The organism is Cupriavidus sp. FW306-01-F10A (genome assembly GCF_058782785.1).
In genome coordinates, this window is sequence record NZ_JBYSYA010000014.1 from 1 (window position 1) to 115343 (window position 115343).

Consider the following 115343-nt stretch of genomic DNA (forward strand, 5'->3'; position numbering starts at 1 on the left):
GACGCTGTCGCAGAAGGTGCCGGTCACCGGCGCGGTGATCGTCACCACGCCTCAGGATATCGCGCTGCTGGATGCCAAGAAGGGCCTGAAGATGTTCGAGAAGGTGGGCATTCCCATCCTGGGCATCGTCGAGAACATGGCGGTCTACTGCTGCCCGAACTGCGGCCATGTCGAGCATATCTTCGGCCACGGCGGCGGCGAGAAGATGTGCGCCGACTACGGCGTTGACCTGCTGGGCAGCCTGCCGCTGAACCTGCAGATCCGCGAGCAGGCCGACTCCGGCCGTCCGACCGTGGTGGCCGAGCCCGACAGCCCGGTGGCCGAGATGTACCGCGCCATCGCGCGCAAGGTGGCGATCAAGGTCGCCGACAAGGCGCGCGACATGACCAGCAAGTTTCCGAGTATCGTGGTGCAAAACACCTGAGCGCGCGCCGCGCGCAGCAACCATGGAAAGCCAGCCTGCCCCCGACCTGCCGGCACCCGCTGCCCGCCCCGCCGTGACCATGGCGGTGGTGATGCGCAAGGTCGCGCTGGCCAACCGCTGGCAGCCGTGGAAGTGGGAGCTGGACGCGGTGCTGCCGGACCTTGGCGAGTTCGGCACGCACCCCGTGTGCCTGGAGCACGACGCCCACGGCGCGCACTGGCTGTACCCGGGGTTCGAGGTGACGCTGTTCCGCGACCAGGGCGAAGGCTATTACCTGAACCTGACTTCGACCACGCCGTGCTGGTTCGTGCTGTGGCGCATGCCGGAGGACGAAGTCCCTGGCGAAGAGGCCCATCCGGTGCCGATGACCGTGACGCTGTCGTACAACGAGGCTGGCCGCTGGCTCGATGCCGGCGAGACCGTCGAGAACGTGCCGCTGGCGCCCGAGCAGCGCGAGTGGCTGCAGGCCTATGTCGACCAGCACTACCGGCCCGAGCCCAAGCAGCGGCGCCGGCCCGAATCCTTCAAGGCGCCGGAAGACCGCGCCCGCTACTGATTACTGATCCTGACGACCTGAGCTTGCCCTGCCGATGAGCGATTCGTCCTTCCTGTCGCGCTGGTCGCGCCGCAAGGCCGCGGTGCGGGAGGGCGTGCCCGTGCCGGCAGAGCCGGCACCACCAGCGCATGCCGAAGCCGTCCCCGTGACCACCGGCGCAGCACCCGAAGCGCCGCAGGTACCGGCCCCGACGCTGGAGGACGTGGCCGCGCTGCGCCCCGGCGACGAGATCGCCCGGTTCGTGGCCCGCGGCGTGGATGAGTCGGTCAAGCGCGCGGCGCTGAAGACGCTGTTCGCCGATCCGCACTTCAACGTGATGGACGGGCTCGACATCTATATCGACGACTACAGCAAACCCGATCCGATCCCGCCGGAAATCCTTCGCCAGCTGCGCCAGTCCGAGACACTGGGCCTGTTCGAGCCGACCGACGAGGAACGCGCGGCGGCACAGGCCGCGGCCGCCGCCGCGGGGCCTGTGGATGTACCGCCGGCGGCGCCCGCCGAGTTCGCCGAATCCGGCGAGACCGCCGACACTACGGACATACCCGCACCAATCGAAACGCCGCAGCAAACTGTAAGTCAAAGCGCAGAACAGGGCCTGCAAGACCCGGATAAATGCGCGTAGCCTCACAGGTGCAGCGCAGCCTACAATAGGCATCCCCACAATCCGCCGGCCCGCAGACCCCTCACCAAGAAGGACGTCCGGGCCGGTCAGCCGCATTCGCCATGCCGACGCTGATCTGCAACTGCAACGACACCATGCCGCTTGACGGGGCGGCATTGTCCGAAGCAACCAAGGACGCCAACCAGGGCCCCTTGAAGGTCCATCGCCTGCTGTGCCGGCGCGAGATCGGCGACTTCACCGCCGCGCTCGACGGCACCGACGACGTCATCGTCGCCTGCACCCAGGAACGCCAGCTCTTTACCGAAGTCGCAGCGCAGGCCGCGCAGGGCAGCGATGGCCGCCCGGTGGTGACCGCGCCGGTGCGCTTCGTCAATATCCGCGAGACCGGCGGCTGGTCACAGGGCGCCCGGCGCGACCCGAAGACCGCCAATGCCAAGATCGCCGCGCTGCTGGCCGTGGCCGCGCTGCCCGAACCTGACCCGGTGCCGGTGGTGGATTACCGTTCCGACGGCGCGGTGCTGGTGCTGGGCCCGGCCCAGCGGGCGCTGCCGTGGGCCGAGCGGCTGGCCGCGATGCAGCTGGAGGTCACGGTGCTGCTGACCGGCAGCGACAGGCGTGAAGGCGCCGCGGCGCAGCCGGCGGCGCGCGCTTATCCCGTTCACAGCGGCCGGCTGGCCTCGCTGACAGGCTGGCTGGGAGCGTTCGAGGCCAGCTGGGAGACCGGTGCCGGCCGCAGCAACCCGATCGACCTGGACCTGTGCACCCGCTGCAACGCCTGCATCGACGCCTGTCCCGAGGACGCGATCGACTTCAGCTACCAGATCGACCTGTCGCGCTGCCGCTCGCACCGTGCTTGCGTGCGCGCCTGCGGCGCCGCCGCGGCGATCGACTTCGACCGCCCGCAGGGCACAGTGCAGGGACGCTTCGACCTGGTCTTCGACCTGTGCGACACGCCTGCCTTCACCATGCACCAGCCGCCGCAGGGCTACCTGCACGCCGGCACCGATGCCGCGCGCCAGCAGGCCCAGGCGTTGCTGCTGGCAGGCCTGGTGGGCGAGTTCGAGAAGCCCAGGTTCTTCCGCTACAAGGAAAACCTGTGCGCGCATGGCCGCAACCAGACTACCGGCTGCACCGCCTGCATCGACATCTGCTCGACCGAGGCCATCGGCTCGCGCTGGCATGACGGCAAGGGGCGCATCGAAGTCACGCCCAACCTGTGCATGGGCTGCGGCGCCTGCACCACCGTCTGCCCGAGCGGGGCCATCAGCTATGGCTACCCGGGGCCGGAGGTGACCGGCGCGCGCCTGCGCACGCTGCTGTCGGCGTACCGCCGGGCCGGCGCACGCGATCCGGTGGTGCTGCTGCATGGCGAGGAATATGGCACGCCGGCGCTGCTGGCGCTGGGCCGTTCCGCCCGCGGCGGCAAGGCCAAGGGCGTGCCCGCCAATGTGATGCCGTTGTCGCTGTTCCACCCGGCCTCGGCCGGGCTGGAGTTGTGGCTCGCCGCGCTGTGCTGGGGCGCCAGCCGCGTAGCGGTGCTGCTGACCGGCGAGGAGGCACCGCAGTACCGCACCGCGCTGCCGGAGCAGATCGCGGTCGGGCGCGCTCTGCTGGCGGGCCTGGGCTATGACGGCGAGGTGCTGTCGCTGGTCGAGGCCGCCGATACCCCGGCGCTGGATGCCGGCCTGGCGGCGCTGCGCCCGGGCCGCAACGCGCTGCCGCCGGCGCCGTTCGGCCCGGTCGCGGCCAAGCGCGAGATGCTGGACTTTGTGCTGGACCACCTGGCCCGGCACGCGCCGGTGCCCGCGCCAAGCGTGCCGCTGCCGGCCGGCGCGCCGATCGGCGCGATCGCAGTGGATACGGGCAAGTGCACCATGTGCATGGCCTGTGTCGGCGCGTGCCCGTCGCAGGCGCTGCGCGACAATCCCGAGCGCCCGGTGCTCAGCTTTATCGAGCGCAACTGCGTGCAATGCGGGCTGTGCGAGAAGACCTGCCCGGAAGACGCCATCAGCCTGGTGCCGCGCCTGCTGGCCGGCGACGCGGCGCGCCGCCCGGTGACCCTCAACGAGACCCAGCCGTTCCATTGCATCCGCTGCGCCAAGCCGTTCGGCACGGCGCAGATGGTGGAGTCGATGCTGGTGCGCCTGGCCGGCCATCCCGCCTTTGCCGGCGCCGCGGCCGAGCGCCTGAAGATGTGCCCTGACTGCCGCGTCATCGACATGATAGAGCGCGATACGGGAACCGCCACCGGCGCCACGCTGCGCTGACGGCGGCGGGGCTACCCAGGACAAATCATCACGACATGACAGATTTCCAGCCGATCCAGCTCACCGCCGCGCCGCCGGCCGACGATGCCGAAGACACCGCCCGCGCCGACCTCTACGGCCTGCTCGCCACGCTGTTCTACCACGCGCCCGACGCCGCGCTGCTGCACCACATCGCCGCCAACCGCGCCGTGGGCGATGACGCGAACACCGTGCTGGGCAAGGCGTGGAATGCGTTGTGCGATGCAGCATCGGAGACCACCGCGGCCGAGGCGGAGGAGGAGTACCGGCTGCTGTTCGTGGGCGTGGGCCGGCAGGATGTGTTCCTGTACGGCTCCTTCTACATGACCGGCTTCCTGAACGAGCGCCCGCTGGTGGCGCTGCGCGAAGACCTCGCCCGCTACGGCCTGGAGCGTCATGAAGATGTCAGCGAGACCGAGGACCATATCGCCACGCTGTGCGAGGTGATGCGCTTCCTGGTGGCGGGCGACGACCTGGCGGTGTCCAACCTGGGCGAGCAGCAGCGCTTCTATGCGCAGCACCTGCAGCCCTGGGTGGAGCGATTGTGCGATGCAGTGACGGCGCACCCGCAGGCGCGTTTCTATCGCGGCGTGGCCGGCTTGCTGGGCGCGTTTGCCGGCGTTGAGGCGGTGGCGCTCGAGATGCATTGAGCGCGGGCATTGAATATCGGCACGCTTGCGGGCTTCTTTAGCGCCGCGAGGCCAAGGCAGCCGCTTACACGAAAATGAGTTGGAAAGTAGGGAAAAACCCGCGCATATCATGGTCTTTCCCGCTAGTTGAATCTAGAATATGCATAACAACGCATAACGGCTAAATCCATCGGGCTTTGTCAGCCGAGGAGCCCCCACATGACAGAGAAGCAAACCAGGGTCGCGCGCCGCACGTTTCTCGCGGGCGCTGGAGTTGTGGCTGCCGCTACGGGCGCGGCAGCGCTGACCGCGCGCGGTCCGGCCATGCCGGGCCAGGCCACCGCTCTGCCGGAACCCACCGATCCTCCGTCGGACAGCAAGGGTTACCGGGTCTCTGACCACATCCGCAAGTACTACCGGACCACGCTGGTGTAGCTGCCCAGGGCGGTGTGGTCTGCCGCGCCGCCTGCAACCGGACGCAACCGGCGTCCGCATCTGAGGTGAGACATGATCTTGACCCGCAAACGCGCGGCGCAGGGCGCATCCGCCCGCCTCGCTGACGGCCTGGCCAACCGGCCTGAACCTGCCGGCGCAGCCTCCGGCCGACTCTCGCAACGGCTCGCGGCCAGCCTGGCCGGCGCAATGCCGACCATGGACCGCCGCAGCTTCCTCAAGCGCTCTGGCATCGGCGTCGGTGCCGGGCTGGCGGCCTCGCAGCTGACGCTGATCCGCAAGGCGGACGCTGCCGACGACAAGAAGGCGGCCGCCGACGGCAAGACCGGCATCGTGGTCAGGCGCACCGTGTGCGGCCACTGCTCGGTCGGCTGCGCGGTCGACGCGGTGGTGCAGAACGGCGTGTGGATCCGCCAGGAGCCCGTGTTCGATTCGCCCATCAACCTGGGCGCGCACTGCGCCAAGGGTGCGGCGCTGCGCGAGCACGGCCACGGCGAATACCGCCTCAAGTACCCGATGAAGCTGGTCAACGGCAAGTACCAGCGCATCAGCTGGGACCAGGCGCTGGACGAGATCACCGCCAAGATGAAGGAGATCCGCCAGCAGACCGGCCCGGACTCGATGTTCTTCGTCGGCTCGTCCAAGCATAGCAACGAGCAGTCCTACCTGCTGCGCAAGTGGGTGTCGTTCTTCGGCACCAACAACACCGACCACCAGGCGCGCATCTGCCACTCCACCACCGTGGCGGGCGTGGCCAACACGTGGGGCTACGGTGCGATGACCAACTCGTACAACGATATGCAGAACTCGAAGGCAGCTCTGTATATCGGCTCCAACGCGGCCGAGGCGCACCCGGTGTCGATGCTGCACCTGCTGCACGCCAAGGAGAACGGCTGCAAGGTGATCGTGGTCGACCCGCGCTACACGCGCACCGCGGCCAAGGCCCAGCATTATGTGCGCATCCGCTCGGGCACCGACATCGCGTTCCTTTTCGGCATGCTGTACCACATCTTCCAGAACGGCTGGGAAGACCAGAAGTACCTGAACGACCGGGTCTATGGCATGGACAAGGTCAAGGAAGAGGTGCTGGCCAAGTGGACCCCCGACAAGGTCGAGGAAGTCTGCGGCGTGCCCGAGGCGCAGGTGAAGATGGTCGCCGAGATCATGGCCAAGAACCGCCCCAGCACGCTGGTGTGGTGCATGGGCCAGACCCAGCACACCATCGGCAACGCGATCGTGCGCGCCTCGTGCATCGTGCAGCTGGCGCTGGGCAATATCGGCGTGTCGGGCGGCGGCGCCAACATCTTCCGCGGCCATGACAACGTGCAGGGCGCCACCGACGTGGGCCCCAACCCGGACTCGCTGCCGGGCTACTACGGCCTGGCCACCGGCGCGTGGAAGCACTACGCCGCGGTGTGGGGCGTGGACTACGAATGGATCAAGAAGCAGTTCGTGTCGCAGGCGATGATGGAGAAGTCCGGCACCACGGTGTCGCGCTGGATCGATATCGTCACCGAGAAGAATGAGCTGATCGACCAGGACAACAATGTGCGCGGCGTGTTCTTCTGGGGCCATGCCCCGAACTCGCAGACGCGCGGCCTGGAGATGAAGAAGGCGCTGGACAAGCTCGACCTGCTGGTGGTGGTCGACCCCTATCCGTCGGCGACCGCGGCCATGGCCAACATGCCGCCGGCCGAGGGCGACAAGGTCAACCCGAACCGCGCGGTCTACCTGCTGCCGGCCTGCACGCAGTTCGAGACCTCGGGCACGTGCACCGCGTCGAACCGCTCGCTGCAATGGCGCGAGAAGGTCATCGAGCCGCTGTTCGAGTCGATGCCCGACCATACGCTGATGCAGGCGTTTGCCGACCGGCTCGGCTTCGGCAAGGAGCTGTCGAAGAACATGAAGCTGATCGAGGTCAAGCGCGCCGGCCGTACCTGGATGGAGCCTGAGCCGGAATCGATCCTGCGCGAGATCAACGCCAGCAACTGGACCATCGGCTACACCGGCCAGTCGCCGGAGCGGTTGAAGGCGCATATGCGCAATATGCAGATGTTCGACGTCAAGACGCTGCGCTGCAAGGCGGGCAAGGACCCGGTCACCGGCTACGACCTGAGCGGCGACTACTTCGGCCTGCCGTGGCCGTGCTACGGCACGCCGGAACTGAAGCACCCGGGCTCGCCCAACCTGTACGACACCAGCAAGCACGTGATGGACGGCGGCGGCAACTTCCGCGCCAACTTCGGCGTGGAGCGCGACGGCGTCAACCTGCTGGCCGAGGACGGCTCTTGCTCGCTGGGCGCGGAGATCACCACCGGCTATCCGGAGTTCGACCATGTGCTGCTGAAGAAGCTGGGCTGGTGGGACGACCTGACCGATGCCGAGAAGGCCAAGGCCGAAGGCAAGAACTGGAAGACCGACCTGTCGGGCGGCATCCAGCGCGTGGTGATGAAGAACCATGGCTGCCATCCGTTCGGCAACGCCAAGGCGCGCGCGGTGGTATGGAACTTCCCCGACGCGATCCCGCAGCATCGCGAGCCGCTGTACTCCACGCGCCCGGACATGGTCGCCAAGTACCCGACCCACGACGACAAGATGGCGTTCTGGCGGCTGCCGACGCTGTACAAGTCGGTGCAGCAGCGCAATATCGAGAACAAGGTCTATGAGAAGTTCCCGATCATCCTGACCTCCGGGCGGCTGGTCGAGTACGAGGGCGGTGGCGAGGAAACCCGCTCCAACCCGTGGCTGGCCGAACTGCAGCAGGAGAACTTCGTCGAGATCAACCCGCGCGCGGCGTCCGACCGCGGCATCCGCAATGGTGACTTCTGCTGGGTGAAGACGCCCACCGGGGCCCGCATCAAGGTGCGCGCGCTGGTGACCGAGCGGGTTGGGCCCGATACCGCGTTCATCCCGTTCCATTTCTCGGGCTGGTGGCAGGGCAAGGACCTGAAGGACTACTACCCCGCGGGCGCGATGCCGGTGGTGCGGGGCGAGGCGGTCAACACGGCCACCACCTACGGCTATGACTCGGTGACGATGATGCAGGAAACCAAGACCACCGTTTGCCAGATCGAGCGGTTTGCCTAAGCGCAGAGGGACACCATGGCACGCATGAAATTTATCTGTGACGCCGAGCGCTGCATCGAGTGCAACAGCTGCGTCACTGCCTGCAAGAACGAGCACGAGGTGCCCTGGGGCGTGAACCGGCGCCGCGTGGTCACCGTCAACGACGGCATGGTCGGCGCCGAGAAATCGATCTCGGTGGCCTGCATGCACTGTTCGGACGCGCCCTGCATGGCGGTCTGCCCGGTCGACTGCTTCTACCGCACCGAGGACGGCGTGGTGCTGCACGACAAGGACGTCTGCATCGGCTGCGGCTACTGCTCCTACGCCTGCCCGTTCGGCGCGCCGCAGTTCCCGTCGACCGGCACCTTCGGCGTGCGCGGCAAGATGGACAAGTGCACTTTCTGCGCTGGCGGCCCGGAAAAGAACGGCTCGGAAGCTGAGTTCGAGAAATACGGCCGCAACCGCCTGGCCGAAGGCAAGCTGCCGCTGTGCGCCGAGATGTGCTCGACCAAGGCGCTGCTGGGCGGCGACGGCGATGTGATTGCCGACATCCTGCGCAACCGCGTGATCAAGCGCGGCACCGGCGGCGACGTGTTCGGCTGGGGCACGGCCTACGGCACCGCCAAGGGCGGCGCGGCCCAGCCGGCCCAACCGGCACAGCCGGCGCCCGCCGCACCGGCCGCACCCGCGGCCCCGGGAGGGCAAGCGTCATGAACCGCGTCCGCGTTGTTGTATTGCTGTCGCTGTGCGGCGTGCTGCTGGCAGCTTGCGGCGAGAAGCCGCAGACCATCGGCCCGTCGCACCGCAAGGCTGACGCCCAGGCCTTCCAGGGCGCCCCGGACGATCCGTTCGTGGCCAAGGGCTGGAAGCAGGGCGACAAGACCAGCTGGGACAACCAGATTCGGCAGCGCAACCAGTTGCAGAACGAGTACAACCGCACGCAATGAAGGCGCTGCAGCTGGGCCGCCCCGGCAGCCGGGCGCCGGCCCTCGACGATCCGAAGGAGTGCACATGACGCCGTCGCAGAATGCATGCCGCGCAGGCTGGCGGCGCTGGCTCAGCGCCGGCGCGCTGGCGCTGGCGGCCTTTGCCGGCACCGCCGCCGCACAGGCGCCGGCCTCGGCACCGCCGGCACCGGCCGCCGCGCAGGCCAATGCCGACACCAACAACCCGGCCACGCACCCGGTCCAGCCGCTGGCCGGCATCGCATCCGAGAATATCTTCAACATACCGCGCCGCGATATCGCCGCCGAGGCCCAGTCGCAGCAGCAGCGCACCGTCACGCAGCCCGGCAACAATGCGCCGGTCTGGCGCGAGGTCAATTCCGACCAGCGCCACTACAGCAGCCTGCCCGACAAGGAAGCGGGCGTGCTGATCCAGCGCACCGGGCAGCAATGGCGCCTGTTCCGCAACGGCGTCATCACCGTCTGGGGCGGCTGGCTGCTGCTGGTGGTGCCGCTTGCCATCCTGGGCTTCTTCCTCTGGCGCGGCACCATCCCGCTGCGCACGCCGCGCACCGGCCGCATGATCGAGCGCTTCACGCCGCTTGAGCGCATCGTCCACTGGACCATGGCGATCTCGTTCGTGGTGCTGGCGGTGTCGGGCATCGTGCTGCTGCTGGGCAAGCATTTCCTGCTGCCGCTGATGGGCCACATGCTGTTCGGCTGGCTGACCTACGTGCTGAAGAACCTGCACAACGTGATCGGCCCGATCTTCACGCTGTCGGTGATCGTGGCCTTCGTGGTGTTCGTGCGCGACAACTTGCCCAACCGCGACGATATGCGCTGGGTCACCAGCCTTGGCGGCCTGGCATCCGGCAAGCATGTGCCGAGCGGGCGCTTCAATGCCGGCGAGAAGATGTGGTTCTGGATCGGCGTGTTCGTGTTCGGGCTGGTGCTGTCGGCATCGGGCTGGGTGCTGGACATGATCGTGCCGGGCATGGACTACTACCGCGCGACCATGCAGATCGCCAACGTGATCCATGGGATCTCGGCCGTGCTGATGATCGCGATGGCGTGTGGCCATATCTACATGGGCACGGTCGGCATGGAAGGCGCCTACCGCGCCATGCGCGACGGCTGGGTGGACGAGGCCTGGGCCAGGGAGCACCACGAGCACTGGTACGACGACATCAAGTCCGGCAAGATCCCGGCCCAGCGATCGGCCAGCCCGGAAGCCGCCGCGGGGCGCAGCACCCGGCATACCCCGGGCGAAGCCTGAGGCCGGCGCCAACCAGACCATGCGGAACCCACGATGACGAAGACACGCACCCTGACGCTGGTTGCCCTGTGCGCGGGCGCCACCCTTGCCACCGGCGCGCTGGCCAAGCTGCCGCCGCCGACCGAGGCCCAGCAGGCCAAGGCCGCCGAGACCAAGGCGCGCGCCGCCTGGGCCGACAAGGTCGCCGCCTACCAGTTGTGCCGCGCGCAGGACAAGACCGCGGCGCGTTACTTCGCCGAGCGCAAGGCCCACGGCCAGGAAGCCCGCGCGCCGTCGCAAGCCGCCGCGTGTGCCGATCCGGGCCCGTTTGTGGCGCCGACCGCCGCTGCGCCTGCCGCCCCGGCGCCAGCCGTGGCCAGCACCGCGGCCGATGCCAAACCAGCCGCGGCCGGCGCGGTACAATCTCCTGCAAAGGCGCCGTAACCACAGCCCCATGCACGCCGCGCGCGGCGCGGGGCCCTCACCAGCAGCCCCGAGCCCCTCGTCATGACCCTGCGTCCCGAGCTTACCCAGGCAGCCGTTCCCCTGATCGAAGAGGTTGAAGTCGTCGACGAGCAGGGCCGCGTGCGCGCGGCCTACCTGCCGGGCGAGCGTCCGCTGACGGTCTACCTCGACAAGCGCGAGCTGGTCACGCTGATGACCCTGGGCGGCGCGCCCGAGCACCTGGTGCTGGGCTACCTGCGCAACCAGCGGCTGGTGGAATCGATCGAAGACATCGCCGCGGTGCAGGTCGACTGGGAAACCGAGTCCGCCGCCGTGACCACGCGCAATGGCGTGGACCGCATCGAGGAACGCACCGCGCGCCGCGTGGTGACCACCGGCTGCGGGCAAGGCACCGTGTTCGGCTCGCTGCTCGATGAGGTCGACAACATCCGCCTGCCGGTTGGCGCCACGCTGGACCAGGACACCCTGTACGGCATCATCGACACCATCCGGCTGCAGCAGTCGGTCTACAAGCAGGCTGGCTCGGTGCACGGCTGCGCGCTGTTCCAGGGCACCGAGCTGCTGATGTTCATCGAGGACGTGGGCCGCCACAACGCCGTGGACGCCATCGCCGGGCGCATGTGGCTGGAAGGCATGACGGGCGGCGACAAGATCTTCTACACCACCGGGCGCCTGACTTCCGAGATGGTGATCAAGGGCGCGCAGATGGGCATCCCGTTCCTGCTGTCGCGCTCGGGCGTGACGCAGATGGGCTACCAGATGGCCCGGCGCGTCAACCTGACGCTGTTTGCGCGCTGCACCGGCAAGCACTTCCTGCTCTACACCGGGCGCGAGCGCTTCCGCCACCGGCTGCCTGAAGACGCAGTGGCGTAAGCGTCACTTTGTTGTTTGCGTTTGCTTAAAGGGGTGGGCGCGATTGGTTGTACAATGCGGCGCACTCCGAGCCAGTGTGTTTACCCTCCCAACCCTATGAGCATCAAATCCGACAAGTGGATCCGCCGCATGGCGGAGCAGCACGGCATGATCGAGCCGTTCGCGCCAGGCCAGGTCCGGGAGCAGGACGGGCGCAAGATCGTTTCGTACGGCACCTCGAGCTACGGCTACGACATCCGCTGCGCCGACGAATTCAAGATCTTCACCAATATCAACAGCACCATCGTCGATCCGAAGAATTTCGACGAGAAGTCGTTCGTGGATTTCAAGGGCGATGTCTGCATCATCCCGCCCAATTCGTTCGCGCTGGCGCGCACGATGGAATACTTCCGGATCCCGCGCAGCGTGCTGACCATCTGCCTGGGCAAGAGCACCTACGCCCGCTGCGGCATCATCGTCAATGTGACGCCGTTCGAGCCGGAGTGGGAAGGCTATGTGACGCTGGAGTTTTCCAACACCACGCCACTGCCCGCCAAGATCTACGCCGGCGAGGGTTGCGCCCAGGTGCTGTTCTTCGAAAGCGACGAAGTCTGCGAGACCTCGTACCGCGACCGCGGCGGCAAGTACCAGGGCCAGCACGGTGTCACACTGCCGAAGACCTGAGCGCATTACAATGCCGGCGTTTGCCGGAAGGCTGGCCCCGAGAATGGCCGCCACACCTGACGTCAGAGCCACATGTCGCCGCAGCGGGGAACCTCCCGCCGGCCATGTGGCTCAAGTCCTTTATGTCCTGCTTTCCATCAAGGATGCCCGATGAAATTCCGTTTCCCCGTCATCATCATTGACGAAGACTTTCGCTCCGAGAACATCTCCGGCTCGGGCATCCGCGCGCTGGCCGAGGCGATCGAGAAAGAGGGCATGGAGGTCATGGGCCTGACCAGCTACGGCGACCTGACGTCGTTTGCGCAGCAGTCCAGCCGGGCATCGACCTTTATCGTCTCGATCGACGACGACGAGTTCACGCGCGACGGCGATGACCAGCTCGAGGCCGCCGCCATCGAAAAGCTGCGCGCCTTCGTCACCGAAGTGCGCCGCCGCAACTCGGACCTGCCGATCTTCCTGTACGGCGAGACCCGCACCTCGCGCCATATCCCCAACGATATCCTGCGCGAGCTGCACGGCTTCATCCACATGTTCGAGGACACGCCGGAATTCGTGGCACGCCACATCATCCGCGAAGCCAAGGTCTACCTCGACACGCTGGCGCCGCCGTTCTTCAAGGCGCTGATCGACTACGCGCAGGACAGCTCGTACTCGTGGCACTGCCCGGGGCACTCGGGCGGCGTGGCGTTCCTGAAGAGCCCGGTGGGCCAGGTGTTCCACCAGTTCTTCGGCGAGAACATGCTGCGCGCCGACGTCTGCAACGCGGTCGACGAACTGGGCCAGCTGCTGGACCACACGGGTCCGGTGGCCGCGTCGGAGCGCAATGCCGCGCGCATCTTCAACTCCGACCACATGTACTTCGTCACCAACGGCACCTCCACCTCGAACAAGATGGTGTGGCATGCCAATGTGGCGCCGGGCGACATCGTGGTGGTGGATCGCAACTGCCACAAGTCGATCCTGCACGCGATCATGATGACGGGCGCGATCCCGGTCTTCCTGATGCCCACGCGCAACCACTACGGCATCATCGGCCCGATCCCGAAGAGCGAGTTCGATCCGGAGACGATCAGGAAGAAGATCGCCAACCACCCGTTCGCCAGCAAGGCCAAGAACCAGAAGCCGCGCATCCTGACCATCACCCAGGGTACGTACGACGGCGTGCTGTACAACGCCGAGCAGATCAAGGAAATGCTGGCCGCCGAGATCGATACGCTGCACTTCGATGAGGCCTGGCTGCCGCATGCGGCCTTCCACGATTTCTATCGCAATATGCACGCGATCGGCAAGGACCGCCCGCGCAGCAAGGACGCGCTGGTGTTCGCCACGCAGTCGACGCACAAGCTGCTGGCCGGCCTGTCGCAGGCCTCGCAGATCCTGGTGCAGGATTCCGAGACGCGCAAGCTGGACCGCTACCGCTTCAACGAGGCGTACCTGATGCACACCTCGACCAGCCCGCAGTACTCGATCATCGCCTCGTGCGACGTGGCCGCGGCGATGATGGAAGCGCCGGGCGGCACCGCGCTGGTGGAAGAGAGCATCCAGGAGGCGATGGATTTCCGCCGCGCCATGCGCAAGGTCGAGGGCGACTACGACGACGGCAACAACGGCGACTGGTGGTTCAAGGTGTGGGGCCCGGACGCACTGATCGAAGACGGCATCGGCGACCGCGAAGAATGGATGCTCAAGGCCAATGAGCGCTGGCACGGCTTCGGCGACCTCGCCGACGGCTTCAACCTGCTCGACCCGATCAAGGCCACCATCATCACCCCGGGCCTGGACGTGGACGGCGAGTTCAGCGAACGCGGCATCCCGGCGGCCATCGTCACCAAGTACCTGGCCGAGCACGGCATCATCATCGAGAAGACCGGGCTGTACTCGTTCTTCATCATGTTCACCATCGGCATCACCAAGGGCCGCTGGAACTCGCTGGTGACCGAGCTGCAGCAGTTCAAGGACGACTACGATCAGAACCAGCCGCTGTGGCGCGTGCTGCCGGAATTCGTCGCCAAGCATCCGCAATACGAGCGCATGGGCCTGCGTGACCTGTGCGATGCGATCCACAGCGTGTACAAGGCCAACGACGTGGCCCGTGTGACGACGGAGATGTACCTGTCGGACATGGAGCCGGCGATGAAGCCGTCGGACGCCTGGGCCATGATGGCGCACCGCGAGATCGAGCGCGTGCCGGTCGACGACCTGGAGGGCCGCGTCACCGCCATCCTGCTGACGCCGTACCCGCCGGGCATTCCGCTGCTGATTCCGGGCGAGCGTTTCAACCGCACCATCGTGCAGTACCTGAAGTTCGCGCGCGAGTTCAACAAGCTGTTCCCTGGCTTCGAGACCGACATCCATGGCCTGGTCGAGGACGAGGTCGACGGCAAGACGGCGTACTTTGTCGACTGCGTGAAGCAGGGCGGCTGAACGCCAGTCCGCGTCCCGCTGACGTGAGCAGGGCCCCGCTATGCGGGGCCCTTTCTTTTGGGGTGGCGCTAGGTGAACGGATTCAGCAGCATCGCGCCCGTGCCGCGGAAGTCCTCAACATTGCGCGTGACAATGGTCAGGTCGTGGATCAGCGCGGTGGCGGCAATGAACTTGTCCAGCGCGTGCTCAGGCCGCGGTGCGCGCAGCTGGCCCCAGACCTGGGCGACGTCGGCATCGACCGGCAACACCAGCCGGCCAAAATCCTCCAGCACGGTTGCCAGCCATTGCTCCAGCACCTCGGCCTGCGCCGTATCGCCGCGGTGGCGGATCAGCGCTACGCCACGCTGGAGTTCGCCCACGGTCAGCGCCGACAGGTAGAGCGCGGCACCTTCCCGCGCCGCCTGCCGGAAGAACGCGCGCACGCCGGGGTTGGCGCGTTCGCGCTTGCGCGTTTCGCTGATGACGTTGGTATCAATCAAATACACGCGGCGCCTCGCCTGGATTCTGGATCCGCTCGAAGTCGGCGTCTTGCCCGACGTCCGGGATGCTGGCCAGCACCTCGGCCAGGCTGCGCCGGCGCGTGCCGCCCAGCGCCTGCGCCAGGATGGCGCGGTGCTCGGCCTCGGCGCTGCGGCCGTTGGCGACGGCCCGCTCGCGCAGGCGCTGGACCAGGGATTCATCGATGCCACGAACGAGTAGTGTTGCCATCTTGACCTCCTCACCATCGGATGGAGGAATGATAGCATTGTTATCATTGCGGCGGTCACGTATCGAGGGCAGGCCATACATTGTGGCGGTGCCGGGCCGGTCCAAGGCTTTGGTGATTTGCATGGTGATCTCCTGGATCAAGTCGCTGAACGCAGGAGCCAGTCTGGGCCGCGCCGGGGCGCCGGTCGATGAGCCGATTCGCAATCGCGCGCCCGTCTCGTTCCCGCAACGCTCCCTTTCACAATACCGCCGCACCGCGGATCAGCGCTGCGCCAGGACTTCCTCCAGCGTGACATGGCCCTGGAAGCCGCCTTGGCTTTGCGCCGGCGCCTGCCGCTCGACGGCGTGGGCGAAGCGTACCGCCGGATCGGCTTCCAGCTGGTTGTAGAGGCGCTGCAGGTTCGGATAGTCCTCGCGGTTCAGCACCGCGTGGTACTTGGTCCAGCGGGCGATGCCGATGAAATAGGCGTCGGCCACCGTGCGGTGCTCGCCAAGCAGCCACCGCCGGTCGCCCAGCATGGCTTCAAGCTCGGCATGCACGTTGCGGACTTCCGCCGCGCCATAGCGGGTCAGGGCCTCGAGTTCGGCCCCTTGCACGCCATGCTCCAGCGCGTACCAGAGCGGCGCGAAGGCGCTGAAAAAGCTGGTGTTGAGGTAGCCCAGCATCTGGTTGAGCCGGTCGAAATCCCGCGTGTCCTGCGCAAAGCCGAGCTTGCGGGCGATGCCGCGCGCGCCGATGTGGTTCATGATCGCCTGGCTTTCGCTGAGGAAGTTGCCTTGCGCGTCCATCAGCGTGGGCGTTTCACCAATCGGGTTGATGCGGCGGTAGGCGTCGCTGGTCACGATTTCCGGCATCTCGATGCGGCTCAGGCGATACGGTTCGCCCAGCCATTCAAGCGCGACGATCGAACCGAACGAGCAGCCAGAGGGGACGCCATAGAAGAGGGTGGTGGTAGGCATGGGAAGTTCTCCTGGTTTGGGTAGCGCCCGCCGATCGGGCATAGCGGAACTGTAGATGTGTGGACTTTGCGCGAGTAGTGGGCAAAAATCCGACCTATCGTCCACATGTGTAGACTTTGCGCCGTCATGCTGAACCTGAACGACCTGCGCTTCTTTGTCATGGCCGTGGCCAATGGCGGCTTTGCCGCCGCCGGGCGCGCGCTGGGCGTGCCCAAATCCACCGTCAGCAAGCGCGTGGCCGAACTGGAGCAGGCGCTGCAGGCGCGGCTGCTCTACCGGAGTTCACGCAGCTTTACGCTGACCGATGCCGGCCGGGATTTCTACGAGCATGCGCGCGCGGCACTGATCGAGGCCGAGGCGGCGCAGGAGGCTGTGCAGCGGCGCGTGGCCGAACCCAGCGGCACGGTGCGCATCACGGCGTCGGTGCCTACCGCGCAGCAGTATCTGGCCATGCACCTGCCCGCGCTGGCCCGTGCCTATCCGCGCCTGCACGTGCAACTGGAGGTGTCCGACCGGAGGGTCGACCTGGTGCAGGAGGGCTTCGACATTGCCGTACGCAGCCATTTCGCGCCGCTGCCGGACTCGGGCCTGGTGCAGCGCCAGCTTGCAGTGGACGAGATCGTGCTGGTGGCGTCGCCCACCTACCTGTCGGGCCGCGGCACGCCGCAAGCGCCCGCGCAGCTGTCCGACCATGATGGGCTGCTGACCGGGGCCGCCGCCGGCACCTGGCGCCTGCGCGGGCCGGCCGGCACGGGTGCGGAAGTCACGCCGGTGCCCCGCATGACCGTGAACGAATCCGCCGTGCTGCTCGGTGCCGCCGTGGCGGGGCTGGGTATCGTGCCGCTGCCGCAGGAACTTTGCCGCGCGGCGCTGGCGGCCGGCGAACTGGTGCGCGTGCTGCCGGACTGGACCGCGGGCAGCGTGACCACCACGCTGCTGATGCCGGCGCGGCGCGGGCAGTTGCCCGGCGTGCGCGCGACGGTGGATTTCCTGGTGCAATGCCTGGCGCCGGCCGGCGCCGGGGCGGACGCGCGCCCATGAAAAAGCCCCGCATTGCTGCGGGGCCCTGGGTCTGCCATCCGGCTCAGTTCTTCTTTTCGAACTCGAACTGCGGTGTCGCGGGCTCAGGTGCCGGTGCCGCGCCTGGCAGTTCCAGCGAACCCGGCGGGGCGGCCGGTCCTGGCGCCGACGCCGGTTTCTCCGGCTCTGCGCCAAGCGGGATACTGACCTCCGCCGCGTTGCTGTGCTTGAGCGAACCCTTGTCCAGCAGCCCTGTCACCATGCCCGGCCAGAACATCACCAGCAGCACCATCGCCATCTGCAGCCCGACCCAGGGCAGGGCACCCCAGTAGATGTCGGAGCTCTTCACTTCCTTCGGCGCGATGCCACGCAGGTAGAACAGCGCGAAGCCGAACGGCGGGTGCATGAACGAGGTCTGCATGTTCACGCACAGCATCACGCCGAACCACACCAGTGCCGCCGTCGCCGCGGCTTCCGGGTTGCCGCCCATGGAGTCGGCCACCACCGGTGCCAACACCTTGACCGCCACCGGCGCCAGCATCGGCACCACGATGAAGGCGATTTCGAAGAAGTCCAGGAAGAAGGCCAGGAAGAAGATAAACAGGTTCACCACGATCAGGAAGCCGATCCAGCCGCCTGGCAGCGAGGTGAACAGATGCTCCACCCAGGCGCCGCCGTCCACACCCTGGAACACCACCGAGAAGCAGGTGGAGCCGATCAGGATGAACACCACCATCGCGGTGATGCGCGCGGTCGACTGGTAGGCATCGACGATCAGCAGGCGCAGCTCGGTCATCTGGCCGGCGCGCAGCAGCAGCCAGAGGATGACCAGGTACACCACCGCCAGCGGGATGCGGAACACGTGCGAGCCGAAGGCGAAGAAGCCCACCGCCGCGGCCACCAGCGTGGCGGCGATGCCGACGCGGTAGATCTGGCGGTCGATCCGGGTAAAGGCCTTGTCGCGGATCACTGCCAGCACCAGCGCGCCGACCGCACCCATGGCGCCGGATTCCGTCGGCGTGGCAATGCCCAGCATGATGGTGCCCAGCACCAGGAAGATCAGCACTGCGCAGGGGATAATGCCGCGCAGGCATTTGCGCCACAGCGGCCAGCCGCGCAGCGTGCGCGCTTCGGCGGGAACCGGCGGCAGCCAGTCGGGCTTGAAGCGCGTCAGGAAGAAGGTGTAGAGCGCAAACAGCGCGATCTGGATCACCGACGGGCCCCAGGCGCCCAGGTACATGCTGCCCACGTCGGCGCTGCCCATCGGGGTCTTGAGCTGGTCTGCCAGCACCACCAGCACCAGCGACGGCGGCACCAGCTGCGTGATGGTGCCCGATGCGGCCAGCACGCCGGTGGCGTACTTCATGTTGTAGCGGTAGCGCATCATCACCGGCAGCGAGATCATCGCCATGGCGATCACCTGTGCGGCCACCGTGCCGGTGATCGCACCCAGGATAAAGCCGACCAGGATCACCGAGTAGCCCAGGCCGCCGCGCACCGGGCCGAACAGCTGGCCCATGGAGTCCAGCATGTCCTCGGCCAGCCCGCATTTCTCCAGGATGGCGCCCATGAAAGTGAAGAACGGGATCGCCAGCAGCAGCTCGTTGGCCAGCACGCTGCCGAACACGCGGCTCGGCACGGCCTGCAGGAAGCTGGCCGGGAAGTAACCCCATTCGATTGCCAGGAAGCCGAAGGCCAGGCCCACCGCCGACAGCGAGAACGCGACCGGGAAGCCGATCAGCATGAACAGCACCAGGCCGCCGAACATCATCGGCGGCATATATTCCAACGGAATCATTGAACCGGCCTCTCGTACTTGGATTCGATGCGCACCAGGCCCTTGAGGGCGGCGAAGCGCTTGATCAGTTCGGACACGCCCTGCAGCGTCAGCAGGGCAAAGCCGATGGGCACCACCAGCTTGATCGGGTAACGCGGCAGGCCGCCGGAATTGCCCGATTGCTCGAGGATGCGCCACGAGGGCAGAAACAGCGATTCCCACGACAGCCAGGTGAACAGCACGCACGAGGGCAGCAGGAATACGACGATGCCGAAGATGTCGATCCAGTGCTGCGCGCGTTCCGACACGTTGCCGTAGAACAGGTCTACGCGCACGTGCTCATTGCGCTGGAAGGTGTAGGAGGCGCCGAACATCACGGCAATGGCAAACATATACCACTGCAGTTCGAGTGGCCAGTTGTCGCTCAAGTTGAAGCCATAGCGCAGAAGGGCGTTGCCTGCGCTGATCAGGCACGACAGCAGGATCATGATGTTTGCAAGCCTGCCAGTGTGCTGATTCAACCTGTCGATCTGTCGTGACAGACCAAGCAAGTAATACATGGGTTGTCTCCCCGGTTTTTGCGGCGCCTAGTTTATCTGTAACAAAATTCGCAGGCGCTAGGGGCTACTACCTACGGGGGCGACGAGATTGCGCCAGAATGGGGAACGCCAACAAAAAAAGCCACCAGGCTCGCGCCGCGGTGGCTTCTTCTTGCGCAAAACTTACGCGAAACTTACAGGGGGTCCCGCTGTTACAGCGCCGCGCGCGCGGCCGCGATGGCGGCGCGCACCTGCGCCGGCGCCGTGCCGCCGATATGGTCGCGCGCGGCGACCGAGCCTTCCAGCGTCAGCACCGCGTGCACGTCGTCGCCGATCAGCGCGGCCTTGTCGCCCAGGCCCGAGACCTCGCGCAGCTCGGCCACGCTCAGGTCGGCCAGGTCGCACTGGCGGCTGTCGCAGGCGCGCACCGCGTGGGCCACGGCTTCGTGGGCGTCGCGGAAGGGCAGGCCCTTCTTGACCAGGTAGTCGGCCAGGTCGGTGGCGGTGGCGTAGCCCTGCAGCGCGGCGGCGCGCATCGCTTCGGGCTTGACGGTGATGCCCGGCACCATGTCGGCAAAGATGCGCAATGTGTCCACGACGGTATCGACCGTATCGAACAGCGGCTCCTTGTCTTCCTGGTTGTCCTTGTTGTACGCCAGCGGCTGGCCCTTCATCAGCGTCAGCAGGCCGATCAGGTGGCCGTTGACGCGGCCGGTCTTGCCGCGCGCCAGTTCGGGCACGTCGGGGTTCTTCTTCTGCGGCATGATCGAGCTGCCGGTGCAGAAGCGGTCGGCGATGTCGATAAAGCCCACGCGCGGGCTCATCCACAGCACCAGCTCTTCCGAGAAGCGCGACACGTGCGTCATCACCAGCGCGGCGGCGGCGCAGAACTCGATGGCGAAGTCGCGGTCCGACACGGCGTCCAGCGAGTTGCGGCACACGCCGTCGAAGCCAAGCTGCTGCGCCACGAACTCGCGGTCGATCGGGTAGCTGGTGCCGGCCAGCGCGGCGGCGCCCAGCGGCAGGCGGTTGACGCGCTTGCGGCAGTCGGCCATGCGCTCGGCATCGCGCGTGAACATCTCGTTGTAAGCCAGCAGGTGATGGCCGAAGGTGACGGGCTGCGCCACCTGCAGGTGGGTGAAGCCCGGCAGGATGGTGTCGGCATGCTTATCCGCCAGGTCCAGCAGCGAAATGCGCAGCGCGCCGAGCAGGGCGACGATGTTGTCGATCTCGCTGCGCAGCCACAGGCGGATATCGGTGGCGACCTGGTCATTGCGCGAGCGGCCGGTGTGCAGGCGCTTGCCGGCATCGCCCACCAGCGCGGTCAGGCGCGCCTCGATGTTCAGGTGGACGTCTTCCAGGTCCAGCTTCCACTCGAAGCCGCCGGCCTCGATCTCGGCGCTGATCTGCGCCATGCCGCGCTCGATCTCGGCGCGGTCGGCCTCGGCGATGATGCCCTGCTTTGCCAGCATGGCCGCGTGGGCCAGCGAGCCCTGGATGTCGAACAGGGCCAGGCGCTTGTCGAAGAACACCGAGGCGGTGTAGCGCTTCACCAGGTCGGACATCGGTTCGGAGAAGCGGGCGGACCAGGCTTCGCCTTTCTTGGCAAGTTGGGAGGTGGACATGGACGTCGGCTGCAGTGGCTCGCGCGGGCAGGCGCCGGCGTGCGGACGGCGGCGGGCGCGAGAAATTGGGAAACGGCGATTATATCGCCCGCCGGCCCGCTGGCGGCGTCGGCCGGCGCGGCAGCGCCGTTCATCAGAGCCGGCTGTGGATCACAGGCCCCTTGAACACCACCGGGCCGCTTGGCCCATCGGCATTGGGCGAGCCGCCCGGCGGCTCGATGCTGACCGCCAGCGCGGGCACCGCCGCGGGCAGTTGCGCCAGCGCCAGCCGGGCTTCGGGTGTCCGGCCGATCACGCCCAGCGACTGCGGCTTGCCGCTTGCAGGCAGCGCCCACAATTGCAATACCTGCTCGTCGCTCAGCGCCAGGTGATCCAGGCGGCGCACGATCAGGCTGCGTGCGCCGGCATCCCACAACACCAGCATCGCAGGCTGGGCACGGTCGTCGTTCAGCACGGCGACGACCTCGGCCGGCGCCGCCTGATCCTGTCGGGCCAGCTGGATGCCGATGCCGACGGCCAGCACCGCCACCATGGCCATTGCCGCGGCGGCGCCACGCCAGAACACCGGGGCCGACCACAGGCGCTGCCACCAGCCGTCCGCGGGGCGGGTGTCAGGGGCCGGGCGGTCCGGCTGACCGACCTGATCTGCCACCTTCCAGCCGAGGCGATCCTCGATCCCGCACCATACCTTGTCGACCGGCTCGGCGGCCGCCTGCAACTCGGCCACGCCCGCCAGCCGCGCCTGCCAGCGGTGTATCGCGGCGCGCACCGCGGGCTCTTCGCGTGCGAGTTGTTCCAGGCGGCGCCGTGCGCCGCCGCGCAGCACCCCCAGCGCGTACTGCGCGGCGATGCGGTCGAGCAGGTCGGGATGGCTGGCCAGCTTCATGCCGCGCCCTCCATGCAGCTGCGCAGCCGCTCCAGGCCGCGCCGGATCCAGGACTTGACCGTTCCCAGCGGCGCGCGCAGGCGGGCGGCCAGCTCGGCGTGGCTCAGGTCCTGCAGGTAGGCCAGCATGATGGCCTGGCGCTGCGGCTGCTCCAGGCGCTGCAGGCAGCGGTTGAGCGCGCGTGCCTGCTGGCTGGCATCGGCCAGTTCCGCGGGCCCGGCAGTGTCGTCGGCCAGCCATTCGCCCAGGTCTTCGTCAAGCTCGACCGTCTGCCCGACGCGTGCCGCGCTCGCCCGGCGCAGGCAGTCCAGCGCGCGGTTGCGCACGATCGCGGTCATCCAGGTCATCGGCGCGGCCAGGTGCGGCCGGTAGTCGCCGGCGTGGTGCCAGATGCTGACAAAGCTTTCCTGCACGACATCCTCCGCCCAATCGCGCCTGCCAGTGATACGCAGCGCAAGGCCAAACAGTTTCGTCGCGGTGAGGTCATAGAGGCCGCGCAGCGCCTGCCGCTCGCCGATGGCCACGGCCTGGAGCAGGGCCGCAAGCCGCTCGGCGCCGGGCGGCGCGGCGTAGGTTTCGGCGGAAGGGGACACCGGAGAGGGGGGCACCGGGGCGTCTCGCGAAAGGGTGTTGCCGGATTATAGGCACGACCTTGCATCCGATTGGCCCCGGCGTGCGTATCAGATGGCAGGCGCACGATGGCGGCCCCAGGCTGCGGGCCGCGGCGCCGTTGATCCCACACAGGAGAACACCATGGAACGCATGCGCACGACTGCCGCCACGGCAGATCCGGCCGATTCCCGTGACCGCATTGTGACCGCGCCCGATGCGCGCCGCCGCGGGCTGCTCAAGGCGCCGGGCCTGTTCGCACTGGGCTCGCTCGCCGTCATCAGCCTAGGCGAGTCCATGCCGGCCTGGGCGCAGACCCAGTCGGGCAGCACCAGGGACGACATCAATATCCTGAACACCGCGCTGGGACTGGAATACCAGGCGATCGCCGCCTACCAGGTGGGCGCGGAAAGCGGCCTGCTGCAAAAGCCGGTGCTCGCCACCGCGGTCAAGTTCCAGGACCACCACAAGGCGCACGCGCAGGTGCTGGCCGGGACGGTGTCGAAGCTGGGCGGCACGCCGGTGGTGGCGAAGAAGGCGTCGGAATACACCTTCCCGACTGAAAAGCTGAAGACCCAGGCCGATGTGCTGCGCTTTGCCGCGGGGCTGGAGAAGGGCGCCACCGCAGCCTACCTGGGCGTGCTGCCGAACTTCCACAACCGCGAACTGACCCGCGCCGCCGGCAGCATCCTCGGGGACGAGGCGATGCACTGGGCGGTGCTGCTGCACGCGCTGGGTGAAGATCCGGTGCCGGGGGCGTTTGTGGGGTGAGGGGTCAGACTGGCGCCATTTGAAAGAGCTGCCGCCCGATGTGGAAGCGCCCCTCTCCCGCTCGCGGGAGAGGGGCGCAGACCGGCAGCATTCTGACGCCAATCAGCCCGTATTGCGCAGGCCCGCCGCGACCCCGTTGATGGTCAGGTGGATGCCGCGCCGCACCCGGATGTCATCGCCATCCTTGCCCGAGCGGAAGCGCTTGAGCAGCTCGACCTGCAAGTGGTTCAGCGGATCGAGATACGCAAAGCGGTTCTTGATCGAGCGCGCCAGCAGCGGGTTGTCCGCCAGGCGTTCCTGGTGGCCGGTGACCAGCGTCAGCATCTCGCAGGTCAGGTGCCATTCCTTGCTGATGCGGTTGAACACGGTGCGGCGCAGGGCCGCGTCGTCGCACAGCTGGGCGTAGCGCGAGGCCACGGCCAGGTCGGTCTTGGCCAGCACCATGTCCATGTTGGACAGCAGCGTCGAGAAGAACGGCCAGGTCTTGACCATGCGGCGCAGCGTGGTCACGGCCAGCTTGCGCGCCTTGTCGTCCGGCGCGGTGTCCAGCAGCGACTTGACCGCGCTGCCGAAGCCGTACCAGCCCGGCAGCAGCAGCCGGCACTGGCCCCACGAGAAGCCCCACGGAATCGCCCGCAGGTCTTCGATGCGGCGGTTCTTCTTGTCCATGAGCTTGCGCGAGGCCGGGCGCGAACCCAGGTTCAGGTCGGCAATCTCGGTGATCGGCGTGGTGGCGAAGAAGTAGTCCTTGAAGCCGGGGGTCTCGTAGACCAGGTCGCGGTAGGCGGTGAAGGCCCGGTCCGACAGCTGCTGCATCACGGCCTCGAACATGTCGAGGTCCCTGGGTGCGTTCTGCTGCGGCAGCAGCGAGGCTTCCAGCGTGGCGGCGACCACGGTTTCCAGGTTGCGCCGGCCGATCTCGGCGTTGGCGAACTTGCTGTTGATGATCTCGCCCTGCTCGGTCAGCCGGATCTGGCCGTTCACCGTGCCCGGCGGCTGCGACAGGATGGCCTGGTAGGTCGGGCCGCCGCCGCGGCCGACGGTGCCGCCGCGGCCGTGGAACAGGCGCAGCTTGACCTGGCGCTGCTCGAACAGCTGCACCAGCTCCAGCTCGGCCTTGTACAGCTCCCAGGTTGAAGTCAGGAAGCCGCCGTCCTTGTTCGAGTCCGAGTAGCCCAGCATCACTTCCTGCTCGACGCCATGGTGCGCGATCACCGAGTCGAAGCCCGGCAGGTCCAGCAGCGACTGCATGATGCCGGCGGCGTTGCGCAAGTCCTCGATGGTCTCGAACAGCGGGATCACCATCAGTTCCATGCGCGCCGGGTCGGTCTTGCTGCCCAGCGTGCCCTGCAGCATGCCGGATTCCTTCTGCAGCAGCATCACTTCGACCAGGTCCGACAGGGTCTCGGTGTGCGAGATGATGTAGTTGCGCGCAATGCGCTTGCCATAGCGCGCGCGCAGCTCGCGCGCGGCGGCGAAGATCGCCAGTTCCTTGCGGGTCTGCTCGGAATACTCGTGCCACGGCAGCGTCAGCAGGCGCGGCTGGCGCAGTTCGGCCAGCAGCAGTTCCAGCTTGCGCGCCTCGGGCAGGGCGGCGTAGTCGGGGGCGATGCCGGCGGCGGCGAACAGCTCGGCGATGACCGCCTCGTGCACGTCCGAGACCTGGCGCATGTCGACCGATGCCAGGTGGAAGCCGAACACGCCGATGGCGCGCGCCAGCGCGTCGATACGGCCATTGGCCAGCGCCTGGCCATGGTTGGCGCGCAGCGAGTCGACCACCACCTGCACGTCGGCGGCAAAGGCCTCGGCGCTGTCATAGGGCTCGGCCGGCGCCACCGGGCGGCGCGGCACGGCGTGGCCGGTCAGCGCCTTGCTGGTTGCGGCCAGGCGCGCGTAGATGCCGATCAGCGCGCGGCGGTAGGGTTCGTCGGCGCGATGCTCGGAGTGGTCGGGCGAGCGCTCGGCCAGCGCCAGCAGTTCCGGGCTGGCGTCGACCATCAGCGTCGACATCGACAGCTCCGCGCCCAGCGCATGGACCTCATCCAGGTACCAGTCGATGATCATCTGCCCCTGCTGGCTGGCGGCGTGCTCCAGCGTCTCGGCGGTGACGTTGGGGTTGCCGTCGCGGTCGCCGCCGATCCAGGAGCCCATCTGCAGGAACGGCGCCAGCGGCGCCGGCTGCGCGCCCGGGGTGCCCTTGCGCTTGCGCGTGGTCGGGAACACCGCGGCGATGTCTTCTTCCAGCTCGCTCATCAGCTGCGGGATGCCGCGCAGGAAGCAGGTGCGGTAGTAGGACAGGGCGTTTTCGATCTCGTCGGCCACCGTCAGGCGCGAATCGCGCAGCATGCGGGTCTGCCACAGCGTGGTGACCTTGGCGCGCAGCTGCGCGGTGTTGTGGTCGCGCTCGCGCGCGGTCATCGGCAGGTCGCGCTCGGCCAGCAGGCGGGCGATCTCGCGTTCGGCGTCGAGAATGCTCTTGCGCTGGACTTCGGTCGGGTGCGCGGTCAGCACCGGCACGATCAGAGCCTCGTCCAGGAACTTGCGCAGCTGCTTGCCAGTCACGCCGGCGGCGTCGATCGCCTCCAGCGCGTGGGCCAGGCTGCCCGCCTGCGGCGGCGAGCCGGCCAGCGCGTGCACGCGGCGGCGGCGGTTGTGGTGCTGGTCCTCGGCGATATTGGCCAGGTGCGAGAAATAGCTGAAGGCGCGCACGACCTGGTTGGTCTGGTCGCGTGACAGGCGCTTGAGCAGGCGGTCCAGCTCCGCGCCGGCGGCGCGGTCGTTCTCGCGGCGGAAACGCACCGCGGTCTGGCGGATGGTCTCGACCACCTCGAAGGCGGCGTCGCCTTCCTGTTCGCGCAGGCATTCGCCCAGCAGGCGGCCCAGGAAGCGGATGTCCTCGCGCAGCGGCACGTCCTTGTCGGCGGTGCGGCGGGCGGTGGGGGCGATGGTGGTTCCGTTGCTCGACACGATGGAAAGCTTGGGCTTGGGGGAACGTTTGGTCCCGCTGCGGCTGGCGGGGCGTTTCGGTTCGGCGGTGGATGCGCCGTTTGCGTCACCCTGGCCGGCGCCGAGGGCAGGGCTTTGGTCTTTCGCAGCCGGGGCGGTCCGCCGGCCGTTGGGGCGCGCAGCATGCTGCGTCATGCAATCTCCTCGTTCTGCTTCTAGCTTATCTATTGATGCGGAGGGACTATTGGGTCGCGTGCTACCATTGACGCATGTCGTCTGCCACCCTGTCTTCCTCTACCGCTGTCGTGTCTCGCAATCTTCCGCAAAAGCTCGTCATTGCCTCCCGAGAGAGCCGTCTGGCCCTGTGGCAGGCAGAACATGTGCGTGCTGCATTGCAACAATACTATCCCGCGTGCGACGTGTCCATTCTTGGCATGACCACGCGCGGAGACCAGATTCTAGACCGTACGCTGTCCAAAGTCGGCGGCAAGGGTCTGTTTGTCAAAGAACTGGAGTTCGCGATGGACGAAGGCCGGGCGGACCTGGCGGTGCATTCGCTCAAGGATGTGCCGATGGAGTTGCCCGAAGGCTTCGCCCTGACCGCGGTGATGGAACGCGAGGATCCGCGCGACGCGCTGGTGTCTTCCGCCTACGCCTCGCTGGACGAGATGCCGGCCGGCACCGTGGTCGGCACCTCCAGCCTGCGCCGTGAAGCCGCGCTGCGCAGCCGCTATCCGCAGCTGGTGATCAAGCCGCTGCGCGGCAACCTGGACACGCGGCTGGGCAAGCTGGATCGCGGCGAATACGGCGCCATCATCCTGGCCGCCGCCGGCCTCAAGCGCCTGGGCCTGGGCGAGCGCATCCGCGCGCTGATCCCGATCGAGGTGTCGCTGCCGGCCGCAGGCCAGGGCGCCCTCGGCATCGAGATCCTGGCCAACCGGCCTGAACTTGCGCAATGGCTGGCGCCCCTGAACCACCAGCCGACGGCGCTGGCCGTGAGCGCCGAGCGCGCCGTGTCGCGCATGCTGGGCGGCTCGTGCCAGGTGCCGCTGGCCGCCCATGCGCGCTGGGAAGGCGATCAGCTGAAGCTGGACGCCTTTGTCGCCTTGCCCGATGGCACGCGCGCCATCCGCGCTGCCGCGTCCGGCCCGGCAGTTGACCTGGCCGCCGCCGAAGCGCTTGGCCAGGCCTGCGCGCGCGACCTGCTGGCGCAGGGTGCCGCAGCCATCCTCGCGGCACTGGCCGATTCTGGCGATCCCGCCGGCTCCCAAGCTCCTGCCTGAGGCTGCCCCATGCCCAGCCCGACCGTCGTTGTCACACGACCCGCCGGGCAGTCCCGGCAACTGACCGAGGCGCTGCAGGCCGCGGGCCTGGACGTACTCAGCTTTCCCTTGCTGGGCATCGGCCCGGCCGTTGACGACGCGCCGCTGCGCGCGGCGCTGGTGCGGCTGAACACCTTCGCGCTGGTGGTCTTTGTCAGTCCCAATGCCATTGCCTACGCGCTCGACACACTGGCTGGCGTGCAGGGCGTGGCCGTGGCCCAATGGCCGGCGCAGGTGCCGGTGGCGGTGGTCGGGCCGGCCAGCGTCGCGGCCCTGGCCGAGCGCGGCATCGCGCCGCCCGCGTGCCGGGTGATCGCGCCCGCGGGCGCTGCCGCAAACGGGCAGGGCCCCGATGACGCCGCACCGGAGGCCGAAGCGCTGCGCTTCGACTCCGAGGCCCTGTGGGCCCAGCTCGATCCCGCCGCGCTGGCGGGCAAGCCGGTCCTGATCATCCGCGGCAACGGCGGGCGCGACTGGCTGGGCGACCGCCTGCGCGAGGCCGGCGCCCAGGTCGAGGCCGTCAAGGCCTACCAGCGCACGCTGCCCGAACCCAGCGCCATGCAGTGGCAGGCCGTGCGCGACAACCTGCGTCCCGGCGCGGCGCCGCATGCGTGGCTCCTAACCAGTTCTGAAGCGGTGCGCAACCTTGACGCGCTGGCACGCCAGCATCTGTCGCCTGAGGAAGACGCTGCCCTGCGGCAGGTGCAGTGCATCGCGCCGCATGCGAGAATCGCCGAACAGGCGCTGGCGCTGGGCTTTCCCCATATCCTGCGCGCCGCCCCGGGCGATGCCGGCCTGCTGGCGGCGTGCCTGCAGTGGGCCGATGCCCATGCCGGTCCGGCGCCGGCAAGCATGGCCAGCGCGGCAATCGACGCCAGCCCGCCCAGCGCCACAGCCGAAGCGCCGCCGGCCCCCGTGCCGGACGCAGCAGTTCCCGCAACGTCAACGAAGGTCGAACGCGTGACGCAAGAAACCACGTCCTCCTCCGCTACGCCGCCGCCCACGGCGGCCTCCGCAGCATCGGCGCAAGCAGCGTCCGCGCCGGGCCCCGCTACCCCCGCTGCTCCCAGTGCAGCCTCACGGCGGTCCGCTGCGTTGTGGGCGCTCGTCGCCGTGCTGGTGGTGGCGACGGCTGGCGGCTTCTGGTGGCTGCAGCAGCGCGTTGACCACCTGACCGGCGAGCTCGCGCGCCGCCAGCAAAGCAATGATGCGCTGGTGCAGGAGTCGCGCGTGCTCACCCGCAACGCGCAGGACACGGTCAAGGAACTGCAGGCCAAGGTCGGTGCACTGGAGAACCAGGTCGGAGAGACCCGCGACAAGCAGGTGGCGCTGGAACAGGTCTACCAGGACCTGATGCGCAACCGCGACGACTGGGAAATCGCCGAGATCCAGCAGTTGCTGACCAGTGCCGGCCAGCAACTGCAGCTGACCGGCAACGTGCAGGTGGCGCTGGCCGCGCTGCAAAGCGCCGACGCCCGCCTGGCGCGCGCCGACAAGCCGCAATACAACCTGCTGCGCCGCGCCATCGCGCGCGACGTCGCGCGCATGAAGGCGGTGCCCGACACCGACCTGACCGGCTCTGCAATTAAACTGGACGAGGCCATCAACCAGGTCGACTCACTGCCGCTGCTGTCCAGCGAACGCATGCTGGAGCGCAGCGAGGCCGACGCCCGCAAGGGCGCCGCGGCCAACGGTGCCAGCGCGCCGGCCGCCGCCAACGGCGCGGGCCCGGGCTGGTTCACGCGCCTGTGGGATTACCTGCGCGAAGAACTGGCGCAGGTGGTCCGCATCCGCAAGGTCGACGACGCCGAGGCGCTGCTGCTGTCTGGCGACCAGGGCTGGTTCCTGCGCGAGAACGTCAAGCTGCGCCTGCTCAATGCGCGCCTGGCATTGCTGTCGCGCAACGAACCCGTGTTCCGCAACGACCTGGCCGCCGCGCAGGCGATGATCGGCCGCTATTTCGATACCAAGTCGCGCCGGGTGCAGGGGGTGCTGACGCTGCTGCGGCAGGCGCAGGCCGGCGCGGTCACGGTGCAGTTGCCGACCATGTCCGAAAGCCTGGGCGCGCTGCATGCCCTGAAGAAGGAGTAAGCCCATGCGCCTTCTGTTCTGGGTTGCGGTCCTGTTTGGCGGCGCCGTCGGGCTGGCCCTGTTCACGCAGTTCAACCACAGCAATGTGGTGCTGTTCTATCCGCCGTATCGCGTCGAGCTGTCGCTGAACCTGGCGCTGGCCTTGCTGCTGTTGCTGTTCTTCGTGGTGTGGACGGTGATGTCCACCGTCCGCCATCTGGCCGACATGCCGCGCCGCGCCGCCGCCTACCGCGAGCGCAGCCGCATGAGCAAGGCACAGGCGGCGCTGCGCGAGTCGATCGAAAACCTGTTTGCCGGCCGCTTCGCCCGCGCCGAGCGCGCCGCGCGCGAGGCGCAGTCCTGGGACGACCAGGCCCAGACCGCCGCGCTGATCGGCGCCCGCGCCGCGCACCGGATGCAGGAAACCGAGCGGCGCGACGCCTGGATGGCGCAGGTCACCGACCCCGAGCGCGAGCAGGCGCGGCTGGTGTCGATGGCCGAGTTGCTGGTCGATGCCCGCGACGCCGACGGCGCGCTGGAGACCATCGCCCAGCTGCAGTCGCAGGGTGCGCGCCAGATCCACGTGCAGCGCATCGCGTTGCGCGCGCACCAGCACCTGAAGAACTGGACCGAGGTGCTGCGCCTGGCGCGCTCGCTGGAAAAGCGCAACGCGCTGCATCCGGTGCTGGCGCTGCGGCTCAAGCAGATGGCCGTCGAAGCCATGCTGGAGGAACGCCGCCACGACGCCGACGCGCTGACCGAGTTCTGGCGCTCATTGTCCGCCGACGAACGCCGCGCCACCCGCATCGCCGAACCCGCGGCGCGTTACTTCGCGGCGCTGGGCCGGCAGAATGAAGCCCGCCGCATCATCGAAGACGCGCTCAAGGTCAACTGGGACAGCCGCCTGGTGCTGCGCTATGCCGATTGCGCCGTTCCCGGCCACGCGCTGCCGCAGATCCAGCAGGCCGAGAAGTGGCTGGCCGCGCATCCCGCCGACGCCGACCTCTACTACTCGCTGGGCGTGCTGTGCCTGGGCGAGAAGCTGTGGGGCAAGGCCCAGTCCAGCTTCGAGCGCGCACTGAAATATGCCGAGCCCGACCAGCAGCGCCGGCTGCGCGTGCGCACGCACCTGGCGCTGGCGCGGCTTTTTGAGGAAACCGAGCGCTTCGACGACGCGCAGCGACATTATCGCGAGAGCGCGATGCTGGCGGCCTGAGGATTTCAGGCGCTCGCGAACTCACCGCTGACAAAGCCTGCAAACTGACGGCTTGCTCCCTCTTCCGCTTGCTGGAGAGGGAGCACACAAACGGTTGCCCAGAGCTCCGTGGCGCTTGTCATCCCGGGCCATCAACCATCCTTACGTACTTTCCATTCCATGACACTCGACCGCATCCTCCAATCCCAGGGCTTTGGCACGCGCCGGTACTGCGGCGACCTGATCGCCGCCGGGCTGGTCGAGGTCAACGGCGAACTGTGCGAAGACCCGCGCGCGCAGTTTGAAGTCGACGGCCTGCGGCTCACCGTCGACGGCGAGGAATGGCTGGCCTGCACCAAGGCCTACCTGATGCTGAACAAGCCCACCGGCTACGAGTGCTCGCAGCGTCCGCGCCATCATCCCAGCGTCTACAACCTGCTGCCGGTGCCGCTGCGCCAGCGCGAGGTGCAGGCCGTGGGGCGGCTGGACCACGACACCACCGGATTGCTGCTGCTGACCGACGATGGCCAGTTCATCCACGCCCAGACCTCGCCCAAGCGCAAGGTGCCCAAGATCTATGAAGTGACGACCGCCGAGCCGGTCACGCCGGAGCAGGCCGATGCGCTGTGCAGTGGCGTGCAGCTGCTCGACGAACCGGCACCGATCGCGGCAGAAGCGTGTGAGATCACCGGCGAACGCAGCCTGCGGCTGACCCTGGTGCAAGGCAAGTACCATCAGGTCAAGCGCATGGTGGCGGCGGCCGGCAACCATGTCAGCGCGCTGCATCGCAGCGCCATTGGCGGCCTGCAGCTCGATCCGGCCCTGGCCGAAGGTGAGTGGCGCTGGCTGACGGCACAAGAGCTGGCCGCCCTGACCCGCAAGGATTGAGCCAAACGGCAGTTCCAGAGCGTGGCCGGGCGCTCATTGCTGCACTGCAGCGCCCGCCAATCTTTTCCGGAAGACCCCCGGCGATTTGATAAAATGCAAGGCATGGCGAAGCCCGAAGCACCTATCAATCTGACCAATCAGTTCCTGATTGCCATGCCTGGCATGGCCGATCCGACCTTTTCGGGTTCCGTCGTCTATATCTGCGAACACAATGAGCGTGGCGCGCTCGGGCTGGTGATCAACCGGCCCATCGACATCGACATGGCCACGCTGTTCGACAAGATCGACCTCAAGCTTGAAATCCAGCCAGTCGCGCACCAGCCGGTCTACTTCGGCGGCCCGGTGCAGACCGAGCGCGGTTTCGTGCTGCATGACCCGGTGGGCGTCTATGTGTCGTCGCTGGCCGTGCCCGGCGGGCTGGAGATGACCACCTCCAAGGACGTGCTCGAGGCCGTGGCCAACGGCAGCGGCCCGCACCGCTTCCTGCTGACGCTGGGTTACTCCGGCTGGGGCGCCGGCCAGCTGGAGGAAGAGCTCAGCCGCAACGGCTGGCTGACGGTCCAGGCCGACCCCGAGATCATCTTCAGCGTGCCGCCCGACGATCGCTTCGCCGCCGCCATCCGGCTGCTGGGCATCGACTTCACCATGCTGTCCGGCGAGGCCGGGCATGCCTGATGCCGTGGGGCGTGAACTGCCCCGCGACGGCACGGTCCTGGCATTCGACTACGGCGAAAAAAAGATCGGCGTTGCGCTGGGCAACTTCATCACGCGCGAGGCGCGTGCGCTGACCATTCTCCCCAATATCACCGTGGAAGGCCGCTTCGAGGCCGTGGCGGCGCTCATCCAGGCGTGGAACCCGGTGCAGCTGATCGTCGGCATGCCGGTCAACCCCGAAGGGGGCGAGCAGCCCTCGATGAAGCTGGCGCGGCGTTTCGGCAACCAGCTCAACGGCCGCTTCGGCCTGCCGGTGGAGTGGGTGGACGAGCGCTATACCTCGCGCGCCGCGTCGATGGCCGGCGCCCGCCGCGGCGAGCTCGATGCCGAGGCCGCCCGCATCATCCTGCAACAGTATTTCGACCAATTCCCGCTATGACGCAGATTTCCGTTCCCGACGCCGAGTCGCTGTACCGCAAGCTGCTGGACCAGGCCCGGGCCCTGATCCCCGAGGCCGAGCGTGCGCGCTGGTCGGTGGCCGGCATCCATTCTGGCGGCGCATGGATCGCCGCGCGGCTGGCCGCTGACCTGAAGCTGCCCGAGCATGGCGTGATCAACGTTGCCTTCCATCGCGACGACTATGCCAAGAAGGGCCTGCACAGCCAGGCCCAGCCGACCACGCTGCCGTTTTCGGTGGATGACCGCAACATCCTGCTGATCGACGATGTGCTGGCCACCGGCCGCACCATCCGTGCCGCCGTCAACGAGCTGTTCGACTACGGCCGCCCCGCGCGCGTGGCGCTGGGCGTGCTGGTCGACCGCGGCGGGCGCCAGCTGCCGATTGCCGCCGACCTGACTGCCGCCGAGATGGCGCTGCCGCCCGGCACCACGCTGGTGCTGTCGCGCCAGGGCGAGGGTGCCGGCGCACAATTCGCCTTTGCGACCGAACCTACCGATTCCGCCACCGGCTAAACCGGCCCGCATGCCCCAGGCGCGCCCGTGCGCGCCTGGCCCCCAGCTCCGAGACCAGACCACCCCCGTTTTTTGCCCGCGCCCGACCAGCCATGACCAAGACGTTCCGCAACCCGCAGCTCACCAAGAACGGCGAACTGAAGCACCTGTTGTCGATCGAGGGGTTGTCGCGTGACATGATCACGCACATCCTCGACACCGCCAGCCAGTTCGTATCGCTGTCCGACTCAGACCGCGATGTCAAGAAGGTGCCGCTGCTGCGCGGCAAGAGCGTGTTCAACCTGTTCTTCGAGAACTCCACCCGCACCCGCACCACTTTCGAGATCGCCGCCAAGCGGCTGTCGGCGGACGTGCTGAACCTGAACATCAACGCCTCGTCGACCAGCAAGGGCGAGTCGCTGCTGGACACCATCAACAACCTGTCGGCGATGTCCGCCGACATGTTCGTGGTGCGCCATGCCAGCTCGGGCGCACCTTACCTGATCGCCGAGCACGTCGCGCCGCACGTGCACGTGATCAATGCCGGCGACGGCCGCCACGCGCACCCGACGCAAGGCCTGCTGGACATGTACACGATCCGGCACTTCAAGAAGGATTTCACCAACCTGACGGTGGCCATCGTCGGCGACATCCTGCACTCGCGCGTGGCACGCTCCGACATCCACGCGCTGACCACGCTGGGCGTGCCCGAAGTGCGCGCCATCGGTCCGCGCACGCTGCTGCCGTCGGGGCTGGAGCAGATGGGCGTGCGCGTCTTCCACGACATGGAAGAGGGCCTGAAGGGCGTGGACGTGGTCATCATGCTGCGGCTGCAGAACGAGCGCATGAGCGGCGCGCTGCTGCCGTCGGCGCAGGAATACTTCAAGGCCTATGGCCTCACGCCCGAGCGCCTGGCACTGGCCAATCGCGACGCCATCGTGATGCACCCGGGACCCATGAACCGTGGCGTCGAGATCGATTCCGCCGTGGCCGACGGCCCGCAGTCCGTGATCCTGAACCAGGTGACCTTTGGCATCGCCGTGCGCATGGCGGTGATGGGCATCGTGGCCGGGAACAGCGACGAATGACAACAGGGCTGACCCACGAAACGCGCCAGACCACACCGAACCAGCCAAGCGACACGACAAGCCAAGCTATGAAGATTCACATCAAGGGCGGCCGCCTGATCGATCCGGCCAGCAACACCGACGCCACGCAGGACCTCTACATCGCCGCCGGCAAGATCGTCGGCGTTGGCAGCGCCCCGGCGGACTTCACCGCCAACAAGACCGTCGATGCCAGCGGCCTGATCGTGTGCCCCGGCCTGGTCGACCTGTCCGCGCGCCTGCGCGAGCCCGGCTACGAATACAAGGCCACGCTCGAATCCGAAGTGGCCGCCGCCACCGCCGGCGGCGTGACCAGCCTGGTCTGCCCGCCCGATACCGATCCGGTGCTCGACGAACCGGGCCTGGTGGAAATGCTGAAGTTCCGCGCCCGAACCCTGAACCAGACCCACGTGTACCCGCTGGGCGCGCTGACGCTGGGCCTGAAGGGCGAGACGCTGACCGAGATGAACCAGCTGACGGAAGCCGGCTGCGTCGGCTTCAGCCAGGCCGAGGCCCCTGTCCTCAACACCCAGGTGCTGCTGCGCGCGCTGCAGTACGCCCAGACCTTCGGCTTCACCGTCTGGCTGCGCCCGGAAGACCCGTTCCTGGGCGGCGGCGTCGCCGCCAGCGGCGCGGTGGCATCGCGCCTGGGCCTGTCCGGCGTGTCAGTGATCGCCGAAACCGTGCGCCTGCACACCATCTTCGAACTGATGCGCAGCACCGGCGCGCGCGTGCACCTGTGCCGCCTGTCGTCCGCCGCCGGGCTGGAACTGGTGCGCCAGGCCAAGCGCGAAGGCCTGAAAGTGACCTGCGACGTCAATATCCACCACGTCTCGCTGACCGACATGGATATCGGCTACTTCAACTCGCAGATGCGCTTCTCGCCACCGCTGCGCAGCCCGCGCGACCGCGACGCCATCGTCGCCGCGCTGGCCGACGGCACCATCGACGCCCTGTGCTCCGACCACACGCCAGTGGACGACGACGAGAAGCTGCTGCCGTTCGCCGAGGCATCGCCGGGCGCAACCGGCCTGGAACTGCTGCTGCCGCTGACCCTGCGCTGGGCCGCCGAGCACAAGGTCCCGCTGGTCCAGGCACTGGCCCGCATCACCGCCGAACCCGCGCGCGTGATCGGCCTGAAGGCCGGCACCCTGGCCGTCGGCAGCGCCGCCGACGTGTGCGTGTTCGACCCCAGGCAGGTCTGGAAGGTCGACCGCCGCTCCATCAAGAGCCAGGGCAAGAACTCACCGTGGCTCGGCTACGAGATGGAAGGCAAGGTCCGCATGACCCTGGTCGGCGGGCAAGTCGTCTACGGAAACCACGCCCACGCATGATCTGGCTGCGCAAGACCGCGCTGGTGCTGCACCTGCTGCGCGGGCTGGTGACCTGCGCCTTGCTGTTCCCGTGGCTGGGCGTGCGCACGCGCGAGTGGCATATTCGCCGCTGGTCACGGCGGTTGCTGCGGATTTGCGGGGTGGAGGTCGAAGTGGTGGACGCCACCGGCGCAGCGTCGCACGGCGCTGGCCGCCAGGGCGCGATGGTGGTTTCCAACCATATTTCATGGCTGGATATCTACGTCATCCACAGCTGGCAGCCGGTGCGGTTTGTCGCCAAGTCAGAGATACGCGACTGGCCGCTGATCGGCTGGCTGTGCGGCAAGACGGGAACGATCTTCATCGAACGGGCGCGCAAGCGTGACGCCCACCGCGTGCTGCACGACATCACCGACGTGATGCTGCAGGGCGACCTCGTCGGCGTGTTCCCGGAAGGCACCACGACCGACGGCACCGAGGTGCTGCCATTCCACGCCAACCTGATGCAGGCGCCGATTTCTGGCGGGTTGCCCGTGCAGCCTCTGGGACTGAACTACCTCGATGCCGCTACGGGGCAACCAACACTTGCCGCCGCCTACATCGGCGAGACCACATTGCTGCAGTCACTGGAAGCGGTCTTGCGCGCACCCCGAATCAAGGCCAGGCTGGTAATCGGGCCTGCGCTGGTGCCGGCCTCGGGCGACCGCCGCGAGCTTGCGAACTCCGCCAGGGAGGTGGTCGCCCACCTCAGCCAGGGCGCGCCGGAACACGCTGCCGCCGCGGCCCGACGGCTGAACCACCCCGTCGAGCCCGGCGGCGTGCCCCAGCCAAGCTCCGCTGCCATCAGCTAGCCGTCCTGTCGTCCCCGCCAACGCGGGATTGCCAGTCAGGCCAGCGGGTCACAATATTGCGGGCAATCAACCTGAACGACGGTCCGTTCGGCAGGATCCTGTGCCAACCGGGCCGCCGTCAGCTTGCCACCCCAGACGCAGCCAGTATCCAGCGCCATCAGATTCGGCCGCATGACCAGGCCCAGCGTCGACCAATGGCCGCATACCACGGTCACATCCTCGGTACGCCGCCCCGGCACGTCGAACCACGGCATGAACCCGTCCGGCGCCTTGCCCAGGCCTTCCTTGGTCTTGAAGTCCATCACGCCATCGACAGTGCAGTAGCGCAGCCGGGTGAGGGCATTGACCACCACCCGGTGGCGTTCGATGCCGCGCAGGCCGTCGTGCCAGCGGTCGGAGGCGTTGCCGAAGATGTCGGCGAGGAAGCGTTGCCAGTTGGGGCCTTGGAGTTGATCTTCGACTTCGCGGGCGAGGTCGATGACCTGGGTGGCGGTCCATTGGGGGAGGACGCCGGCGTGGACCAGGAGGAAGTTGTTTTCCAGCAGGGCCAGGGGGCGGTGGCGGAGCCAGGTTAGCAAGTCCTCACGGTCGGGGGCGGTCAGGATGTCGTCCAGGGTGTCGGATTTGCCTTTTTTGCGGACGCCGGCGGCGACGGCGAGGAGGTGGATGTCGTGGTTGCCGAGGACGGTTTCGGCGCGGCTGCCCATAGCGCGGATGGCACGGAGGGTTTGGAGGGAGGCTGGGCCGCGGTTGACCAGGTCACCGACGAAGCGGAGGGCTGGCGGGGTCGGCAATTCTGCCAGTAGTGTGTCCAGTGAGGCGGCACAACCTTGTAGGTCGCCGACAGCGTGGAGTGTCGAAAGTGGCACTTTATTGTTGAGCATCAGAACGGGAGAAAAACTATTTCGCTTCTATTGGAAGTTTTGTGGCCGATATAACGTGGCATGGTTACATGAGGCTACAAAAAGAGGGAGAGGGGATGTAAGTTAGAGCAATCGGATAGAAGACCGCCACTTCTGCAGGCACTTAATGCCCCGCTCGGCTTTTGTCGGGTCATCGAAACATATCGAGGCAAGGAGCAAGTCTTGTCGCATATTTTGGTCACAGGCGGTGCCGGGTTTATCGGCGCCAATTTCGTTCTAGCATGGCTGGGCGAAAAATCGGCCGATGGGGTCATCAACGTCGATAAGCTTACCTATGCAGGCAACCGGAAGACGCTGGCGTCGGTCGAGGACGATCCGCGGCACGTGTTCTCGCAAACGGATATTTGTGACCGTGACGCCCTGGACAAGATCTTCGCCACCTGCAAGCCGCGTGCAGTTGTGCACTTCGCGGCGGAAAGCCATGTAGACCGGTCCATCCATGGTCCGGGCGAATTCATCCAGACGAATATCGTCGGCACCTTCATGCTCCTGGAAGCGGCCCGCGCTTACTGGGGCAGCCTCGAAGGGCAGGCCAAGTCGGACTTCCGCTTCCTCCACGTCTCGACCGACGAGGTGTTCGGCTCGCTGAGCGAAACCGACCCGCAGTTCTCGGAGACTACGCCTTACGCGCCCAACAGCCCGTACTCGGCATCCAAGGCTGCATCGGATCACCTGGTGCGCGCCTATCACCATACCTACGGGCTGCCGGTCCTGACGACGAACTGCTCCAACAATTACGGCCCGTACCACTTCCCGGAAAAGCTGATCCCGCTGATTATTGCCAATGCGCTGGCGGGCAAGCCACTGCCGATCTATGGCGATGGGCTGAATGTGCGCGACTGGCTGTACGTACGCGATCACTGCTCGGCGATCCGCGAGGTGCTGGCCAAGGGACGGCTCGGCGAAACCTACAACGTCGGCGGCTGGAACGAGAAAACCAATCTCGACGTGGTGCACACGCTGTGCGATCTGCTGGACGAACTGCGTCCCAAGACCACCGGTTCTTACCGCGACCAGATTACCTTCGTGAAGGATCGTCCGGGGCATGACCGCCGCTATGCCATCGATGCTCGCAAGCTGGAGCGCGAGTTGGGTTGGAAGCCGGCGGAGACGTTTGAATCCGGCATGCGCAAGACGGTGCAGTGGTACCTGGATAACCAGGGGTGGGTGCAGGACGTGATGTCTGGCGATTATCGGCACTGGGTGGCGAAGCAATATGCAGCGTAATCCGGCGGCTCCGACCATTCTCGTAACGGGCAGCAACGGGCAGGTGGGGTTCGAGCTGCGCCGGAGCCTCGCGCCGCTGGGCAATGTGGTGGCACTGGGTCGCACCGGTTGCGACATGTCTCGTCCGGACGCGCTCCGCCGTGTGGTGCGTGACTACCGGCCCGACGTGATCGTCAACCCGGCCGCCTACACCGCGGTGGACAAGGCCGAAACCGAGTCGGAGCTGGCCTTTGCCATCAACGGTACCGCCGCCGGCATCCTGGCCGAGGAGGCCAAGGCGCTCGGCAGCCTGCTGGTCCACTATTCGACCGACTACGTCTTCGACGGCACGAAGGATGGTCCATATAACGAGACTGATTCGGTTAATCCGAAGTCGGTCTATGGCAAGAGCAAGCTGGCGGGGGAACAAGCAATTGCAGCGAGCGGTGCCCAAGCGCTGATTCTGCGCACTTGCTGGGTGGCCGGCGCCCACGGCGGCAACTTTGCCAAGACCATGTTACGGCTCGGCAAAGAGCGCGACAGCCTGCGCGTCATTGCCGACCAGTTCGGTGCGCCGACGACCGCATCGCTGATTGCTGATGTCACGGCGCAAATTGTGGCACGCCACTGGCTGGCCGCCGATCGCGATGCTTTCAAGTCTGGGATCTATCACCTGGCCGCGGCAGGCGAAACTACCTGGCACGCCTACGCCACGGAAGTGCTGCGGTACGCCAAGGCGCGCGGCGTCGAACTGAAAGCCGACCCCGAACAGATAGAAGCGATTTCGGCAACCGCATATCCGCTGCCCGCGCCGCGCCCGGCCAACTCGCGGCTCGATACCACGCGCGTGCGCGAAACTTTCGACGTCCATCTTCCGGACTGGAAGCAGGGTATCCATTACCTGCTGGACCAGATCCTTCCCTGACAGGCATCACCATGCGCAAAGGCATTATCCTGGCCGGAGGCTCCGGCACGCGACTCTACCCGATCACGCGGTCTGTGTCGAAGCAGTTGCTGCCGGTCTACGACAAGCCGATGATCTACTATCCGCTGTCCACGCTGATGCTGGCTGGGATCCGGGACATCTTGCTCATTTCGACTCCGGAAGACACGCCACGTTTTTCCAATATGCTCGGCGACGGCAGCAAATGGGGCATCAATCTGCAGTACGCAGTGCAGCCGTCGCCTGATGGATTGGCACAGGCGTTTATCATTGGTAGGCAATTCGTTGGCCATGATCCCAGTACGCTGATCTTGGGAGACAACATTTTTCATGGACACGATCTAGTGAGCCAGTTGGCGCGTTCCGTAAGTCAGTCTGAGGGTGCGACTGTTTTCGCTTATCACGTGCACGATCCTGAGCGCTATGGTGTGGTGGAGTTTGACGAAGACTTCCGCGCTGTCTCGCTGGAAGAGAAGCCAGTCACTCCCCGCTCAAACTATGCGGTAACCGGACTTTATTTCTACGACAATCATGTCTGCGACATTGCGGCGGAAATCAGGCCGTCTTCGCGAGGAGAGTTGGAGATTACCGACGTAAATAAGCGGTATCTCGAGATGCTCAAGCTGAATGTGGAGATCATGGGGCGCGGCTATGCCTGGCTGGACACCGGGACGCACGACTCGCTACTGGAAGCGGCCAGCTTCATCGCAACATTGCAGAACCGGCAAGGGCTGATGGTGGCATGTCCGGAGGAAATTGCCTACCGGAGCAAATGGATCAGTGCCGAGGAGGTGGCAGCGTTAGCCCATCCACTTGCGAAAAACGCCTATGGAGAATATCTGCAACGCATTGTTTCTGAATCGATTAAGTAAGAGAAAACGGCGTACATCACCACTATGAATCTCAGAATTGTTCAGACGGCCATTCCCGATGTGCTAATTCTAGAGCCGAAGGTATTTGGCGACGACCGCGGGTTCTTCTTCGAAAGCTTCAATGCGCAAAGCTTCGAAGCCGCAACTGGATTGAGGCGCGAGTTTGTACAGGACAATCACTCGCGATCCGCAAAAGGCGTGCTTCGCGGGTTGCACTATCAGGTTCAGCGTGCTCAGGGGAAGCTTGTCCGTGTAGTGGTCGGTGAAGTCTTCGACGTTGCGGTTGATTTACGGAAAAATTCACTGACGTTCGGGAAGTGGGTAGGTTTAAGCCTGTCGGCTGAGAACAAGCGGCAATTGTGGGTGCCAGAAGGCTTTGCGCACGGATTTTTGGTGACATCCGATTGCGCGGAATTTCTGTATAAAACGACTGATTATTACGCGCCTGAATTCGAGCGCTGTGTCCAGTGGGATGACCCGAACATCGCTATCGAGTGGCCGCTTGCGGGAATGGATCCCGTGCTGTCGGATAAGGATCGGCTCGGATCGGCGCTTCTCGACGCCGAATTGTATCAAGGCTAGCTAGCCACTGCTTCCGCAAGGGATATCTGTGATACCGACTCGGTTTCCGACACCCTCGAACCAAAATGATATCCCGCTAACTAGGCGGTAAACGAATGCAACATTTATCTGCAAGCCGGTCGACTGAATGTCGAGATCATGGGGCGGGGCTATGCGTGGCTGGATACCGGCACGCATGATTCATTGTTGGACGCCGCCAGCTTTATTGCCACGCTGCAGAAGCGGCGGGGCCTGATGGTAGCTTGCCTCGAAGAAATTGCCTACCGCAACCGGTGGATCAGTGCCGCCAAGGTTGCCGAACTGGCCGCGTCACTCGACAACAGCGGCTACGGCAAGTACCTGAGGCAAATCCTCGCTGCTCCAGTTAAATGAAACTCATAGTCACACCCACCGCGCTGCCAGATGTGCTGGTCCTCGAACCTCAGGTATTCAGGGATGAGCGCGGCATTTTCATGGAAACCTTCAACGCGCGCGCGTTCGAGCAGGCGACCGGCATCCGCTGCGCCTTCGTCCAGGACAATCATTCCTGTTCCGCGCGCAATGTGCTGCGGTGCCTGCACTATCAGGTGCAGCATCCCCAGGGCAAGCTTATTCGGGTGATCGCGGGTGAGGTGTTTGACGTTGCAGTAGATGTCCGGACCGAGTCACCGACATCTGGCAAGGGTTGGCATGATGATCTCGGCGGCAAACAGGAAGCAACTCTGGGTACCTGAAGGCTTCGCGCATGGTTTCCTAGTATTGTCCGAGCAAGCCGAAGTCCTATATAAAGCGACTGACTATTGGTATCCGGAGCATGAGCGGGCATTGTTGTGGAGGGATCCGGCAATAGGGGTCCGCTGGCCTCTCTGCGGCGAGCCGGTGTTAGCGCCGAAGGATGCAGCGGGCAAATTGCTCGCTGAAGCGGAGGTCTTCCGCTGAGCTCAATCTGATAGTGGTGAGTTGGGCACTTGATGGCGGTCCAACAAGTTTGTCAATTGGTCGTCCTGCCCCCAGAGCACTCGATCCAGCTAGTGAGTGTATCGAACAGAGTCTATTTTTGTGGAGCATGAGGCATATTTATAGGGCGGTGTTAAGCATCGCCCCCGCGGCGGGCCGGCAGCACGACGGTGATCCAGTGCTTGGGCACGGCCCCGGCCAACCGGCCCGGCGCTGCCATCAGCTAACCAATATGTCGTCCCTGCCGTGGCGGGGGCGACATATTCAGGCCCATGGTCCACAATATTGCCCATACGCCGCCTGGGATGGCTATGCGCTGAGCAGGATCGCGCGAGGCGGCCGCAGTCAGGTGACCGCCCCAAGCGCACTGTCCATATCCAGCTCCGTCAAGGCCTAGTCGAGCGACTATGCCCAGACAGATCACGGGCACGTTTTCGGTGCGCCGTCCCGGCAATCGAACTACAGCACAAACGTGTCGGGCGCCCTATCCAGATCCTCCCCTGGTTCTGAAGTCGATCACATGTTCGGCCGTGCGGTAGCGTAGTCGGGTGCAGGCGTTGCCAAGTCCCGTGTCGCTCGAAGTTCCGTTGGCCATTTGGCCAGCGGTCCGCGGCGTTGCCAAAGATGTTGGCCACGAGGCCTTGCCAGCTGGCCTTGTGAGTATTCTTCGACCTTGCAGGGGAGATCGATGACCTGCGCGTCGGTTCACTGGCGGAGATCGCCGGCGTGGATGAACAAAATTTACTGGCCAGCAAGACCAGCAGGTAATGGCATAACCAGGTGAGCAAGTCCTCACAATCTTGAGGCGGAGCGGAAGTCCTCGAGGGTGTCGGACCTTTCTTGTGGTCGGCGACCGGCGAGCAACGACGGCGTGGAGGTTGCCATGGCATGGAGGGCCGGCGTGCGAGTGGACTCGGATTGCCTAAGGTGATGCAAGGGATACTATTTTTGTTGCCATCAGAAGGCAAGGAAACTATTTCGCTTCTATTTGTAGTTTTGTGACCGATATAAGGGGGTGCGGTTACATGAGGCTACAAAAAGAGCGTAGGAGGGCGTGGGACGAGGCATTCCGTCGGATAGAATACCGCCACTTCTGCAGGCACTTAACGCCCGCCGTCCTGAAGGGGGACAAGGTGGGCGCCCGGCTTTTGTCGGGGCATCGAAACATATCGAGGCAAGGAGCAAGTTTTGTCGCATATTTCGGTCACAGGAGGTGCTGGGTTCATCGGTGCCAATCTTGTTCTTGCGTGGTTGTCTGATAGGCTGGCGGATGACGTTCTCAACGTCGATATGCAGCTGACGTCCGCGGGCAACGACAAGGTCCTGGCCTCGCTGGATAGCGACGAGCGGTACATTCTTTCGCAGGCGAATATTTGCGATCGTACTGCCTTGGACGAACGCTGCGCTGCCCGCCAGCCGCCGGCTGTAACGCATTTCCCGGTGGAAGGCCACGTCGCCTTGCCCATCCTTGGCCCGGGCAAACTCATCCAGCCTGAGATCGTCGGCACGTTCACGCTGCCGGAAGCCGCCCGCGCCTATTGGGGCAGCCTGGATGAACTCGAAAAATGTGAGCCGGCGTTACGCCATCTGCCGACAACAAGCGCCGGCAGTGGCGGCAGGAGGGCATTGCTCATGGATTTGTGGTCACGCCGAACTCAGCGGCTCTCCCGTATAGAACGACGGGCCGCTGGTATGCGCGGCACAAGCGTGTGCCCGTATGAAATGGCCCCTCCCTGAGGATAGGCTGGCCGATTTCCGATGCGCCGATCTTGACGATCAAGGATGCCGATGGCAAGACGCTTGCCGAGGCTGAATCTCACGTCGCCGCATTTGGCAGCGCCTGAAATGTCTCAGCTTCTGAGTTCAACCTATGCCGGCGCGCCTAATTAACAATCTATTGCGAGGAACCTGTGAATCTGATCCCAATCATCCTATGTGGCGGCGCTGGTTCGCGCCTCTGGCCCGTATCCCGAGAGTCGCATCCGAAGCCCTTTATCCGTCTTGGGGACGGGCAAAGCCTACTGCAGAAGGCTTTCCTAAGGGCCGCTGCATTGCCAGGAGTCAAGGAGATCCTCACGGTCACAAATCGGGACCTTTTTTTCAAGGTTGCTGACGAGTATCGGGAGGTAAATCGGGACGACTGCGCAACGTCATTTATCTTGGAACCGTTTGGCCGCAATACTGCCGCTGCCATCGCCTCTGCCGCATTGCGTGTGTCGAAGGCGCACGGCCCGGAGACGTTGATGCTTGTCCTTGCCGCCGATCACCTCATTGCGGATCAGGAAGCTTTTTCCACGGCGGTGAATACTGCAAAGAACCTTGCCGGTGATGGCAAGGTTGTTACGTTCGGTATTCGGCCGGAGACGCCGGAAACCGGTTACGGCTATATCGAAGCGAATGGCAATACGGTATTGCGGTTTGTCGAGAAGCCCACACTTGACAAGGCCAGGGAGTATCTCGAATCAAACCGCTTTCTCTGGAACTCAGGAATCTTTTGCTTCACCGCCGGGAGCATTCTGCGAGAACTGCAACAGCACTGTCCTCGAATTCTTGAGACAACGCAGGCGTGCCTCGAGCGGTCCCGCGTGGCCGAAGGCAAGGGCTGGGTTCAGATCGAACTTGAAGCTAAAACTTTCGGCGCAGTGCCGGAAGATTCGATCGACTATGCGGTGATGGAGAAGTGTGAGCAGGCTGCAGTCGTTCCTTGCAGTATTGGATGGAGCGATATTGGTTCATGGGCTGCGGTCGGAGATCTGGTCAGTCCGGATGGCAATGGAAACAGGGTCGAAGGTGAAGCCCTCCTGCATGATGTTTCCAATTGCTATTTGTCGAGCAACGATCGGCTTATTGGCGCAGTTGGGATAGACAACCTCATTGTGATTGACACGCCTGACGCCCTGCTGGTGGCGAACCGGGATCGCGCACAGGACGTCAAGCATGTCTATTCGGAGTTGAAGGCGCGCGGCCATGAGGCGCATAAGCTGCACCGTACAGTGCATCGCCCATGGGGCACTTATACGATCCTGGAGGAGGGGCCGCGTTTCAAGATCAAGCGCATCGAAGTCAAGCCTGGTGCCAGCTTGAGTCTACAGATGCATCATCACCGCAGTGAGCACTGGATCGTTGTCAGCGGCATGGCAAAGGTGGTGAACGGCGATCAGGAGTTGTTTGTAGCCACGAATGAGTCGACCTATATTCCGGCGGGGCACAAGCATCGGCTTGAAAATCCTGGTGTGGTCGGTCTCGTGATGATTGAGGTGCAGAGCGGTGAATATCTTGGAGAAGATGACATCGTTCGCTTTGAAGACATTTATGGCCGTGCCTGAAATGGAAATTACAGCGGCTCGCCGGCTGGACGCCGATCTGGCCCAGCACGGCGGAAACAATGACCTCCTGATGGGTATCTGCGCCACGCGTATATGGGGCACGCTGGGGTGGCACGATATACGGCAGCGCTATCGCCGCTCCGTCATCGGTCCGTTCTGGTTCACGCTCAGTACGGCATTGATGGTTGCAGTGCTCGGTGCGCTCTATTCGACATTGCTGAATCAGGAGATTCGCGACTATCTGCCTTATCTCGCCGTTGGACTTGTTATATGGCAATACCTGGGTACCGTGGCAAATGAGGGCTGCATGGCTTTCATCGGCTCGGCATATCTCATCAAGCAGATGCGGATTCCGTTGACCATCCATGTATGCCGTATTGCCTGGCGCAATTTTGCGATCTTGCTGCACAGCTTGCCGGTCGTGGTTATTCTGCTTTTTGGGTTTGGTCACTGGCCAACATGGGAGTTCTTGCTCGTCCCGGTTGGGCTGGGGGTGCTTTTGTTGCACGGAATATGGGTAGGGGTGACACTCGGCATCCTGTGCGCGCGGTTCCGCGATATTCCTCCGATCGTTACCAACCTTATTCAGGTTGTATTCTTCTTTACGCCCGTCATGTGGTTGCCGGAAATCCTGAAGGATCGTGCCTGGGTTGCCGAGTACAACCCGCTCTACCATCTGATCGAGACGGTTCGGGCACCGATCACGGGTCGCCCTATTCATTGGGAGTCGTGGGCCTGGTCACTTGGCCTGCTGGTATTTGGCTTCGCACTGGCCCAATTCCTGATGCAGCGTTTCCGTAATCGGGTACCTTACTGGCTCTGAAAATTGTGACTTCATCGATTGTTGCCAAGGAAATTTCGGTCGAGTTTCCGATTTACGAGAATTCCCATCGCTCGCTAAAGAAGGCGGTGCTGAATCTGACCACTGGCGGACGCATTGCGCAGGATGCAGGGCGGCACGCTGTCGTTACCGCGCTTGACCGACTGAGTTTCCGGTTTTCAGACGGCGAGCGGATTGGCCTGCTTGGCCACAATGGCTCGGGGAAGACGACGTTGCTGAGAACCTTGTCCGGAGTCTATGCGCCGGTGCGGGGCGAACTCCACATGCGAGGCAAAGTCGCATCGCTGCTTGATGTGTCGATGGGGTTGGACCCCGACGCCACGGGCTTTGAGAATATCTACCTGCGCGGCATCATGGACGGCCTGAAGCCAGCCCGTATTCGCAGCAAGATAGACGATATTGCTGAATTCAGTGACCTGGGTGAGTACCTGAATCTTCCGGTGCGAACCTATTCCAGCGGCATGATGCTTCGGCTTGCTTTCGCTATTTCCACGAGCGTCGAAGCCGATATTCTCATCATGGATGAATGGCTGAGCGTAGGCGATGCGGAGTTCAGCGCGAAGGCAGCCAAACGGCTCGAGATGCTCGTTGGTGCTGCCTCTATTCTGGTGGTGGCGACGCATGATCCCGCGCTCGTCGAGCGCGTATGCTCACGCAAGATCAGTCTCGAGCATGGAAGGATCATTGCGGACGAGCAGGTGTTGCCCAAGATCACGGAAGCGGTATCTGACCAAGCAGCGTCATATTCGTCCCAATAAACGTATCGCGGGAAGGCGAGAGTCTCTCCGCCTGACGAGTCATATCAAGTTGAAGATGCGAGCAGACCATCCCTTACTCCTTTGCGGCGAATCACTGTTTCGGTACCAGCCTTTCAAGACAATCAAAGGCTTTGCCGGCGCCTATATTGCCTATCCCATAGCTGAAAGCAGAGAGAAGCGGAGTGTACTGCCCAAGGTAGCCGAATTGCGGGGGCATTATTCGCTGCCGTTTGCGCAACGCCGTCAGGTTGCCTTGCAGCGACTCACCGATATTCTGCAGTTCGCTGGACAACAGGTGCCGTATTATCGCGATCTGTTCCAGGCCAAGGGATTTGATCCTGTCAAGGCAGGGAAAGATCCTCGCTACCTTGAGGACCTGCCTTACCTGACAAAAGACATCATCCGCGAACAAGGCGCGCGGCTGTTTTCCCGACCCCTGGAGCAAGGCAGGCATTACGCGTGCAAGACTGGCGGGTCGACTGGGCTGTCCTGCACCATCTTCTACGATCAGGAGGCAGCCGATCATGCCTCGGCGGTCACGTTTTACGCACGCCAACGCGCGGGCAAGCGGCGTTACCTTACCGAACTGCATTTCGCCTGCCGCTTCCCCGATGAAACTGTGCCGTCGTGGCCATCGCGCGAAGATTTCAAATGCTTCGCAATGAACCGGAGCAATATCTTCTTCGATCGAATCGACGACGCAGGCCTTGAAGAGATTTGGCAGACGCTATTGCGGAGGCGGCCATTTCTGGCGCATGGACATCCTTCGACGATGTATGCGCTGGCTTGCTACATCGAGCGCCGCTATGGCGGTGGCAAGGCCTTTGAGGTTTTCGAGTCCAGCGGGGAGTTGCTTGAGGAGGGGGCGCGCAAAGTCATTGAGCGTGCATTGCGTTGCCGCGTGATCAATCGCTACGGCTTGGCCGAGCTTGGCGTGATGGCATACGAGCTGGATGGCCAGGAAGCCGGGTTCCAGATCCTTGAATCTGAGGGATGGGCTGAAAACCGCCGCCTGGATGGCGATGTTGACGGGGCGAATGAACTCGTCTTCACCGGTTTTCGCAATCGCCTCATGCCATTGATCCGCTATGCCACCGGCGATCTTGCTCGTGTCGAAGAACGCGATAGCGGTCACTTCCTGACCGATGTGGTGGGGCGTATTCATGACATCGTGCCGATCAACGGCACCGCGCATGCGACTCACCATATCCAGGACATGCTTGACCACCGTGTGGGTGGCATTCAGGAGTTCCAGATCGACCTTCGGACGTCGCCGCCCACGTTGCGCATTGTGCTTGAACCCTGGGCAAGCAAGGAGGAGACGACAAAGAAGCTGGAAGGGTACTGGAAGGACGCCTTCACAATTGCCTTTGTCGGCCACGACGACCTCCTGCGCGTGGGTCGTCGTGCCAAGTTCCGTCACGTGGTGACTGCATGATCGGTGTACTTTTTCCTTCTGCAGCAAGCCGGGCGGGCGAGCTCGTACTGGCTGCCGTGCGTCGGTCGGTGAGTGTGAGCCAGGCACAGCGGCTGTCACGCAGTGCCTTGCGTTCGCTTTCGACCTCGATAGTGGTGGCGGTGGATGTACCGGACGAGTGGGGGGAGGATCTCCTGGATTGGATGGACCAGGGCAGGAACAAGCTTATTGTCTTGGGCCGCATGCCGTCCGCAATTGCCCACCGGCTCGATTGTCGCCTGGCTGAATGGTCTATCGATCTCCCCGGAGCGGCCCGTAGTGAACCGGCGCCCAGCCGTAGCACAAGCCAGAGCCGCGCAGCCGTGAGCTATCAAAGGCTGGTCTGCGAGCTTGGTGGGAAACAGGTAGTCCGGCCCTTCGAACGCTTTGATTTCACGGACGAATGGAACAACCTTGGCTACGGTGCCATTCGCTTCGACGGATCAATCTGGGGGGTGGCTCAAGCGCTCGATGTGCCAGCCGGGATTGAGCTGGCTTCGGTGTGTGTTGATGGCGAGCGTCACCTCTCGTACGCCGCGCTATGGCAAAGCGAGCATTGCAGTCTGCTCTGGTTCAATCGTGCTGTGGGGCCTATCGACTCGTTTGAATGGCGGTTGGTCGAAAACTTCTTGTCCTCCCACCGCGCTAGCGTGCTGCCCTGTCAGCCTGTTCTCAGCGAAATTCCGTGGGGATACGACACGGCGATTACATCGCGGCTCGATTGCGATGAAGACATTGAATCTGCACGTCCCTTGTGGAATTTGTATCGGCGGCTCGGCGTACCTTTCACGCTCGCGGTGCATACATCGAACCTGAGCAAGCCGGAGCACCATGGCATCCTGCGGGATCTGGTGGTCCAAGGCGAGGCCGTGCTGTCGCATACTGCAACCCATGCTCCGAACTGGGGTGGAAGCTACGAGGCAGCTCACGGCGAGGGCCGCGAATCGGCAGATCTGTTGCAGGCCGTGACGGGCATCCCAGTACGCTATGCAGTCTCTCCGTTCCACCAAAGTCCGGGATATGCGCTGCAGGCGCTGGCGGACGCTGGTTACGCCGGCTGCATCGGTGGCATCATCCGCAACGATCCCGAGTTCCTGCTGGCGCGTGGCGGCACGCTCGCGGACATGCCGGTGGGATTCGTTGGCCATAGCCAGCAATGCATGCTGCATGGCGACTGCATGCTCGATGCTGGCGACCCGCTTGCGGTCTTCAAGGAGGCGTTCGAACTGGCTTTCGAGAGCCGGACGTTATTTGGCTATCTGGACCACCCGTTCTCCGACCGCTATCAGTATGGCTGGCCTGACGAAGCAGTTCGTACTGAGGCTCACGAGCAATTCATTGCCTATATCCGAAGCCGGGCCGTCAAGCCGCTGTTCTTGCACGAAGAAGCCGCGATGGACTTCCTGCGGTGCAAAGCGGCTGCCGAAGTCGTTGCCGAGGCGGGTGAATACCGCGTGACGCTTCCTTCTGTGCCCACGGCGGATCCGGCACTGCGGCTGGCGATCGAGTTTCGCGGCGACTGCCAACCGGCAGAGGGCTGGAGGGGGCGCGCATGAAAGTCCTGGTGGTGATGGGAACGCGGCCGGAGGTCATCAAGCTGGCTCCCGTAATCAATGCGCTGCGCCGCCGCGTCGAGACGGTGGTCTGTACCAGTGGCCAGCATCGTGAAATGCTGGCGCAGGCGCTCGGATTCTTTGGCATCGAACCGGACATCGGCGTCGAGACCATGAGCCCGGGCAAGTCGCTCAATATCCTCTCGGCACGGCTTCTTACGGAGTTGGATGCGGTGCTGGAGCGGGTCCAGCCGGATTGGGTGCTGGTGCAGGGAGACACGACGACGGCCTTCTGCGCCGGTCTGGCGGCCTTTCATCGCGGCATTGCTGTTGGCCATGTCGAAGCCGGTTTGCGCACCGGAGACCTTGCCAGCCCGTTTCCGGAGGAGGCCAATCGGGTGTTGCTCGGCCGCATTGCCACGCGTCATTTTGCGCCGACAGAATCCGCCGCCCGCAACTTGCTCGGCGAGGGCATTGACGCAGCGCGAGTCGTGGTTACCGGCAATACCGTGGTCGATGCAATCGGCATGGTCCGCGACGCATGGCAGGGCAAGCCCAACAGCCTGTCGTTGCCGCGATGGGACGGCGACGAAAAGGCGCACGTGCTCGTTACATGCCATCGCCGCGAGAACTTCGGCGACGTGCTGGAAGGGATCTGCCGGGTCTTGCGCGATCTCTGCCGGCGCTATGCCCAGTACCAGTGGGTGTTTCCTGTTCACCTGAATCCGACGGTGCGCGGGCCGGTCATGAAGGCGTTGGCTGGCATCCGAAACCTGGCCCTGGTCGAACCTGTGGACTACCCCTCCAGCCTGTATCTGATCAGCCGAAGTGTGCTGGTCGTGAGCGACTCAGGAGGCATCCAGGAAGAGGCGCCGACGTTTGGTGTCCCGGTCGTGGTCATGCGTAGCCACACCGAGCGCCGTGAGGGCGTCGATGCCGGCTTCGCAACGCTGGCCGGCCAGTTGCCCGAGCGTATCGAAGAGGCTGCGATTGCATGGCTGGACGATGCACCACGCCGGCAAGCGCTGAAGACCCGGCAGAATCCGTATGGCGACGGCCTTGCCGCCCAGCGCATCGTGGCTAGCCTGACGGGCGAAGCGTTCGAGGTGTTCCGTGGGTGATGCACATCTGCCACCGGTGGCTCCCGGCGACTGCGTCCTCTTCTCCACAGCGGACTGGGACGAGCCGTACTGGACCAACAAGCAGCACACGGCGCGCATTCTCGCGGCGCGCGGGTGGCGCGTGCTATATGTGGAGAGTATCGGGTTGCGCGCGCCCAAGCTCTCCAGCGGCAAGGATTGGGGGCGGATATGGCGCAGGCTGTGGCGCGGACTGCGCTCCACGCTGATTGGCCCGCCGCAGCACGAACCGAATCTCTGGGTCCTTTCTCCCCTCATGGTGCCCGCAAAACACCACTGGCCGCTGGTGCGCCGCTTTAATCAGTCGCTGCTGCGCTGGGGCGTGGAACGATTCGTCAGGAAGCATGGCGGCAGTCCGCCATTGCTGTGGACCTATCATCCGTACATGCTTCCCGCAGTGCAGAATTTGGGACACGGGCCCGTGGTTTATCATTGCGTTGATGATCTCGCAGCGGTGCCTGGCATTGATGTGACGGCATTCCGGCACGCTCAACAGCAATTGCTGGAACGCGCTGATGCGGTTTTCACGACAGCCGTTGCGCTGCTGGAGCAGTGCCGTCCTTACAATGCGAACACCCACTTCTTTGCCAATGTGGTAGATGCGGATCACTTTGGCGCGGCGCTGCAGGCGGGGCCCGTCCCTGCCGATCTCGCCGCGATCCCGGGGCCGCGACTCGTCTACCATGGCGTCCTTTCGGATTTCAAGGTGGACTTCGCTTTGCTGCAGGCGGCGGCGGCCATGCGTCCAGACTGGCAGTGGGTGTTTATTGGCGAGGAACGCGAGGGCCAGCGCAGTGAACTGGTGGCATCGCTGCGCGGACGGCCGAATGTGCATTTCCTCGGTTACCGTAGCTATAAGAACCTCCCTGGATACCTGCGAGGCATGGACGTCGGTTTGTTGCCGACCTTGTTGAACGACTACACGCGTTCCATGTTTCCCATGAAGTATTTCGAGTATCTGGCGGCGGGCTTGCCGGTGGTGTCGACACCGTTGGACTTCACCCGACATCAGTCGGAGGGGCTGGAAATCGGTGCCGATGCAGCGCAATTCGTAGCAGCTGTCGAGCGGCAACTCGCGCGAGGCAAGCTCAGTCAGGCTGAGGTGAAGGCCTATGTCGGTGACAACACATGGGATGCCCGGACGCTGAAGATGCTCAAGTACGTCTGGCCGGAACACGGTCGCAACACGCAAACAGAATTGATCTCGGAACAATAAACCGGAGTATTGAATGAGTGATTCCCGAGTACTGATCACCACTTACCCTACCGCGTTTCTGCACCGCGGAGGCGGCGAGCTTGAGCTCGTTGACCTTCTGACGAACCTGCGGCAACTGGGTGTGCGTGCGGATATCTACGGATCGACCTCGCTGCCCTTGAGCAAGTACGACGTGATCCTGCATTACTCGGTGGTGCCGACCGGCATGGAGTTTGTCCGGGAGGTCAAGGAAGCGGGCAAGAAGCTGGTGCTGATGCCTAGCGTGTGGTGGGCGAAGGAGCCGGATACGCGCAATCTGGATTTCGCGGCCGAGTTCTTCCGGTTGGCGGATATCGTCGTGTTCAAATCAAAATCAGAGTACGAAAATGTCGCACAATTCGTACCGCTGCCAGCCTCCAAGGTTGCGTACTGCCGCTGGGGTATTGATTCGTGTTTTGAGGAGAAGATTGATGATGCTCTTTTCAAGGATTCTTACAAGCTAGGCGACTACCTCTTGAGTGTGGGCATTATTGAAGAGAGGAAGAATCAGCTATCCGCCATTCACGCACTGCGCGATTCGAAGACTCCGCTGGTATTTGTCGGTGACTACCGTGACCGTACTTACTACGAGGCCTGTGTTCGAGCCGCCCCGGGGCACTTCAAATTTCTACCGTACCTGCAGCCGAAATCGGAAATTCTCCGTTCAGCTCTACGCGGATGTAAGGCCTTTGTCGAAGTATCGTTGGAGCCGGCAGGATTCTCTGCATTCGAAGCCGGATTGGCTGGAGTGCCGATGGTACTGTCGGACGGGCCATGGACTCGAGAACATTTCGGCGATCTGGTGCATCGGGTGGATCCGGTATCGATTTCGTCTATCCAGCGTGGCGTGGAGGCGGCGTTGAGTATGCCCGTGTCGCCGCAGCTGCAAAGGAGTGTACATAACCAGCACTTGCTGCCACAGAGCCTCGAACCTCTGGTAAGGGTGTTGAAGCTGCGAACTTGACCTCGTCAAAAAGCCTAATTAACGCTGAGCGATATGTCTCGAAAAAAGTAGGACCAAATGAGCAAAACCAATCTGCCCCGTTCCTTCAATTTCCATGCTGAGCGGAGGCTCGACAGCGAGGTTATTGTCCAGAACGATGCCCTTCGGCACTTGGATAGCATGGGCGTACTTGACCATATCCGGAAAGAGTCAACACACCTGCTCGTGACTGATAAGAACGTCGAAAAGCTGTACCTGCGCACAGTTCTTGAATGCATTGAACGTTCCGGGCGTCAAGTTCGTACGCTCGTGGTCCCTGCCAATGAGGGATCGAAGAGTTTTAAATGGTATTCCCAGCTTGTGGAAGGGGCCTTGAATTATAACTTCGACAAGTATTCTGTAATTTTTAGTCTTGGTGGTGGTGTAGTAAATAATCTTGCCGGTTTTCTGGCTTCCACGCTATATCGTGGAATTGGGTTGGTGCATATTCCGACTAGTCTGCTCTCCCAGGTCGATGCAGCTATCAGTTTCAAGCAGGCCATCAACTTTGCGCATGGCAAAAATCTGATCGGGAGCTTCCATGCGCCTTCCAAAATCGTAGTCGATCCTTATGTTCTTCGTACACTGGACATAAGGTTTGTGCGCGATGGCCTTGCCGAGTCGATTAAGCATGCACTTTGCCATGACTCGGAATTTCTGAAGTATATATGTGCCAATAGCGAGCATTTGCTTGATCTTGAATTCCTTTCGGAAACGGTACTGCGTTCGATCGAGTTGAAGATGCAGGTGATGAGTGGTGACATCGAGCCGGATGAGACCGACTACAACGAGTCTATCAAGCATTATGGGCACGCTATCGGTCATGCAATTGAGCACTTATCTGGCGGTGAGATTTATCACGGTGAAGGGGTTTCGATAGGTATGTGCGTCTCTGCGGAGGTGGCGCTACTGCTCGGAATTTCCGACGAAGAGACGCTGGATGCCCACTATAACGTTTTCTCCCGTGTTGGCTTGCCTACTGTAGTCCCATTCGAATATTCGCTCGCGGACCTTTGGGAGCGGATGTGCTATGACAAGCATTTCCTCAACGGTCAATCTTATCTTGGCCTTGTGAGGACGGTCGGCGTGATGTCGCGAGTGGATGAAACCCACTTTGGCCACTACGTTGATAGGAGTGTAATTTTTGAGGCTATCGAGCGGAATCGTCATCGCGTGACATCTTGAGTAACTTGGCTATCATGGGGAATCGTCTACTTTTCTATGTATCCGGTCTCGATACATTCAATGGAACGGGGATACATAGAGTTGTTAAGGCTATATACGCATCTCTAGTAGATGATCCGCCTGTTGGCTGGACTCCGGTTTTGGCGATCGGTGATGAGTCGGGCTCTTTCTATGAGGGGAATTTCGTCGCTGCATCAGTAAGCGAACAGCCGCTCATCGTCCGCACCAATAGGCGGATCGAGCCCGCTGAAGGAGACCTGCTCATCTGCGTAGATCTTGCATTCAATATTTCTGTGGCATTGCGGAATGAAATCAGCCGTTTTCGCGCTGTTGGTGTCGGCGTCTATGTGGTTGTATATGATTTAATTCCCGTACGCCACCCGGAATGGTTTCAGGGCGAGCAGCAGTATTTCAATGGATATAGCTATCTAGATTTATTTCGCCACTGGCTGGATTGGGCGCTATCTGACACGAACGGAATAGTTGCAATATCCGACACGGTGCGAGTCGACCTGGAGCGATGGAGGGCGGAAGAAGATGATTCTGGAAAATCCGATCGCCCCTCTTTAGGCTATTTTCATTTGGGAGCGGACATCCGGTCGACGCCGTTCGCTACGGCCGGATTGCCTGAGGGCTATCTCGAACTTTTGGAAAAGATAGGGGCCTCAAATAGCTATTTGATGGTCGGAACCGTGGAGCCGAGAAAAGGGCACAGCCTTGCCCTTGATGCTTTTGATCAACTATGGGCTGACGGCTGCCCGGCATCACTTGTCATTGTTGGGAAACCGGGTTGGAAGGTGGATGCACTCATTCATCGCATCAAGTCGCACCCACAGTTTGGTCAGAAGTTGCATTGGCTCGATAGTATCAGCGATGAGTTTCTTTCACTGATATATGGTGCATCGATAGCCCTGCTAGCGTTGTCTGAGGACGAAGGGTTTGGGCTGCCATTGGTTGAGGCGGCGCAAGCACAGTTGCCTATAATTGCCAGAGATATTCCGGTGTTTCGAGAGGTTTGCCAGCAAGCGGCGTATTATTTTGAAGGAACTTCAGGATCGGACCTGCTGGAGTGTATTCGTAGGTGGGAGGTCTTGCGACACTCCGGCGAGCATCCAAGGCCGGAAGCAATGACGATCCTCTCGTGGGCGGAGTCAACTAAGCAACTGCTGGCAGAAATTGGTCGAATGCGACAAATCAATTTTGAATGGGTGTAACAGTGAAAATGCGGCACGTGATTGTGACTGGGGCAAGTCGTGGTATCGGACTACAGATAGCCCGCACCATGGCTGTCCAAGGCTATTCATTGACACTTGTGGCTAGCAGTGCAGACTCTGCTCACGCGCTGCAAAGTGAGCCGTTCGTTATCCAAGCCAATGCAAAGGTCTGCCATCTGGACTTGGCGGATGCGGAGCAAATTGCGCGATTCTGTGCCGACTGTCCGCCAGACATATGGGGTCTTGTGAACAATGCTGGCGTCTGTACACCATTCGGAATAGATGAGGAAGGTGAAGACCCACTGGGGGAGACCATTGCCGTCAATCTCGTGGGGCCGTACTTGTTAGTTCGTGGCCTGCTGCAGAAGCTATCGCGTCCTGGCCGGATTGTTAATATTGCCTCTCAGCTTGGGAAGGAGGGGCGGGCTGGGTATTCCGCGTACTGCGCTTCCAAGTTCGGATTGATCGGCATGACCAAATGTTGGGCAAAGGAATTGGGCAAGGAAGGCATAACTGTCAATGCAATCTGCCCTGGCTGGGTGGGTACGGAGATGGCACTGGGTGACGTCGAGCGCATGGCCCGAGAAAAGGGCATGACGTCCGAGCAGTTCTATCGTGGCATCTGCGAGCCGCTCGAGTTGAAGCGGTTCAATACGACGGAAGAAGTGGCGCAACTTGTGTCGTTTCTGCTTTCAGATCAGGCTTCCGGTATTACAGGGCGTGACTGGCTCATGCAAACCATCTGGAATCAGTCATAGGCCGGCCGAGAGGCACGGAAGAGTATCGACAATAACTATTCGGGGTATGACATTGAAGGCATTGTTTTACAGCTATCCGTGGGCAATGGATGTTGCTGGCGGCGGTGAGCGCCAGTTGCTTGCCTATGCGCATCACCTGCCACGCTTCGGGGTGCAGGCGGATCTCTATGACATGTGGAAAACTGACCTGGACCAGTATCAGATTTTTCATGCGTTCTCTGTCATGCCGGGCACTATCGAAATGTGTGACTACGCCAAGAGGCGTGGTCTCAAATTCGTGGTCAGCCCTAACCTGTGGGTCACGCAGGAGACGAAGTCAAACTACCCGTATGCGGCCATCTGGAACATACTCGAACTGGCCGATCGCATCATCGTTAACTCGAATATGGAGGGCGACGCCCTCAGCGATGTCTTCGGGCTTGCGCGCGAAAAATTTCACACCGTCTACAACGCCGCCGAGGCTGACTTTGTCGTGCCGGCCGATCCCGGCAAGTTCAAAACGGCGTTCGGCATCGACGGACCCTACGTACTGAACGTAGCCAACATTGAACCGAGAAAGAATCAACTCGAATTCCTGCGCTTGCTGCGTGAGCAGCGGCCCGACCTGCTGTTCGTGGTAGCAGGGAGCATTCGCGACCAGCACTATGCAGAGGCCTGCATGGAAGCTGGCGGCGACCGGCTTCGCCTGGTTGGCAACTTGCCTTATGCATCGGAAATGATGCGCTCGGCGATGGCGGGCTGCGAATTCTTCGCCATGCCGAGTCTGCTCGAGACACCCAGCATCGCAGCGATCGAAGCAGCCGCGTTGGGCGCGCGCGTGCTGTTGACCAAGGTAGGCTCGACCGTCGAGTATTTCGGCGATTCGGTGACCTATGTGGATCCGTGGTCGCACGATTCGATGCGCGCCGGCATTACCGAGGCCGCCGCCGCGTCGACAGAAAAATCCGTCTGGGCGGCTCGCCACAGGCTGCTGTGGCCACAGGTCATGCAGGACGTCGTGCGCTGCTACCAGTCACTGTTCTGATATAACAGACCTGCCTTTAGCCTTATAAACTATCGTGAAAATCGTACTCGACCTGCAGGGATGCCAATCCGCCAGCCGCTTTCGGGGAATCGGACGCTACTCGCTGGCGCTGGCCAAGGCCATCGTTCGTAACCGCGGCCAGCACACTGTCAAGCTGCTCTTGAACGGCCTCTATCCGCAGGGGCTGGAGGAACTCAAGCAAGAGTTTGCAGGTGAGGTCGGGGCCGATGATGTCCTGGTCTTTGATGCCGCTGGTCCGGTCGCGGAATTCGATACGGCCAACACCGGCCGGGCACGGCTTGCCGAGCTGGCGCGGGAGCGCCTTATTGCCTCCCTGGCCCCCGACGCTGTGTTCCTGACCAGCCTGTTCGAAGGGTTTGTGGACGATGCCATCACTTCGGTGGGCCTGCTGGCGAAGGCACCGTTTACCGCGGTCACGCTATACGATCTCATCCCTTATCTGAATCCGGATCCGAACTGGCCAGCTCACTACAAGACCTACTACAACCTGAAGATTGATTCACTGAAGCGGGCTGATCTTCTGCTCTCGATCTCCGACTACTCCCGGCTCGAATGTGCTGGCGCGCTGCGGGAGCTAGCACCCCGTATCGTCAACATGTCTTCGGCATGCGATGCGCATTTCCGTCCGGCCGACGAGCCGGTTGACGGAGCGGTCCTGGCGGAACGATTCGGTATCTCGCGGTCGTTCATCATGTCTGCGGGCAATCTCGAGCCTCGCAAGAACTTCGGCCTGCTGGTGAAGGCTTTTGCCGCATTGCCCCGCGAACTGAGGGAGACGCGTCAGATTGTCCTGGTCGGGGGAGCAGAAGAGGAACGGATCGGCGAAATCCGGCGGATCGCCGCAGAATCGGGTCTCGTTCCGGACCAGCTGCTCGTATTAGGCCATGTCTCCGACGACGATCTGCGCACGCTCTACCAGGCGTGCGAGCTGTTTGTGTTTCCTTCCCTGCATGAAGGCTTCGGGCTGCCGCCGTTGGAGGCCATGGCCTGCGGGGCCGTGGTAATCGGTTCCCTCGCGACAAGCGTGCCAGAAGTCATTGGGCGCGACGATGCGTTGTTCGATCCGAGTTCGGTGCCGCAACTGCGCGACCTTATGGTTCGCGCGCTGATCGACGACGTCTTCCGTCAGTCCTTGCGGCAGCATGCCAGTCGGCAAGCCGGGGAGTTCTCATGGGACAAGACCGCGCAGCGCGCATTGCGTGCGATCGAGCAGGGGGTCGAGCAAGCGGCCCAAAGCGCCACGGTGCCGGCCGCAAGTCCGGCACCGGCGGGGAAGGCCCGCCTTGCCTTGGTCACCCCGTTGCCTCCCGAGCGCACAGGTATTGCGGACTATGTTGCTGACCTGATCCCCTCGCTTGCTGGGCGGTATGAGATTACGGTGATTTCGGACCAGGCGGAGGTCCAGCCCATGCCGGACGGCTCGACCGTCTCTGTGCGCGACGTTGCCTGGTTCAAGGAGCATGCGGAGACGTTCGAGCGCATCGTCTACCAAATGGGCAACTCGCCGTTTCATGTCCACATGCTGGACTTGATGAAGCAATATCCAGGCGTTGTTGTCCTGCATGACTTCTATCTCAGTAGCCTGCTGTTGTGGATGGAGGTGTCCGGCTACCGGCCGGATGCGCTGAAGCGCGCGATGCTGCGTTCGCACGGATATGCCGCGCTGGAATATCTTGCGCGCGAAGGCCTGCATGCCGCGAAGCGGGACTGGCCTTGCAGCTACGAGGTTTTCAGCCACGCGCTCGCTGTCGTGGTGCATTCGGACTATAGCCGGGAGTTGGTGCGCAAATATTACGGCGATGATTTTCTGCCGAAGGTGCGCGTGGTCAGGCAGCATCGCGCCAGGGTTGAAGTCGATCGGCGCGCGCAGGCCCGGGCAGCGTTGGGCTATGCGGATGAGGATTTCGTGGTCTGTGCGTTCGGCTTCATGGACTATACGAAGCTTAACCACATACTTCTTGACGCCTGGGGGCGATCGAGCCTGGCGGGCAACAGGCAGTGCAAGCTGGTCTTCGTCGGCGGCAGGGAGGAGTTGGATTACGGCGACCGTATCGATGAAATGATTGCAGGCATCGATGGGGGTGCTCGTATCAGCATTACGGGTTTTGCCGATCGCGATACCTTCGATGACTACCTGGCCGCGGCCGACATGGCGGTGCAGTTGCGGACCCATTCGCGCGGTGAGACCTCGCGCACGGTGCTGGATTGCCTGGCCCATGGCGTTCCGCTGGTGGTGAACGCGAATGGCTCGATGGCGGAATATCCGGATGACGCCTTGCTCAAGCTGAGCGATGAATTTGAGGTTGCCGACCTTGTTGCCGCGCTCGAGGAGTTGCATTGCGATGCGGCGCTGCGGTCCAGGCTGCGCACTGTTGGACCGGCGTATATCGATTCCAGCCATACGCCGGCCAAGACCGCGGCGGGCTATGCCGATGCCATCGAGGCGGTCGCCTTGTCGGCGCCTGTGCAGCAGGTGAAAAAGGCAGCCATCCGCTTCTGGCGGGTCTACCCGCCATGCGCGCCCGATATTCGGGACGACGTTGCGAAGGACGCGGCTGACTTGTTGTTTGTCGCGCGCAAGCCGCATATTTATGTGGATGTCTCGGCAACGGCACGCAACGACCTGAAGACGGGCATTGAACGGGTGGCCAGGGCTCTGCTGAGAGAACTGCTGCTGAATCCACCGAGGGGCTATGATGTCGTGCCCGTCTACTTGGTCCAGGAGGGCGGCCGGTGGCGTGTTCGCAAGGCCCAGGCCTACCTGTCTGCGCAGCAGGGCTTCCAATCTGCGCCGGCACAGGACGATGTCGTCGTTCCGTTGCATGGCGATGCCCTGGTCGCACTGGATCTCTTTTCCGACGGCGTGGTGCAGGCCGCAAGCCAAGGTCTATATGATTATTGGCGGGCAAGCGGCGCCAAGGTGGGCTTCATAGTGTACGATTTGCTGCCCATTACCCGACCGGAGTTCTTCCCACCTTGGGCGCATGATACGCACACGGCATGGACAAGAGCCATCTGTGCGAATTCGGACATGCTCATCTGTATTTCCGAGGACGTACGGCAGTCTCTGTCTGACTGGTTGCGGGACAACCCGCCGGGCGCCAATCGGACCTCACCGGAATTGCTGGTATCCCATCTCGGTGCGGATGTATCGGCGTCATTTCCGACCACGGGATTGCCGGATGGCGCGGTAGCCATTCTGGATCGCTTGTCATCACGCCCCACCTTCCTGATGGTAGGGACTATCGAGCCGCGCAAAGGCCACCTGCAAACGGTTCAAGCCTTTGAGCGTTTGTGGCGTGCCGGCGTCGATGTGAACTTGGTGATCGTCGGCTATGAAGGCTGGAAGGCGCTGCCCGGACATGAGCGCCGGACGATTCCCGCCACGGTGGACGCAATTCGACGCTGCCCGGAGTTGGGACGGCGACTGCACTGGCTGGAGGGCATCAGTGATGAATACCTCGGTCGGATCTATGCAGCCGCTTCTTGCCTGCTGGCGCCGTCGGAAGGAGAGGGCTACGGCTTGCCCCTGATCGAAGCGGCCCATCACGGTCTGCCCATTATTGCGCGCGATATTGGGGTGTTCCGCGAAGTGGCCGGATCGGCGGCGTATTATTTTTCCGGAAACGAGCCGGCAGATCTGGAGCTGGCGGTGCGCGCGTGGATTGATCTCAGGCAGCACGGACGGGTTCCGGATCCGGCAGGGCTCAAGTGGGAGACCTGGGCGCAGAGCGCCGAGCGGCTTGGTGGCCTGCTGGCAAGCTGAAACAGGCAGGCGGCGGCTCGGCGGGTTCTGGTGCCTGGCAGAGTGAAGTGAGGGGCGGGAATGCATGCAAGTAGATGCCCCGCGGTAATGAAGAGAATATTGACTGGAAAGAATCAGATGAACGCTAAGAATACGACCGCAATTGTCACCGGTATTACTGGCCAGGATGGCGCCTACCTTGCCGAGCTGCTGCTCGAGAAGGGCTACGTGGTCTACGGTACTTACCGTCGTACTAGCTCCGTCAACTTCTGGCGGATCGAGGAACTCGGCATTCAAGATCACAAAAACCTGCATCTGGTCGAGTATGACCTGACGGACCTGAGCGCCAGCATCCGCTTGCTGCAGCAGACCGGTGCCACCGAGGTTTACAACCTGGCGGCACAGAGCTTTGTCGGAGTGTCGTTCGACCAGCCTGTGACCACCGCGGAGATTACCGGGATTGGTCCGCTGAATCTGCTGGAAGCCATTCGCATAGTCAATCCAGCGATCCGCTTCTACCAGGCGTCAACCTCCGAGATGTTCGGCAAGGTGCAGGCGATTCCCCAGGTTGAAGATACTCCCTTCTATCCGCGCAGCCCATATGGCGTGGCAAAGCTGTACGCCCATTGGATCACCGTCAATTATCGGGAGTCCTATGGCATCTTCGGTTGCAGCGGGATTCTGTTTAACCACGAATCACCGCTGCGCGGCCGTGAATTCGTGACGCGCAAGATCACGGATTCGGTTGCGAAGATCAAGCTCGGCAAGCTGGACGTACTGGAGTTGGGCAACCTGGATGCAAAGCGCGACTGGGGTTTTGCCAAGGAATATGTGGAAGGCATGTGGCGCATGCTTCAGGCTGACAAGCCTGATACCTATGTCTTGGCGACCAATCGCACCGTTACCGTCCGTGATTTTGTCACGATGGCATTCAAGGCCGCGGACATCCAGGTGACCTGGCAGGGCAAAGAGGAGAATGAGGTGGGTATCGATGCCGCGACTGGCAAGCCCGTGGTCCGGATCAACCCCAGGTTCTACCGCCCGGCAGAAGTGGAGCTCCTGATCGGCAATCCGGAAAAAGCCACCCGCGAGCTCGGATGGAAACCGCAGACCACCCTGGAAGAGCTGTGCCAGATGATGGTCCAAGCGGATTTGCGTCGCAACCAGCAAGGTTATTCATTCTGAGATGCGAACGGTTCTGATTACGGGGATCCGGGGCTTTACCGGCAGATACCTCGCCGATACGCTCCGGTCCAAAGGCTATCGTGTTGTCGGTCTGGCCCACGAAGGTGACGCGCCGCAAGAAGACGTCTACCAGTGCGATCTGATGGACCGGCAGCGGCTTGCCAGTGTGCTGGCCGCCGTCAAGCCGGAATTTCTCGTGCACCTGGCGGCCATTGCCTTCGTCGCGCATGGCAATACGGAGGCCATTTATCGCACCAACGTGGTCGGGACGCGCAACCTCCTGGAAGCCGCAGCCGGCATCACACCGGAATCGGTCCTGCTGGCAAGCAGCGCCAATGTCTACGGCAACACGCCCGTGGATCCGCTGACTGAGTCGGTAGCCCCCGCACCGGCCAACGACTACGCGGTGAGCAAGATCGCCATGGAAATGATGGCACAGCTGTGGACTTCCAAGCTGCCGATTACCATCGTACGGCCGTTCAACTACACGGGTGTGGGGCAGTCGCATGACTTCCTGCTGCCGAAGATCGTCGACCATTTCCGCCGGGGCGCGAAAGAGATCGAACTGGGCAATGTTGACGTGGCCCGTGATTTCTCGGACGTCAGGATGGTCGTGGATGCCTACGCGCGGCTGTTGCAGGCGGCACCGGCCGGAGAGGTCTTCAATGTGTGTTCGGGCGAGGCATATAGCCTGCAGGATGTGCTCGATATCATGGAGCGTATTGCCGGTTACAGGATCACGGTGAAGACAAATCCGGCATTCGTCCGTCAAGGGGATGTGAAATACCTGCGCGGAAGCAATCAGAAATTGCGTGACCGAATTGGCGAAATCAACGTGATTGCGCTGGAAGATACCCTGCGATGGATGTATGAAGCCTGACGTCAGCGGCCGCCCTTTGCGCGTTCTTCACATCTACCGCACATATTTTCCAGACCCGCCAGGCGGTTTGCAGGAAGCGATCCGGCAGATTTGTCTTGGCACGCGCGACTTCGGCGTGGAGTCGCGGGTTTTCACCCTGTCGCCGCAGCCTCAGCCGATGGAGGTCGAGCTTCCGGAGGGGACGGTGGTGCGGGCCAGATCGTGGGCTGCACCAGCCTCCTGCGATCTGGGCGGCCCCGGTTCGTTTCTGCGCTACCGGCAACTGGCGCAGTGGGCGGACGTGCTGAATTTCCATTTCCCCTGGCCATTCGCTGACGTCCTGCGCTTGCTCGGGGGGAGCCGCAAGCCCGCGGTCATGACGTATCACTCCGATATCGTGCGCCAGCGCCATCTCGGAGAAGTCTATGCGCCTTTGATGCGTTGGATGCTCAGCTCGATGTCGGCGGTCATTGCCACCTCGCCGACCTATTTGAAAACCAGCCCGGTATTGTTCGGGCAGGTCGATCGGGACAAGCTTCGCATGATCCCGCTTGGCATCGGCGACTATGCGGACAGTGCAGCGGCAGGGATGGCCGTGGATCGCCAGGCCTATGCCAGCGCACCGCCACGTCTCGGACTGGGGCAGGAGCCATTCTTCCTCGCACTCGGGGTGCTTCGGTATTACAAAGGATTGCATACCCTGGTCCAGGCAGCGCCCCGGATTGCGTCAAAGATCGTGATTGCGGGCTCGGGCCCGGAGATGGAGCGCCTCAAGGAATTGGCACGACAGGTAGGCGCTGCCAATGTGGTGTTCGCGGGCCAGGTGACCGATGAAGAAAAGCGGGCGCTGCTCGCCACATGCCGGGCCTTGGTGCTGCCATCGCACCTGCGCTCGGAAGCATTCGGCATGGTACTGGTCGAGGCTGCAATGTTCAGCAAGCCGATGGTGTGCTGCGAGATCGGTTCAGGCACCTCGTATGTGAATCAGCATGGCGTGACGGGCCTAGTCGTACCACCGGAATCGCCTGAGGCATTGGCCGAGGCCATTCGCACGCTGGCGTCGGAGAATGCGCTGGCCGGTCGCATGGGCAGAGCGGCGCGAGATCGATATGAGACGCTCTTCTCTGGTGCAGCGTTAGGAAAAGCGTACAGCGATCTCTACAGGGAAGTTCTAGCAGACTCCTGATGCTTCGGCGGCCGCGTTGCCACCGCAGGCGGTCCTTTTCGATACTTCTATGTTCGACTTCTTCTGGGTTCCCGCTGTCGTTTTCCTGATCAGCGTGCTTTGCATCTTCCTGCTTCGACCGCTCGCCGTTTTCATGGGGCTGCTTGATCGCCCCGACTCGCGCAAACGACACGTTGGGGATGTTCCGCTGGTAGGAGGGATTGCCATCACCCTTGCTGTCTGGGCAGGGGCAATTCTCTTCATGAGGACGCAGGGCTACTACGTTGCCCTGCTCGGCGGGCTTAGCGTACTGGCCTTGATCGGGGTCGTGGATGACCTGAAGGGAATTCCCCCGGTTGGAAAGCTGGTAGTGCAACTCTTCGCGGCGATACTGATGACGTCTTGGGGCGGCATCTATCTGGGATCGCTGGGCGATCTGCTCGGTCGCCGCGAGATCGACCTGGTAAATTGGGGCATTCCACTCACTTTGTTCGCGGTGGTCGCAGTGGTGAACGCCATGAATATGTGCGACGGCTTGGACGGCCTCGCCGGCGGGCTGGCGTTGATTATCTTTCTGTGGCTGGCATATCTGGCCGGTGAAGTCGGAAACGGTGCCGCGCAGCGGATCTGCGTCATTTTTTGCGGAGCGATCCTGGGGTTCTTGCTATTCAATATACGGAACCCGCTCCGAGGCCGCATGCGAGTGTTCCTGGGCGATGCCGGTAGCCTGATGCTGGGCTTCGCCATTGTCTGGTTCGCCGTTGAATTGTCGCAGGCGAACTACAACGGCGGGCGCCGGATCCCGCCGGTGGTTATGTTGTGGGTGCTTGGCTTCGTTCTTATCGACTTGTTGACGGTGGTGCTGCGCCGGCTTATCAAGGGGTCCAATCCCTTGTCCGCCGATCGCTCGCATTTGCATCACGTACTGTTGCGGCTGCGGGTGAGCCCGGACGCAACGGTTTGGATCATACTGGTCAGCAATGCGCTACTTGGACTGGCCGGGGTCTATGGATGGCGTATCGGATTGTCGGAGCAAGTATTGTTCCTGGCCTTCCTGGCAGTGTCAGCGATTCATTTGCTGGCGATGCGCAATGCCTGGCGCCTCCTCCGAATCGTGCGGAGGGTGCTGGCAAAGAAGCCAGTCAAGCAGTGAAAAGATGGTTTGACTTGGTCCGCGAGGAAGAGTAGACGGAAGGGCAGAATGCGCCGTCTCGTGAGTGATCACTTCACTTTAGCGCGCTAGTGCTGCGCCGCAGCGATGATCAGGCCGCTGAGAAGCATCAAGTAATTGTTGAAAAGAATGAAGATTGCATTGGATCTCCAGGCGGCGCAGAACGATAGCAGCTTTCGAGGCGTGGGCCGTTACAGCAAGTCACTGGCAAAGGCGATGGCGTGTCAGGCGGTTGAGCGAGCGCACGAGGTCTGGCTGGTTCTGAACGGGAACTTCCCGGATTCGATCATGCCGTTGTCGAAGGAATTCAGCGGGTTCATCCCCGCGAACCAGGTCGCAGTTTTTCCTTCAAGTGGTGCGGTGACTGCGACGGCTCCGGAAAACAGGGGCCGGACGCGGGCAGCGGAAATCGCGCGTGAGCGATTTATCGCGGCTCTGAAGCCTGATGCACTTCATCTGACGAGTCTGTTCGAGGGTTCGGTGGACGACGCGGTAACATCGGTTGGTCGTTCTGGAGTGTACGTGCCGACAGCGGTCACGCTCTACGATCTGATCCCGATGGCGTTGAAGGAGCTTTACTATACCGGCCAAGAGTTTGTAGAGTACTACGAGGGAAAGCTGCAGTCGCTTAGGCAGGCCGATTATCTTCTGGCGATATCGGAGTACTCTCGCAAGGAAGCGATAGAGCTACTGGGGTTCAACGAGGATCGAATTGTAAATATCTCGGGTGCGGTAGAATCCATGTTCGCGCCACAGCGGTATGGTGCGGATGAAGCGAAGCGCCTGTTGTCCAAGTATGAGATAACAAAGCCATTCGTGCTCTATGTGCCAGGTGGGTTTGACCCGCGCAAGAATTTCGCGAATCTCATTTCGGCGTTCGCGCGACTGCCGGCTGCGATCCGCGGCAACTACCAACTCGTCATTGGCAGTAATGTCAAACCGGCGGTGCGCTCGGAGTTGGGCGGGATGGCGCGATTGTCTGGCCTGCATGAGTCGGAACTGGTCTTGACTGGATATGTTCCTGACGACGAGCTGGTGGCTCTATATAACCTGTGCGAGGTGCATGTGTTCCCTTCGCTCTATGAAGGGTTCGGCCTTCCGGCGCTAGAGGCAATGGCCTGCGGGGCAGCCTCGATCGGTTCGAACACGAGCAGTATCCCGGAGGTGATTGGCGATGCTGAAGCGCTGTTTGATCCCCGTTCGGTGGAGGCCATCGCGAACAAGATATGCCAAGCCTTGCAGGATAAACAATTCCGCCTTAGCCTGAAGCAGCACGCCATCACGCATGCGGCCACGTTTTCCTGGGAGCGCAGTGCCAAGCTCGCGCTTGATCAGTTGGAGCAAATGCGAGGCCTGAATTCCCGTTGATCCAGTTTGAATGCGCAGCCGGGTGGATCGCGGCGCGCTAGGCAGGTTATGACGCTAATCGCCTCCAAAGTTCCAGTTTGGCCGAGGCAGCAGGTTTCTGCGGCCAGGGCCTGGGGTAGACGATAAACGTTGACACTCTGCTGCGGTTATTCGAAAGTGCCGTTCACAGAGAACTGAATCCAGCTCACATAGAGTCCCAGTTTTCTTTCGTCACTCGCAATTCCCATTGCTTCTGGTGAAATGGCGTCAGGCAGGGAAAAAGTAAGCTTCAGGCTCGGGCTATTCGCGGGGATGGGTAACTCGAGTATCTTCTGTTCTCCCTCTTTGTCGAAACGGAATTCCTTCGGTGCGGCTCCGTTTATAGAGATCGCGACACGTTGCACATGGTCGCCCGGCGCGAAGCCTTGGGCAATAATGCGCATTGCCTTGGGGCGATCCACGGCAAGGTTTGGCAATTGGCACGTCAGCGAGGCTTCGTTTCCGACCGTCCACGTACCGTGTGCCTCGGGATTTCCGAAGCCTTGCAAGACGCTACGATCCAACCAATTTTCGGGGGTAAGGTGAAACCAGCCCTGACAAACGGTGCGGCGAGGGACCAGCCTGGCGAAGCAGGCGCCATCGATGACGGCAAGCGAAGTGTCGGGAGTCGCTAGTCGGCATGCTTCGATATCATACGGCTGTCTTCCTTTCCCGGTGACAATGTGTGCGATCTGCTCCGGCTCACTTAGTATCCGATTTCGCAGGATGTCGTAGGCGTTATCCGTTCTCGGTGTCTTGAATATACTTATCGAGAACATATAGTCGATCAGTGGTGCCCAGCCAGGGAGCCGGGCGACGTAGTTGGATCTATCAATGCCGCGTGGGACGGCGGTATCGTTGAGTTGATTCAGTTCGCGTTCCAGCGAGACCAGCTTTGCCAGTGACCATTCCTTTTGGAATGGCAGACTCGTCAGGGATGAGACCAGAACAATGGCTGCGATCGCGCTCGTGTCAAAAAAAGACAATAGCTTAGTCTGCCGTCCGGCGGCGGGCGTCGCGTACGACAATGAAAACGCGGTTGGCAGCATTGCCAATTCGATCAGCAAAATGGTGCATAGCGCGAATGCATATTTGCGGCAGGCATATTCCGAGCCTTGTCCCAAAGCGTGCGCCACAACTTGAAGTATGCAGAGAATTGCGACAGACAGGCCAAACAGTCCAATATAGCTGAGGGTGAGGTTGGCACGCCGGATCTCCGGCTGACCAGACTTCAACCAGCGTATGACGAGAACCGTGGAGATCACGCCTACCAGAATCGCGATCCCGACCAGCACATACTGATTGGGAATGTGATGGAGCGGCAGTGTTCCGTTGTTCTCGCTGATGGTGCGCATTCCCCGGAATGTTGGATGTGCCACTACCGCGGCCGCCGCCAGCAAGAAGAGGCAAGCGCTTGCTGCAAGCTGCGTCAGACGCTTCCAGTTCCCTCCTGAGATCTGGTCCAGTGCCATCAGCAGACCCAGGAATCCCAGTAATTCGACAGCTGGCAGGAGATGGACGCTTTCGATCAGTACGGTCGAGCCAATCAGAAAGACGTATACCGCATACCGCGAAATCGACAATTGTGCCATTCGCAGTGCAACGGCGATAGCCAGCATGGCAAGCGACTGGCCGACGAGCTGTGAGTAGAAATAGTTGCCGACGAGTTCCCGGTCGAACAGCTCGAAATGCACCATGGTCGCGTTCGCAAGCAGCAACAGGAGCAGGGTGGCAATCGTGCGGCGAGCAGCCGGCCGAGGCAAAGACCACAGGATCCAGCCGATCGCGCCCCACAGCGCCACCGCTGCAAGGAGTGCGATGAATTGCATCCCCGCCAACGGTGAACCGAGGAATCTACCTGCGATCACCGCCATGTAATGGCTTGCCGAAGGATAGATCTGCATTTCTCCCAAAGACAGGTCCGTCTTGGCGGGCAAGCGGCCGAACTCCGTCAGTCGGACCACGAGGGCGTAATGATGGGCAAGGTCGACACTTTGCGTCCAGATATGGTCCCAGAATCCGTACATCAGCGCGGCGCTGGCCAATGCAAAGGTCAGGAATTGCAATAGTCTTGTCTTGATTGCCATGGGTCCGCGGGCATAGGAACGGTCGGAAGAGGGCAGACGCGCAGCGCATTCTCTGCGCGGGTCGAACTCGCGCGACCTGATCACTGAAGTTGCGCGTTGATCGCTTTCGCCACTTCCCTGCCCTCGCGGATGGCGTAATTGGTGCCGCGGTCTTCAGGGTAGATTTGTGCCATGGTGGAAATCGTCGCGTTGGCAAATGGCGTTTCCCGTCCAGGAACATACTCAGAGTAATTGCGTTCGGTCACGGGTTGGGCGTACTCGGCGCGCCAGACCCGGAAGTCCTGCACCCATGAGTGAGCGAATTCAGGGAACATCCTGCGCAAGTGTTCGATGGCGAAATCAAGGTACTCCTTGTCCCCGTAACTCCAGACCGGATCCTGGGTGGCAAGGTAGCGCGAAATGAAAACGATATGCTTGCCGTCGTAGTTCTCGGGCGCATCGAAGTTGGTGTGTTCGATGACGCCGACGAAGGGGAAGCCCGGATCGTTGACGTTGAGCCAGTATGTGTCGGAGAGACTGCGGTCCATCTGCAGCACGAGGCACATATTTCCAAGGTAGTTGACGCGGCGGAGCGAATCGAGCCATTTCGCATCGGCTGCCTGGCCAAAAATCTTGGCGATGATTGCAAACGACGGTGTTAGCAGGAATTGCTTCGCCATGATCGGGCCGTCGCTGGTTTCGAGGGAAATCACGCGACCATTTTCGGTTACCGCGGTGGCCACGTCGACGCCATAGCGTACTTCCCCGCCAAGCCGGACGATTTCTTCAGCCATGCGGTCGGCCAGGCGGCCAAAGCCGCCTTTGAAGTAGGCCAGCTGTTCACCGCCTTGCTTGTCGCGCGTGCTGCCGCGCAGCACCAGCTTTTTCCAGAACCACACGGCATTCACCGCGTCGCAAAAAATTGAAAATTTCGACTCGATCAGCGGTTGCCAGACAATCTGGAAGACGCGCTTTCCGCAAAGCGGTTCAAGCCATTCACGGATGGAAAGATGCTCGATTGTTTTCCAATCCTTGATCTTGCGGACCTTGAATACCAGCAAGCCCAGACGAATCCGGTCAAAAAACGACAGCGGTGTGAACTTCAGCAGGTCAAGGGGCGTGGACAGCCGCCAGAGCTTGCCGTTGAAGTACATGCCCGTGCGCGACGGGAGGGTAATGATCTGGTCTTCTACGCCGAGTTCGCGTGCAATCTGCGGCACGAACTCATCGTTGTTGAACCAGTGGTGATAGAACTTCTCGATGGTGACGCCATTCTTGAATTCAAAGGTGCTCGCCAGCCCACCAGGAACATTTTCCTTTTCGATGACGAGGACCTTGCGTCCCGCCCGTGCGAGGTCTAGGGCAGCCGTTAGACCGGTAAAGCCGGCGCCGACGATGACTGCATCATATTGGTTGCTCATGTGAAACTGATCCTCGATGAAAAAGTCAGAGCTTGGGCAGCTCTGCGGTACGGCCTTTAAATAGCGTCGGATGGGCTAGGATTGCGACGCTTCCCGCCAATGTCGTGGGCACCCATAAGCCGAGATGGGCAAGTAGTGCGAAGCTCGCGGCTTGCGCGGGCGAGCCACCGAACATGACCGCCGCGGAGTAGGCGGCCAGGTGGAATGGTCCGACATAGCCAGGAGAAGACGGAACCAGCGTGGACAGGGTGGCAATCGCCATGATCATCAGCGCTGCGGGGAAGCCGGCGTCAATGGATAATCCGCGCAAGATTGCCCAGAACAAACCGGTCTCTCCAGCCCATATCAGGGCCGAGAGCAACAGCAGAGTGCACAGGACGCGCGGGCGCGCCATGAGGCCAAGGTCGCGGGTGACGTCGATCATCACATCGAGCGCCTTGACTAGCCTCGTCAGTTGCCGCGTGGCGACTTGTACCTGAAGCTGCTGCAAGATGCGCACAAACAGCGAATGCATCGTGACGATCATCGTCAGCACCGTTCCACCAATGACGGCGAGTGTGACCACGGACTTGCCAAGCCATTCCGGCAACCCGGATGTCGGGCTTAGCCAAAGCCCGATTCCCAGAGCCAGCAGCAGTGTCAGCAGGTCGACTAAGCGCTCGAACAACAGGCTCGCCCCGGCAGTCACGCGGCGCACACCTATCGCGGTGGGGAAGACAAGCGCGCGGACCAGGTCGCCCGCACGAAATGGCAAGACGTTGTTCAGCGTAATCGAGCCAAGAAATGGCGCGGCACAGGCGATTCCCGAAACGCTTGCGCCGCCCGCGCGAAGCAATACGGCCCAGCGTTGGATGCGCATTGCATAATCGAACGCAAGCGAAGCGAGCCCCAACCCGATGTAGTGCCACTTGAAATGTTCGAGGGCAGTGCGCAGCTGAGCGAACTCGATCTTCCGGAACACGAGCACCAGGCACGCGATCGATATGCCTATCCCGAGAATCTGGCGTACCGGGAGCTTCCGCTTTCGTTCCGCGACATTTGCTGGAGCATTCATCGACTAGAATTCATCCTTTTGATAGGCGGTGTCAGCGCCAGACTGCCCACGGTGCCTTGCCACCTTCCCACAGGCCTTCAAGCAGGCGCTTGTCGCGCAACGTGTCACACGGCTGCCAGAACCCATGATGCTGGTAAGCCATCAGTTCGCCATCGAGGGCAATATTGCGCAGCGGTTCGAGTTCCCACGAGGTGGAATCGCCGGCGACGTAGTCGATGGCTTTGGGCTCAAGTACGAAAAAGCCACCATTAATCGAGCCGATCTCGTCCGAGGGCTTTTCCTCGAAGCTGCTGACGCGGTCGTTCGCGGCGATATTCAGAACGCCGAAGCGGCCTGGCGGCCGGGTTGCTGCAACCGTTGCAAGCTTGCCGTGCTTGCGGTGGAACTCAACTTCCGCCGAAATATCGATGTCGGAAAGGCCGTCGCCGTAGGTGAGACAGAAAGTTTCCTTGCCAAGGTGAGGCGCAACCCGCTTCAGGCGGCCACCGGTCATGGTGTCGGCGCCAGTATCGATAAGGGTGACCCTCCAGGGCTCCGATTGCGTGTTGAGCACGCGGTGCTCGCCGGTAGCCAGATTGATTTCCAGGTCCGCGGTGTGCCGGTAGTAATTGAAGAAGAACTCTTTGATGACGTAGCCTTTATAGCCAAGGCAAATGACGAAGTCATTGATGCCGTGATGACTATAGGTCTTCATGATGTGCCAAAGCAGCGGCCGGCCGCCGATCTCCACCATGGGTTTTGGTTTGGTGTCCGATTCCTCGGCGATCCGGGTGCCCAAGCCTCCAGCAAGAATTACCGCTTTCATACGCGTCCCTTTGGTGAGTTTTTCAGGGTTCAGAGTTTCAATTCGTCGGCGCGCAGGTTCAGCGCTTGCTCGACGATAGCGGTCGGTTCGGCGCGGAGCAGCAGATAGATGCGCTGCATATATTCGCCAAGAATGCCAAGCAGCAGCGACTGGAACCCGATGCCGAACAGAACCAGAATGTGAATGCTCGCGAGCCCGCGAGGCAATTCCGGATGAAATAATTTCAGGATCAGATAATATGCGGCGCCGAGCATGCTTATGCCTAGCAAGAAAACCCCGGAATACGTCGCGATTCGCAGCGGCACGACAGAATGATTGAAGACCCCGGTCAGTCCGAGCCTCAGTACCTGACCGATATTGAACTTGCTGGCGCCCGCGACCCGTGCCGACCGTTCATAGGACACGCCGATCTGCTTGAATCCGAGGCCGGCGATCAGGCCACGCAGATACGGGTTTGTCGAGCGGAATTTCTGTACGGTCTCGATGATCTTGCGATCGACGAGGCGAAAGTCACCCGCATCGCGCGGAATCGGGTGTTCGGCGATCTTGTCGATCACCCAATAGCCAAACCTGCGCAAGCCATTCATGATCGGGCCTTCGCGTCGTTTTGCGCGGATGCCGTAGACCACGTGATAGCCTTCCCGCCAAAGATCGAAAAACTGGTCCAGAAGTTCTGGCGGATCCTGCAGATCCGCGTCGATCTGCAGCACCGCGTCGCCTCGCGTGTGCATATAGTTGGCGAGAATCGAGCGTTGAAAGCCTACATTCTTGGAGAAACGGATTGCCCGTACGCGAGGATCCTGACGTGCCAGCTCCGATAGCATGGCCCAGGTCTGATCATCCGAATGATTGTCGCTGAAGACAAACTCGAGGTCGCACCGGCTTGCCATGCGGTGCGACAGTTGATCCAGGCGCGCATACAAGGCTTCGAGATTGTCGGCCTCGTTCAACACCGGGATTGAAATTGAAATCAGGGGGCGAAGGCTGGCGGTCGGGTCGTTATGCATGGGCTTTGGTCGGGACGGGGTATCTCCCCCTTGTCGATATTTTCAGCGTTCCGCTATGGTGCGAGCGATGCCTGCCTCAAGAGGGATGCATGGTGTCCAGCCGCAAGCATCTCGCAGTTTCGACGAATCTCCCACCACATATGGAAGATCGTCTGGTCGGAAGGGTAGGGCGCCGAATCGCAGCAGCGCCGGATCGGCGTTCAATTCCGCCGCAACGGCCCGCGCAAAGTCACCGACGGAGACACCTTGTCCGGACGAAAGGTTGTATGCCCCCGATTGCATGCGACCTTCTGAGAGTGTGGTCAACGCGGCAACGAGACCGTCGCAGACGTCGTCGACATGGACGAAATCGCGTATCTGCGTTCCAGGCGACAGCCTGACCGGCTCGCCAGCGTTCAGGGCGTGGGCGAGCGAAGGCAATAACCGGTGCGGTGCCTCCCCCGGTCCATACACGTTGAAGAGACGCACGACGGCAACTGGAAGGGGCAGGGCAGCGCCTTCTGCCAGCGCGAGAATTCCGCCGGCCGCCTTCGAGGCCCCGTAGATTTTCTGCGTTTCCAGAGGGACTTGCTCGGTCATCGGGGAGAACGTAGCGGGCGCGCGGTATTCCGCACTGCTGCCAGCCACTATCACAGCCTTTGCACCAACGGATGCGGCAAGCGCGACGATCTGCGGGGCGAGCATGGCGTTGACCCGCCGGATCGTCTCCCGGTCCCGGTCGCCTGGATTGACGCCGGCAGCCACCAAGTGAATCACACCGTCAAAGCTAGATGCAGGCGGCAGCACAGCGCCAAGCTGCTCCATTGCGGCGACTGTGATATTGGCGACCCCCGGCACGATGCAGGGCTTTCGGCCAGCATTGGTAACCGCGACGCCTCGCTTCACCAGTAGCTTGGCGAGTCGGCTGCCGATGAAACCCGATCCACCCGTAAGAAGAATGCGCACAACGCTCATTTCCCAAAGGTTGCAGCCATATCGGCACGCCACGACTGCAGTTGGCGACGGCAAATCTGGTGCGTATCCGCGGGTGAGCGATAGTAGTCGCGATACCAGTTTGCAGTCTCAGCCACGACCCGGCGCGTGTCCCAGGGCGGTATCCATTCCAGCTGATTGCGGGCAAGCGAGCTATCGAGCGCAAGTGCGCCGGCTTCCGGCAGTGGCGCGTCCATGTACTCCAGCGCCGGGCGCTCCCAGTGCTTTGCCAGTTCTTCTAGGACATCCCGTACGCTGAAGCTCTTCGGGTCCTGAGGGCCCAGGTTCCAGGCGCGCGCGTAGCGAGCCGGCTGATCGACAAGGCCGGCCAGCAGCATCAGGTAGCCCTGCACCAGTGCAAGCACATGCTGCCACGGCCTAGTCGCCTCGGGATAACGCAGGGTAAGGGTTGTCTTCTCTACGACCGCACGGACAAAATCCGGGACGAGGCGATCCTCGGACCAGTCGCCCCCGCCGATAATATTGCCGCCACGTGCGGTGGCGATGGCCAGGCCACTGCCATCGGTTGTCCCGAATGAGGTGCGATAACTATCGATGATCATCTCAGCAGCGGCCTTCGATGCGCTATAGGGATCTTTCCCGCCAAGCGGGTCGTTCTCACGGTACGGCCAAGCCCATTCGTTATTCTTGTAGACCTTGTCGGTCGTAATGCAAACGGCTGCCTTGGTCTGCGGCGTCAAGCGCGCGGCCTCCAGAACATGGGCAGTACCCATGGCATTGACGGCAAAGGTGCTTACCGGCTCGCGATACGAGCGGCGCACCAGGGGTTGAGCCGCAAGATGCAATACCGCATCCGGCTGGAAGCGCTCAAATGCCACCTTGACCGACTGGTAGTCGCAAACATCTGCATACTCGGATGCAATCGACGCGCCGATGCCCATCTCCGTATAGAGAGACGGAGTCTGGTCGGGGGCAAGTGCGTAGCCCGCGACTTCCGCGCCGATTTCCGTCAGCCAGAGGCTGGCCCAGCTGCCTGTGAAACCCGTGTGACCGGTCACAAGAATTCGCTTGCCCGACAGCTTCCGTTCGAAATCGAATGACGGAATGGTATGCATTGCGGAACCTTTGAAGTACATGTTCAAATGGCGCTATTGGCCAGACGAACCGGGATTATATTCGAAACGCTCTGACCCGCTGAAGGGGAGCTTTGCGCAGAACGACGGAAGTAGGTCGGGCAGATATAGGAAGCCAGCACGAGAAAACCGGCCCGCAAGAACATAGCGCCTGCCAGCCGATGGCTTTGGCAAAATGGGGACTTTGGCGGGCCGGATACCTGGATTGCATGCGGCCGGCCGGCAAGTACTAACCTTTGACAAGCTTTATGCAAATAGCTCGCTCCATCTTCAAGGCCAATGACATCCGCGGCATCGTGGGCAAAACGCTGACGTGCGAGGTGGCGCGCCAGATCGGGCTGTTGTTCGGTACTGCGGCCGTGGAGTTGGGCGAGAAATCCATCGTAGTCGGCCGCCATGCGGCTGGCCGTCAGGCGCTGGCTTCCCATGCGGCGGCGGCTGCCGGTACCTGCCGCAGCCAGACGGCGGCCCCGAACAGAACCGCCAGTAGGTTGGCTACCGCATATCCCAGGATTGCGCCGGGCGCGCCGAAGGCTGGGATCGTGAAGACATCAATGGCAATGGTCACGACAAACACCAGTCCCCATTTGATGGCCACCAACTGGGGCCGGCGCAAGTAGATAGGCAGCAGGGTCAGCGCAACATCGGCAAAGACAAGCGTTGAAGCCAGTGCGGCCATCTGCAGCAGATTGGCGGCCTCGGCAAAGGCCGGGCCGTAGAGCAGCCGGACGATCCAGTGTGCGCAGGCGGCTATCGCCAGTCCGCCTGCCATGCCTATGGCGAACATCGCGCCGGCTATCTTCATGATGTTGCGCCGCGCCTGAGCGATGACGGGCTGTGCGTAGACGTACATGGGCGCGATACCGGCGGACAGGATCGTGGCGAGCACGACAAAGTTGTCCAGGATCTGCATCGTGGCCGCATAGGCTCCGAATTCGGTCAGAGGCACCAGCGGCTTCAAGAGCAACTGATCCACGCGCCGTGATCCCATCATCAGCATGAAGCTCACCCAGAACAAGGCGCCACTTCTAACGAGCTCACGAGCCAGCGGCGGGTCGGCTTCCACGCGTGTCCGTGGTGCGCGGACGAGGTAGTACAGTGTCAGCAGGATCGAGGCAATGACCGGCTCAATGGAGAACGCGGCCGCGTAGGCAGGAACGCCTCGGCTGCCGAGCCAGAACAGCAGTGCGACGCAGACTGCCTTGACTGTCAGTGCGGTGATATTGAAAACAGCATTGGGCCTGGTCCAAGTGCGTGACTGCATCCAGGCAGTCACCACACCAAACGGTTCACGCAGTATGACTGCGACGCCTAGTATCAGCGCAGGGATCCAGATATCCGGGCCCTGGCCTGTGGCAAGCATGAGCGCGCCGATCAGCATGTAGGCCAGCACGCCTGCCACCAGGCGCAAGCCAAAGGCGTGAACCAGCAAGCGATGCTGTGCAATTGGATCGTTATTTGCCACAAGCCGCGGGATGATCACCTCTCCCCCGCAGATCAGCGCAACTGAGGCAGCGACATACACCACTGCCTGCGCATACTGAAAATGCGCAAACCCCTCGGGCCCCAACCCGCGCGCCAGCATGGCCACGATGCCGATGCCGCCCGCTACCTGCAGGCCGCGTTCGACAAGCATCCAGGCAAGGTTGCCGGCAACCTGGCGCCGCATCAGGTCGGCTCCGCGCAGGTTACGCCACCATGGGCGCCGACTATTGCCGCATAGCAGGCAAGCCACCGGCGCGCCACCGTGTCCAGGCTGCAGTGGGCCAGCACGCGCTGGCGCCGACGCGCCTGGTCGGCGTCGGATCCGATGCCGCGCGCCAGTGCGCCGGACATGGCTTCGATGAGGGCACTGGCATTGCCGCGTGGGACGACGACCCCTGCGTCCCCGAGCAGTTCGGCAACGCCTGCCGCATCAGTGGCAACTACCGGACAGCCGCAGGCCAGTGCCTCGCCCACGGCCAGCGGCATGCCTTCCACGTCTGATGACAGCACGAAGAGGTCAGCGGCATTGAGCAGGGCGGGTATGTCGCGACGGTTTCCGGCCAGGGTTATGAAACCCGCCGCATTATGCTGGCGGATGGTCGTTTCCAGCACGCCGCGCATGGGGCCTTCACCAGCAATTAGGAGCTGGGTATCGGCATGGCCGGGTGTCTGCACCAGGCCGGAGAACGCATCGATCAGTAGGGGTTGAGCCTTCTCTGGCGCCAGTCGGCCGATATTGATCACCAGCCTGGTATCGGCATCGATGTCCAGCGCTTTGCGCGTGGCCTGCCGCAGTGCCGGGTCGGGGTGGAAGCGGTCGGTATCGATGCCGTTGGGCATGACGATGATGCGGTCCGGCGCCACGGCACCGGCATCGATCATGGCATGCCTGGCGCTTTCGCTGACGTGCGAGTTCAGGGTGGCCCAGCGGTCGGTCAGACGGTAGGCCATCATGCGCATGCGGCCACCTTCGCGCGCGCTGTGCGCTGTGCAGACGAGCGGCGGCGCAGCGGTCAGCGCCGCGAGCATGCGCCCCATCAGGTTGGCGTGCACCATGTGGGCATGGATGATATGCGGCTGCCATTGCCTGACAAATTTGTGCAATTGCCGTAGGGCGCGCACCATCGACGGCACCGTTTTGCGCATGTTGAGGTGCACGAGCGTGACGCCTGCCGGCAACGCAACCTCACATCCGGACGTGAGACTTACGATTGCCACGTCATGCCCGCCTTGGGCGAACGCTTGCGCCAGCCCGGCCACCTGCTGTTCGGCACCACCGGTCTTCAACCCGGTGCAGAGCAGGAGAATGCGCATGCGGTGTGGGATGGCTGGACTGGTCACCGTGCCCCGTACCCCGTCACGAGCGTCCGCAATGTCTTCACCGCAATCAACAGATCCAGTGCCAGCGAGCAGTGCTTGACGTAGTACAGGTCATAGCTGAGCTTGGTCACGGTCTCTTCGTGGCTGCCCGCATACCCTTGCTGCACCTGCGCCCAGCCCGACAGTCCGGGCCGCACCAGATGCCGGTACGGGTAGTAGGCGATGGTCTCAGAGAACTCTTCGACCATCGGCGCCTGCTCCGGCCGTGGGCCGATCAGGCTCATATGGCCGAGCAGGACGTTCCAAAGCTGCGGGATCTCGTCCAGCCGATACTTGCGGATGACCCGCCCGACACGCGTGACACGCGGATCGCGCCGCGCGGCGAACTGTGCCGGGGCGCTTTTATCGACGCCCATGCTGCGGAACTTGAGCATGACAAACGGCTTGCCGAACAAGCCCACTCGTGGCTGGCGGTAGATGGCGCCGCCGGGTGTCTCGATTCGGATCGCCAATGCCACGGCCAGGCCGACGGGCAGAGCGAATGGTGCCAGGCAAACCACGCCAAGGATGTCGACGGCTCGCTTGAGATAACCGTAGAGGTAATGGGCCGCGTAGTCATCGAGGAAGTTCTCATCGATGTGGGACAGCCCAACTCTTCCGGTCAGCATTTCGCCAACGCGCTCCACCGAATACATCCGCACGTCGCTCATCTTGTACCGGGCGAGCTGCCGGGTGCGCTCCGGGTCTGCCGTGGCGCCTCGGTCGAGCATCAGCCCGTCACAATGCTTGGCGTCTTCCAGGGAGCGGATGAGTTCGAATCGCATGCGCGCGGCTGGTGCTGCACCGGGCATGGCCAGTATGGTGTCCAGTTGCTCTAGCGCATGGGGGTCCGTATAGCCGAACAGCGGAACGTAGTTCTGCACGAAACGGCGGTAGCCCAGCCACGTCCAACCCAGCGTGATGATGTAGGCGAGCAGCATCGCGCCGCGGGAGTATTCGATATGGAATGCAGCGAAGATGAATAGAAGCGCCACGAATGGCAGTGTGGCGGCCAGCCCGACAAGGCTGTTCCCTTCCATCGCCGGCAGGTGCAGGGAGCGATGCAGGAGCATGAAACCGGCCAGATACGGCACGATCGACCACAGCAGCGTGCGCGTGAACACGTGGGTCACGAACCCGGCCCGATGGGCCAGCTCCGCCAGCGCCGCATTGACTGCAAACAAGGCCAGTCCCAGCGCCGCCCATGCCAGCATCCGGCTGATGCGGCGAATGGTTTCCGAGCCGGCGATGCGCCGGCGGACCGTATGGCTAGTCAGGACGTCGGTCTTGGTGGAGTGCATCATGTCGGCACTCGCGTCGCGCGCGGCAGGGTCGGGAGCGCGGCCTGGTAAATGGTCCATGTGGCGTCGGCCATCCGTTTCAGGCCGAAAAGTTGTTCCCAGCGTTGGCGGGCAGCGCGGCCAAGGCTGGCACGAAGAGCGGGTTCGCCGGCAAGGCGCTCGAAGGCTGCGGACAATGCGGATTCGTCATGGTGATTGACCAGCAGGCCATGCTTGCCATCTTCCAGCTGTTCCCGGATTCCGGGCAGGTCAGAGGCGATGATCGGCAGCCCGGCTCGCATGGCTTCCAGCACGGAGAGGGGGAAGCCTTCATGGTTGGAGGCCAGCGTGAATGCCTGGGCCGTGGCCAATAGTCCGGCGATATCTGTAACGCTGCCTGGGAATGAGACCCGGCCGGGCGCGATGGCCTCGGCCAACTGCTGCATTGCCTCACGCTCCGGACCATCCCCTGCCAGAACGAGTTCGCAATCGGGCAGGCTGGATCGCGCAAATGCCCGGATCGCCGCATCGGGCCGTTTCGGCGCCGCAAAGCGTGCCACCATTACAATCCGGCGCATCGGATTCTCAGGCGTGGCCTGCTGCATGGTATCCGCGATCCCATTTGGAACGACAGCGATTCGATCAACCGGCAAAGGCAGTGCCTGTGCCAGCCGCCGCTCCGCTTCCGCCACGCAGATTACGCGCGCCGTCAGCGGCGCCAACATCCATTCCGCCACGCGCGCAGTGATGCGCTGGCGCGCCGGAGCCTCGGGCTTGAACGCGAAGCCATGGACTGTGTAGATGACAGGTATGCCGAGCAGGAATCCGGCGATGCGGCCCAGCGCGCCGGCCTTGGCGCTATGCGCGTGGATCAGGTCGGGCGCAGCCTGTTTCAGCGCCTTGACCATCTCGCGCAGGGCAGCGATCGCCCGCCACGGGGACAGCGCGTTGTCTAGCCGCTCCAGCCGGATGGCCGGGGCGCCCGCCTGTTTTGCGATATCGAACAGGGGGCCGTCGCCGCCGGCCAGCAGGACGGTATCGGCCTTGCCCGCCATCGACTGCAACAGGTCGGCGACATGCGACTGCGCGCCGCCGATCTCCGAGTTGGTGATCAGATAGGCGATGCGGGGGCGTGGCGAAGGCTGGGCAGTTGGTCTCAAGGGTCTGTACGTCTGTAGCGGGGTCGCGGCCGCCATATGTCACAGGGCAATGCAAGCTGAGAGGGCGGTTGCCGAGTTCCCGGGCAGATTGCTGCCGGCTATCATGGCGCCCCAAACGGGGGAGCGGCCCAGGAGCGGCGGACAGGGCACCGCTCGATGTAGGACAGACTCCGAAAATTGTGTCCATCCGTGATAATGCGGCGATTATACCGCCCGGGGCTGCCGCAATCCGGCAAAATAGCACCCTTTGGTGCATTGCATTTTCTGTTTTTGAAAGTGCGGTGCGGCTGGAAAGTGATACAGGAAGCCACATGCAAATCGATCCCACCATTTTTAAAGCCTACGACATCCGCGGAATCGTGGGTAAGACTCTCACGCGCGACGTTGCCCACCAGATCGGGCTGTCGTTCGGTTCGGCGGCTACGGAGCTGGGCGAAAAAACCATCGCCGTAGGCCGCGACGGCCGCCTCTCTGGCCCCGACCTCATCTCCGGCCTGGTAGAAGGCCTGCGCGCCGCCGGCCTGGACGTGATCGACATCGGTCTGGTCGCCACCCCGATGGTCTACTTCGCCACCAACATCGAGATCGACGGCGTCCGCCCGACCTCCGGCATCATGGTCACCGGCAGCCACAACCCGCCGGACTACAACGGTTTCAAGATGGTGCTGGCCGGCAAGGCGATCTATGGCGAGCAGATCCAGGCGCTGCGCCAGCGGATCGAAGCGGGCCGGTTCAGGAGCGGTGCCGGTACCTACAAGCAAGTCGATGTGCGCCAAAAGTACCTCGACCGCATCATCAGCGACGTCAAGCTGGCCCGGCCGATGAAGATTGCCCTGGATGCCGGCAACGGCGTGGCCGGCGCTTTCGTGGGTGACTTATTCCGTGGCCTGGGCTGCGAAGTGACGGAGCTGTTCTGCGACGTGGACGGCAACTTCCCGAACCACCACCCTGATCCCGCACATATCGAGAATCTGCAGGATCTGATGAAGGCCCTGCGCGAGACGGACTGCGAGCTTGGCCTGGCTTTCGATGGCGATGGCGACCGCCTTGGCGTGGTGACCAAGGACGGTCAGGTGATTTTCCCGGACAGGCAACTGATGCTGTTCGCTGAAGAGATCCTGTCGCGTAATCCGGGCGCCCAGGTTATTTACGACGTGAAATGCACCGGCAAGCTGGCCCCCTGGATTCGCGAGCATGGCGGTGAGCCGCTGATGTGGAAGACCGGCCATTCGCTGGTGAAGGCGAAGCTGAAGGAAACGGGCGCGCCGATCGCGGGCGAGATGAGCGGCCACGTGTTCTTCAAGGACCGCTGGTATGGCTTTGACGATGGCCTGTACACGGGTGCGCGCCTGTTGGAGATCCTGTCGCGTCACGCGGATCCGAGCGCGGTGCTGAATGCGCTGCCGAATGCCAACAACACGCCGGAACTGCAGCTCAAGTGTGCCGAGGGTGAGCCGTTCACGCTGCTGGACCAGATCAAGGCGAACGCGAAGTTCGAAGGGGCGCGTGAGGTGATCACCATCGATGGCGTGCGCGTGGAGTATGCCGATGGCTTCGGCCTGGCGCGCCCGTCCAACACCACCCCGGTGGTGGTGATGCGTTTCGAGGCTGACAACGACGCCGCGCTGGCGCGCATCCAGGCGGAGTTCAAGCGCGTGATCCTGGCAGAGAAGCCGGATGCTCAGCTCCCGTTCTGAGCGCGCGACAGTGCCGGCGACATCGTCGGACGCGGCCGGTGTGGCGCAGCCCACGCCGGCCGCGGTGCCTTTCACACTGCCGGATCGGCCGCGCATCCTGCTGGTCAAGGTGTCGTCGCTCGGTGACGTGGTGCACAACATGCCGCTGGTGCACGACCTGCGCGTGCGCTGGCCGGGTGCCGAGATCGACTGGGTGGTGGAAGAGGGCTACGTCGAGCTTGTCCGGTTGTTGCCGGAGGTGCGCCGGGTGATCCCGTTTGCGCTGCGGCGCTGGCGCAAGCGCATCCTGCAGGGCGGCACCTGGCGCGAGGTAGGCGAGGTGCGTGACGCGTTGCGCCAGGAGCGTTACGACGCGGTGATCGAGAGCCAGGGTTTGCTCAAGACCGCGGTGGTTGCGCGCGTGGCCGCGCGGGCGCCCGGTGCGCCGATTATCGGGCTGGGCAATGCCACGCAGGGCTCCGGCTATGAGCCGGCGGCGCGGCTGTTGTACACCGATCCGGTGCGTGTGCCGCGCCAGACGCATTCGGTGCGGCGCTCGCGCTTGCTGGGGGCTGCGCTGACCGGGCTTGCGCCGGCGGAGCCACCGCAGTTTTTCGGGTCTGCCGCGCAGTCGCTGCATGTGGACGATCCGCTGTGGGGCGACCTGCCTGCGCGCTATGCCGTGTGCTTCCATGCGACAGCTGGCGCGCGCAAGAAATGGGCGGTGCAGAACTGGCATGCGCTGGGCAGGCGGTTGGCGGATGAAGGTCTGGTGATGTTGCTGCCGTGGGGCAATGACAAGGAACGCCAGGCTGCCGAAGAGATTGCTGCCGGTGTGCCGCAGGCGAGAGTGTTGCCGCGTTTCTCGGTGATGCAGGGCTTCGGGCTGATCAACCGGGCCGAGGTGGTGATCGGGGTCGATACGGGCCTGGTCCATATCGCCGCGGCATTGTGCCGGCCGACGGTAGAGATCTATACGGCCACGTGGCGCTGGAAGACTGAGGGCTACTGGTCCGGGCGCATCGCCAATGTCGGTGACGACGGCGTGGTGCCATCGGTCGATGAGGTCTACGACGCGGCTTGCCGCGTGCGCGGAGTGGCTGCCTGATGCTGCGTTTGCTCTATAGCATGTTGTGGGTGGTGGTGCTGCCGCTGGCGCTGCTGCGCCTGGCCTGGCGTGCGCGCAAGGAGCCGGGCTACTTGCAGCATGTCGGCGAACGCCTGGGTATATACGGCAGCCTGCCCCCGAAAGGTCCGTGGCTATGGGTCCACGCAGTGTCGGTGGGCGAGACCCGCGCCGCGCAGCCGCTGATCGAGGCGCTGCTCGGCGCCTATCCGCACCACCGCCTGCTGCTGACGCACATGACGCCGACCGGCCGCCAGACCGGTGCGCAGCTGTTCGGCAAGGAGCCGCGCATCCTGCAGTGCTACCTGCCGTATGACCTGCCATGGCTGGTGGGGTGTTTCATGCGGTATTTCCGGCCGCAGGCGGGCATGCTGATGGAGACGGAGGTGTGGCCCAACCTGGTGCGCGGCGCGCGCAAGGCCGGTGTGCCGCTGTTCCTGGTCAACGCGCGCCTGTCGCCGCGCAGCTTCCGGCGCACGGCGAGGTTTGGGCGTGCGGCGGCGGTCATGTATGGGGATTTTGCGGGCGTGCTGGCGCAGACGGCGGGTGATGCCGAGCGCTTTCAGGCGTTGGGCGTGCCGGCGGTGCAGATCACCGGCAACCTGAAGTTCGATATGCAGCCGGCGCCGGCAGGCGTTGCGCTGGGCGAGCAGTTGCGCAAGGTCTTTGGCACGCGTGCGGTGCTGGCCGCAGCCAGCACGCGTGAGGGAGAAGAGCCGATGTTGCTCGATGCCTTCTCCCGCTGGCAATCATTGGCGGGCAATGTCCCGCGTCCCGCTCTGCTGCTGATTCCCCGTCACCCGCAGCGCTTCGATGAAGTCGCCGCGATGGCGGCGCGTGCGGGGTTCTCGGTAGAGCGCCGGAGTGCACTGGATCTTGACGGCATCCAGTCGCCGCTGACTGCCGATATCGTGCTGGGCGATTCGATGGGCGAGATGGCAATGTACTTTGCTGCGTCGGATCTTGCCTTTATCGGTGGCAGCCTGTTGCCGTTGGGCGGGCAGAACCTGATCGAGGCCTGCGCGGTCGGCACGCCGGTACTGGTTGGCCCGCATACCTTCAACTTTGCGCAGGCGACGGAAGACGCGATTGCCGCGGGCGCTTGCCTGCGCGTCGACAATGCCGATGCGCTGATGCGCACCGCGGCAAGCGTGCTGGCCGATCCGGCTCGGCTGGCGGATATGCGCGCGCATGCGCAGACCTTTGCAGGCCTGCATCGGGGCGCCACCGTGCGCACCCTCGCTGCGCTGGCCCCTGCGCTGGAAGGCTGATTCGGTGCTTACCCTGGTGCCTTGACCAGGGCATCCCACTGCAGCGCAAGCCGCTCCAGCGTGAAATGGCTAGCCTTGTCGCGGCCGCCGGCGCCAAGGCGGCTCGCCAGTTCCGGCTGGCGGATCACCGTCAGCAGCGCCTTGGCCAGCGCATCGGCATCATCCGCTGCGACCACCAGCGCATCCTGTCCTGGAACGAGCAGTTCGCGGGGTCCGGTCTCGCAATCGGTCGATACGATCGGCAGGCCAAAGGCCATCGCTTCGATCAGCACCAGCCCGAATCCCTCATAGCGCGAACTCAGGCAGAAGACCGACGCACGGCCGTAGGCCTGCGCCGGATCCTGGCAGATGCCCGGCAGGCTGGCCCGGTCTTGCAGTTGCAGCTGGCCGATCAGTGCAGTGAGGGCAGGGCGCTCTTCGCCTTCGCCGTGGATGGCCAGTTGCCATTCCGGTTCCGCTTGCGCCACCTGTTGCCAGGCGCGCAGCAAGACGTCAAAGCCTTTCGCCGGAACCAGCCGGCCCATGGCCAGCACGGTCTTCTGCATGCGTGGCGCGGGTTCGGCCGGCGTCGGAAATGGCAACGGATTCGGCAGGCAGACAACCTCGCTGCGCGGCCGCAGTGCCTCAAGCCAGCGGCGGCGGTCCCGTTCTGTCAGCACGACCACCTGCCGGCAGAACCGCGCGGCCAGTCGACGTGCCACCTTGCGTGCCGGCTTGCCGAGATCCTCGTCGAAATGGCAATGCTCCCACGCGATATGGTGCAGGCCCAGGCCGAGGGTGGCAGGCAGCACGAAGAGTTCGAGCATGGTGTCGACCTGTACCAGCACATCGATGCGATGCGCGATGCAGTGCCTGCGGATGCCGGCGACCGTGGCGAAATAGGCGCGTTTGAAGGAGGGCCGTTGCGCGAACAGCGCTTCATGGCGCACGCGTGGATGCAACGGAAACTGGCTGGCAGCGTCCCAGAGGCTCAGGATCGTGACACGATGGCCAAGATCGGCCAGCACATTGGCGATCGTTGCGGTCATCCGCTCCGCGCCGGCCATCGCATTCAAGGTACCGGTTAGGAAGCAGATATTGCGTCGTGAGTCCTGGCTCAACTGGCCGCCCGCGCGGGCAAGGCGTCCTTGCGCGCAACCACATAGGCAAAGCACACGGCCATGGTCAGGCTGTAGAAGGCATTGACCAGGGTCGTGGCGAACATGACCTCGGTCAGGCCGAACACCATGAAGCCGCAGCACAGGGCCAGGCCCATGGCGCTGGCGACCTGCGTGCCCCGGTCTGCATTGCCAAGATGGCGCAGGAAGAAGGCGGCCGGTACCAGATACAGGGCAAGGATTGCCAGTAGGCCCGGGATGCCGAGCGTGGCCGTAGCATGCAGGAGTTCATTGTGTGAATGCGGCATGGTGGCAGCCATTGGGGTGATTACATGCCGCGCCGCAAGCGTTTGCAGGGTCCACTCGAACTTCTCTGGCCCTACGCCGGTCCAGGGGTGAGCCTGTATCATTTCCAGTGAGGCCCGCCAGAGCTGTAGCCGTATCCCGGTTGGGGTGTCCAGGGTTACATGTTGAGCGAATTGAGACACTTCGGAAACAACGTCTGCCGTGCGCTGCTGCACGCGGGCGCTGCCGAGCCACGCGAGGCTCATGAGGCCAGCCAGCCCAAGCATGGCCGCCGCTTTGTGCATCCGCGTCAGCCTGTGTGATGCAGCTAGCGCAATGAGTGCCAGCACGGGGATGGCGATCCAGCCGCCGCGCGTGCCGCTCATGTATGAAGCGTACAGGCCGGCAAAGCCTGCCAGCAGCTTCAGGCCCGATTGCAGGTAGTCCCTGGGACGATCCCATCCAATTGAAATCAGGGCGAGTATTCCCATCAGCATGGAAAGATTGCTAAGGGGAATGATATTGGAGGACCCTACGTGAGCTGGGCGACCGGCAGCTGTCGCCTCGTGGATCCAGGCCGCGGAAAGGAGCGCACAGACCACGAAACCCCACTGCACATTCCGCATCCCACCCCTGCCAAGCCGTACCATCCCAAAAACCAACGGAATGAACAAAGCAAAGCGCAGGTAAAGGTAAGAAACATGCGGCTCCTCCGCCCCAGACAGCAGTTGCTGCAACAGCACTGCCAGCGGCAACGCCGCCATGGCCAGCATGAAGAACCAGTACCTGCGCAACAGCCCCCCACATTCCGCCCGGCCCTCGCGCCCGCCGGCAACGAGAGTGATGGCGCTCCAGCCGAGCAGGAGTCCGTAGCAGAGGTTGCTAACCGTCGGCTTGACAAACATCAGCGCAGGGAACGCTGCCAGAACGGCACAGGCGGCCAGGTACAGAGCTTTGTCGACCCCATACGATTGGGATCTCTGCAATCTCGTCATCAAGAGCATGGAGAGAGGTTTCCGGAGGAAGGGTTGTGCACTCGGGATGCGGGCCGATCCATCCTTCTTATTATTTTGTCGCCGCCTGTTGAGCAGCGGAGCCTGTCGGTCACATTGCTGCGCCGGGCGAGGCAATTATATCGGATGGTCAGGGTGGGATATCTTGATGTTCCGCATCCTAGCCTGCCGAACCCGTTGGGACGTTACAGAATGTATGTGATTTAATCGATGCTGGACCGGCGCTTTGGCGCAATCGCCTTGCTAAACTGATGTATCAGTGGGGTGCACTTTTCGGCATGCCCTTTGTCAGATCTGTCGATTGCACCATGCGGCCGTCTTGAGCGGCCCTGTTACAGGAGTCCTTCATGCACAGCCGTACCAGCCTGTTCCCCTTCTCCCTGGCTGCCCGCAGCGCGGCCGCCTTGCTGGTGGCAACCGCGCTAGGTGCCTGCACGACCGCGGCGGCGCCTGACCTCCCCTCCGCCGGTACCAACCTCAACCAGACCCAACCCTCCGGCCCCAGCCGCTGGGAACTGGTGCGCTGGCAGCAGCCCGACGGCGCGCTGCGCGATATCCCGCACGGCGACAACGGCCAGCCCATCATTTTTGAGTTCAATGAGGGCATCGATGCCGCGCAGGGCACGGTCAGCGGCACCAGTGGCTGCAACCGCTTTACCGGCAGCTATGGCAAGACCGACACCGGCATCCGCTTTGACCGCATCGCCGGCACGCGCATGGCTTGCCCGCCGCCGCGCATGGAACTGGAGTCGGCTTTGCTCAAGGCGATGCAGACGCCGTTTGCCACGGTCGGCACGCAGCCGTCGGCGGGCAGCACGGGCCGGCAGATCATCTGGAAGACTGCCGGCGGCGACTTGCTGCAGTTTGTAGAGCGCGAAGGCCTGGGCAAGCGCGGTGCGAGCGTGGAAGCCGGCGGCGTGGAGAAGGTGGTCTATATCGATTCGCAGCGCGTGGAGTGCTCGGGGGTGGGCAAGATGACGTGCTACCGCTGGCGCGAATCGCCGGAGGCGCCGTGGCAGCTCTGGTATGGCCCGATCGAGGGGCTGGATTTTGAGCCGGGCGTGGCCTACACGCTGCGCGTGCGCGAGTACCAGGTGCCGAATCCGCCGGCGGATGCGTCGTCGATCCGCTGGCAGCTGCTGAAGGTGGAGTCGCGTACGCGGGCGAAGTAGGGTGCGATGCCATTCACGCAAACGGGCCGCAATTGCGGCCCGTTTTGCTTTGCGGCGCGCTGCGGAGGATCAGGAGCGCGGTGCGCCGGCGGGCGCGGCTTCGCGCCGCGTGCCGCGGCGCTCGACCGAGGCGCGCGGGTTTGCCGGGGCCCTGGCGCCGGCCTGTGCTGGCGCGGGCAGTTTGTACAGCGCGCCCGGCGACGAGGTCAGCAGGGTGTTGATCTGCACCACATCGGCTTCCTGCAGCACGCCGGTGGAGGCCTTCAGCCTCAGGCCGTTCATGATGGTGTCGTAGCGGGCCTTGGCCAGGTCGCGCCGGGTGGAGAACAGTTGCGCTTCGGCGTTGAGCACGTCGATATTGATACGCACGCCCACTTCATAGCCGAGCTGGTTGGATTCCACTGCGCTGGTGGCCGAGCGTTCGGCGGCTTCCAGGGCCTTGACCTGGGCCAAGCCGTTGGACACACCGGAGTAAGTCTGCCGGGCCGTCTGCGCGGCGGTGCGGCGCGCGAATTCCAGGTCGCTGGCGGCCTTGTCGGCCAGGGCCAGGGTCTCGCGCACGCGCGACTGGATCTGGCCGCCGGCGAAGATCGGCATGGTCAGCTGCACGCCGATCTGCGAGGCGTTGTAATGGGTGGAGATGGCCTGCGTGGCGCTGCCGGTCTGGTTGGTGAAGCCGTACGAGGCCACCAGGTCGACCGAGGGCAGGTGGCCGGCCTTGGCCTTGTTGGTTTCGCGCTGGGCGGTTTCCAGGTTGTAGCTGGCCAGGTTCACCTGCAGGTTGCTGGTCTCTGCCTGCGCGGCCCAGGCGTTGACGTCGGGCGGCTGCGGGCCGGGGATGGGTGCTTCGGGGCGCAGGCCCAGCACTTCGTCGACCGGCTTGCCGGTGATCTGCTGCAGCGTGGCGCGCTTGATCTCAAGGTCGCTCTGCGCGGCGATTTCGGTCGAGGTGGCCAGGTCATAGCGGGCCTGGGCGTCGTTGGTGTCGGTGATGGTGGCGGTGCCGACTTCGAAATTGCGCTTGGCCTGCTCCAGCTGCTCGGAGATGGCCTTCTTCTGCGCGCGTGCCAGGTAGAGGTTGTCCTGTGCCGCCAGCACGTCGAAGTAGGCCTGCGCGCTGCGCGTGATCAGGTCGAGCTCGGCCTGGTGGAAGCTGACTTCACCAGCCAGCGACGCCAGTTCGCCCTGCTTGTAGGTTTCCCAGCGGTCCCAGCGGAACAGCGGCTGGCTCAGTTGCAGCTGCCAGTTGTTGTTGTTGAAGAAGCGCGTGCCGGAGGCACTGGCCCCGGCGCCGACTGGCAGCGAAGCGGTCTGGTCGAGCTTGGTGCGGTTGGCGCCCGCGGTGCCGACCACCTGCGGCAGCAGCCCGGCACGGCCCTGGGGCAGCCGCTCGCGCGTGGCCAGCAGCTGCGAGCGCGCGCTGGCAAACTGCGCGTCATTGGCTTGCGCATCGCGATAGACCTGCAGCAGGTCGGCCGCGCTTGCCGGTGCCGCCGGCATCATGGCCAGCAGCGGGGCAAGCAGGGAAACCGCGATCGCCAGGCGTGTCCGGATCACTCCGGCCAGGGCGTTGGGCGCAAACGTCATGAAAGCTCCAGGTTGCCGGGCGCGGGCCGCGGCTACAGTCGATTTTTCTTGGTGTTGCTGTGCTGGACTGCCGCTTCAGTACTTCGGCATGGCCGGGTCGACATCGCTGGCCCAGGCGTCGACGCCGCCGGTCAGGTTGTAGACCTTGCCATAGCCCTGGCGCTCCAGGTAGGCCGCCACCTGCATGCTGCGTGCGCCGTGGTGGCAGATGCAGACGATGTCGGCGTCTTCGTCGAGTTCGGCCGCGCGCGCGGGGATGTCCCGCATCGGGATGTGGGTGATGCCGGGCATGGCGCAGGTCTGCACCTCCCAGCCTTCACGCACGTCGAGCAGGACCGGTTTGGCGCGGCTGGCATCGGCCAGCCACTGGGCCAGTTCGGTCGCTTTGATGACCTGCATGGTGGATCCGTCCTCAGAACTGGAATTGCGACGGCCGGGCCGCGCCCTGCAGGGGCTTGACCGCGGTTTCGAACAGGTTGACGACCTGGTATTCGGTCTCGGACACGCGCGTGACCAGGCGCGCTTCCATCACCGGCAGCTCGCCGATGAAGGCGGCGATGCGGCCGCCCACCTTGACCTGCGACAGGATCGACTGCGGAATCGCCGGCAGCGAGCCCGAGATGCAGATCACGTCGTAGGGCGCGGCGGCGCTCCAGCCGTCGGCGGCGTTGCCTTCGGCCACGTCGACGTTGGTGACGCCGGCGTTGGCCAGGTTGGTGCGGGCCAGCTCGACCAGCTCGGGCACGATGTCCACGGTCAGCACGTGGCGCGCGCGGTTGGCCAGCAGGGCGGCCATGTAGCCGGAGCCGGCGCCGATTTCCAGCACGTTCTCATGCTTGCGCACGGCCAGGTCCTGCAGGATGCGGGCTTCCACGCGCGGCGCCAGCATGTTCTGCCCGGCGGGCAGCGGAATCTCCATGTCGACGAACGCCAGCGAGGCGTACGCGGCCGGGACGAACTGCTCCCGCTTGACCACCGCCAGCAGGTCCAGGATTTCCTGGTCCAGCACGTCCCACGGGCGGATTTGCTGTTCGATCATGTTGAATCGGGCTTTTTCGAGATCCATCTTGCCATTCCTTACCAATGCCAACCGCTGTCGGTCTGTGCGCCGGCCGCGCGGTGCCACGGCCGGACAGTCTTATCAAACCCTTTATTTTAACCTTGCAGACGCCGCCAGGCTCATTCCGCGCTGGCCTCCGCCGGTGCCGGCCGATCCGGTGCCGCTTGCCGGCCGCGCGCGGGCTGCGCGTGCGCTGCGGGCTCGCTGGCGGGCTTGCCTTGCCACAGCCGGCGCAGCCAGGCGCCGAAATCATCAAGATACGTATAGATCACCGGCACCACCACCAGCGTCAGGATCGACGAGGTAATGATTCCGCCGATCACGGTCTGGCCCATCGGCGCGCGCTGCTCGGCGCCTTCGCCCAGGCTGAAGGCCAGCGGCACCATGCCGAAGATCATCGCCAGCGTGGTCATCAGGATGGGGCGCAGCCGCACGCGCGCGGCCTCCACCAGCGCCGCCTCGCGTGACAGCGGCTGGCGGCCGTCGGCGCCGTCCACATGGCCCTGGCGTGCCTGGTTGGCGAAGTCCACCAGCAGGATCGCGTTCTTGGTCACCAGCCCCATCAGCATGATGAAGCCGATGATCGAGAACATGTTCAGCGTCGAGCGGAACAGCAGCAGCGCCGCGAACACGCCGACCAGCGTCAGCGGCAGCGAGGTCATGATGGCGATCGGCTGGAAGAAGCTGGCGAACTGCGAGGCCAGGATCATGTAGATGAAGATCACCGCCAGCGCCAGCGCGGACACGGCGTAGCCGAAGGACTCGTTCATCGACTTGGTCGAGCCGCCGAAGCGGTACTTGTAGCCGGCAGGCCAGCTCATGCCGTCCAGCGCGGCCTTGACATCGCGTGCGACTTCACCGGCCGAGCGCCCGGCCACGTTGGCGGTCAGCTCGACCTCGCGGTTCAAATCGCGCCGGCTGATCTGGTTGGCGCCGGTGGTCGGCACCAGCTCGGCGATCTGGCGCAGTGGCACCATTTTGGGCGAGCCGTCGGCGTTGGTCTGGCTGCTGGCGATCATCAGCGCGCTCAGGTCGGCCATGCCGGTGCGCGCGTCCCTGGGCAGGCGCACGCGCACGTCGTAGTTCTCGTCATCGGGCGCGCGCCATGAGCTGATGGCGTCGCCGGCCAGCAGCGGGCGCAGGGCATTGCCGATCTGCGCCACGCCCACGCCCAGGTCCGAGGCCAGCTCGCGCCGGATGCGCACCTCGATGGTGGGGCGGTCGTCCTTCATGCTCGAATCCAGGTCGGCCAGGCCGCGGATCGCCTTCATGCGCGTGCCGGCTTCCCTGGACAGGCGCCGCAGTTCGTCCAGGTCATCGCCCTGGATCGATACCTGGATCGCCTTCTGGCCGCCGGCGCCGTCGGGCATGCCCACCATGGTCAGCGTGATGCCGGCAATGCCCGCCAGGCGCTGCCGGATCAGCGGGTTGAGCTGCGCGGTGGACAGCTGGCGCGAGCGCCGCTCGGTCAGGCGCACCGACACCAGCGCATTGTTGCGGCCCGAGGCATTGCCCGAGTTGATGGTGGCGTAGGTGTAGGCCACTTCGGGGAACGATTTGAGCGCGGCTTCCACCTGCCTCACCTTGGCTTCGGTGACTTCGATCGAGGTGCCGACCGGCGTGGTGAAGCCGACCTGGGTCTCGCCCAGGTCGGCATTGGGCACGAATTCGGTGCCGATCAGCGGCACCAGCGCAAAGCTGCCGAAGAAGGTCACCGCGGCGATGATGGCGGTGGCCAGCCGGTGCTTCAGCGCCCAGCCCAGCATGCCGGCGTAGCCGTTGCCAAGCTTGTCCATCTTTGCCGAGAACCAGTCCAGCAACCGCCCCACCGTGCGCCCGTACCAGCTCTTCTTGTTGCCGGTGCCGTGCAGGTCCGGGTCGTGCCAGACCGACGACAGCATCGGGTCCAGCGTGAACGAGACGAACATCGAGATCAGCACCGCCGCGACCACGGTGATGCCGAACTGGTGGAAGAAGCGCCCGATGATGCCGCCCATGAAGCCCACCGGCAGGAACACCGCCACGATCGAGAAGGTGGTGGCCAGCACCGCCAGCCCGATCTCGTTGGTGCCGTCAAGCGCCGCACTGCGGTGGTCCTTGCCCATCAGGTTGTGGCGCACGATGTTCTCGCGCACCACGATGGCATCGTCGATCAGCAGGCCCACGCACAGCGACAGCGCCATCAGCGTGATCACGTTGAGCGTGAAGCCGCACATATACATCACGCCGAAGGTGCCGATCAGCGCGATCGGCAGCGTCAGGCCGGTGATCACCGTGCTGCGCCAGGAGCCCAGGAACAGGAATACGATTGCCACCGTCAGGAAGGCGCCTTCGAGCAGCGTCGATCGCACCTCCTTGACGCTGCTGCGGATGCCGCGCGCGGTGTCGTTGACCACGTTCAGCTGCACCCCGGCCGGCACCAGCTTGCGTGTTTCTTCGGTCATGCGCACCAGGCCGTCGACGGTATCGACGGTGTTCTGGCCCTGTGCCTTCACCACCGACAGGAACAGTGCGCGCTTGCCGTCCAGCAGCGCCAGGCTTTCCTGCTCTTCCTGGCCGTCGCGCACATCGGCAATCTCGCCCAGCGTGACCGGCTGGCCGGCGCGGCGCGCCACGATGATCTGGCGGAACGCGTCCGGGGTGGGCACGCGGCCCTTGATCTGCACCACCGTTTCCGTGGCCGAGGAACGCAGCTCGCCCGCGGGCAGTTCCTGGTTCTCGTTGCGGATGGCGCTCATCACCTGGTCCACGCCGATCCCCAGCGCCTCGAGCTGCGCCGGCCGGATGCGGATCTCGACCTCGCGCTTGGTGCCGCCCACGATATTGATGGCGCCCACACCGCGCACCGTCTCCAGCCGCTTGCGCACGATCTGGTCGGCGATGGTGGTCAGCTCGCGCTGGCTGCGGGTGGCGCCCGGTGCGTTGGAGACCGAGAGATAGAAGATCGGCGCGTCGGACGGGTCATAGCGCAGCACGCGCGGCTCTTTCACCTCGTCGCGGAACTGCGGGCGGATCAGCGCGATCTTGTCGCGCACGTCCTGCGCGGCCTGGCCGACGTCGACGCTCAGGTCGAACTTGATGACGACGACCGAAGTGCCCTGGTAGGAGTGCGAGAAGATCTCGTCGATGCCGGAGATGGTGTTGACGATCTCCTCGACCTTGCGCGTGACGTCGGACTCCACCGACTCCGGCGCGGCGCCGGGATATTCCGTCTGCACCACCACCACCGGGAAGGTGATGTCGGGGAACTGGTCGACCGGCAGCCGCTGGTAAGAGAACAGCCCCACCACGATGAAGGCCATCATCATCATGGTGGCCAGCACCGGGTTGCGGATCGACAGGCGGGTGAACCACATGGCGCGGGCCCTTACGCCTTGACGCGCTTGACCTGGCTGCCGCTGCGCAGCGTGCCGAGGTTGTTGCGGACGATCTCGGTGCCGGCGTCCAGCCCCGAGACGATTTCCACCATGCCGCTGGCCTCGTCGCGGATGCCAAGCTGCACCGGGCGCTCGGCCAGCGTGTCCTTGTCGATGGCATAGACGAAGGCGCGCTCGCCTTCGGTGTGCACCGCCGAAGCCGGCACCGCCACCACGCCGGCACGCTCGCCCAGCACCAGCGCGCCGCGCGCGAACATGCCGGCGCGCAGCGTCTGATCTGCATTCTCGACGCGGATATAGACCATGATGCTGCGCGTGCCCTGGCTGACTGCCGGGTTGATGCGCACCAGCTTGCCGGTGAAGCGGCCGGCGCCTTCCACGTCCAGTGCCACCGGCTGGCCGACCGCGGCGCGCGCCACGTCCGCCATCGGGATCGGCGCTTCCAGTTCCAGCACGCGCAGGTCGACCACGTCGACCAGGCGCGTATCCGGCGAGACCTTCTCGCCCGGCTGCACCGCGCGCGCGGCCACCATGCCATCGAGCGGTGCCTTGACCACGGTGTCGGCCAGCGCCTTCTGCGCCACGGCCAGGCCGCCCTGGGCCGCGTCTAGGTTGGCGCGGGCGACGTCCAGGTCGGCCTGGTACTTGTCGAACGCGGTCCTGGAGATAAAGCCCTTGCCGACCAGCTCGCGGTTGCGCTCCCAGGTCTGGCGCGAGTTCTCGAACTGCCCGCGCGTGGCCAGCATCTGGCCGCGCGCCTGCGCCACCCTGGCCTCGTACTCGGTGGCATCGATGCGCACGATCACCTGGCCGGCGCGCACCGGCTCGCCCTCACGTACCAGCACCGCCTTGACCTCGCCGGAGACCTTGGCCTTGACCGAGGCCTGGTTCAGCGCACGCAGGCTGCCCGACAGCGGCAGCGACACCCGCAGGTCCTGGCGCGCCACGCTGACCAGGTCGGTCTGCAGGAATTCCACCACGTTGACGGCGGCCTGGGCCGGCGCCTGCGGCTGGCGCGCACTGACGGCCTTGCGCACGGCGACCGTGGCGGTCAGCGCGATGGCGATGCAGGCGGCGGTGATCAGCAGGGTCTTGCGCTTCATGTTCAGGGGCCGGGTCGCGGCGCAGGGGGATCGGGCTCGGCGTCGGCGTCCATGGCGGCGGCGCGTTGCGCCAGCATGTCGTCGCGGATGCGTTCCCAGATATAGGGGCCGGTCTGCGGCGGCAGCGGGCGATTGCGGGCATCGCCGCTGGTGAGCCCGAACAGCAGCGTGTCCAGCAGGCCGTCCAGGAAGGCCTCGGGGTCGATGTCCTTCTCGGCGGTGGCGCGCAGCGCGCGCTGCCACAGCATCAGGAACACCAGCGGCGCACAGACCAGCGTCGTGGTGGGGTTGGCCGGCATCGCGCGGAATTCGCCGCGCGCCACGCCACGGGCCAGCACCTTGGCGAACAACTCGTCGCCCGGCATCATCACTTCCTGGTTATAGAAACGGGCGATGTCCGGGAAGTTGGCCGACTCGGCCATGATCAGCTTGGTCAGCCCCGCCACCGGCGTGGCGCCGATCAGGCCCCACCAGCCGCGCAGCAGCTCGCGCAACAGCTCGGGCGTGTTGCCGTCGTAGGCGTCGACCAGGTCCGAGCCGCGCGCCAGTGCCGGCACCAGGTTCTCGCGCACCACCGACTTGAACAGCTCTTCCTTGTTGGCGAAGTAAAGATAGACCGTGCCCTTGGACACGCCGGCCGCCGCGGCCACGTCTTCCAGCCGGGTGGCCGCATACCCGCGCTCAACGAAGAGGTCGAGCGCCGCGGCCACCAGCTCTTGCGGGCGGGCGGCCTTGCGCCGGCTCCAGCGCGGGGTGTCGGCGTCCTTGTGCGGATCGGCGGGCGTTTTCACGGATGTCTTGCGGGTCCTGCGGGGCACGTGGAGGCGGGTCAGGAAGTTAATAACTTGTGGGTCAGTAATGTAGATGAGCGCCATGAGGGGGTCAAGCGCAGGCCGGCGACCCTCGGGTACACACCGAGGCGGCACTGAGGCTGATTTGCTAAGTGTGGCTTGTTGTGCGCTTTTTCCGGCGACGCTCGGCCGCGGCTTACGGCGTTTTCCTTTTCTTACAGGACGACAGCGGCCCTTCGGGCACAATGTCCGTTTTGTGCCGGCCGCCTTGCGGCTGTCCATTGCCCATCCTGAACCATCGTCATGAGTTGCCGGTCAGACCTTTCCTGCCGCGCGGGCTGCGGCGCCTGCTGCATCGCCCCGTCGATTGCCTCGCCGCTGCCCGGCATGCCTGCCGGCAAGCCGGCGGGCGAGCCGTGCGCGCAGCTGCTGCCGGATATGCGCTGCGCGGTGTTCGGCAGGCCGGACCGGCCCGCGTTCTGCGGCGGCCTGAAGCCGTCGGCCGAGATGTGCGGCGATTCGCGCGAAGCCGCGCTGCACTGGCTGACCCGGCTGGAAATCCTGACCGCGCCGCAGGCCGGGCCCGGGCGGCCCGGTCCGCTCGCATGACGCCTGGTACGCGACCTGACTATCCCGCAATCGGAGGCAATATGATCCGGACTTCCCGACGGCGCTGGCTCGCCGCGGCTGCCGCGGCCACGCTGGCCGTGGGCCTGGCCGCCTGCGGCGCCTTCCGCAACGAATACACCTTCTCGCAAAGCCAGCTGCAGGCGGCGCTGGAGCGCAAGTTTCCGTTCAACAAGCGCTATATGGAGTTGTTCGACATCCAGCTGGCCAACCCGCAGCTGACGCTGGACCCGGCGCGCAACCGCGTCAACGTGCAGTTTGACGCCGTGGTCGACAACAAGCTGTTCTTCAGCCGGGCCCTGTCAGGGCGTTTTGCGCTGGACAGCGGCCTGCGCTATGACGAGCCCACGCGCTCGGTGGTGCTGCAGGACCCCGAGGTGCAGCGCTTCGACGTGCAGGGCATGCCCGCGCAGTTCTCGCGCCAGCTCAACGCGCTGGGTGGCATCCTGGCCGAGCAGCTGCTGCAGGACTATCCGCTCTATACCTTCCGCGAAGACCAGTTGCGCGTTGCCGGCATGAATGTGGCACCCGGTACAATCACCGTTTTGCCTGACGGCATCAACGTCAAGATCAACCGCCCCTGACCGGGGCGCTCATATAACAATCCAGGCGGTCCGGCGCGCATGCCGGGCAACGCCCATGACCACGTTTCTCCGTTCCGCATGGAAATCGCACTTGCCCTGAAAGCCGTGATACTCGGCATCGTCGAAGGACTGACCGAGTTTCTCCCCATCTCCAGCACCGGCCACCTGATCCTGGCCGGCCAGCTGCTCGACTTCAACGACGAGAAGGGCAAGATCTTCGAAATCGTGATCCAGTTCGGCGCGATCCTGGCAGTCTGCTGGGAATTCCGCGCGCGCATCGGCAACGTGGTGCGCGGCCTGCACGCCGAGCCGCTGGCGCAACGCTTTGCCGCCAACGTGGTGATCGCCTCGGTGCCGGCCATCGTGCTGGCCTTTATTTTCGGCAAATGGATCAAGGCCCACCTGTTCAACCCGATCTCGGTGGCGCTGGCCTTTATCGTTGGCGGCGTGGTCATCCTGCTGGCCGAATGGCGCGACGCGCGCCGCGGCACGGTCTCGCATCCGCAGGGCAATGCGCTGCTGGAGGCCGCCAAGGCCGGCGCGCCGCGGATTGAATCGGTCGATGACCTGAACTGGCGCGATGCCCTCAAGGTCGGCCTGGCGCAATGCTTCGCGCTGGTGCCGGGCACCTCGCGCTCCGGTGCCACCATCATCGGCGGCATGCTGTTCGGGCTGTCGCGGCAGGTGGCCACCGAGTTCTCGTTCTTCCTGGCGATCCCGGTGATCTTCGGCGCCACCGTGTACGAGCTGTACAAGGCGCGCGCGCTGCTGAACGGGGACGACCTCGGCATCTTCGCGGTGGGCTTCGTCTTTGCCTTCCTGTCCGCCTTCCTGTGCGTGCGCTGGCTGCTGCGTTTCGTCGCCACGCATGATTTCAAGCCGTTTGCCTGGTACCGCATCGCCTTCGGCATCGTGGTGCTGTTGACCGCGTACTCCGGCCTGGTGTCCTGGCACGCCTGAGCGGGATTGCAGCAGGCAACAAAAAAGCGTGGCAGTTGCCACGCTTTTTTGTTTCTCCGTCGCCAGCGCTCAGGCGCGCTTGCGAAAGACCACGTCCCACACGCCATGCCCGAGGCGCACGCCGCGCCGCTCGAACTTGGTCACGGGCCGGTAATCGGGCCGCTCGGCAAATCCGTCCGCAGCGGTCGAGGTGTTCTCCAGCAACGGCTCGCCCGACAGCACTTCCACCATCTGGTGCGCATACTCTTCCCAGTCGGTCGCGCAATGGATATAGCCGCCCGGCTTCAGCCGCGCGGCCAGCACCTTCACCAGCGGCGGCTGCACCAGCCGGCGCTTGTTGTGGCGCTTCTTGTGCCAGGGGTCGGGGAAGTAGATATGCACGCCGTCCAGGCAGTCATCGGTCAGCATATGCGCGATCACTTCCACCGCATCGTGCTGGAGGATCCGCACATTGGCCAGGCCGCGCTCGTCGATCAGCTTGAGCAGCGCGCCCACGCCGGGCTCATGCACCTCGCAGCCCAGGAAGTTGTCTTGCGGCCGCAGGCCGGCGATATGCGCGGTGGTCTCGCCCATGCCGAAGCCGATCTCAAGGATCGACGGCGCCTTGCGGCCAAATGTTGCCTCCCAGTCCAGTGGCTGCGGTGCGTACGGCACCAGCATGCGCGGCCCGACTTCGTCGATGGCACGCTGCTGCCCGGTCGAGGTCCGCCCCGCGCGGCGCACGAACGAACGGATCCGGCGCGGATGCGCAACGCCTTCAGGATCGGCAGGAGAGGGAGCGGACGCTTGTCCGGCGCTGTCTACCAGCGCGGCGTCGTCAGCCGGCGTCGGTTCGGTGCTGGGGTCTTGGGGAAGCATGGCAACAAAAAAGCCGCCGGGCAGATCACCGTAATGGTGGCAAAGGCGGCTTGTCTCGACTGGAAGTGGAGCGGGCGATGGGAATCGAACCCACGTCTTTAGCTTGGGAAGCTAAGGTAATAGCCATTATACGACGCCCGCGAACCCGAGATTCTATGCGGATTTCTGGCGCGGACGCAAGCCGCCAGCTGCGGTGCGGGCAAAATAAGTGCCTGTGCCAGCACTAACGTCCTTATCCGCTACCACGTCGAAATCGCCTGCGGCGTAAACTCCGGCATCCCGATACCAGCCGCCGCATCCGTCAACGGCTCGATTTCCACCGCGGGCCGCTCCGACCTTACCTGGCCGAAGATGGCCGCAAATGGTATGTCCGCGGCATCCCGGCCGGTGCCGATGCGAAGCAGCCCGGTGGGGATCGAGATGCCCGAAGGGTCCAGCAGGTACCAGCGGTGCGACAGGTAGACCTCCACGACCGCGTGGAAATCCGGTGCGCCCATGCCTGCGTCCGCGCCATAGTCGAGGCTGCTGGACATCCGTGCCGGGATGCTCAGCGCGCGGCACAGGGCGATCATCAGGTGGGCGAAATCCCTGCAGACGCCGGTGCGCTCCACGACGGTGTCGGCAGCCGAGGTGCGTTCGTTGGTGGAGCGCGACAGGAAGCGCACGTGATTGCGCACCCACTCGCGGATGGCGTAGACGCGCACATAGCCCCGCAGCATGCCGCCGAACTCGCGGCTGGCGAATTCCATCAGGCGGTCGGATTCGCAGTAGCGGCTTGGTGCCAGGTAGGGCAGGACATCGAAGGGCAGTTCGGCAACGGGCACTTCTGCCAGCCTGTCGCCGTCTTCCAGGTAGTGATCGATGTCGATGATCGCCTCATAGCGGATGCCGAGGCGGCCCCGGGGCGCGCGCAGCCTGAGCAGCCGGTTGGCCAGCACGGGATCGGTGTAGCGGGTGGTCTCGAGGCCGGGCGGCAGCGTCAGCTGCTCCGAGACGACGAACTGCCGGGGCGTGCGGGCGGCTTCGATATTGAGCAGGAAGTCCGCCATGGGATCCATGACCTCATAGGACAGGCTTACTGCGTACCTGAGGCGGTTCATCGGGTGATCAGCACTGGCTGGGGCCGGGGAAAGGCGGCCGGTTCCCTTGGGCCGGAAATGGCGGTGCATCCATTTCCAGTGTAGTGCGGCAGCCAGCCCGTGACCCGTCAGCGGCGCCGCGCGCGTGCCGGCGGTGCGCCGGTGTCCTGCCTTGTCACCGTTTCGAGGGCTTCGCGCAACCGGATCACGGCGGGCGGCGCCTCGATCTCCGCCGGGGTGATGAAGACCAGCCGGCCCGAGGCAAACGGTGTGCGCAGCCGCACTTCCCGCACCATCGACATGGCCTGGTAGTGGGCGAGCGCCGTGGCCGGCGCCACCGTCAGGAAGCCGCCGGCGGCGGTCATGGCCAGGTTGCTGTGGAACGAGGCCGATTCGATATGCGGAACGGGCGGCAGCTGGCCGGCGTCGAGGAAGGGCTGCTCGAACACGTCGCGCGTGTGGGTGCCGCGCGGCGGCAGGATCCAGGGGCCTTCATGCAGGTCCGCCAGCGCAACCTCGCGGCGCCGCGCCAACGCGTGGCCGGGGGCGCAGACCACGGCCAGGTATTCATCGCGCAGCGGGGTGATGTGGACTTTGGCCTTGAGCTGGTCGGTATCGTCTTTCTGCAGCCGGCCCACGATGCAGTCGAGTTCGCCTTCGCAAAGCATTGCGGTCAGGCCGCCGACGGTATGTTCGCGCACTGCCAGCCGCGGCAGCGCTTCCTGGGCCAGCAGCAGCGCGACCGCCTGCGGCAGCACGTCCACGCCCACCAGCGGCAGCATGCCCAGCCGGACCAGCGGTACCTCCGGGCGCGCCTGCAGCGCCTCGCCGGCGGCGTCGATCACGCCCAGCACCACGCGCAGCCGCTCCAGCGCGCGTTCGCCCGCGGGACTCAGCCGCCCGCCGCGCGTGGTGCGTTCAATCAGCTTGCAGCCGAAGGCGTGCTCCAGCTCCTGCAGCATCTTGGTGACCGCGGGCTGGCTGATATGCAGCGCTTCGCCGGCCGCGGTCAGCGAGCCGCTGCGCGCCACCAGGTCGAGCAGGCGCAGGTGCCGGATGCGCAGCCGGTCGATCCGGTTGGGAGAAGGGGTGGCGGCGCTCGGGCGCGTAGGGGAGGCGGGACTCATAACAAAGCGTGATGGCTCCATCAAAACTGGATAATTGTTTCGAATGGCCCGGCGCCGGACAATCGGGGCAAACCATGGAGGAGACATGCGATGCATGCCAACGTCGGGCGCCGCCTGCTGCTGAAGTCCCTGCTGGCGCTGCCGGCCGCTGCCGCGCTGGGCAGGGCCGGTGCGGCCAGTCCCTATCCCAACCGGCCGATCCGGCTGGTGGTGCCCTACGCCGCCGGCGGCGGTCCGGATATCCAGACCCGCAAGCTGGCTGAGTTGCTTGCGCGCGCGCTCGGCCAGCCGGTGGTGGTCGAGAACAAGGTCGGTGCAGGCGGCATCCTGGCCGCGGAGTTTGTCGCGCAGCAGCCGGCGGATGGCTACACGCTGATGCTGGGTGCCTCGACCCATGTCACGCAGAAGCTGCTGCAGCCCGGCGCAAAGTTCGACCCGATGGCGTTCACCCACGTCATCCGCGTTGGCGTCAGCCCGGCGGTGCTGGTGGTCAGCGCCAGCTCGCCGTACCGGAACGTGGCCGACCTGGTCGCCGCGGCGCGCCGCGCGCCCGGCACGCTGAACTACGCCTCGGGCGGGATCGGCTCGGCCGCGCATGTGTCGGGTGCGGCGTTTGCGTCGGCCACCGGCATCGACGTGGTGCATGTGCCGTACAAGGGCTCGGTCGAGATCGTGCCAGCGCTGATCAAGGGCGACACGCAGTTCGGTTTCCCGGTGGCGGCGACGGCGATTCCGCAGATCGCCAGCGGCAAGGCGCGGGCCCTGGCGGTGACCTCGGCCAGCCGCGCCGCGGTGCTGCCGCAGGTGCCTACGCTGAATGAGGCGCTGGGCCGCAAGGATCTCGATCTCGATGCATGGAGCGGCATCTGGGCGCCGCCGCATCTGCCCGCGCCGATCGTGGCGCGGCTGCATGCCGCGGTGATGCAGGCGCTGGCTGATCCCGGCCTGCGCCGGCTCTATGCCGAGATGGGCGCGGTGCTTGCGCCGACGCCCACGCCTGAAGCCTTCTCGCGGCTGGTGGCCGACGAGACCACCCGCATCCGCCAGGTTATCGACAAGAACCGCATCACCATCGAATAGGCCATCCCATGACCCTCGCTCCACAACCGGACTTTGCCCCGCTGGCCGGCATCAGCGTGCTGGATTTCTCGCACGTGATCGCCGGGCCGTTTGCCACCTTCCTGCTGTCCCAGTTGGGCGCACAGGTCACCAAGGTCGAGAGCGCCGGCGGTGGCGACGTGATGCGCCGCGCGGGCAAGGGGCATGCCGCTTTTGTCGCGCTCAATGCGGGCAAGTCGTCGCTGGCGCTCGACCTGTCGGATGAGGCCGGGCGCGAACACGCGCTGGAACTGGCCGGCCGCTGCGACGTCTTCGTCGACAACCTGCGGCCGGGCGTGCTCGAGCGCTTCGGGCTGGGCTATGAAGCCGTGCGCGCGCGCAATCCGCGCGTGGTCTATTGCAGCATCTCGGGCTTTGGCCGCGGTGCGGCGCAGTGGCATGGCCGGCCTGCCTACGACCACGTGGTGCAGGCCGCCACCGGCATGGCCTGGATGGCCGGCACCGAGGGCGATCCGCCGATGAAGACCGGCTTTCCGGTGATCGACTCGGCCACCGGCATGCTGGCCGCCTTTGCCATCCTGGCCGGCGTGCGCGAGAGCGAACGCACGGGGCGGGGCATGCTGCTCGACGTATCGATGGCCACCGCCGGCCTGCAACTGATGTATCCGATGACATGCGATGCCATGACCACCGGCGGCGTGCCGGCGCGGCAGGGCAACCAGGGCTATTCGGGCAGCCCGTCGGCCGATTTCTTCCGCACGCAGGATGGCTGGCTGGCAATCGGCGCGAATACGCCGAAGCAGTTGCTGGCGCTGCTTGACGCACTCGGGCTGGGCGGGCTTGCGCAGGATCCAGCCTTGTTCGAGACGCCGCTGGATGCCGGCGCCTTGCCTGCCTTCGTGCGCTCGCTCGATCCGGCCGCGCTCAAGCGGGCGATTGCGGGCGCGGTGGCGGTGGGCACCGCGGAGCAGCTGGAATTGCGCCTCAGCGCGCTGGGGATCCCGGCGGCCCGCCTGCGCAATATTGCTGAGTTTGCGGGGGAGTCGATGGCCAATGGCAGCCTGCGGCCGGTGGCGCTGCAGGAAGGGGAGACCGCGGTGCTGTCGCCGGGGCTGGGCTTCCAGGTCTATCGCCCGGTATGACACCCGGCGGCGTATAGTTGCTGGCACGATGGCGCACGGTTGTGTGCCGCCATCGCTTCAACTCGCAACGTCAGGACGCCGCCACCTTGACCACCGATTTCTTCGCCCGCTTTGAAGCGGAATGCCTGCCGCGCATCGCCGCCGCGATTGGCCAGCATGACCGGCGCGTGCAACTCCAGTCCCTGCCCGCCGAAGCCCCCGGCCGGCCGCCGCGCCTGCGCGTGACCGGGGATGGCCCGCCGGACCTGCGGCGCCACCCTTATGCGCTGGATATCACGCTGGCGTGGGACGGGCTGGAGGTGCAACGGCTGTTTGCCGCAGGGGGCGAGACGCGCTTTGCCGGTTACCTGGCGGCGTTGCCGGCCAAGCTGCGCGCCTGGCAGGAGCCGCGCGGGATCGACTTCCGCTCGCTGTCGCAGGCTGACCCGGCGATCCTGATCGGCGGGCTGGATTTCGAGCACTGAGCCTGATGCACTGACTCAGCCAGCCACCCGCAGCCGGCATATCGCGCTTTCCGTTTGCCCCGGCTCGATCCAGCGCAGCCCCTGGCCGTGGTGGATCGCATCGGGCAGGCCTACCCACGGTTCCACGCAATAGAAGTCAGAGGTTTCGTTTTCGGCCCAGGTCGTCACGGCATGCCATGGCGCGCTGCCGGCGAGGTCGAGTTCGAACGTGACGCGGCGGTCCGGCATCGCCAGCGCGGCGGACGGGCTGTCGCGCAAGACGTGGAACGTGTCCTGCAGGCGTGCGTCGTCCAGCCGGTAAGTCGTCTCGCCCGGCTCTGCGGGCCCGGGGCTGCCATCGGGTAGCTGGCGCATGCGGTCCGTGCCCGGCAATGCCAGCGACGCGGCGGCACGTTGCGCGTGCGGCAGCGCGAAATAGAAATGGTGGCCGGGATAGCAGGGCAGGCGTTGCGCGCCGGTATTGGTGGTGCGCAGCGTGACTTCGAGGCCGTCGGGCAGCAAGCGGTAGATGGCGTCGAAGACAAAGGCAAAGGGGTAGCCGGCGCGCGTTGCATCGCTGTCGCGCAGCGTCATCGTGATCGCGCCTTGCGTGTCGATGGCGCTGACGTCGAAGGGCAGGTCGCGCGCAAAGCCGTGCTGCGCCAGCGTGTGCACGGTCCCTTGTCCGTCACGCCACTGACCCGGATTGCCATCGGCAAAATGCCGGCCGATGAACGGAAACAGCAGCGGGTTGCCGCCGCGGACCTTGGCCGGGCGGGACCAGTCGGCAGCGTCCGGCCAGTAGAGGATGTCCTGGCCGCGGTGCACCCAGCGGACCAGCCGCCCGCCGTGTTGCGGGGCGAGCAGCAGGAACGTGTCGGCAGCGCCGACCCGGACCAGTGGCTGGCCCTGGAAGTCTTGTGTCGGAAGCAATGGCATGTTGATCGTTGGTGCCGCGCCGTTCGCGTGCCGCCCGGCGCAGCTGCCATGATAAGCCAGGCCAGCGCGCTGCCGTCCTAGCTGCTGGTGTAGATGGTGTTGCGCACCAGCGGATACACCTGCGTCTCCCACCGCCTGCCGTTGAACACGCCATAGTGCCCGACCCCGGTCTGCACATGATGCATGCGCATGTAGGGGCGCAGGCTGGCGCACAAGTCTTGCGCCGCCACGGTCTGGCCGATGGCGCAAATATCGTCGCGTTCGCCCTCCACGGTGAGCAGGGCGGTGCGGTGGATGGCGTGCGTGCGGACACGGCGTCCGCTCACGTCAAGCAGGCCCTGGGCCAGCAGGAAGCGCTGGAATACCAGGCTGACGGTTTCCAGGTAGAACTCCGCGGTCAGGTCCATGGTGGCGAAGTACTCGATGTAGAAGTCGCGGATGGCATCGGCCTTGTCGTGCTCGCCGCGCTCGCGCAGGGCGTAGAGCTCGCGCAGCGCCTGTTCGTGCCGCTCCGGGTTCATGCTCATGAAGGCCAGCAGCTGCACATGGCCCGGGTAGACGCGCCGCATCGCGCCGGCAAAGCGCAGCGGCACCATGCCGATCAGGGTGCGCTCGAACCATTCGAGGGATTGGCTCATGGCCAGCGCGTTGACCTTGGTCGGGTTGACGCGCGCGTCGATGGGGCCGGCCATCAGCGTCAGGCTGGGCGGCTGGGCGGGGTCCCCGTCCTCGGCCATGAGTGCCGCTGCCGCCAGCGCCGCCACGGTAGGCTGGCAAATCGCCACCAGATGCGTGCCGCCGCCCAGCGTCTGCAGGAAGCCGATCAGGTGCTGCACGAATTCGTCGAAACCGAAGCGCCCGGCCAGCAGCGGAATGTCGCGGGGGTTGTGCCAGTCGGTGAGATAGACGTCGTGGTCGGCCAGCATGGTCTGGACCGTGCCGCGCAGCAGCGTGGCGAAGTGGCCGGACATCGGCGCCACCAGCAGCACGCGCGGCTGGCCGACGATGCCGTGGCGGCGGAAGTGCAGCAGCGAGCAGAACGGCGTGCGCGCGACGACTTCCTCGGTGACCGGCACCGGCTGGCCGCCGACGGTAGCGTGGTCGATGCCGAAGGCCGGCCGGTGGTGCGTGAGCCGCACCAGCGCGATGAGCTCGCAGGCGGCACGCAGGCGGGGCACCGCGTCGAAACCACCGGACCTGGGATTTGCCGCCAGCGTCGCGGCAGCCAGCTCCGCCAGCGTGCAGGCCGGCAGTATCATGTCCGCGTAGATCTGGTAGGCGTGGTACAGCATGGCTCGGTCCCCGCTATTCTGGCTCTTGCAAGCCGCAATATGCATGCCATCAGTTTATGCCTGGCACGCGCCTTGCGCTTTGTGCTGTGAGCGGGCGGACCATGCCGCGCAAGTAGCGAGGCATGCGCCTGGCGCATGGGCATGACGCCGCTTCGCGGCGCGTTGCGCGCAGCGGCTTCAGACTGGTGCCTGCCGGATGCACTGCATAGGTGCGCGGCCACGGGCGGCAACAAGCAGTAAAGGAGGCGCGATGTCCAAGACCACACTCACCATCAGCAGCAAGACCTATTCCTCATGGTCGCTGCGCGGCTGGCTGCTGGCGCGCTTTGCCGGCCTGGAATTCGAAGAAGTGCTGGTGCCGCCGGACGACGCCGCGGCGCGTGCGGAAATCCTGCTGCTGTCCCCGTCGATCCTGGTGCCGTGCCTGCGCCACCACGGCGTGACGGTGTGGGACACGCTGGCAATCGCCGAATACCTGAATGAAATCCACCCCAAGGCTGGCCTGCTGCCGGAAGACCGCGCCGCGCGTGCCCACTGCCGCGCCATCTGCGGCGAGATGCATTCCGGGTTTGCCGCGATGCGTTCGGCGCTGCCGATGAACCTGAAGGGGCATTTCCCCGGGATGAAGGTATGGTCGCGTGCGCAGGCGGACATCGATCGCATCACGGCGATCTGGACCGAATGCCTGACGCGCTATGGCGGGCCGTACCTGTTCGGCACGCGCACCATGGCCGACGCCATGTACGCGCCGGTGGTGACGCGCTTTGTCACCTATGGCGTGATGCTCGATCCCGTGCCGGTTGCCTACTGCAAGCAGATCCTGTCGATGCCGGAACTGCAGGAGTGGATCGCGGCGGCGCGCGAGGAACCCGACGAAATCAGCGAGCTGGATGTGGAGTTCTGATGTCCTCGCTGGCAACCGCCGCGTCCGCCGGCGCTACGCCGTGGCGGAGTCGGCCTGCCGTGCTTTCAGGAAGCGTGCGGCGTAGTCGAAGTACCAGTCGAGCGTGTCCGGGTTGGCCATCGCATCGCGGTTGGCGATGCCCTGCGGCGCATGGCCGAGCAGCAGCTTCTTGATCGGCACCTCCATCTTCTTGCCCGACAGCGTGCGCGGCACGCCGGGCACCTGCACGATCTCGTTGGGCACGTGGCGCGAGGACAGCGCGTCGCGGATGCGCGCGCGCAGGGTGTCGCGCAGCGCATCATCCAGCACCAGGCCTTCGCGCAGCACCACGAACAGCGGCATATAGGATTCGCGGCCCAGGTATTCCAGGTCGACCACCATGCTGTCGAGCACCTCCGGCAGGTCTTCCACCACGCGGTACAGCTCGCTGGTGCCCATGCGGATGCCGTGGCGGTTGATGGTGGCGTCCGAGCGCCCGTAGATCACAGCGCCGCCGCGCTTTGTGATCTTGATCCAGTCGCCATGCCGCCAGACGCCGGGATAGGTGTCGAAATAGCTGTCGCGATAGCGCTTGCCGTCGGTGTCGCCCCACAGGTAGAGCGGCATCGACGGCATCGGCTCGGTGCAGACCAGTTCGCCCACCGCGTCGAGCAGCGGCTGGCCGTGGTCGTCGAAGGCCTCCACCCTGGCGCCCAGGCAGCGGCACTGCATCTCGCCGGAATAGACCGGCAGCAGCGGGCAGCCGGCGACGAACGAGCCGGCAAAGTCGGTGCCGCCCGACATCGGCACCAGCCAGATGTCTTCGCGCACATGGCGGTAGATCCAGTCGTAGGCCTCGACCGGCAGCGGCGAGCCGGTCGAGCCGAGCCCGCGCAGGCGCGACACGTCGGCGATGCGCGCCGGCTCGATGCCGGCCTTCATGCAGTTGGTGAAGAAGGCCGCGCCGGCGCCGAACAGGGTCACGCCGGCATCGTCGACGAAGCGCCACAGCACGCCGGCATCCGGAAAAGCCGGGTTGCCGTCATACAGCGCGATGGTGGTGCCCAGCAGCAGCCCGGCCACCTGCGCGTTCCACATGATCCAGCCGCTGCTGCTGTACCAGTGGAAGACATCGTCCGGGCCCAGGTTGTTATGGAAGGCCATCAGCTTGAGCTGCTCGATGACGATGCCGCCATGACCATGCACGATCGGCTTGGGCATGCCGGTGGTGCCGGACGAATAGACGATCCAGAGCGGGTGGTCGAACGGCACCGGCTCGATCGCCAGCGGCACGTCGTGCGCCAGCACCTCCTGCCAGGCATGGGTGCGCACGCCGGCGGGCGGCGCCGCATTGCTGCCGACCTGTGGCACGAGCACGAGATCGGTCAGCGAGGGCAGGGTGGCGACCAGGTCTGCCACCACCGGGGCGCGGTCGTAGACCTTGCCGCCATAGCGGTAGCCATCGACGGCTATCAGCACCTTGGGCTCGATCTGGCGGAAGCGGTCGATCACTGCCACCTGGCCCATGTCGGGCGCGCAGCCCGACCACACCGCGCCGAGGCTGGCGGTGGCGAGGAAGGCGACGATGGTGGCGGGGATATTGGGCAGGTAGCCGGCGACACGGTCACCGCGCTGCACACCCATCTGGCGCAGCGCATGCGCCAGCGACGCGACCTGGGCTTCGAGGGTGGCCCAGCTCACTTCGGCCAGCGGCTGCGCTTCGCCGGCATAACGGATCGCGGCGCGCTGGCGGGCGGTGCCGGTGCCGGCATGGCGGAATACCTGCTGCACGTAGTTCAGCGTCGCGCCTTCGAACCAGCGCGCGCCCGGCATGGTGTGGCGGTCCAGCACCTGCGTGGCGGGCGTGTCGAAATGCACGTCGAAATACGCGCGCACGGCATCCCAGAAGGCTTCCAGCTCGGTGACTGACCACTGCCACAGGCTGTCGTAGTCGTCAAAGGCCTGGCTGCGCTCGGCGCGCAGCCAGCCCATGAAGGCGGCGATCTGGCTGCTGTCGCGGAACGCCTCGGACGGCGTCCACATCAGGTTGCCTTCGGTGAGCGGGGCGGCGGTCGTCATGTCTCCTCCTTGCGCCCGTCTGTCGCGGGCATGGGATGGTGCGATGGTCGTTCCGGGGGCGCTTGGGGCGACACCCGGCATCAGCCTGACATGATAACGGGGGACGGGCGCGGTTGCCCGTCAGCGGTTCATCAGCGGTTGGCGGGGCGCTCGAACAGCGTTTCCCACATGGTGTCGACCTTTGCCTTGACGGCCGCATCCATTGAGATCGGCGTGCCCCATTCCCGCGTGGTCTCGCCCGGCCACTTGTCGGTCGCGTCGATGCCCATCTTGGAGCCCAGGCCCGACACCGGCGAGGCGAAGTCCAGGTAATCGATCGGCGTGTTGTCGACCAGCACCGTGTCGCGGCTGGGGTCGACCCGGGTGGTGATGGCCCAGATCACTTCCTTCCAGTCGCGCACGTCGACATCGTCATCGACCACCACGATGAACTTCGTATACATGAACTGCCGCAGGAAGCTCCACACGCCGAACATCACGCGCTTGGCATGGCCGGCGTACTGCTTCTTCATGCGCACCAGCGCCATGCGGTAGCTGCAGCCCTCGGGCGGCAGGTAGAAGTCGGTGATCTCCGGGAACTGCTTCTGCAGCAGCGGCACGAACACCTCGTTCAGCGCCACGCCCAGCACGGCGGGCTCGTCGGGCGGCTTGCCGGTGTAGGTGGAGTGGTAGATCGGGTCGCGCCGCATGGTGATGCGGTCGATGGTGAACACCGGGAACCAGTCCTGCTCGTTGTAATAGCCGGTGTGGTCGCCGAACGGGCCTTCCAGCGCATGCTGGTAGCCGGACGGGTGGTTCGGGTCGGGCTGGATATGGCCTTCGAGCACGATCTCGGCAGAAGCCGGCACGCTCAGCTCGGACAGCGTCGGCGTGAGGCAGCCGGCCAGCGCGGTGCGGCTGCCGCGCAGCAGGCCGGCGAACTGGTACTCGGACAGCGTATCGGGCACCGGCGTCACCGCGCCCAGGATGGTGGCGGGGTCGGCGCCCAGCGCCACCGCGATCGGGAAGGGCTTGCCGGGATTGGCCAGCGCATGCTCGCGGAAATCCAGCGCGCCGCCGCGGTGCGCGAGCCAGCGCATGATGACCTGGTTGCGGCCGATCACCTGCTGGCGGTAGATGCCCAGGTTCTGGCGCTTCTTGTGCGGGCCCTTGGTCACCACCAGGCCCCAGGTGATCAGCGGCGCGGCGTCGCCCGGCCAGCAGGTCTGGATCGGCAGGCGCGCCAGGTCGACGTCGTTGCCTTCCCACACCACCTCCTGGCAGGCCGGGCTGCTGACGCGCTTTGGTGCCATGTCCCACACAGATTTGGCCAGCGTGAACAGCTTGCCGGCCTCGCGCAGGCCGCGCGGCGGTTCCGGTTCCTTCAGTGCCGACAAGACCCGGCCGATGTCGCGCAGGTCCTCCATCGATTCGGCGCCCATGCCAAGTGCGACTCTGTGTGTCGTGCCGAACAGATTGGCCAGCACGGGGACGCTATAGATACCTCCATCGGTGCTGGCTCCGGAAGGTTTCTCAAAAAGGACCGCGGGGCCTCCGGCGCGCAGCAGCCGGTCGCAGACTTCGGTCATTTCCAGGTTGGGCGCGACCGGCCGGGCGATGCGCCGCAGCTCGCCCATGCCTTCGAGTTGGCCGATGAAGTCGCGCAAGTCTTTGTATTGCATAGTGAATTCTGTTGTGGTGCGGGGCTGGGGGAAAGCCTCTGCAAGGCGGCGTCGAAGTCGGTGACGATACACATTCACCGGCGCCGCGGCAAAAAAATCATCAAAATCAAGCCACGCAAATTGTAAGTTTTTTGTCGCTGACAGCGTACTTTTCCGGGCGACCAGCCAAGGCCACGCCTGCGTTTGCGGGCAATCGGGTGATCCGATGGCGACATGGCAACCATTGTTACAAATAACTGTAAGTAGTAGAAATCGAAATTATTATTCTTGACGGGATATAACACCGTTCCTACAATCCGGTCTTGCTCCATGGAGTGTTGCGTCGCAACATGGATTTTCCCCCTGTGTCAAGGGGTGTACATAAAGAAAATGTGCCAGAAAGTCCCTCCAGCAAGGACCGATGTATGGACCCGAAGCAAAGCGGGCCGACCGGTCGCCTCCGGCGACTTGCCGGAGCGTAGTGAGTTTAGTCGTGGCAGGGTGCGCTCCCCCAGAGCGTAGCCTGTTTCCAGTTGGGCGCACGGGGAGCGCCTGCCAACAGATGCTTGGTCGTCACTGCTGGACGGCGCGGCATCCTTACTTGAGTACGTTGAGATCGGGCGCGTGCCGCAGTCGGGCGCGCGAAGCGGGCAACGGATGGAGGTAAGCATGAGCGGTTGGAAAACCCTTCATCTTCCCGGCATCGGGCGGGCCTTGCAGGTCCGTCTCCGACAGCCGGTACCCGGAGTGAGTCGGGCATTGCAGGTCCGTCTTGCGCATCCGGTCGCGGGCCGCGCGTTGCGCGGTGGCCGCACAACGCTGAAGTACGCCCTGAACAGCCTGGGCGTGGTCGCGGTCGTTTCGGCCGTGTCGCTGTCGCTGAGCCAGGAATGGCGCACCACGCTGGCCGCGCTGCTGGCGGGTGACGAAGCGCCCGCGGTGCTGGTTGGCGCCGCCATGCCGGCCGCGCCTGCCGTGGCCAGCACTGCCGTGCCGCCGCATTCGGCGGACGTCGCCGCGGCCAAGCTTGCCTTTGGCAAGGCCGGCCTGCCGACGGTGTCGGGCGTGGACGAATGGAGCCTGGCGGCATCCGCCAAGGTGCCGTCGGTCGCGCACCTCGCCGCGCGGATCCCGGTCACGCGCGTGGCGCAAGACGCCCGCAGCACCGCCACGCTGGGCAGCGCGCGCGAGCAGGCGGCCGTGGCCGACTATATCGCCCGCAAGTACCGCGTGGCGGCGCAGGCCACCGCGCAGCTGGTGAAGGCGGCCTACCTGACCGGCCGCGAGGTCGGCATCGACCCGCTGCTGATCCTGGGCGTGATCGCGATCGAGTCCAGCTTCAACCCGTACGCTGAAAGCGGCGTGGGAGCGCAGGGCCTGATGCAGGTCATGACCAAGGTCCACCAGGACAAGTACGAGGCCGTAGGCGGCGTTGCCGCGGCACTGAACCCGTACGCCAATATCAAGATCGGCGCGCTGGTGCTCAAGGACTGCATCGCCCGCGCCGGCTCGATCGAAGGCGGCCTGAAGTATTACGTCGGTGCCACCACGGCTACCGATGGCGGCTACGGCGCCAAGGTGCTGGCCGAGCGTGCCCGCCTGCGCCAGCTGCTGGGCGTGCGCAACGCGCCCGCCAACGCCGACAAGCCGGTCGAGGTCAAGGCCCCGGCCGAGCAGCTGGCCCCGACCGAGAAGCTGGAAGCGAACAACGGTCCGCACAACGCCTGAGCTCGGAACGGTACCGCCAATCAGAAAAGCACCCCGCGGGGTGCTTTTCTTTTGCCTGCTTCAGCCGCGGCAGAGGCCGGTCAGCGGAACAGCTTGCCGAGGCGCGCCATCGCCTCCTCGATATTCTCGCGCGAGGTCGCGTACGAGATCCGGATGTAGTCCTTCGCCGTATGCGGGCCGAAATCCTGCCCCGGCACCATGACCACGCCCGCATCGTGCAGCATTGCCTGCGTCAGCCGGTCGGCATCGCCGGCGGCGGGGTGATTGACGCCGCGGCAGTCCGCGTAGACATAGAAGGCGCCGTCCGGGCGCACCGGCACGCGCAGGCCAAGGGCCTCCAGCGCTGGCACGATCAGGTCGCGGCGGCGGCGGAACTCGGCCTTGCGTTCGTCGTAGATCGCCAGGGCCTCGGGGGTAAAGCAGGCCAGCGCAGCGTACTGCGCCACGGCCGACGCGCAGATGAACAGGTTCTGCGCGACCTTCTCGAAGGCTTCCACCAGCGCCTCCGGCACCACCAGCCAGCCCAGGCGCCAGCCCGTCATGTTGAAGTACTTGGAGAAGCTGTTCACCGTGACCACGTTCTCGTCCAGGCTCAGTGCCGAGACCGGCGGCGCGTCATAGGACAGGCCCTGGTAGATCTCGTCGAGGATGGCAAAGCCGTTGCGCGCGCGCACGGCCTGCAGGATGCGGGCGAGCTCGTCGGGCAGGATCGAGGTGCCGGTGGGGTTGGAGGGCGATGCCAGCAGCACGCCGCGGGTCTGCTCGCCCCAGTTAGCCTCGACCTGCGCGGCGGTCAGCTGGAAGCGCTCGGCCGGGCCGCTCGGGATCATGCGCGCGGCGCCGTCGAAGGCGGCGACGAAGTGCCGGTTACAGGGGTAGCTGGGGTCGGGCATCAGCACCTCGGCGCCGATCTCGACCAGCACCGCGCACGCCAGCAGCAGCGCGCCCGAGGCGCCGGCCGTGACGATCACGCGCCGGGCCGGGATATCCAGCCCGTAGGCCGTCTTGTAATAGCCCGCGATGGCCTCGCGCAGCGGATGGATGCCGAGCGCACCGGTGTACTGCGTCACGCCGCGGCGCATGGCGGCTTCGGCTGCGCGCACCACCGGCTCGGCGGCGGTGAAATCCGGCTCGCCGATGCCCATGTGCACAATGTGGCGTCCGGCGCGCTCCAGCGCGGCGGCCTGCTTGGCCAGCTCCATCACGTGGAAGGCGTCGATATTGGCGAGGCGGGAGGCGGTGGCCAGGCGCTGCATGTCCATGGTGGTCCGGGAAGGGCCTGGGGCCCGTTCAGCAAGAGGGTAGGTAGGAATGAAAACACCCGCCGGGGCGGGTGCCGTCCTCATCACTGCCGGCGCAAGCCAGCCGTGATGGCGTGGGCCGGCCCGCGGGCGGCTCAGTTGGCAACTCAGCGGCGCGCCGCGACCTCGGCCGCGCGCACCTGGGCGGCAAGCTTGTCCAGCACGCCGTTGACGTACTTGTAGCCTTCGACGCCGCCAAAGGTCTTGGTCAGCTCGACGGCTTCGTTGATCACGACCTTGTACGGGATGTCGAGGCAGTGCACCAGCTCATAGCTGCCGACCAGCAGGGCGGCACGCTCCACCGGCGACAGTTCTTCGACCTTGCGGTCCAGGAACGGCTCGAAGGCGGCGGTCAGGCGGGCTTCCTCGCGTACGGCGCCGTTGAGGAGCGCGTCGAAGTGCTCGCGGTCGGCCTTGTTGAAGCCTTGCGCATCATGCAGGTGAGCCTGGATCGCCCCGATGTCATTGCGGTTCAGCAGCCACTGGTACAGCCCTTGCAGCGCCAGCTCGCGCGAGCGGCGGCGCGCGCTCTTGGGCGGTGCCTTGGCCTCGGTGCGGGCTGCGACGGGCTTGCCGCCGGCTGCCTTGACGCCGTCGTTGTCGGGGGTGTTCGACGTATCACTCATCGTCGTCCTCGTCTTCATCTTCCTGGCCGCGCAGCGAATCGAGCGCGGCGACCAGGTTGGCCATCTCCACCGCGGCGCGGGCGCAGTCGCGGCCCTTCTCGCGGGTGCGGGCGTGGGCCTGCTCGTCGGTATCCACGGTCAGGATGCCATTGGCGATCGGCACATTGAAGTCCAGGCCGACGCGGGTGATGCCGGCGCCCGACTCGTTCGAGACCAGCTCGAAGTGGTAGGTCTCGCCGCGCACCACGGCGCCCAGGGCGACCAGGGCGTCGAACTGGCCGCTCTCGCACATCTTCTGCAGCGCCAGCGGGATTTCCAGCGCGCCGGGGACGGTCACCACCAGGGTGTCTTCGCCCTCGACGCCGAGCTTTTCCAGCTCGGCCACGCAGGCTTCGAGC

The 115343-nt window shown here is 64.3% G+C and carries 100 protein-coding genes, 1 tRNA gene and 3 pseudogenes (1 of these 104 running past the window's edge); 64 read left to right on the forward strand and 40 right to left on the reverse strand.

Translation table 11 applies throughout. The features are described from left to right. The 14 genes from AC3WLF_RS19825 to AC3WLF_RS19890 form a co-directional block, all read left to right on the forward strand. Positions 1–424 (forward strand): P-loop NTPase (locus AC3WLF_RS19825; protein ID WP_492351466.1); only part of this gene is annotated, 424 nt, incomplete at its 5' end. Positions 425–446: 22 nt separating this feature from the next. Beyond that, positions 447–980, forward strand: a complete 534-nt coding sequence (locus tag AC3WLF_RS19830; RefSeq protein ID WP_492318885.1) for a DUF3305 domain-containing protein — start codon at positions 447–449, stop codon at positions 978–980. A 34-nt stretch (positions 981–1014) separates the two neighbouring features. After that, entirely contained in the window at positions 1015–1605 is a 591-nt protein-coding gene (locus AC3WLF_RS19835) for a DUF3306 domain-containing protein (protein ID WP_492318884.1), read from the forward strand. A 101-nt stretch (positions 1606–1706) separates the two neighbouring features. After that, complete coding sequence (locus AC3WLF_RS19840) at positions 1707–3872, forward strand: 4Fe-4S binding protein (RefSeq protein ID WP_492358693.1); 2166 nt, start codon at positions 1707–1709, stop codon at positions 3870–3872. Between the two features lie 35 nt (positions 3873–3907). Further along, positions 3908–4540 carry a TorD/DmsD family molecular chaperone gene (locus tag AC3WLF_RS19845; RefSeq protein ID WP_492318882.1) on the forward strand — a complete coding sequence of 211 codons (633 nt, stop codon included), beginning with the start codon at positions 3908–3910 and terminating at the stop codon, positions 4538–4540. Between the two features lie 198 nt (positions 4541–4738). Continuing rightward, the gene (locus AC3WLF_RS19850) at positions 4739–4954 is read left to right on the forward strand and encodes a formate dehydrogenase (protein WP_316151187.1); all 216 of its coding nucleotides are present in this window, start codon (positions 4739–4741) and stop codon (positions 4952–4954) included. A gap of 72 nt (positions 4955–5026) precedes the next feature. After that, positions 5027–8059 carry a molybdopterin-dependent oxidoreductase gene (locus AC3WLF_RS19855; protein WP_492351463.1) on the forward strand — a complete coding sequence of 1011 codons (3033 nt, stop codon included), beginning with the start codon at positions 5027–5029 and terminating at the stop codon, positions 8057–8059. A 15-nt stretch (positions 8060–8074) separates the two neighbouring features. Then, positions 8075–8752: a formate dehydrogenase FDH3 subunit beta gene (gene fdh3B / locus AC3WLF_RS19860; protein ID WP_010813848.1), complete on the forward strand. Its 678-nt coding sequence runs from the start codon at positions 8075–8077 to the stop codon at positions 8750–8752. After that, complete coding sequence (locus AC3WLF_RS19865) at positions 8749–8985, forward strand: hypothetical protein (protein ID WP_492358694.1); 237 nt, start codon at positions 8749–8751, stop codon at positions 8983–8985. Before fdh3B ends, AC3WLF_RS19865 begins: the two co-directional genes overlap by 4 nt. Before the next feature lie 64 nt (positions 8986–9049). Further along, positions 9050–10258 (forward strand): formate dehydrogenase subunit gamma, encoded by a 1209-nt coding sequence (locus AC3WLF_RS19870; RefSeq protein WP_492318880.1) that lies wholly within the window; start codon positions 9050–9052, stop codon positions 10256–10258. 33 nt (positions 10259–10291) lie between these two features. Continuing rightward, complete coding sequence (locus tag AC3WLF_RS19875; protein ID WP_492351461.1) at positions 10292–10681, forward strand: hypothetical protein; 390 nt, start codon at positions 10292–10294, stop codon at positions 10679–10681. 63 nt (positions 10682–10744) lie between these two features. Continuing rightward, the gene (locus AC3WLF_RS19880) at positions 10745–11575 is read left to right on the forward strand and encodes a formate dehydrogenase accessory sulfurtransferase FdhD (RefSeq protein ID WP_492351460.1); all 831 of its coding nucleotides are present in this window, start codon (positions 10745–10747) and stop codon (positions 11573–11575) included. Between the two features lie 96 nt (positions 11576–11671). Then, positions 11672–12238 carry a dCTP deaminase gene (gene dcd / locus AC3WLF_RS19885; protein ID WP_010813843.1) on the forward strand — a complete coding sequence of 189 codons (567 nt, stop codon included), beginning with the start codon at positions 11672–11674 and terminating at the stop codon, positions 12236–12238. A 150-nt stretch (positions 12239–12388) separates the two neighbouring features. Then, a complete protein-coding gene (locus AC3WLF_RS19890) occupies positions 12389–14662 on the forward strand; it encodes an arginine/lysine/ornithine decarboxylase (protein ID WP_010813842.1) in 2274 nt (757 codons plus the stop codon). Between the two features lie 68 nt (positions 14663–14730). Here AC3WLF_RS19890 and AC3WLF_RS19895 read toward each other — a convergent pair whose 3' ends face one another. From AC3WLF_RS19895 to AC3WLF_RS19905, 3 genes are all read right to left on the reverse strand, one after another. Beyond that, entirely contained in the window at positions 14731–15147 is a 417-nt protein-coding gene (locus AC3WLF_RS19895; RefSeq protein WP_037023550.1) for a type II toxin-antitoxin system VapC family toxin, read from the reverse strand. Then, positions 15134–15370, reverse strand: coding sequence for a FitA-like ribbon-helix-helix domain-containing protein (locus AC3WLF_RS19900; RefSeq protein WP_010813840.1), 237 nt, complete (start codon positions 15368–15370; stop codon positions 15134–15136). Before AC3WLF_RS19900 ends, AC3WLF_RS19895 begins: the two co-directional genes overlap by 14 nt. A 261-nt stretch (positions 15371–15631) precedes the next feature. After that, positions 15632–16330, reverse strand: a complete 699-nt coding sequence (locus AC3WLF_RS19905) for a glutathione S-transferase family protein (RefSeq protein ID WP_492318878.1) — start codon at positions 16328–16330, stop codon at positions 15632–15634. 126 nt (positions 16331–16456) lie between these two features. Between AC3WLF_RS19905 and AC3WLF_RS19910 the strand changes: the two genes are divergently transcribed. Beyond that, positions 16457–17371 (forward strand): LysR substrate-binding domain-containing protein, encoded by a 915-nt coding sequence (locus AC3WLF_RS19910; RefSeq protein ID WP_492318877.1) that lies wholly within the window; start codon positions 16457–16459, stop codon positions 17369–17371. A 43-nt stretch (positions 17372–17414) separates the two neighbouring features. Here AC3WLF_RS19910 and AC3WLF_RS19915 read toward each other — a convergent pair whose 3' ends face one another. The 5 genes from AC3WLF_RS19915 to AC3WLF_RS19935 all read right to left on the reverse strand — a co-directional run bounded on the left by AC3WLF_RS19915 (position 17415) and on the right by AC3WLF_RS19935 (position 22770). Beyond that, a complete protein-coding gene (locus AC3WLF_RS19915; protein ID WP_492318876.1) occupies positions 17415–19148 on the reverse strand; it encodes a TRAP transporter large permease in 1734 nt (577 codons plus the stop codon). Next, a complete protein-coding gene (locus tag AC3WLF_RS19920) occupies positions 19145–19687 on the reverse strand; it encodes a TRAP transporter small permease subunit (protein ID WP_492351459.1) in 543 nt (180 codons plus the stop codon). Before AC3WLF_RS19920 ends, AC3WLF_RS19915 begins: the two co-directional genes overlap by 4 nt. Before the next feature lie 191 nt (positions 19688–19878). Beyond that, complete coding sequence (gene argH, locus AC3WLF_RS19925) at positions 19879–21291, reverse strand: argininosuccinate lyase (protein ID WP_492318875.1); 1413 nt, start codon at positions 21289–21291, stop codon at positions 19879–19881. 133 nt (positions 21292–21424) lie between these two features. Further along, on the reverse strand, positions 21425–22177 hold the full coding sequence (locus tag AC3WLF_RS19930) for an anti-sigma factor (protein WP_492318874.1): 753 nt from the start codon (positions 22175–22177) through the stop codon (positions 21425–21427). Continuing rightward, positions 22174–22770, reverse strand: coding sequence for a sigma-70 family RNA polymerase sigma factor (locus AC3WLF_RS19935; RefSeq protein ID WP_010813835.1), 597 nt, complete (start codon positions 22768–22770; stop codon positions 22174–22176). Before AC3WLF_RS19935 ends, AC3WLF_RS19930 begins: the two co-directional genes overlap by 4 nt. A 160-nt stretch (positions 22771–22930) precedes the next feature. On the opposite strand from AC3WLF_RS19935, the gene AC3WLF_RS19940 reads away from it, so the two are divergent. After that, a complete protein-coding gene (locus AC3WLF_RS19940) occupies positions 22931–23557 on the forward strand; it encodes a ferritin-like domain-containing protein (protein ID WP_492358695.1) in 627 nt (208 codons plus the stop codon). A gap of 102 nt (positions 23558–23659) precedes the next feature. Here the strand turns inward: AC3WLF_RS19940 and ppc are convergent, their stop codons facing one another. Continuing rightward, positions 23660–26698 carry a phosphoenolpyruvate carboxylase gene (ppc, locus tag AC3WLF_RS19945; RefSeq protein ID WP_492318873.1) on the reverse strand — a complete coding sequence of 1013 codons (3039 nt, stop codon included), beginning with the start codon at positions 26696–26698 and terminating at the stop codon, positions 23660–23662. 74 nt (positions 26699–26772) lie between these two features. On the opposite strand from ppc, the gene hemC reads away from it, so the two are divergent. From hemC to AC3WLF_RS19995, 10 genes are all read left to right on the forward strand, one after another. Further along, on the forward strand, positions 26773–27786 hold the full coding sequence (hemC, locus tag AC3WLF_RS19950; RefSeq protein ID WP_492356369.1) for a hydroxymethylbilane synthase: 1014 nt from the start codon (positions 26773–26775) through the stop codon (positions 27784–27786). Positions 27787–27795: 9 nt separating this feature from the next. After that, complete coding sequence (gene hemDX / locus AC3WLF_RS19955; RefSeq protein ID WP_492358696.1) at positions 27796–29916, forward strand: fused uroporphyrinogen-III synthase HemD/membrane protein HemX; 2121 nt, start codon at positions 27796–27798, stop codon at positions 29914–29916. Between the two features lie 4 nt (positions 29917–29920). Further along, the gene (locus AC3WLF_RS19960) at positions 29921–31111 is read left to right on the forward strand and encodes a heme biosynthesis protein HemY (RefSeq protein ID WP_492356371.1); all 1191 of its coding nucleotides are present in this window, start codon (positions 29921–29923) and stop codon (positions 31109–31111) included. Between the two features lie 159 nt (positions 31112–31270). Then, positions 31271–31978 (forward strand): pseudouridine synthase, encoded by a 708-nt coding sequence (locus tag AC3WLF_RS19965; protein WP_492356372.1) that lies wholly within the window; start codon positions 31271–31273, stop codon positions 31976–31978. Between the two features lie 102 nt (positions 31979–32080). Next, positions 32081–32653, forward strand: coding sequence for a YqgE/AlgH family protein (locus tag AC3WLF_RS19970; protein WP_010813828.1), 573 nt, complete (start codon positions 32081–32083; stop codon positions 32651–32653). Next, positions 32646–33071: a Holliday junction resolvase RuvX gene (gene ruvX, locus AC3WLF_RS19975; RefSeq protein ID WP_012353630.1), complete on the forward strand. Its 426-nt coding sequence runs from the start codon at positions 32646–32648 to the stop codon at positions 33069–33071. Before AC3WLF_RS19970 ends, ruvX begins: the two co-directional genes overlap by 8 nt. Continuing rightward, complete coding sequence (gene pyrR, locus AC3WLF_RS19980) at positions 33068–33604, forward strand: bifunctional pyr operon transcriptional regulator/uracil phosphoribosyltransferase PyrR (RefSeq protein ID WP_492318869.1); 537 nt, start codon at positions 33068–33070, stop codon at positions 33602–33604. The genes ruvX and pyrR overlap by 4 nt, the downstream gene beginning before the upstream one ends. A 92-nt stretch (positions 33605–33696) precedes the next feature. After that, the gene (locus AC3WLF_RS19985) at positions 33697–34671 is read left to right on the forward strand and encodes an aspartate carbamoyltransferase catalytic subunit (RefSeq protein WP_010813825.1); all 975 of its coding nucleotides are present in this window, start codon (positions 33697–33699) and stop codon (positions 34669–34671) included. Between the two features lie 68 nt (positions 34672–34739). Next, positions 34740–36023: a dihydroorotase gene (locus tag AC3WLF_RS19990; RefSeq protein WP_492351450.1), complete on the forward strand. Its 1284-nt coding sequence runs from the start codon at positions 34740–34742 to the stop codon at positions 36021–36023. Next, positions 36020–36853: a lysophospholipid acyltransferase family protein gene (locus tag AC3WLF_RS19995; protein ID WP_013957748.1), complete on the forward strand. Its 834-nt coding sequence runs from the start codon at positions 36020–36022 to the stop codon at positions 36851–36853. The genes AC3WLF_RS19990 and AC3WLF_RS19995 overlap by 4 nt, the downstream gene beginning before the upstream one ends. Positions 36854–36888: 35 nt before the next feature. Here the strand turns inward: AC3WLF_RS19995 and AC3WLF_RS20000 are convergent, their stop codons facing one another. Then, positions 36889–37737 (reverse strand): symmetrical bis(5'-nucleosyl)-tetraphosphatase, encoded by an 849-nt coding sequence (locus AC3WLF_RS20000; protein ID WP_492358697.1) that lies wholly within the window; start codon positions 37735–37737, stop codon positions 36889–36891. A 201-nt stretch (positions 37738–37938) separates the two neighbouring features. Between AC3WLF_RS20000 and rfbB the strand changes: the two genes are divergently transcribed. The 25 genes and pseudogenes from rfbB (at position 37939) to AC3WLF_RS20125 (ending at position 67299) form a co-directional block, all read left to right on the forward strand. Then, complete coding sequence (gene rfbB / locus AC3WLF_RS20005) at positions 37939–39003, forward strand: dTDP-glucose 4,6-dehydratase (RefSeq protein ID WP_492358698.1); 1065 nt, start codon at positions 37939–37941, stop codon at positions 39001–39003. After that, positions 38993–39907, forward strand: a complete 915-nt coding sequence (gene rfbD, locus AC3WLF_RS20010) for a dTDP-4-dehydrorhamnose reductase (RefSeq protein WP_492358699.1) — start codon at positions 38993–38995, stop codon at positions 39905–39907. The genes rfbB and rfbD overlap by 11 nt, the downstream gene beginning before the upstream one ends. An 11-nt stretch (positions 39908–39918) precedes the next feature. Continuing rightward, positions 39919–40797 carry a glucose-1-phosphate thymidylyltransferase RfbA gene (rfbA, locus tag AC3WLF_RS20015; protein ID WP_492358700.1) on the forward strand — a complete coding sequence of 293 codons (879 nt, stop codon included), beginning with the start codon at positions 39919–39921 and terminating at the stop codon, positions 40795–40797. 24 nt (positions 40798–40821) lie between these two features. Further along, positions 40822–41379: a dTDP-4-dehydrorhamnose 3,5-epimerase gene (gene rfbC / locus AC3WLF_RS20020; protein WP_492358701.1), complete on the forward strand. Its 558-nt coding sequence runs from the start codon at positions 40822–40824 to the stop codon at positions 41377–41379. Between the two features lie 105 nt (positions 41380–41484). Then, positions 41485–41751, forward strand: a pseudogene (locus tag AC3WLF_RS20025) (sugar phosphate nucleotidyltransferase); the annotation flags it as partial. Continuing rightward, positions 41748–42297: pseudogene (gene rfbC / locus AC3WLF_RS20030) on the forward strand (dTDP-4-dehydrorhamnose 3,5-epimerase). The pseudogenes AC3WLF_RS20025 and rfbC (AC3WLF_RS20030), both read left to right, overlap by 4 nt. A 1206-nt stretch (positions 42298–43503) precedes the next feature. Further along, entirely contained in the window at positions 43504–44052 is a 549-nt protein-coding gene (locus AC3WLF_RS20035) for a GDP-mannose 4,6-dehydratase (protein ID WP_492358702.1), read from the forward strand. Between the two features lie 173 nt (positions 44053–44225). Next, complete coding sequence (locus AC3WLF_RS20040; RefSeq protein WP_492358703.1) at positions 44226–45641, forward strand: mannose-1-phosphate guanylyltransferase/mannose-6-phosphate isomerase; 1416 nt, start codon at positions 44226–44228, stop codon at positions 45639–45641. Between the two features lies 1 nt (position 45642). Further along, on the forward strand, positions 45643–46464 hold the full coding sequence (locus tag AC3WLF_RS20045) for an ABC transporter permease (RefSeq protein WP_492358751.1): 822 nt from the start codon (positions 45643–45645) through the stop codon (positions 46462–46464). A gap of 2 nt (positions 46465–46466) precedes the next feature. After that, on the forward strand, positions 46467–47240 hold the full coding sequence (locus AC3WLF_RS20050) for an ABC transporter ATP-binding protein (RefSeq protein WP_492358752.1): 774 nt from the start codon (positions 46467–46469) through the stop codon (positions 47238–47240). A gap of 55 nt (positions 47241–47295) precedes the next feature. Further along, a complete protein-coding gene (locus AC3WLF_RS20055) occupies positions 47296–48678 on the forward strand; it encodes a phenylacetate--CoA ligase family protein (RefSeq protein ID WP_492358753.1) in 1383 nt (460 codons plus the stop codon). Next, positions 48675–50252 carry a polysaccharide deacetylase family protein gene (locus tag AC3WLF_RS20060; protein ID WP_492358704.1) on the forward strand — a complete coding sequence of 526 codons (1578 nt, stop codon included), beginning with the start codon at positions 48675–48677 and terminating at the stop codon, positions 50250–50252. Before AC3WLF_RS20055 ends, AC3WLF_RS20060 begins: the two co-directional genes overlap by 4 nt. Next, entirely contained in the window at positions 50249–51370 is a 1122-nt protein-coding gene (gene wecB / locus AC3WLF_RS20065; RefSeq protein WP_492358705.1) for a non-hydrolyzing UDP-N-acetylglucosamine 2-epimerase, read from the forward strand. Before AC3WLF_RS20060 ends, wecB begins: the two co-directional genes overlap by 4 nt. After that, positions 51363–52604 carry a glycosyltransferase gene (locus tag AC3WLF_RS20070; RefSeq protein ID WP_492358706.1) on the forward strand — a complete coding sequence of 414 codons (1242 nt, stop codon included), beginning with the start codon at positions 51363–51365 and terminating at the stop codon, positions 52602–52604. Before wecB ends, AC3WLF_RS20070 begins: the two co-directional genes overlap by 8 nt. 13 nt (positions 52605–52617) lie before the next feature. Beyond that, positions 52618–53586: a glycosyltransferase gene (locus AC3WLF_RS20075; RefSeq protein WP_492358707.1), complete on the forward strand. Its 969-nt coding sequence runs from the start codon at positions 52618–52620 to the stop codon at positions 53584–53586. A gap of 57 nt (positions 53587–53643) precedes the next feature. Next, the gene (locus tag AC3WLF_RS20080; RefSeq protein WP_492358708.1) at positions 53644–54789 is read left to right on the forward strand and encodes a 2-deoxy-scyllo-inosose synthase; all 1146 of its coding nucleotides are present in this window, start codon (positions 53644–53646) and stop codon (positions 54787–54789) included. Positions 54790–54929: 140 nt separating this feature from the next. Next, the gene (locus tag AC3WLF_RS20085) at positions 54930–56003 is read left to right on the forward strand and encodes a glycosyltransferase family 4 protein (protein ID WP_492358709.1); all 1074 of its coding nucleotides are present in this window, start codon (positions 54930–54932) and stop codon (positions 56001–56003) included. Between the two features lie 8 nt (positions 56004–56011). Next, positions 56012–56761 (forward strand): SDR family NAD(P)-dependent oxidoreductase, encoded by a 750-nt coding sequence (locus AC3WLF_RS20090; RefSeq protein ID WP_492358754.1) that lies wholly within the window; start codon positions 56012–56014, stop codon positions 56759–56761. A 46-nt stretch (positions 56762–56807) separates the two neighbouring features. After that, a complete protein-coding gene (locus AC3WLF_RS20095; RefSeq protein ID WP_492358710.1) occupies positions 56808–57785 on the forward strand; it encodes a glycosyltransferase in 978 nt (325 codons plus the stop codon). Positions 57786–57819: 34 nt separating this feature from the next. After that, the gene (locus tag AC3WLF_RS20100; RefSeq protein WP_492358711.1) at positions 57820–61572 is read left to right on the forward strand and encodes a glycosyltransferase; all 3753 of its coding nucleotides are present in this window, start codon (positions 57820–57822) and stop codon (positions 61570–61572) included. Positions 61573–61689: 117 nt separating this feature from the next. Then, on the forward strand, positions 61690–62736 hold the full coding sequence (gmd, locus tag AC3WLF_RS20105) for a GDP-mannose 4,6-dehydratase (RefSeq protein WP_492358712.1): 1047 nt from the start codon (positions 61690–61692) through the stop codon (positions 62734–62736). 1 nt (position 62737) lies between these two features. Further along, a complete protein-coding gene (locus tag AC3WLF_RS20110; protein ID WP_492358713.1) occupies positions 62738–63616 on the forward strand; it encodes an NAD-dependent epimerase/dehydratase family protein in 879 nt (292 codons plus the stop codon). Between the two features lie 16 nt (positions 63617–63632). Next, entirely contained in the window at positions 63633–64781 is a 1149-nt protein-coding gene (locus AC3WLF_RS20115; protein WP_492358755.1) for a glycosyltransferase, read from the forward strand. Positions 64782–64830: 49 nt separating this feature from the next. After that, positions 64831–65913 carry an MraY family glycosyltransferase gene (locus tag AC3WLF_RS20120; RefSeq protein WP_492358714.1) on the forward strand — a complete coding sequence of 361 codons (1083 nt, stop codon included), beginning with the start codon at positions 64831–64833 and terminating at the stop codon, positions 65911–65913. Positions 65914–66060: 147 nt separating this feature from the next. Then, positions 66061–67299: a glycosyltransferase family 4 protein gene (locus tag AC3WLF_RS20125; protein WP_492358715.1), complete on the forward strand. Its 1239-nt coding sequence runs from the start codon at positions 66061–66063 to the stop codon at positions 67297–67299. Between the two features lie 146 nt (positions 67300–67445). On the opposite strand, the gene AC3WLF_RS20130 is transcribed toward AC3WLF_RS20125, so the two are convergent. The 7 genes from AC3WLF_RS20130 to rfbG form a co-directional block, all read right to left on the reverse strand. After that, on the reverse strand, positions 67446–69404 hold the full coding sequence (locus tag AC3WLF_RS20130; protein ID WP_492358716.1) for a hypothetical protein: 1959 nt from the start codon (positions 69402–69404) through the stop codon (positions 67446–67448). 80 nt (positions 69405–69484) lie between these two features. Further along, positions 69485–70804, reverse strand: coding sequence for an NAD(P)/FAD-dependent oxidoreductase (locus AC3WLF_RS20135; RefSeq protein WP_492358717.1), 1320 nt, complete (start codon positions 70802–70804; stop codon positions 69485–69487). Positions 70805–70829: 25 nt separating this feature from the next. Continuing rightward, entirely contained in the window at positions 70830–71858 is a 1029-nt protein-coding gene (locus tag AC3WLF_RS20140; RefSeq protein WP_492358718.1) for a lysylphosphatidylglycerol synthase transmembrane domain-containing protein, read from the reverse strand. Between the two features lie 31 nt (positions 71859–71889). Then, on the reverse strand, positions 71890–72663 hold the full coding sequence (gene rfbF / locus AC3WLF_RS20145) for a glucose-1-phosphate cytidylyltransferase (protein ID WP_492358719.1): 774 nt from the start codon (positions 72661–72663) through the stop codon (positions 71890–71892). A gap of 29 nt (positions 72664–72692) precedes the next feature. After that, positions 72693–73670, reverse strand: coding sequence for a glycosyltransferase family 2 protein (locus AC3WLF_RS20150; protein WP_492358720.1), 978 nt, complete (start codon positions 73668–73670; stop codon positions 72693–72695). 42 nt (positions 73671–73712) lie between these two features. Beyond that, positions 73713–74624 (reverse strand): NAD-dependent epimerase/dehydratase family protein, encoded by a 912-nt coding sequence (locus tag AC3WLF_RS20155; protein WP_492358721.1) that lies wholly within the window; start codon positions 74622–74624, stop codon positions 73713–73715. Continuing rightward, entirely contained in the window at positions 74621–75739 is a 1119-nt protein-coding gene (gene rfbG / locus AC3WLF_RS20160; RefSeq protein WP_492358756.1) for a CDP-glucose 4,6-dehydratase, read from the reverse strand. Before rfbG ends, AC3WLF_RS20155 begins: the two co-directional genes overlap by 4 nt. A gap of 245 nt (positions 75740–75984) precedes the next feature. On the opposite strand from rfbG, the pseudogene AC3WLF_RS20165 reads away from it, so the two are divergent. Next, positions 75985–76131, forward strand: a pseudogene (locus tag AC3WLF_RS20165) (phosphomannomutase/phosphoglucomutase); the annotation flags it as partial. A gap of 14 nt (positions 76132–76145) precedes the next feature. Here AC3WLF_RS20165 and AC3WLF_RS20170 read toward each other — a convergent pair. From AC3WLF_RS20170 to AC3WLF_RS20185, 4 genes are read right to left on the reverse strand one after another with little or no spacing between them, the layout of a single operon-like run. Beyond that, complete coding sequence (locus AC3WLF_RS20170; protein ID WP_492358722.1) at positions 76146–77405, reverse strand: lipopolysaccharide biosynthesis protein; 1260 nt, start codon at positions 77403–77405, stop codon at positions 76146–76148. Further along, positions 77405–78535 carry a glycosyltransferase gene (locus AC3WLF_RS20175; protein ID WP_492358723.1) on the reverse strand — a complete coding sequence of 377 codons (1131 nt, stop codon included), beginning with the start codon at positions 78533–78535 and terminating at the stop codon, positions 77405–77407. Before AC3WLF_RS20175 ends, AC3WLF_RS20170 begins: the two co-directional genes overlap by 1 nt. A gap of 23 nt (positions 78536–78558) precedes the next feature. Then, positions 78559–79884, reverse strand: coding sequence for a sugar transferase (locus AC3WLF_RS20180; protein WP_492358724.1), 1326 nt, complete (start codon positions 79882–79884; stop codon positions 78559–78561). Then, the gene (locus tag AC3WLF_RS20185) at positions 79881–81056 is read right to left on the reverse strand and encodes a glycosyltransferase family 4 protein (RefSeq protein WP_492358725.1); all 1176 of its coding nucleotides are present in this window, start codon (positions 81054–81056) and stop codon (positions 79881–79883) included. Before AC3WLF_RS20185 ends, AC3WLF_RS20180 begins: the two co-directional genes overlap by 4 nt. A 275-nt stretch (positions 81057–81331) precedes the next feature. Here AC3WLF_RS20185 and AC3WLF_RS20190 point away from each other — a divergent pair, with 275 nt between their 5' ends. The 3 genes from AC3WLF_RS20190 to waaA are packed head-to-tail and all read left to right on the forward strand — an operon-like array spanning position 81332 to position 85093. Further along, positions 81332–82717, forward strand: coding sequence for a phosphomannomutase/phosphoglucomutase (locus AC3WLF_RS20190; protein WP_492358726.1), 1386 nt, complete (start codon positions 81332–81334; stop codon positions 82715–82717). Further along, the gene (gene waaC, locus AC3WLF_RS20195) at positions 82698–83804 is read left to right on the forward strand and encodes a lipopolysaccharide heptosyltransferase I (RefSeq protein WP_492358727.1); all 1107 of its coding nucleotides are present in this window, start codon (positions 82698–82700) and stop codon (positions 83802–83804) included. Before AC3WLF_RS20190 ends, waaC begins: the two co-directional genes overlap by 20 nt. Beyond that, on the forward strand, positions 83804–85093 hold the full coding sequence (gene waaA / locus AC3WLF_RS20200; protein ID WP_492358728.1) for a lipid IV(A) 3-deoxy-D-manno-octulosonic acid transferase: 1290 nt from the start codon (positions 83804–83806) through the stop codon (positions 85091–85093). The genes waaC and waaA overlap by 1 nt, the downstream gene beginning before the upstream one ends. 8 nt (positions 85094–85101) lie before the next feature. Here the strand turns inward: waaA and AC3WLF_RS20205 are convergent, their stop codons facing one another. Next, the gene (locus AC3WLF_RS20205) at positions 85102–86193 is read right to left on the reverse strand and encodes a glycosyltransferase family 4 protein (RefSeq protein ID WP_492358729.1); all 1092 of its coding nucleotides are present in this window, start codon (positions 86191–86193) and stop codon (positions 85102–85104) included. Next, positions 86190–87479, reverse strand: a complete 1290-nt coding sequence (locus AC3WLF_RS20210; RefSeq protein ID WP_492351412.1) for an O-antigen ligase family protein — start codon at positions 87477–87479, stop codon at positions 86190–86192. The genes AC3WLF_RS20205 and AC3WLF_RS20210 overlap by 4 nt, the downstream gene beginning before the upstream one ends. A 356-nt stretch (positions 87480–87835) precedes the next feature. On the opposite strand from AC3WLF_RS20210, the gene AC3WLF_RS20215 reads away from it, so the two are divergent. Further along, positions 87836–88660, forward strand: a complete 825-nt coding sequence (locus AC3WLF_RS20215; RefSeq protein ID WP_492356393.1) for a DUF4377 domain-containing protein — start codon at positions 87836–87838, stop codon at positions 88658–88660. A gap of 69 nt (positions 88661–88729) precedes the next feature. Here the strand turns inward: AC3WLF_RS20215 and AC3WLF_RS20220 are convergent, their stop codons facing one another. The 6 genes from AC3WLF_RS20220 to AC3WLF_RS20245 all read right to left on the reverse strand — a co-directional run bounded on the left by AC3WLF_RS20220 (position 88730) and on the right by AC3WLF_RS20245 (position 96605). After that, positions 88730–90247 carry a TolC family outer membrane protein gene (locus tag AC3WLF_RS20220; protein ID WP_492358730.1) on the reverse strand — a complete coding sequence of 506 codons (1518 nt, stop codon included), beginning with the start codon at positions 90245–90247 and terminating at the stop codon, positions 88730–88732. Between the two features lie 75 nt (positions 90248–90322). After that, complete coding sequence (locus tag AC3WLF_RS20225) at positions 90323–90646, reverse strand: rhodanese-like domain-containing protein (RefSeq protein ID WP_011615877.1); 324 nt, start codon at positions 90644–90646, stop codon at positions 90323–90325. A 13-nt stretch (positions 90647–90659) separates the two neighbouring features. Beyond that, positions 90660–91313 carry a protein-L-isoaspartate O-methyltransferase family protein gene (locus tag AC3WLF_RS20230; RefSeq protein WP_010813784.1) on the reverse strand — a complete coding sequence of 218 codons (654 nt, stop codon included), beginning with the start codon at positions 91311–91313 and terminating at the stop codon, positions 90660–90662. Positions 91314–91426: 113 nt separating this feature from the next. Then, on the reverse strand, positions 91427–94663 hold the full coding sequence (locus AC3WLF_RS20235; RefSeq protein ID WP_492358731.1) for an efflux RND transporter permease subunit: 3237 nt from the start codon (positions 94661–94663) through the stop codon (positions 91427–91429). 11 nt (positions 94664–94674) lie between these two features. Continuing rightward, positions 94675–95787 carry an efflux RND transporter periplasmic adaptor subunit gene (locus AC3WLF_RS20240; RefSeq protein WP_492358732.1) on the reverse strand — a complete coding sequence of 371 codons (1113 nt, stop codon included), beginning with the start codon at positions 95785–95787 and terminating at the stop codon, positions 94675–94677. 2 nt (positions 95788–95789) lie between these two features. After that, positions 95790–96605: a TetR/AcrR family transcriptional regulator gene (locus AC3WLF_RS20245; protein WP_492358733.1), complete on the reverse strand. Its 816-nt coding sequence runs from the start codon at positions 96603–96605 to the stop codon at positions 95790–95792. 276 nt (positions 96606–96881) lie between these two features. On the opposite strand from AC3WLF_RS20245, the gene AC3WLF_RS20250 reads away from it, so the two are divergent. The 3 genes from AC3WLF_RS20250 (at position 96882) to AC3WLF_RS20260 (ending at position 98749) form a co-directional block, all read left to right on the forward strand. Then, on the forward strand, positions 96882–97187 hold the full coding sequence (locus AC3WLF_RS20250; RefSeq protein WP_492318829.1) for a YkgJ family cysteine cluster protein: 306 nt from the start codon (positions 96882–96884) through the stop codon (positions 97185–97187). Positions 97188–97228: 41 nt separating this feature from the next. Continuing rightward, entirely contained in the window at positions 97229–97789 is a 561-nt protein-coding gene (locus AC3WLF_RS20255) for a DUF1439 domain-containing protein (RefSeq protein WP_492318828.1), read from the forward strand. Positions 97790–97867: 78 nt separating this feature from the next. After that, complete coding sequence (locus tag AC3WLF_RS20260; RefSeq protein ID WP_492358757.1) at positions 97868–98749, forward strand: undecaprenyl-diphosphate phosphatase; 882 nt, start codon at positions 97868–97870, stop codon at positions 98747–98749. A 69-nt stretch (positions 98750–98818) separates the two neighbouring features. Here the strand turns inward: AC3WLF_RS20260 and trmB are convergent, their stop codons facing one another. From trmB to AC3WLF_RS20280, 4 genes are all read right to left on the reverse strand, one after another. Next, positions 98819–99607, reverse strand: a complete 789-nt coding sequence (gene trmB, locus AC3WLF_RS20265) for a tRNA (guanosine(46)-N7)-methyltransferase TrmB (RefSeq protein ID WP_492358734.1) — start codon at positions 99605–99607, stop codon at positions 98819–98821. Between the two features lie 66 nt (positions 99608–99673). Then, a tRNA-Gly gene (locus AC3WLF_RS20270) sits at positions 99674–99748 on the reverse strand. 98 nt (positions 99749–99846) lie between these two features. Continuing rightward, positions 99847–100707 (reverse strand): transglutaminase-like domain-containing protein, encoded by an 861-nt coding sequence (locus AC3WLF_RS20275; RefSeq protein WP_492318820.1) that lies wholly within the window; start codon positions 100705–100707, stop codon positions 99847–99849. A gap of 107 nt (positions 100708–100814) precedes the next feature. Further along, entirely contained in the window at positions 100815–101813 is a 999-nt protein-coding gene (locus AC3WLF_RS20280) for a LysR family transcriptional regulator (protein ID WP_492318819.1), read from the reverse strand. Positions 101814–101903: 90 nt separating this feature from the next. On the opposite strand from AC3WLF_RS20280, the gene AC3WLF_RS20285 reads away from it, so the two are divergent. The 3 genes from AC3WLF_RS20285 to AC3WLF_RS20295 all read left to right on the forward strand — a co-directional run bounded on the left by AC3WLF_RS20285 (position 101904) and on the right by AC3WLF_RS20295 (position 104478). Beyond that, entirely contained in the window at positions 101904–102893 is a 990-nt protein-coding gene (locus AC3WLF_RS20285; protein ID WP_492318818.1) for a tripartite tricarboxylate transporter substrate binding protein, read from the forward strand. 8 nt (positions 102894–102901) lie between these two features. After that, entirely contained in the window at positions 102902–104014 is a 1113-nt protein-coding gene (locus AC3WLF_RS20290) for a CoA transferase (protein WP_492358735.1), read from the forward strand. 86 nt (positions 104015–104100) lie between these two features. Beyond that, on the forward strand, positions 104101–104478 hold the full coding sequence (locus tag AC3WLF_RS20295) for a DUF5594 family protein (RefSeq protein WP_492318816.1): 378 nt from the start codon (positions 104101–104103) through the stop codon (positions 104476–104478). Between the two features lie 15 nt (positions 104479–104493). On the opposite strand, the gene AC3WLF_RS20300 is transcribed toward AC3WLF_RS20295, so the two are convergent. Further along, on the reverse strand, positions 104494–105396 hold the full coding sequence (locus AC3WLF_RS20300) for an aldose epimerase family protein (protein ID WP_492358736.1): 903 nt from the start codon (positions 105394–105396) through the stop codon (positions 104494–104496). Between the two features lie 77 nt (positions 105397–105473). After that, positions 105474–106688 carry a polyhydroxyalkanoate depolymerase gene (locus AC3WLF_RS20305; protein ID WP_492318814.1) on the reverse strand — a complete coding sequence of 405 codons (1215 nt, stop codon included), beginning with the start codon at positions 106686–106688 and terminating at the stop codon, positions 105474–105476. A gap of 250 nt (positions 106689–106938) precedes the next feature. Between AC3WLF_RS20305 and AC3WLF_RS20310 the strand changes: the two genes are divergently transcribed. Continuing rightward, positions 106939–107592 (forward strand): glutathione S-transferase family protein, encoded by a 654-nt coding sequence (locus AC3WLF_RS20310; protein WP_018311213.1) that lies wholly within the window; start codon positions 106939–106941, stop codon positions 107590–107592. A gap of 33 nt (positions 107593–107625) precedes the next feature. Here the strand turns inward: AC3WLF_RS20310 and AC3WLF_RS20315 are convergent, their stop codons facing one another. Next, on the reverse strand, positions 107626–109650 hold the full coding sequence (locus tag AC3WLF_RS20315) for an acetoacetate--CoA ligase (RefSeq protein WP_492358737.1): 2025 nt from the start codon (positions 109648–109650) through the stop codon (positions 107626–107628). A 131-nt stretch (positions 109651–109781) separates the two neighbouring features. Next, positions 109782–111311, reverse strand: a complete 1530-nt coding sequence (gene ubiD / locus AC3WLF_RS20320; protein WP_456804338.1) for a 4-hydroxy-3-polyprenylbenzoate decarboxylase — start codon at positions 111309–111311, stop codon at positions 109782–109784. A gap of 648 nt (positions 111312–111959) precedes the next feature. On the opposite strand from ubiD, the gene AC3WLF_RS20325 reads away from it, so the two are divergent. Then, positions 111960–113018: a lytic transglycosylase domain-containing protein gene (locus tag AC3WLF_RS20325; RefSeq protein WP_492318812.1), complete on the forward strand. Its 1059-nt coding sequence runs from the start codon at positions 111960–111962 to the stop codon at positions 113016–113018. Between the two features lie 80 nt (positions 113019–113098). On the opposite strand, the gene AC3WLF_RS20330 is transcribed toward AC3WLF_RS20325, so the two are convergent. The 3 genes from AC3WLF_RS20330 to ribH all read right to left on the reverse strand — a co-directional run. Next, positions 113099–114280 carry a pyridoxal phosphate-dependent aminotransferase gene (locus AC3WLF_RS20330; protein ID WP_492318811.1) on the reverse strand — a complete coding sequence of 394 codons (1182 nt, stop codon included), beginning with the start codon at positions 114278–114280 and terminating at the stop codon, positions 113099–113101. A gap of 146 nt (positions 114281–114426) precedes the next feature. Next, the gene (gene nusB, locus AC3WLF_RS20335) at positions 114427–114945 is read right to left on the reverse strand and encodes a transcription antitermination factor NusB (protein WP_492358738.1); all 519 of its coding nucleotides are present in this window, start codon (positions 114943–114945) and stop codon (positions 114427–114429) included. Further along, positions 114938–115343: the 3' portion of a 6,7-dimethyl-8-ribityllumazine synthase gene (gene ribH, locus AC3WLF_RS20340; RefSeq protein WP_010813763.1), read on the reverse strand. Its footprint extends 95 nt past the window's final position; the window shows 406 of its 501 coding nt (coding positions 96–501); the start codon falls outside the window, past its right edge; its stop codon occupies positions 114938–114940. The genes nusB and ribH overlap by 8 nt, the downstream gene beginning before the upstream one ends.

Excerpts from the sequence above, each read along its gene's own strand:
- hemC (WP_492356369.1), top strand. The coding sequence starts at position 26,773 with ATGTCGTCTGCCACCCTGTCTTCCTCTACCGCTGTCGTGTCTCGCAAT.
- gmd (WP_492358712.1), top strand. The coding sequence starts at position 61,690 with ATGAACGCTAAGAATACGACCGCAATTGTCACCGGTATTACTGGCCAG.
- ppc (WP_492318873.1), bottom strand. The coding sequence starts at position 26,698 with ATGACGCAGCATGCTGCGCGCCCCAACGGCCGGCGGACCGCCCCGGCT.
- AC3WLF_RS19845 (WP_492318882.1), top strand. The coding sequence starts at position 3,908 with ATGACAGATTTCCAGCCGATCCAGCTCACCGCCGCGCCGCCGGCCGAC.
- AC3WLF_RS19875 (WP_492351461.1), top strand. The coding sequence starts at position 10,292 with ATGACGAAGACACGCACCCTGACGCTGGTTGCCCTGTGCGCGGGCGCC.
- AC3WLF_RS20135 (WP_492358717.1), bottom strand. The coding sequence starts at position 70,804 with ATGAGCAACCAATATGATGCAGTCATCGTCGGCGCCGGCTTTACCGGT.
- rfbF (WP_492358719.1), bottom strand. The coding sequence starts at position 72,663 with ATGAAAGCGGTAATTCTTGCTGGAGGCTTGGGCACCCGGATCGCCGAG.
- AC3WLF_RS20250 (WP_492318829.1), top strand. The coding sequence starts at position 96,882 with ATGAGTTGCCGGTCAGACCTTTCCTGCCGCGCGGGCTGCGGCGCCTGC.
- AC3WLF_RS19965 (WP_492356372.1), top strand. The coding sequence starts at position 31,271 with ATGACACTCGACCGCATCCTCCAATCCCAGGGCTTTGGCACGCGCCGG.
- AC3WLF_RS20300 (WP_492358736.1), bottom strand. The coding sequence starts at position 105,396 with ATGCCATTGCTTCCGACACAAGACTTCCAGGGCCAGCCACTGGTCCGG.
- AC3WLF_RS19830 (WP_492318885.1), top strand. The coding sequence starts at position 447 with ATGGAAAGCCAGCCTGCCCCCGACCTGCCGGCACCCGCTGCCCGCCCC.
- AC3WLF_RS19910 (WP_492318877.1), top strand. The coding sequence starts at position 16,457 with ATGCTGAACCTGAACGACCTGCGCTTCTTTGTCATGGCCGTGGCCAAT.
- rfbD (WP_492358699.1), top strand. The coding sequence starts at position 38,993 with ATGCAGCGTAATCCGGCGGCTCCGACCATTCTCGTAACGGGCAGCAAC.
- waaC (WP_492358727.1), top strand. The coding sequence starts at position 82,698 with ATGCTCAGCTCCCGTTCTGAGCGCGCGACAGTGCCGGCGACATCGTCG.
- dcd (WP_010813843.1), top strand. The coding sequence starts at position 11,672 with ATGAGCATCAAATCCGACAAGTGGATCCGCCGCATGGCGGAGCAGCAC.
- AC3WLF_RS20170 (WP_492358722.1), bottom strand. The coding sequence starts at position 77,405 with ATGCGGCGCCAGGTTGCCGGCAACCTTGCCTGGATGCTTGTCGAACGC.
- AC3WLF_RS19870 (WP_492318880.1), top strand. The coding sequence starts at position 9,050 with ATGACGCCGTCGCAGAATGCATGCCGCGCAGGCTGGCGGCGCTGGCTC.
- AC3WLF_RS20215 (WP_492356393.1), top strand. The coding sequence starts at position 87,836 with ATGCACAGCCGTACCAGCCTGTTCCCCTTCTCCCTGGCTGCCCGCAGC.
- AC3WLF_RS20180 (WP_492358724.1), bottom strand. The coding sequence starts at position 79,884 with ATGATGCACTCCACCAAGACCGACGTCCTGACTAGCCATACGGTCCGC.
- AC3WLF_RS20230 (WP_010813784.1), bottom strand. The coding sequence starts at position 91,313 with ATGGATCTCGAAAAAGCCCGATTCAACATGATCGAACAGCAAATCCGC.
- AC3WLF_RS20260 (WP_492358757.1), top strand. The coding sequence starts at position 97,868 with ATGGAAATCGCACTTGCCCTGAAAGCCGTGATACTCGGCATCGTCGAA.
- AC3WLF_RS19835 (WP_492318884.1), top strand. The coding sequence starts at position 1,015 with ATGAGCGATTCGTCCTTCCTGTCGCGCTGGTCGCGCCGCAAGGCCGCG.
- AC3WLF_RS19985 (WP_010813825.1), top strand. The coding sequence starts at position 33,697 with ATGACCAAGACGTTCCGCAACCCGCAGCTCACCAAGAACGGCGAACTG.
- AC3WLF_RS20140 (WP_492358718.1), bottom strand. The coding sequence starts at position 71,858 with ATGAATGCTCCAGCAAATGTCGCGGAACGAAAGCGGAAGCTCCCGGTA.
- AC3WLF_RS20280 (WP_492318819.1), bottom strand. The coding sequence starts at position 101,813 with ATGAGTCCCGCCTCCCCTACGCGCCCGAGCGCCGCCACCCCTTCTCCC.
- AC3WLF_RS20055 (WP_492358753.1), top strand. The coding sequence starts at position 47,296 with ATGCGAGCAGACCATCCCTTACTCCTTTGCGGCGAATCACTGTTTCGG.
- AC3WLF_RS20090 (WP_492358754.1), top strand. The coding sequence starts at position 56,012 with ATGCGGCACGTGATTGTGACTGGGGCAAGTCGTGGTATCGGACTACAG.
- AC3WLF_RS19995 (WP_013957748.1), top strand. The coding sequence starts at position 36,020 with ATGATCTGGCTGCGCAAGACCGCGCTGGTGCTGCACCTGCTGCGCGGG.
- AC3WLF_RS19990 (WP_492351450.1), top strand. The coding sequence starts at position 34,740 with ATGAAGATTCACATCAAGGGCGGCCGCCTGATCGATCCGGCCAGCAAC.
- AC3WLF_RS20240 (WP_492358732.1), bottom strand. The coding sequence starts at position 95,787 with ATGAAGCGCAAGACCCTGCTGATCACCGCCGCCTGCATCGCCATCGCG.
- fdh3B (WP_010813848.1), top strand. The coding sequence starts at position 8,075 with ATGGCACGCATGAAATTTATCTGTGACGCCGAGCGCTGCATCGAGTGC.
- AC3WLF_RS19900 (WP_010813840.1), bottom strand. The coding sequence starts at position 15,370 with ATGGCAACACTACTCGTTCGTGGCATCGATGAATCCCTGGTCCAGCGC.
- AC3WLF_RS19930 (WP_492318874.1), bottom strand. The coding sequence starts at position 22,177 with ATGAAGCTGGCCAGCCATCCCGACCTGCTCGACCGCATCGCCGCGCAG.
- AC3WLF_RS20150 (WP_492358720.1), bottom strand. The coding sequence starts at position 73,670 with ATGCATAACGACCCGACCGCCAGCCTTCGCCCCCTGATTTCAATTTCA.
- AC3WLF_RS20190 (WP_492358726.1), top strand. The coding sequence starts at position 81,332 with ATGCAAATCGATCCCACCATTTTTAAAGCCTACGACATCCGCGGAATC.
- AC3WLF_RS20225 (WP_011615877.1), bottom strand. The coding sequence starts at position 90,646 with ATGCAGGTCATCAAAGCGACCGAACTGGCCCAGTGGCTGGCCGATGCC.
- AC3WLF_RS20045 (WP_492358751.1), top strand. The coding sequence starts at position 45,643 with ATGGAAATTACAGCGGCTCGCCGGCTGGACGCCGATCTGGCCCAGCAC.
- AC3WLF_RS19865 (WP_492358694.1), top strand. The coding sequence starts at position 8,749 with ATGAACCGCGTCCGCGTTGTTGTATTGCTGTCGCTGTGCGGCGTGCTG.
- AC3WLF_RS20110 (WP_492358713.1), top strand. The coding sequence starts at position 62,738 with ATGCGAACGGTTCTGATTACGGGGATCCGGGGCTTTACCGGCAGATAC.
- AC3WLF_RS20130 (WP_492358716.1), bottom strand. The coding sequence starts at position 69,404 with ATGGCAATCAAGACAAGACTATTGCAATTCCTGACCTTTGCATTGGCC.
- AC3WLF_RS20220 (WP_492358730.1), bottom strand. The coding sequence starts at position 90,247 with ATGACGTTTGCGCCCAACGCCCTGGCCGGAGTGATCCGGACACGCCTG.
- AC3WLF_RS20060 (WP_492358704.1), top strand. The coding sequence starts at position 48,675 with ATGATCGGTGTACTTTTTCCTTCTGCAGCAAGCCGGGCGGGCGAGCTC.
- AC3WLF_RS19915 (WP_492318876.1), bottom strand. The coding sequence starts at position 19,148 with ATGATTCCGTTGGAATATATGCCGCCGATGATGTTCGGCGGCCTGGTG.
- ubiD (WP_456804338.1), bottom strand. The coding sequence starts at position 111,311 with ATGCAATACAAAGACTTGCGCGACTTCATCGGCCAACTCGAAGGCATG.
- AC3WLF_RS20080 (WP_492358708.1), top strand. The coding sequence starts at position 53,644 with ATGAGCAAAACCAATCTGCCCCGTTCCTTCAATTTCCATGCTGAGCGG.
- AC3WLF_RS20305 (WP_492318814.1), bottom strand. The coding sequence starts at position 106,688 with ATGCTGTACCACGCCTACCAGATCTACGCGGACATGATACTGCCGGCC.
- wecB (WP_492358705.1), top strand. The coding sequence starts at position 50,249 with ATGAAAGTCCTGGTGGTGATGGGAACGCGGCCGGAGGTCATCAAGCTG.
- ruvX (WP_012353630.1), top strand. The coding sequence starts at position 32,646 with ATGCCTGATGCCGTGGGGCGTGAACTGCCCCGCGACGGCACGGTCCTG.
- AC3WLF_RS20325 (WP_492318812.1), top strand. The coding sequence starts at position 111,960 with ATGAGCGGTTGGAAAACCCTTCATCTTCCCGGCATCGGGCGGGCCTTG.
- trmB (WP_492358734.1), bottom strand. The coding sequence starts at position 99,607 with ATGCTTCCCCAAGACCCCAGCACCGAACCGACGCCGGCTGACGACGCC.
- AC3WLF_RS19920 (WP_492351459.1), bottom strand. The coding sequence starts at position 19,687 with ATGTATTACTTGCTTGGTCTGTCACGACAGATCGACAGGTTGAATCAG.
- AC3WLF_RS20330 (WP_492318811.1), bottom strand. The coding sequence starts at position 114,280 with ATGGACATGCAGCGCCTGGCCACCGCCTCCCGCCTCGCCAATATCGAC.
- AC3WLF_RS19850 (WP_316151187.1), top strand. The coding sequence starts at position 4,739 with ATGACAGAGAAGCAAACCAGGGTCGCGCGCCGCACGTTTCTCGCGGGC.
- argH (WP_492318875.1), bottom strand. The coding sequence starts at position 21,291 with ATGTCCACCTCCCAACTTGCCAAGAAAGGCGAAGCCTGGTCCGCCCGC.
- AC3WLF_RS20075 (WP_492358707.1), top strand. The coding sequence starts at position 52,618 with ATGAGTGATTCCCGAGTACTGATCACCACTTACCCTACCGCGTTTCTG.
- AC3WLF_RS19840 (WP_492358693.1), top strand. The coding sequence starts at position 1,707 with ATGCCGACGCTGATCTGCAACTGCAACGACACCATGCCGCTTGACGGG.
- AC3WLF_RS19940 (WP_492358695.1), top strand. The coding sequence starts at position 22,931 with ATGGAACGCATGCGCACGACTGCCGCCACGGCAGATCCGGCCGATTCC.
- rfbG (WP_492358756.1), bottom strand. The coding sequence starts at position 75,739 with ATGTACTTCAAAGGTTCCGCAATGCATACCATTCCGTCATTCGATTTC.
- AC3WLF_RS20290 (WP_492358735.1), top strand. The coding sequence starts at position 102,902 with ATGACCCTCGCTCCACAACCGGACTTTGCCCCGCTGGCCGGCATCAGC.
- AC3WLF_RS20255 (WP_492318828.1), top strand. The coding sequence starts at position 97,229 with ATGATCCGGACTTCCCGACGGCGCTGGCTCGCCGCGGCTGCCGCGGCC.
- AC3WLF_RS20095 (WP_492358710.1), top strand. The coding sequence starts at position 56,808 with ATGACATTGAAGGCATTGTTTTACAGCTATCCGTGGGCAATGGATGTT.
- hemDX (WP_492358696.1), top strand. The coding sequence starts at position 27,796 with ATGCCCAGCCCGACCGTCGTTGTCACACGACCCGCCGGGCAGTCCCGG.
- AC3WLF_RS20210 (WP_492351412.1), bottom strand. The coding sequence starts at position 87,479 with ATGCTCTTGATGACGAGATTGCAGAGATCCCAATCGTATGGGGTCGAC.
- waaA (WP_492358728.1), top strand. The coding sequence starts at position 83,804 with ATGCTGCGTTTGCTCTATAGCATGTTGTGGGTGGTGGTGCTGCCGCTG.
- AC3WLF_RS20285 (WP_492318818.1), top strand. The coding sequence starts at position 101,904 with ATGCATGCCAACGTCGGGCGCCGCCTGCTGCTGAAGTCCCTGCTGGCG.
- AC3WLF_RS20275 (WP_492318820.1), bottom strand. The coding sequence starts at position 100,707 with ATGAACCGCCTCAGGTACGCAGTAAGCCTGTCCTATGAGGTCATGGAT.
- rfbC (WP_492358701.1), top strand. The coding sequence starts at position 40,822 with ATGAATCTCAGAATTGTTCAGACGGCCATTCCCGATGTGCTAATTCTA.
- AC3WLF_RS20315 (WP_492358737.1), bottom strand. The coding sequence starts at position 109,650 with ATGACGACCGCCGCCCCGCTCACCGAAGGCAACCTGATGTGGACGCCG.
- AC3WLF_RS19880 (WP_492351460.1), top strand. The coding sequence starts at position 10,745 with ATGACCCTGCGTCCCGAGCTTACCCAGGCAGCCGTTCCCCTGATCGAA.
- AC3WLF_RS20185 (WP_492358725.1), bottom strand. The coding sequence starts at position 81,056 with ATGGCGGCCGCGACCCCGCTACAGACGTACAGACCCTTGAGACCAACT.
- AC3WLF_RS20155 (WP_492358721.1), bottom strand. The coding sequence starts at position 74,624 with ATGAGCGTTGTGCGCATTCTTCTTACGGGTGGATCGGGTTTCATCGGC.
- pyrR (WP_492318869.1), top strand. The coding sequence starts at position 33,068 with ATGACGCAGATTTCCGTTCCCGACGCCGAGTCGCTGTACCGCAAGCTG.
- AC3WLF_RS20000 (WP_492358697.1), bottom strand. The coding sequence starts at position 37,737 with ATGCTCAACAATAAAGTGCCACTTTCGACACTCCACGCTGTCGGCGAC.
- AC3WLF_RS19890 (WP_010813842.1), top strand. The coding sequence starts at position 12,389 with ATGAAATTCCGTTTCCCCGTCATCATCATTGACGAAGACTTTCGCTCC.
- AC3WLF_RS19855 (WP_492351463.1), top strand. The coding sequence starts at position 5,027 with ATGATCTTGACCCGCAAACGCGCGGCGCAGGGCGCATCCGCCCGCCTC.
- AC3WLF_RS19905 (WP_492318878.1), bottom strand. The coding sequence starts at position 16,330 with ATGCCTACCACCACCCTCTTCTATGGCGTCCCCTCTGGCTGCTCGTTC.
- rfbA (WP_492358700.1), top strand. The coding sequence starts at position 39,919 with ATGCGCAAAGGCATTATCCTGGCCGGAGGCTCCGGCACGCGACTCTAC.
- AC3WLF_RS20235 (WP_492358731.1), bottom strand. The coding sequence starts at position 94,663 with ATGTGGTTCACCCGCCTGTCGATCCGCAACCCGGTGCTGGCCACCATG.
- AC3WLF_RS20125 (WP_492358715.1), top strand. The coding sequence starts at position 66,061 with ATGAAGATTGCATTGGATCTCCAGGCGGCGCAGAACGATAGCAGCTTT.
- AC3WLF_RS19970 (WP_010813828.1), top strand. The coding sequence starts at position 32,081 with ATGGCGAAGCCCGAAGCACCTATCAATCTGACCAATCAGTTCCTGATT.
- AC3WLF_RS19960 (WP_492356371.1), top strand. The coding sequence starts at position 29,921 with ATGCGCCTTCTGTTCTGGGTTGCGGTCCTGTTTGGCGGCGCCGTCGGG.
- nusB (WP_492358738.1), bottom strand. The coding sequence starts at position 114,945 with ATGAGTGATACGTCGAACACCCCCGACAACGACGGCGTCAAGGCAGCC.
- AC3WLF_RS20310 (WP_018311213.1), top strand. The coding sequence starts at position 106,939 with ATGTCCAAGACCACACTCACCATCAGCAGCAAGACCTATTCCTCATGG.
- AC3WLF_RS20120 (WP_492358714.1), top strand. The coding sequence starts at position 64,831 with ATGTTCGACTTCTTCTGGGTTCCCGCTGTCGTTTTCCTGATCAGCGTG.
- AC3WLF_RS20175 (WP_492358723.1), bottom strand. The coding sequence starts at position 78,535 with ATGCGCATTCTCCTGCTCTGCACCGGGTTGAAGACCGGTGGTGCCGAA.